Here is a 109727-nt window from a genome sequence, read left to right as displayed (position 1 = left end):
GCCAAGCTCTCTGAGGTCGAGGCCTCGGCCGAGCGCTGGGCGAGCTGGAAGGACGACACCGGCTGGATCATCAAGCTCGAGTTCACCGCCAACGAGGTCGAGCACGATGCACGCTGGAGCTTCGACCTCCGACGCAGTGCGCTGGCACCCCTCAATGCCGATGCCACACAGCTGTCCCGCCAGGGCTCGCTGCCCGACGGCCTCATCCCCCGTCTACGCGCTGTCGAGGCTGAACGGCAGGCATCGCCCTACAAGGATGACAGCCGCTTCGACTCCGGCGCGTTCGGACCCCGCCTGCTCCCCGCGCCCGAGGCTGATGTCGATGACAGCATCGCGCCCGAGCGCTCGACTGCCGCGGTGCAGGATGCCGCCATCAAGCGCGCACCCGAGTCGGCGACGACGAGCCCCGAGACGGCCGACCTGCTCGAGGCTCTCCGACGCCGACGCGGCCAGCGTGAGACCGCGCCGATTCTCGACCACTCGGACGACAGCGACACGGACCAGAATCCGATCGCACTGTTCGACGCCTTCGAGAACAACCAGCCCGGCGAAGACGAGCCGGAGGCCACCCCCGAGCCGACGAACGAGGGCAACGGACGCCGCAAGCGCCGCAACGCGATGCCGTCATGGGACGAGATCGTGTTCGGAGCACGCACCGACGAATAGGGCGCCCTCAGGCGGGTGGATGCCGACGCTCAGCGAGAGAACGCGCCGAACCTGAGCAGTGGGACCTGACGCTCCTCCGGGGTCAGACCGCCGTGCTGACCGATCATCCCTCTGCCGCGTTGATCCGCGGCCGTGCCGTCGTACACCGCCCCGTTGCCTCTCGCCACGACGAGCACATCGCCGATCCTCGACGCGGCGGCCGATGTCACATCGGGGCCGAAGAACCCTGATGCGATCGCCTCCTGCCTGGTGCCGACGTCGGCGAGGCCTTCGAGATCGCGACGCCACCGCTCGGCGACGACCGCCGCATCGGCGTCCGGTTCGACATAGACGTGCAGCATCCTCGGTTCACCTCCGATGTGCCGGACCCCGTCGAGGTGCTCCGCCTCGAGCACGACCTGCCGGTGCACCGGCACGTCGACCATGCCGTGGTCCGAGGTCACGAGGACGCCGACGCCCGGAGGCACGCGTCGAGACAGGGCGGCATCGATCTCCTCGAGCGCCGACACCCACTGCACCGAGTCGAGGCCGTACCTGTGCCCGGCCTTGTCAGCCTCGGGCAGGTAGCAGTAGATCAGCGAGCCCGGGTGACGCTCGGCGAGGTCGTATGCGACCTCGACGCGCTCTGCGGGTGTCTGGGCGGCGACGAACTCGGCCCCGCGCAGCGTGGCCCGGGTGAACCCGCTCGCCGCGTAGGCGGCGACGCCGACCGCAAAGGTCGGGCGCCCCTCCGCACGAGCGCGCTCGAAGACCGTCGGAGCCGCCTGCCAGGTCGCCGGATCCAGCCCTTCCGACTCCCAGCCGGTCAGCTGATTGACCAGGATGCCCCGAGCAGGGTCGAGAACGCGATAACCGACCAGGCCGTGCTGCCCCGGCCACACCCCGGTGAGGATGCTGGTCAGCGCCGCCGCGGTGGTCGAGGGGAAGACCGAGTGGGCGACGTCCTTCTTCGCCATCCCGGACGTGAGCGCCCTGGCATGGCCGGCGTGGGCGCGCAGGCTGATCGCGCCGAGCCCGTCGATGATGGCGAGGACGACGGATTCGGCCCGCGGCAGGCTCGCCGATTCGCCGCGGAGAGCGGCGAACACGTCGTCCGCCACCCCGACGACGCTGCGGGCGGCGAGCGACTCGGACGGTAGAATGAGGGACATCCGAGCCAGTCTGACACAGGCTCCCGTACGCCCTCAGCCTCGCACCATTTCAGGATGCCCATGCCGAAGACCCCGCCTGCCGAGCTCGCCCCCGAGCGAATCCAGGACATCGATCTCGAAACAGAGATGCAGGGTTCATTCCTCGAGTACGCCTATTCGGTGATCTACTCGCGGGCTCTGCCTGACGCTCGCGACGGATTGAAGCCCGTGCAGCGACGCATCCTCTACCAGATGGCCGAGATGGGACTTCGCCCGGACCGCGGTCACGTCAAGAGCGCCCGCGTCGTGGGCGAGGTCATGGGAAAGCTGCACCCGCACGGCGACTCGGCGATCTACGACGCCCTCGTGAGACTCGCCCAGGAATGGGCTCTGCGTGTGCCGCTGATCGACGGCCACGGCAACTTCGGCTCGCTCGATGACGGGCCCGCAGCGGCCCGCTACACCGAGGCACGACTGGCCTCCCCTGCGATGGCTCTCACCGAGAACCTCGACGAGGACGTCGTCGACTTCATCCCGAACTACGACGGTCAGTTCCAGCAGCCCTCCGTGCTCCCTGCTGCGTTCCCGAACCTCCTGGTCAACGGCGCGAGCGGCATCGCCGTCGGCATGGCGACCAACATGGCACCGCACAACCTGATCGAGGTCGTCGCCGCCGCCACCCATCTGCTCGAGAACCCCGACGCCACGACAGAAGAGCTCATGGAGTTCGTGCCCGGCCCCGACTTCCCCTCGGGTGGCATCCTGATGGGGCTCGACGGTGTCAGAGACGCATACGCCACGGGCCGCGGCGCCCTGAAGGTGCGCGGCAAGGTCTCGGTCGAACCGCTCGGGCCACGGCGCACCGGCATCATCGTGTCCGAACTCCCATACATGGTCGGCCCCGAGCGTCTGATCGAGAAGATCCGTGACGCGGTGCAGTCGAAGAAGCTGCAGGGCATCAGCGACGTGACCGATCTCACCGATCGCAACCACGGGTTGCGCGTCGCGATCGGCATCAAGACCGGCTTCGACCCCAATGCCGTGCTCGAGCAGCTCTACCGGCTCACCCCGCTCGAGGACTCCTTCAGCATCAACAACGTCGCCCTGGTCGACGGACAGCCGCGCACGCTCGGGCTCAAGGAGATGCTGCGCGTCTATGTCGCTCACCGGCTGGAGGTCATCACCCGCCGCAGTCGATACCGTCTCGCCCGCCGAGAGGAGCGCCTGCACCTCGTCGAGGGCCTGCTCATCGCGATCCTCGACATCGACGAGGTCATCCAGGTCATCCGTTCGTCGGACGACTCCGAGCAGGCGCGGGCGCGACTGCGCTCGGTGTTCGACCTCAGCGAGCTTCAAGCCGAGTACATCCTCGAACTGCGCCTGCGGCGCCTGACGAAGTTCTCGCGCATCGAGCTCGAGACCGAGCGCGACGCCCTGCTCGCCGAGATCGCCAGGCTGCGGGACCTGCTCGGGAGCGACGTGCTCCTGCGAGCAGTGGTCGCCGAGGAGCTCGACGCAGCGGCTGACGCATACGGGACTCCTCGCCGCACGCTGCTGATGAACGCCGCGCCCCCGAAGCCGCGCGCCACGAAGGGCGCGGTCGACCTGCAGATCGCCGACGCTCCGACCGTGCTCGTGCTCTCGACCACAGGGCGTGCCGTGCGGGTGGACCTCGCCGAGGGCCAGGAGCTGACGCTTCCGGCACGGCGAAGCAAGCACGACGCGATCCTGACGACTCTCGAGACGACGGTGCGCGCAGAGATCGGCGCGCTGACCTCTGAGGGGCGCGTGCTGCGTTTCTCCCCCGTCGATCTGCCGTCCGTGCCGTCGTCCTCGGTGCAGCTCGCGGCGGGAGCTCCGCTGCGCGACTATCTCGGCATCACCATCCGCGGAGAGCGGATCCTCGGTTTCGTGCGCTTCGACAGCGACGTCCCGATCGCCATGGGCACGGCGCAGGGGACGGTCAAGCGCATCGTCCCGTCGACGCTTCCCGTTCGTCCGGATCTCGAGGTCATAGGCATGAAGCCCGGTGACACGGTCGTCGGCGCGGTCGAAGCGCAGGACGACGCCGACCTCGTGTTCGTGACGACCGACGCCCAACTGCTGCGGTTCTCCGCCTCGGCCGTCCGCCCGCAGGGCGCGCCCGCAGGCGGCATGGCCGGCATCAAGCTCGGCGCCGGCTCATCGGTGCTGTTCTTCGGAGCGGTCTCGCCGGATGCCGATGCCGTGGTCGCCACCGTCTCGGGTTCCGACAGCAGCCTTCCGGGCACCGAGCCAGGACGCGCCAAGGTGACGCCCTTCGCCGAGTACCCGTCGAAGGGTCGGGCGACCGGCGGAGTGCGCGCGCATTCGTTCCTGAAGGGCGAGGACCACCTCACGGTCGCCTGGGTCGGGCCGAGCCCCGCGCAGGCCGTCGACCCGACAGGTGCGGTGCGCAAGCTCCCCGAGCCCGGCGCCCGACGCGATGCGTCGGGTCAGCCGATCGACGGCGTGATCGGGAGCATCGGTCGCACTCTGGTCTGAGCGCGCGCCAGTGCGACCTGCCCCACAGCGGCGTCTGAGGCGGCGGCCGGTAAGCCGGATCAGAGTCGGAGAGCGAGGATGTTGGCGGTGAGCCCGGCGGCCGTGCCGCAGAGGATCACGGTGTCGCCTGCCCCGACGCGACCGCTCTCGAGCGAGCGGACGAGCATGAACGGCACGGACGACGAGACCATGTTACCGAAGTCCCGCACCTCATCGATCCGGCGGTCGGCCGGGATTCCGAGGCGGTCGAGCATCGGCCCGAGCGCGGCAGACGCCTGGTGGGGAACCCAGAGGGCGACATCGTCGTGCGCGATCCCCGATCCTCGGTGGAACGCCTCGAAGAACTCGGGAAGCAAGCGCATCATCCCCAACAGCGCCCGGCGCCCGTTCATGTCGAACAGGTAGTCGGCGGGGTCTCCCGCCGCATAGGCCTGCGCTGGCGATCCCGACAGCCCGCCCCTGATCTCCGTGTCGTGCGCATACGCGGGCCAGGTGCGCTGAGCGCTGGCGATCACTCCTCGGTCGCCGTCAGCAGAGCGGCGCAGCACGACGGCCGCACCGGCATCGCTGAAGAGCTCGAAGCTCTCACGCTGCTCCGGATTCAGGAACCGCGTCCCCACATCTCCTGCGAACACGAGGATCGTCTCATGAGCGCCGGCATCGAGATACAGCGAGGCGATGTCGAGCGCCGTGATGAAACTCGTGCAGGTCGAGTTCACGTCGAAGGCCGCCGCATGCCCGGTGAGCGTGAGTCTCTCCAGCACGAGTGCGGCCGTGCACGGGATCGGCTGGATCCCCGCGGCAGATGCGCCGAGAACGAGGTCGACGTCGTTCGCCGTGATGTCCGCGTGCGCCAGTGCCCGCTCGCACGCCTCCGTCAGCATGTCGAGATGAGACACGTCGTCGTCGATGCGATACCGGGTCTCCTCCCCGAATCGCACGACGCGCGAAGGCAGAGACGTCCCCCAGCCCACGATCTCGCAGTTCCTCACCATCTCCGGTCCCCCCATTCCTGCACCACGCGCCGCAGCTTCACTGACCCGTTGCTCACGTAGTCGACGAAGGTGATCGCCGGCCTCTCGCACCCCAGCCGGTCGGCCAGCGCATGCACCTCGTCTTCGACGAGACGCCGAGATCGATCGTCGAGGGTGTCGAGCCCGATCCGCAGCCGCGACTCGCCGATCTGGGTGATGCGATATTCGTCGAAGCCGTCGGCGTAGAGCAATGCGCGCGCGATCACGTCGGCGAAGACAGGCAGATCCCGGCCGTCGAGGGAGCGGAAGACCAGAGTGTCTCCCTCTCGCCCCTCGATGCGCTCGATCGCGGTGAGCGCGCTGCCGCAGGGGCACGGTCGGGTCCGCTCGCGGAGCACGTCGCCGAGCCGATACCGCACGATCGGCTGCGCGCGGCGGCGCAGATCCGTCACGATCGGCGTGAACCGCTCGGCATCCAGTGCCTCGCGTTCGACCAGGATGTTGTCCTCGTTCAGATGGATGACACCGTGCTCGCAGGTGTGCGCGAGGAATCCCTCGGTGCACTGGTAGAGCTGATGCAGGAGGGGCTGACCGAGCGAGGCGGTGATGCGCCGCTCGTCAGAGATCTCGAGCACCTCAGCCACCGAGTACACCCGCTGCGGCACCACATCGAACCCACCGGCGTCGGCCGCGCGCGCGATCATCCTCAGCACCGACGGCGGAGCGACGAGAATGGTCGGTCGGTACTCCCGCAGCCGGGCGATGTTGTCGTCCATGTCGGCGTAGACGTCGAAGTAGCGGAAGGAGACCGCCCGCGAGCCGACCGACTCGTACAGGCTGTTGTCCGCCCGCAGGAACAGCGCGATCCGATGCCCGAGGAGCCTGCCCCGAGGCAGGGTGCGGGCGAGCACGGTTCCCACCCAGGCATCGCGTTCGGCGCTGCTGACCACGAAGAGGCCACGGTGGCCGCTGGTGCCGCTCGAGAGGCCCACCGAGTTCGAGCCCAGATCCGCGTCGAAGTCACGGGAGCGCTCGTTCGCGATCGCCAGTGCGAGGGCCTCGTCCTTGCCCGCGCCGACGGTGTTGATCTCGTCGAAGCGGCTCATCATGACGCTCTTGTCCATGAGCGGCAGTTCCGAGAACGAGCGCGTCGCAAGGAGGTCACGGAAGTAGGGCGACCGGCGTCGCAGGAATCTCAGGTGCGAGCGCAGAAGCCGCCTCTGACGCCGCTTGACCGCAGCCCGCGTGCGCAACGGGCGGAGCCAGCGTGCCCCGATGAACTCGCGCAGGATCCTGAGCTTCGACATCAGCTCAACAGCTCCTTCGCGTCGAGCGGATCATGGCTGCAGACCACGCGGATGCCGGCCGCTGCGAGCTCGCCGAGAATCCGCGCCGTGGCGGCGTATCGATCGGCATCGTGCTGGACGGCCCGGGGCAGGGCCTTCAGCGTGCCGGAGGCGTGGATCAGATCGGTCCCCCATGCCGCATCACCGGCCAGCAGGACGCGGCGCTCGATCAGCGCGCCGAGGTGTCCGTCGGCATGGCCGGGCAGATCGACGACGAGGTACGAACCGTCGCCCTGAAGGTCGTGAGTTCGCAGTGCGGTGCCGCCGACCTCGACGGTGGCGAAGGCTCCCTCGTCGATCACGATCCGCTCGGCATCTGAGAACCAGCTCGGAAGCAGGCCGGTGAGCACCCCCGCGCGCAGTCGCGGAGCCGACAGCGTCCGCTCGTGCCCCGCGCTCAGCACGAAAGTGGCATGCGGGAACCGACGGACTCCCCCGACATGGTCCGGATGCAGATGAGACAGCACGACGTGCGTCACGGACGCGGGGTCGACGCCGTCTGCGCGGAGCCGAGCGGCCACATCATCCGCGTCCCCGACGATCGGAGGAAGCAGACGACGGTAGACGGCACCGCGCCAGCCGGTGTGCCACCGTCCCGTCGCATAACCGGTGTCGAACAGCACGCGCCGGCCGTCCGCGGTGTCGTACAGGAACACGCCGGAGGGGAACTCGCGGACACCGTGCGGTGCGCCGCGGAACATCGCGCCGACATCATGTGAGGTGCTGCCGCAGACGTAGTGGCGGAGGCGGCCGGTCACGCATTCTCCCTCAAGTGTGCGGCCACGCCGGCGAGAGCGTCATCGAGCGACACCTCGGGGCGGTATCCGAGCTCCGCTTTCGCGCGCGTGATGTCGAGCGTCTGAGAGTACGCGATCGTGCTGAGCGTGTAGCGAGTGAGCGGCGGCTCGGGCCGCCACGGCAGCATCGAGCAGACGCCCTCCGACGCGGATGCCAGCACCCAGGCCGCTCTTCGGTGCATCGGGCGGAACCGCGGGGTCTCCCCCATCCGCTCGAGGAGGATCGTCAGCAGTTCGCGGAACCGCCGCGGGTCGTCGTTGGTGATGTTGTACACCCCGCCCGCGGCGTCTCCGCGGGTCAGAGCGAGGCGCAGCGCCGAGGCCACGTTCTCGACCGCCGTGACGTCGATGAGATTGTCGCCGCCGTCGAAGACCGGCACGCCGATGCGTGCGTGGACGTCGAGAAGGCGGGGCACGAGGCTCGGGTCGCCCACGCCGATCAGGCCGCGGGGGCGCACGATCACGAGCTCTGCGATCTTCCCGCTGTCCACGGCGTCGAGCAGCAGATCCTCGGCGGCGATCTTCGAGCGGATGTACCCGTTCAGTCGATTGGAGCGATCGACGTCGGGTTCGCGGATGCCGATGCGGTCCCGAGGTGCGGCATACACGCTGGGAGACGACACATGCACCACCCGGCGCACACGGTTGCGACGGGCGAACTCGACGACATGATCGGTGCCGTCGACGTTCGCCTCGCGGAAGTCCCTCCAGCGCCCCCAGGGAGCCGACAGCGCGGCGCAATGGATCACGGCGTCCACTTGGAGGTCCTGCGTGCGGAGAGAGGCCAGATCGCCGAGAACTCGGTGGCCGTCGTCGGCGACCAGCTCGAGCGCGTGCTCGTTGCGGCCCGCGGCGAAGACCTCGTATCCGTGTCTCCGCAGCTCGGGCACGACGTGACCGCCGAGGAACCCGCTCGCCCCCGTCACCAGCACACGGGCTCCGGACATGCTCATCACGATAGTCGTCCTATTGTGGTCGAGTGCGCATCGCCATGGTCACCGACTACTACCTGCCCACCCTCGGCGGCGTGCAGACGGTCATCAAGGCGCACAGAGAGGCTCTCGAGCAGGCCGGGCACGAGGTCTTCGTGTTCGCGCCCCTGGCCGAGTCCGGCGACGACCCGCATGTCGTGCGCCTGCCGACCGCCCGACGCTTCGCACCGGACGGATACCCGTTCGCCTGGACCCCCTCGGCCGTCGCGGCGTCGCTCACCGAGGGCCTGCGCTCCCGTCGAGTCGACATCGTCCACGTGCACACCGAGATGTTCGCGGCGCTGGGCGGTTTCGAGGCGGCGAAGACTCTCGGACTACCTGTCGTGCAGACCATGCACGGACGCATCGACGTCTATACGCGCTCTGTGTTGCCGCTGCCCTCGATCACGACGGCGCTGCTCGCGACCATGCACCGGCGCCGCATGAGCCACGACAGCACGGTGGCCGACAGCAGCGCGCCATATGCGCAGACACGTGCGGCGCGGCTCATGTGGCGGCTCATGGTCAGCCAGGCGAATCATGCCGACCAGGTCATCGTGCCCTCCGCCCATTTCGCCGCGAAGCTCTCGGCTCAGGGCGTGCGAACACCGCTCACCGTGCTCTCGAACGGCCTGGAGGCGACGGTGCTCCACGAGGTCGGCGCTCCCCCGCCGCGCATCCTCGACCCCGCAGAGCCGCTTCGAGTGGTGTGGTGCGGAAGGCTCTCGCCCGAGAAGCGTCCTGAGGTCTTCGTCGACGCCGTGAGTCAGCTGTCGGGCATCCGAGCCGAGATGTTCGGCGACGGTGTGGCCAGACATCGCGTCGCCGCGGCATCAGCCGGCATGGCTGCCGGCAAGCTCACGGTGCACGGCGGCGTCGCCCAATCGCGCGTGCTCGAGGCGATGCGCGATGCGCACGTCCTGGTGTCGAGTTCCCTCGGTTTCGACAATCAGCCGATGGTGATCCTCGAGGGGATCGCTTCCGGTCTGCCGGTGATCGTCACGGATCCCGATCTCCTCGAGATGCTGCCCGACGGCGGTGGGCTCGTCACTCGGACGCCGGATGCCGAGGGCCTGGCGGCCACGATCCGAGAGCTGCGCGACGATCCCGCGCGGCTCACTCGGATGAGCGCAGCTGCGATCGCTCACCGAGAGCGAGTCTCTCAGGACACCCACCGAGACGCGCTGCTGGACGTCTACCGGGCCGCCATGGCTCTGAAGCGCTGATGCTCAGGCATCGATCGATTCACGCGAGAGCCGGTCGGACGACTCGATGATGAACTCGCGACGAGGAGCGACCTCGTTGCCCATCAGCAGTTCGAAGACTCGGCCGGCCGCCTCGGCATCCTCCATGCGCACGCGGCGCAACAGGCGTCCGCCACGATCCATGGTGGTAGTCGCGAGCTGTTCCGCGTCCATCTCTCCGAGACCCTTGTACCGCTGGATCGGCTCATGCCAGCGCTTGCCCGACTTGCGGAGCTTTGCGAGCAGAGCGTGCATCTCCTGCTCGCTGTACGTGTAGATCGTCTCGTTGGGCTTGGAACCCGGGTTCATCACGATCACACGGTGCAGCGGAGGCACAGCGGCGAACACGCGACCGTGCTCGATGAGAGGACGCATGTACCGGTAGAAGAGCGTGAGCAGCAGGGTGCGGATGTGAGCGCCGTCGACGTCGGCATCGCTCATCAGGATCACCTTGCCGTACCGTGCGGCGTCGATGTCGAAGCTGCGGCCCGAGCCCGCGCCGATCACCTGGATGATCGAGGCGCACTCGGCGTTGGAGAGCATGTCGCCCACCGACGCCTTCTGCACGTTGAGGATCTTGCCGCGAATGGGCAGCAGCGCCTGGAACTCGCTGTTGCGGGCGTTCTTCGCGGTGCCGAGAGCGGAGTCGCCCTCGACGATGAACAGCTCGCTGCGCTCGACCTCGTTGGTGCGGCAGTCGACCAGCTTGGTCGGCAGCGTCGACGACTCGAGGGCGTTCTTGCGCCGCTGGGTCTCTTTGTGGGCTCGCGCAGAGACGCGAGCCTTCATCTCGGCGACGACCTTGTCGAGCAGCTGCGTCGCCTGACTCTTGTCGTCGCGCTTGGTCGAGCTGAACCGCGCCGCGAGATCCTTGCGAAGCACCTGGGCGACGATCTGGCGCACGGCCGGCGTGCCGAGGATCTCCTTCGTCTGCCCCTCGAACTGCGGTTCGGGGACGTTCACCGTCAGCACAGCGGTGAGCCCCGCGAGGACGTCGTCCTTCTCGAGCTTGTCGTTGCTGCCGACCTTCAGTCGGCGTGCGTTCTGATCGACCTGCGAACGCAGCACCTTGAGCAGCTCCTGCTCGAAGCCCTGCTGGTGCGTGCCGCCCTTGGGCGTGGCGATGATGTTGACGAAGGACCGCGTGGTCGTGTCGTAGCCGGTGCCCCAGCGCATCGCGATGTCGACGGCGCAGACGCGCTCGACCTCGGTGGCGATCATGTGGCCGTCGGCCTGCAGAACCGGAACGGTCTCCTTGAACGTGCCTTCGCCCTGAATGCGCCAGGTGTCGGTGACGGGCGCGTCGTTCGCGAGGTACTCGACGAACTCCGAGATGCCGCCGTCGTACCGGTACGACGTCTCGATCGGCTGCCCCTCGACCTCCGAGCCGTTGGCCGCGCGCTCATCGCGGATCACGAGTTCCAGCCCCGGAACGAGGAAGGCCGTCTGACGCGCGCGGGTCACCAGATCGTTGAGCTGGAACGCAGCATCCTTCGTGAAGATCTGGTGATCCGCCCAGTAGCGGATGCGCGTGCCGCTTGTGCCGCGCGGCGCCTTGCCGACGACCCGGAGCTCGCTCTTGTCCTGGAACGGCGTGAACTTCGCGTCCGGTCGCTTCTCGCCGCTGTCGGCGAAGAGTCCGGGCTCGCCACGGTGGAACGACATCGCGTAGGTCTTGCCGCCGCGGTCGACCTCGACGTCGAGGCGCTCGGAGAGGGCATTGACGACGGAAGCTCCGACGCCGTGCAGACCGCCGGAAGCCGCGTAGGACCCGCCGCCGAACTTGCCGCCGGCATGCAGCTTCGTGAAGACGACCTCGACGCCGGTCAGGCCGGTGCGCGGCTCGACGTCGACGGGGATGCCCCGGCCACGGTCGTGCACCTCGACACTGCCGTCATCGTGCAGGATGATGTCGATCTTCGAGCCGTTGCCCGCGACGGCCTCGTCGACGGCGTTGTCGATGATCTCCCAGAGGCAATGCATCAGGCCCGGGGATCCGTTCGAACCGATGTACATACCGGGACGCTTGCGGACGGCCTCGAGCCCTTCGAGCACCTGGAGATGATGGGCAGAATACTCGGCGGTCACAATCTCCGAGTCTATTCGCGATGCCCCTGCTGGAGCCGCAGACACTCCCCGCGAACCCCCACGACGGGTCCCCCGCGTACGCGCTGAGCGAAACACGCCGCAAACCGGGCATGCGTACACCGTCAGCGTGGTTGTATTGAACACGCCCAACCAGCGAACCCGACACTCAAGGAGGCACCATGATGAACGCAACGACCGAACGTGAGACCTCCGCCGTCGAGTTCCGCCTGACCGCCATGGATCGCTGTGATTCGTGTGGCGCTCAGGCCTACATCGCCGCCGAGGTCAACGGCTCCGAACTCCTCTTCTGCGCACACCACGGACGCAAGTACGAAGAGAAGCTCCGCAGCATCGCAACGAGCTGGCACGACGAGACCGCTCGCCTGATCGACTGATCAGCTTCGGTCACATCCGCCTCGGAGCCCGTCATCTGACGGGCTCCGCATTCGTTAAGGGGCGCTCACCCGTCGGATGCGAGCGGTGAGTCGGGTGAGGATCTCCTCACCGACAGTGTCGATGCGCTCGGCGAGGGTCGTCGCGCTCGACTCGCCATGGTCTCCTGCGCCGAACATCCAGACCGAGTCGCCGAGCCGCATTCCCGGCCATCCCTCGACCACCGAGGTCGCCGTGTCGATGCGCAGAAGCTCGCGAGCCCCGGCGGGGGTGCCGACTCGGGCCCCTGCCAGCGTCGACGGGATGCCGTCGAATGCGCCGATGCCCACCACGGCGTCACCGTCGACGATGTCGACGACCGTCGCAGTGAGCTCCGCGACCGGTGCCACCCCGGCAAGATCGGGGCCATCCGCCGAACGGACGCCGTAGCAGAACGCTCCGATCCGCGACACCGAGCCGCGAAGCTCGGGGCGCCACCAGGACGCGGCGGATGCCGTCAGGTGCAGCGCCTCGGGTGTCGCGCCCGACTGCTCCGCCACGCGCACGGCGTCGAGGAAAAGGGTCTGAGCCTCGTCGTCCTCGTCATCGCTCGCCTCGGCGAGATGGCTCCAGATTCCCACGAGCTCCAGGTGCCCTGCGGCCTCACCGGCGCGCACCTCGGCGATGGTGCGTTCCCACTCAGCCGGAAGCAGCCCGTTACGATGCAGTCCGGTGTCGATCTTCAGATGGATCCGCGCCCGCACTCCCCGTCGCGCAGCCAGCGCCGTGATGCGCGACAGGTACTCCGCTGATCCGACTCCCAGGTCGATGCGTGCGCGCAACGCCTCGTCGACCTCGTCATCGGTCGAAGTGGCCCAGGCGAAGATCCGCCCCGTGTCACCCAGCACACGCCTGGCCTCGACTCCACTGCGGACGTCGTACGCCCCGTACCAGTCGACGCCCATTCCTCTCGCGGCCTCCACGGCCCAGCGCAGACCATGACCGTAGGCGTCGTCCTTGAGCACGATCATCAGCGCCGACGGAGCGATGCGATCGCGCACGGCACGGATGTTCGACCTGAATCTGTCTGTGTCCACGCGCAGTTCCGGACGGCTCATGCCTCCCACCCCCGGTCCGCGTGGGAGCCTGCGACGGCGACGAGCTCGGCGATCGTGAGTCCTGTCACCGCGCCCCATCTCGCGAGGGAGGGAGCGGCAGGTCCGCGCCCTCCGAAATAAGTGGCATCGGCTCCGACGGCGACGGAGCCAGAGCCCTGCAGATCGATCACGCACACGTCCATCGCGACGCGCCCGATGATCGGCCGTTGCACGCCCTCGATCTCGACGTGGGCGGCGTTGCCGAGAGCACGGACGATTCCCTGCGCGTATCCGCCGGTGACCAGTGCGGCAGTCGTATCGCGCGTCGCTCGATGCGTGTAGCCGTAGGAGACCGCGTCTCCGGCGGCCAGCGGCTTGGTGGAGAGCACTCTGCCGACCAGGCGCATCACCGGCCTCGTCCGCAGAGTTCCGTCAGGGTCAGGCAAACCGTAGAGCAGGAACGGGTCGATATCGGCATCGCCGTCCGTCACCGCGTCGATGCCCTCGAGCGCCAGCGCCTCCGCCTCTGTGGCGTAGTCGACCCGCACGGACGCCGCGCCGGCCGCGACGACGGCGTGAGCGACAGCGAGCACTCCGTGCCCCCAGGCATCCCGGCGAAGGTCGGCCACGCGGCCCCCGGCGGCGACAGCGGCGGTCGATGCGGCCGCCAGCGCCGACCGCGAGATCATCGCGCGCGGACGAGAGCTCGAAGTCTTCTCACACACGTTTCCAGCCTAGCTCCGCCTTCTCAGGATGCCCTGCGCACCCACCGTAGACTGGAGGGGACCCCGAACTTGGAGATCCATGTCACGCTTTTCCCTCGCGCCCCGCGTCCGCTACCTGCTGGCGCGCGCCCGCCGCATCGACGTCGCCTCGGTCATCGAGAGGGCCAAAGAGGCGTCATCTCAGCACGGCAAGGCGGTGCCGCTCGTTGTCGTCGACATGTTGTGGTCCGCCGGGCGGCACAACGTCGGGTTCCAGGACTACATCGACTACGACTTCGCGATCCTCACCAAGGCGGAGCGCGACACGTTCATGACCCACCCGGTGTCGAACGAGATCTCCCAGAAGTACGACCACCCGGACTACCGCCACCTGTTCCACGACAAGGCGGAGTTCAACGCCGTCTTCGACGCATTCCTCAAGCGCGAATGGATGCTCATCACCGAGGGCAACGCAGACGAGCTGCGTGACTTCACCGAGCGCCAGGGCACGATCGTCGTCAAGGAGACCCACGGGCAGGCGGGCACCGGTGTGCACCGCTATCACGCCGCCGACGTCACCGACTGGGACGCGTTCCATGCCGAGCTCCTGTCGAAGAAGCAGGTTCTCGTCGAAGAGGTCATCCGCCAGCACGCCGATCTCGCGGCCGTCTGCCCCGGAACCGTCAACACCACGCGCATCACCGCGTTCTTCGATGGCGAGAAGACGCACATCCTCGCGATGGCTCAGAAGTTCGGACGCGGCGCGGTGAGCGACCAGATGAGCTTCGGCGGCTTCTACACGATGCTCGACGAGAGCGGTCACTCCGTGGGCTCCGGATACGACTCCCACGGTCACGTGCACGTCACGCACCCGGACTCCGGCTTCCCCATCGCCGACTTCCAGCTGCCGTTGATGGATGAGGTCCGCGAGTTCGTGGATCAGGTCGCTCGTGTCGTGCCGCAGATCCAGTACGTCGGCTGGGATGTCGTGGTCACCCCCGACGGTCCGGTTCTGGTCGAGGGCAACTGGGGTGCCGGCGTGTACGAGAACAAGCCGAGCGTCACCGGCATCCGCACAGGACACAAGCCGCGCTATCAGGCCGCGATCGGATTCTGACCGCACGACAGGCATGCAGAAGGCCCGGATGCTGAGCATCCGGGCCTTCTTGCTGCGACGTGCGACTCGAGGAGTTCAGACCTCGCGGACGATGCCCATGGGCGTCGACTGCGTGGCCTGTCCGAGCGGGTTGTCGCCCAGGATCTGAACGAGTCGACGCTCGCCTGCCTTGTCGAGCGTCGAACCGAGGATGTTGCCGCCGATGTCGTTGATGTCGACGACGGCCACTTCGAGGTTCCCACCGAGCATCTTCTTCAGGCGCACTGCGACCTCGCGCGGGTTCTTCGGGCCGAGCACGACTGCCTGGTTGTACGGCGGGATCGTGTTCTTCGTCGGGCCGTCGATCGCACGCGCCTTGTCGCCGGCGATGCGGTAGAAGTCGCCTCGGCGCCCGAAGGCCTTGGTGATGACCGAGACACCGGCAGCGAACAGGATCCGCACGGTGCCGCACTCGCGCAGCGCCATCTCCATGGTCTCTGGCATTCCGAGACCGATCCCGTAGGACGTGCGGACGACGTATCGCGAGAGGAAGCGTGCGAGAGGTCGCGGCGAGATCTCATCGAGCCGGTACGACCGGCCCTGCGTGATCGCGACGATCTTCTCGGTCACGAACAGCAGGTCGCCCGGCTGCACCGCATCCTTCGCGTACTCCATGACGACCGACTCGAGGTCGTCATCGGGCATGACGACGCGCGTCCGCAGAGGGATGCGCGCGTAGCTCTTGCCGTCGACGCTCGCCTCGAGCGCTTTGCCCTCGTTCGCCTGCATCACTCGAGGTAGTCCCGCAGCGACTGCGAGCGGCTCGGGTGGCGCAGCTTCGCCATCGTCTTCGACTCGATCTGACGAATGCGCTCACGCGTCACGCCGAACGTGTCACCGATCTGGTCGAGCGTCTTGGGCTGCCCGTCACCGAGTCCGAAGCGCATCCGGATGACACCGGCCTCGCGCTCGGACAGCGAGTCGAGCAACTGCTCGAGCTGACGCTGCAGCATCGTGAAGCCCACGGCGTCGGCGGGGACCACGGCCTCGGTGTCCTCGATGAGGTCGCCGAACTCGCTGTCGCCGTCTTCACCGAGCGGAGTGTGCAGAGAGATCGGCTCTCGGCCGTACTTCTGCACCTCGACGACCTTCTCGGGCGTCATGTCCAGCTCGCGACTGAGCTCTTCGGGTGTGGGTTCGCGACCCAGGTCCTGCAGCATCTGGCGCTGCACACGGGCCAGCTTGTTGATGACCTCGACCATGTGCACCGGGATGCGGATGGTGCGGGCCTGGTCGGCCATGGCGCGGGTGATCGCCTGGCGGATCCACCAGGTGGCATACGTCGAGAACTTGAAGCCCTTGGTGTAGTCGAACTTCTCGACCGCGCGGATCAGGCCGAGGTTGCCCTCCTGGATCAGGTCCAGGAACTGCATGCCGCGACCGGTGTAGCGCTTGGCGAGAGAGACGACGAGACGCAGGTTCGCACCCAGCAGGTGGCTCTTCGCGCGCTGGCCGTCACGGGCGACCCACTGCAGGTCGAGTCCGAGCTGACTGGCCTTCTCGGCGGCAGTCATCGTGGAGAGCTTCTCCTCGGCGAACAGCCCGGCCTCGATGCGCATCGCGAGCTCGACCTCTTCGGCCGCGTTCAGCAGGGCGACCTTTCCGATCTGCTTCAGGTAGTCCTTGACAGGGTCGGCGGTCGCACCGGTGATCTGCGTCGAGTAGACGGGCACGTCTTCGTCGTCATTCGACGAGATGACGATGGCACCGGTCGGCAGAGGCTCGGTGAACTTCGGCTTCGAGTCCTCGTCGTCCTCGTCGGGCTCTGCAGCGGGAGGAGTCTCGTCGTCTTCGACGATGTCTTCGGCCTTCTTCTTCTTCGCGGGCGCGCGCTTGGCAGCGGCCCGCTGCGCTGCCGTCTTGGGGGCCGGCTTCTCAGCCGCCTCCTCGACGGGAGCGTCGACCTCGGGAGCGTCGGCGGTCTTCTTCGTCCGGGTCTTCTTCGTCGTGGCAGGAGTCACGTTTCGCCTTTCACGGGGCCGCTCGCAGGCCCCGGAGCATTTCGGACACTAGTAAGACCCTTGTCAAGTCAGATCTCCGGAAAGATCGATTGACAACGGGTCAGACTCCTAGTATCGCACACGTGTGGGCATGCAGGTGCAATCGGCCGAAGTTCGCGCCTTCGACGTCAGCCTCGACCCGGTTTGTCCTCGTCGCCGCTGGGGCGTGAGGCCAGATAGCGCTCGAGCTCTGCCGCCAGTTCGTCAGCGCTCGGCAGGTCGCGCTCGTTGAAACCGCCCTCGTCGTACGACCCGTCCTCGGGGTCACGGCCGGCCATATAGGCGTCATACCGGCGCTCGAGCCCCTGCACCATCTGCTGCAGCTCGTCGTTGCCGATCACCTGATCATCGACGCGAGTGCGGTAGTCCTCTCGGCGTTCCTGCACCTCGTCGAGCAGGATCACCAGGCCGGTCGCGGCCATCAGCTTCTCGGCCGCCGCGATCACGGCGTCGGGGTTCTCGGTCTCGGCGAGGTAGTGGGGCACCAGCAGCACGAAGCCGACGACCCGATCGCCGTGCTCGGCGAAGCGGAACTCGAGGAGGTGGCCCGCGGTAGCCGGCACCTGCGTGCGCGGACGCCAGACGGAATGCGCCACGGTGAGCTCGCGCCTGTTGCCGCTCACGGTCGTGCCGATGGGGCGGGTGTGCGGCACGGGCATGGCGATCGAGTGCACCCAGTTGAGCCCTGACACCTCGAACTCGTCGGCGAGTTCGAGCACCGTGCGCGCGAACTCGTTCCACGCGAAATCGGGCTCGTACCCGGCGAGGAGGAGGAACTTCTGGCCGAGAGCATCGGTCGCGAGCGACAGTTCGAGCCGTGCGGGGCGGAACTCGGTCAGATGGTCCTGATCGAACGAGATCACCGGGCGACGCGCGCGGTAGTCGAGGAGCACGTCGTTGTCGAAGACCACGACCGGCTGGGGAGAGGTCGTCTCGCGAAGGTGCTCGATGAGCCCCGAGACCGCGTTGCCTGCGTCGGTGAAACCCGTGAGGAGCAGGACAAGGGGCAGTCCGCGCGGCACGACCGGCGCGTTAGCTACACGTTCATGGATCTCTCCGGAGAAGGGCATGAGTCAATGCTACGAGCAGCGTCGGACGGCCGGGCGGTGACCTTCAAGCTGAGAGCGAACACCCGCTCGGCGACCGGACGCGCGGCCGACCTAGGATGGAGTCATGACGCTTCCCGCGCTCTCGCGCACCTCAGATCAGTTCCCCGGAAGCGCTGCAGACGCCGCAGTGCTGGTCATCCCCGAGATCTCGGACTCGACGGAGTCGCTGAACGGCTATCCCGGACTCGCCGAATCGCTGCAGGGCATCGGCTTCACCGGTTCGGCGTCGGCCTTCACCCGTGCCTATGCCCCCGAGGTGACGACCCTGCCGTTCGCCGTCGTCGGTGTCGGACGCGCGCCGGACGCCCAGGCAGTGCGCAACGCGGTGGGCGCCGCGCTCCGTTCACTGACCGGCTTCGAGACGGTGTCCGTGGCGCTGGCACCGGGCCTCGAGGGCTTCGCCGCGCCCGCCGCAGACGGTGCGGTGCTCGGCGGCTATCGGTTCGACGGCTACCGCAAGGAATCGGGCAAGAGCCGCGCATCCTCAGTCCTGCTGCACGCAGAACTCGAAGACGCCGCCCTCTCCAGGTCGATCGCCGTCGGAGAGGCAGTGGCCCTGGTCAAGGACCTCGTGTTCGTCCCCGCCGAGTGGCAGAGCCCCACACAGCTCGCGCAGAGCGCGGCAGACAGCGTCGCGGGTCTGGCAGACGTCACCGTCGAGATCCTCGACGAGGACGCCCTCGCCGAGCAGGGATTCGGCGGTATCCTCGGCGTCGCTCAGGGCTCCGACAGGCCGCCGCGTCTCGTGCGGCTCGACTACGCGCCTGCGAATGCGACACGCCACATCGCCCTCGTCGGCAAGGGAATCACGTTCGACACCGGCGGACTCTCGCTCAAGCCGGCCGCGTCGATGGTCGGCATGAAGTTCGACATGGCAGGCGCGGCGACGAGTGCCGCCGCGCTGCGCGCGATCGCCACCCTCGGCCTGCCTGTGCACGTCACGGCCTGGCTCTGCATCACCGACAACATGCCCTCAGGGCGCGCGCTGCGTCCCGGCGACGTCATCCGCATCCTCGACGGCACGACCGTCGAGGTCCCGAACACGGATGCCGAGGGCCGCCTGGTCATGGCCGACGGCCTCGTGGCGGCCAGCCGCGAGAACCCCGACGTCATCATCGACGTCGCTACTCTCACCGGCGCGATCGTCATGGCCCTCGGACACCGTCACACCGGCGTGTTCGGTGACGACGATGCGGTCGCCGAGTTCCTCACCGCGACCGACGCGGCCGACGAACTGGCCTGGCACATGCCACTCCCCGAGTACATGGAGGACTCGCTCGACTCCCCCATCGCCGATATGCAGAACGCCAACATGAGCGACCGCATGGGGGGAGCCTCGTACGCCGGGCTCTTCCTGCGCCGATTCGTCGGCCGCGTCTCCGACGAGAAGGACGCCCCCCGCATCCCCTGGGTGCACCTCGACATCGCGGGTTCCGGCGAGCACAACGGTGCTCCGTACGGCTTCACCGACAAGGGCCCCACAGGGGCGATGGTCCGATCGATTATCGCGTTCGCCGAAGCATCCCACAAGGAGGCATGACCATGACCACGCACACCTTCGACATCGTCGTCCTGGGCGGAGGCAGCGGCGGGTACGCCGCCGCCCTGCGTGCGAGCGAACTCGGCAAGACCGTCGCGCTCATCGAGAAGGACAAGGTCGGCGGCACGTGCCTTCACCGCGGCTGCATCCCCACGAAGGCGCTGCTGCACGCGGCGGAGGTCGCTGAGCATGTGCGCGACGCCGCGCATGTCGGCATCTCGGCGACTCTGGAGGGAATCGATCCCGCAGGGGTCCGCGCCTACCGCGAGGGAATCGTCGCGAAGAAGTACAAGGGTCTCGAGGGCCTGGTGAAGGCTCGAGGCATCACCACCGTCGCGGGCTTCGGCCGCCTCAACGCCGACCGCTCGGTGAGCGTGGGTGACGACGTCTACGTCGGCACAGACGTGGTCCTCGCCACCGGCTCGTACAGCCGGACTCTTCCCGGGCTCGACATCGGCGGCCGGATCCTCACCAGCGAGCAGGCGCTGTCCCTCGATGTGATCCCCGAGCGTGTGCTGGTGCTCGGCGGTGGCGTCATCGGCGTCGAGTTCGCGAGCGTGTGGCGCTCGTTCGGCACCGAGGTCACCATCATCGAGGCACTGCCCCACCTCGTCCCGAACGAGGACATCGCGATGAGCAAGGGACTCGAGCGGGCGTTCCGGCGCCGTGGAATCCAGTATTCGCTCGGCGTCCGCTTCCAGAACGCCACCCAGGACGACAGCTCGGTCACCGTCACACTCGAGGACGGCAAAGAGTTCACCGCGGACTATCTGCTCGTCGCCGTGGGTCGCGGACCCGTCACGACCGACCTCGGCTTCGAAGAGGCGGGGGTGACGCTCGACCGCGGCTTCGTCGCTGTCGACGAGGACCTCCGGACCGGTGTCCCCGGAGTGTGGGCCGTCGGCGACATCACACCCGGGCTGCAGCTCGCGCACCGCGGATTCCAGCAGGGCATCGCGGTCGCAGAACGCATCGCCGGGCTCTCGCCCGCTCATGTCCCCGACATCCAGATCCCGAAGGTCACCTACTCGAGCCCCGAGGTCGCGTCCGTCGGCGTCACTGAAGAAGCGGCCGTCGCCGAGCACGGCGCGGATGCCGTGGTGGCCTACGAGTACAACCTCGCTGGGAACGGCAAGAGCGAGATCATCGGCACCGGCGGGCTGGTGAAGGTCGTCCGACGCAAAGACGGCCCCGTCATCGGCGTCCACCTGCTGGGCGACCGTGTGGGCGAGCTCATCACCGAGGGCCAGCTGGCCGTCGCATGGGAAGCCCACCCCGAGGACATCGCTCCCCTGATCCACGCGCATCCCACGCAGAGCGAGGCACTCGGCGAAGCCTTCCTCGCCCTCGCGGGAAAGCCCCTGCACGCCCTCTGAACACCAACCGGTGAACAGTTCACTAAGCTAGACACGCGTCATTTAACTTCCTGAAGGAGACTCAGTCATGAGCACATCCGTCGTCCTCCCCCCTCTCGGCGAGAGCGTCACAGAGGGCACCGTCACCCGCTGGCTCAAGCAGGTGGGAGACACCGTTCAGGCGGATGAGGGCCTGCTCGAGATCTCGACCGACAAGGTCGACACCGAGATCCCCTCTCCTGTCACCGGTGTGATCGAGGAGATCCTCGTCGCCGAGGACGAGACCATCGAGGTCGGCGCGCTGCTCGCGCGCATCGGCGACGGCAGCGCCTCCGCTCCGGCAGATGACGCCCCCGCGGCCGCTGCCCCCGCCGCTGAGGAGGTCCCAGAGCCGGCCGCGCCGCAGGCCGAGGCTCCCGCAGAGCCCGAAGCCGCCGCGCCCGCTGCCGCCGAGGCGGTTCCCGCGACCGCACCCGCCGGCGACGCCACTGACATCGTCCTCCCGGAACTCGGCGAGAGCGTCACCGAAGGCACCGTCACCCGCTGGCTCAAGCAGATCGGCGACACGGTCGAGGTCGACGAGGCTCTGCTCGAGATCTCCACCGACAAGGTCGACACCGAGATCCCGTCGCCCGTCGCCGGTGTGCTGCAGGAGATCGTCGCAGCCGAAGACGAGACCGTCGAGGTGGGCGCTGTCCTCGCTCGCGTCGGCTCCGGAGCGGCCCCCGCGGCCGCACCGGCAGAGGCACCCGCACCCGCGCCCGCGGCAGAAGCCCCGGCTCCTGCCGCGCAGCCGTCTGCTGCCGAAGCGCCCGAGGCCAAGGAGTCGGTCTCGGAGGCCCCGGTCGACAAGCCCGCAGAGCGGCCGGCTGCCGAGGCGCCCGTGGCGGCACCCGCACAGGCGGCTCCGGAGCAGGCCACCGGCGGCGCCGCGGCGGCTCCGGCTCAGGCCGAGCAGAAGCTGTCACTTCCGACCGAGAGCGACAACCTGTACGTCACCCCGCTCGTGCGCCGCTTGGCCTCGCAGCAGGGCGTCGACCTCGCCAGCGTCACCGGCACCGGTGTCGGAGGACGCATCCGCAAGGAGGACGTCCTCAAGGCCGCCGAGAGCGCCTCGTCTGCACCCGCTGCAGCCGCCGCTCCTGCCGCACCGGCTCCGCTCGAGGTGTCGCCGCTGCGTGGCACCACCCAGCCGATGTCACGTCTGCGCAAGGTGCTCGCGAAGCGCGCCGTCGAGTCGATGCAGCAGACTGCTCAGCTCACCACGGTGGTCGAGGTCGATGTGACAGCTCTCGCGGAGTACCGCGACAGCGTCAAGGGATCGTTCCTCGAGAAGACCGGCGACAAGCTGTCGTTCCTGCCGTTCTTCGCTCTGGCTGCCGCCGAGGCACTGCGCGCCTTCCCGATCGTGAACGCCACGGTCGACGGAGAGAACATCGTCTACCCGGAGTCCGAGAACGTGTCGATCGCCGTCGACACCGAGCGCGGTCTGCTCACGCCGGTCCTGCGCGATGCCGCATCGAAGAACATCGCGGAGATTGCCCACGAGATCGCCGACCTCGCCGCGCGCACGCGTGACAACAAGCTGAAGCCCGACGAGCTCGCCGGCGGAACGTTCACGCTGACCAACACCGGTTCGCGTGGCGCGCTGTTCGACACCCCCGTCGTGTTCCTGCCGCAGTCCGCGATCCTCGGCACCGGAACGGTCGTCAAGCGTCCCGGTCTCGTCAAGGTCGGTGGAGCGGACGCGATCGCCGTGCGCTCGTACGTGTACCTCGCGCTCTCGTACGACCACCGCATCATCGACGGAGCCGACGCCGCCCGCTTCCTCGGCGCGGTGAAGGCCCGCCTCGAGTCGGCGCAGTTCGCCGCTCAGCTCGGAGCCTGACCACAGCATCACCCTGGCTGGTCCGCGACGTCATACACGTCGCGGACCAGCCATTTCTCTGCGATCCGTACGAGCACCACCATCCGTTCCCCACCTTCCGACGCCGCACCATCGCTGACGCCGTGAGACGGGGACACCCGGATCACTGCGACGTCTCCGTACTCATCCACCGATTGAAGCTGCAGGGCTCCGTCGTTGCCGCCGCCCAACGCGTCGACGACACCGACAGACCCTTGAGTAACAGCGCCGTCGCAGACCTTGTCCTCGTTCTCGCCGCAGATACCGATCGCACTGATCAGCATCCGCGCCGCCTCCACGGGGTCCGTCGGTTCGGATCCGTCGCTCGGCGATCCCTCCCCCGGCGTCGGCGGAGCCGGTGCCGGTGACGTGGGCGTCGGCGATGAATCGGTGGCGACGCGGTGCACCTCCTTCGCGAGGGCACTGCTCTTCGGCACGGCGGGGGCGACTTCCCCGTCAGGCTCCCCCGTCGCCCCGCCGGGCCAGAGCAGCCCGCCGGCGAGCACCACTGCCGCCGCCGCAGCGGCGACGATCGTTCGTCGACTGCGTCTCCCGGGAGCACGCCCACCATCTGCGGTGCTCACGTCTGCCGACTCGTTTCGACGGACGGATGGTTCGACGACGCCGCGCCTAGGTCTGCGCCCGAGCCGGAGGGCGACGGCGTCTCGATAACCGTTGAGGCTATGCACGATCCCACCGACGAGGCGAGACGACAGTGCCCCGACTCTGCTGCGGTCCCTCGGCAGCGACGCGCGGGTTCTCAGATGGCGCCGCGCGACGGGCCGTGCGACGACCGCATGCCTCGCCGCATCGGCATGCCTTGCCAGCGCTGGCGCATGCACATCTCGCTTCAGCGGTTTCGGAGCCGCCGTGTCGAACAGCTCGGCCTCCCACCTCTCGAGCTGACGAGCCGGCATCCCCGGTCTCGCGGTCTGGGCGCCGAGCCCTTCCTCGATCACGACGAGCAGACGAGCGAGCGTGCGGTCGGCACAATCCTCCCGCAACCGCTCCACGAGGGCTGCCGCCGCGGCTCGAGCAGTCTCGCCGGCACCGATCACGAACGTCGGTCGTCCGTCGTCCGTGAGCCACCACTCGCCGGTCTCATCGTGCCCCTCGGCTCTCGCGAGCTCGCCCAGACCGCGCAGGATGCTGGCCACGAGCGTGGTTATCTCTCCGGAGGCGAGCGAGGCATCGGCTGCGGCACGGCGTCCGACGAACGAGGAGACCCGCTCCGTGCACCACGGCAGAAGAACGTCATGCCCGTCGGCTCGCCGTACGATGTCGAGCGGCCCCGCGACGTGATCGTCTCCGGCGTGCTCCCACCCCGCCCACCCGCTGATCGACTCCGAGTCGACCTGCACGGCAACCGACCCGCCCCGGGTGACCAGCGTTCCCGCGTACGGTCCTTCGCCCGCGTCGATCCTCCTGATCGCGCGATGCGCACCCGGCACGAGCACCGCCCCTCGTGATCGCTCCTCTGTATCTGCCATCACCCCATGTCAGTGCATCGCACGGAGCCTGTGTGGGAGGGAGGCGCGATGTGGACGCTTCCGCGGGGATCGACGAACTGTGCAGAGGAGGATTGCGACCAGGAATCCGCCTGACGCGAACGACGCCATGAGCGCCTCCCGGAGTCGGTATTCTTATGCACATGGCAAACCGCACGTCCGCGCCCGAGAAGCGTCCGGGATTCTTCTCCCAGATCAAGTCCCTCTTCAAGTTCACGAGAGAGATCTACCCCTGGCTGCCCTGGGCTCAGATCGCGCTGTTGGTCGTCGGTGTGCTCATCGGCCTCATCGTCGGCTACCTGATCCCGCCGTTCCAGGTGTGGACCCTCATCCTCTGGGGCATCTCGGGCCTGATGCTGGGTCTGCTCGGCGCGATGTTCCTGATGACGCGCCTGTCTACCTCCGCGATGTACCAGAAGATCGACGGAATGCCCGGTGCCACGGGCCACGTGCTCAGCACCAGCCTCGGTCGCAACTGGCAGGGCTCCGAGACGCCGGTGGGGATCAACCCCAAGACGCAGGACGCCGTATACCGCACGGTCGGACGCGGCGGGGTCGTCGTCGTCGGAGAGGGCTCACGCGGACGCCTGACCCGCCTCGTGAACGACGAGCGCAGCAAGGCCGCCCGCGTCGCCCACGGCGTGCCTGTCACCGTGCTCTACGTCGGCCACGGCGATGACGACGTCGCCATCGCCGACCTCGCCAAGACGATCAAGAAGCTTCCGAAGGTCATCGACAAGGCCACCATGGGCGCCGTCATCCGACGCATCGAGTCGGTGTCGCAGTCGATCTCCTCGCTGCCGATCCCGAAGGGCATCGACCCCACGAAGGTCCGAGCGCAGCGCCCTCGTTGATCTGACGCCTGCATACGACGAAGCGCGGCCGTCCTCTTTCGAGAGGCGGCCGCGCTTCGTCGTTTCACTCGGAGAGCGGCTGACGCGGGAGGCGGCGGACCTTGGCGCGGCGACGCCGGCGCTCCGGCACCATGGATCGCATCTCGTCGAGCTTGCCGAAGCAGAAGAGTCGATCCTCGGCCTCGAGGACGACGTGCTTTCGCGGGTTCGGGATGACGGAGACGCCGCGGTGCAACGTGAGCACCGTGATGTCACGCTCCCAGAGTCCGGCCTCGCCGAGCGTCTTGCCGACGAGATCGACCGCGCCGTGCACCATCAGCTCGGCGACGCCGTAGCCGGTCGACACCGTCAGGCGCTGACGCACATCGATCTCGGGGAACGCCACCTGCCCTGCGATGTAGTCGATGATCGCCCCGGCGACGTCGAGCTTGGTGGCCGTCTCGATGCCCTGGAGCCCTGGCGAGGAGTTGACCTCCATGACCAGCGGGCCCTCGTCGCCCTCGAGCATGTCGACTCCGGCGACGCGCAGGCCCATGATCTGGGCAGAGCGAACAGCCGCGCGTTCGTAGATGGGGTCGAGCTCGACGGCTTCGACAGAGCCCCCGCGATGCACGTTCGAGCGGAACTCGTCTCCGGCTGCGGACCGTCGCATCGCCGCCACCACCCGGTCTCCCACCACGAGCGCGCGGATGTCCCGACCGCGGCTCTCGGAGATGAACTTCTGGATGAGCACGTTCTGCTTGGTCGAGTGCAGCGTCTCGATGATCGCCTCAGCGACCTTCACCTGCGGCGCGAGGATGACGCCGATCCCCTGCGTGCCCTCGAGGAGCTTGATGACGACAGGAGCGCCGCCGACGCGCTCGATGGCGGGCCGCACATCGGCGCGGTTGCGCACGAACGCCGTGGGCGGCATCGCGATGTTGTGGCGCGAGAGGATCTGGTTCGCGCGGAGCTTGTCGCGGGCACTCGATATCCCGTTCGCCGTGTTCGGCGTGTACACGTCCATCTGCTCGAACTGGCGGACCACGGCTGTGCCGAAGTAGGTGATCGAGTTGCCGATTCGGGGCAGGATCGCGTCGTAGTCGCTGAGCTGACGCCCGCGGTAGTGCAGGTCCGGCTCGTCGGCCGTGAGATCGATCGCGAAGCGCAGCGTGTTCAGCACTTTGACGTTGTGACCTCGCTGGAGCGCGGCGGCGCGCAGCCGTTGGGTGGAGTACGCCTGCGGCGCGCGGGAGAGCACTGCGATCTTCACGGGGGATTTCCTGCCAGGATGGTCGGGTGAGTAAGTCATCCCATTCAAACACCCTTATCGGGTGGCGAGAATGGGTGAGCCTGCCCGATCTCGGTGTGGACTGGCTCAAAGCCAAGATCGACACGGGCGCCCGCACCTCTTCGCTGCACGCATTCGAGATCCAGGAGTTCGAGCGCGACGGCGTGTCGTGGGTCCGGTTCCGGGTGAAGCCCTGGCAGGACAGCCAGGAGGATGCCGTGATCGTCGAATCCCCGGTGCACGATCGCCGCGCGGTGCGCAGCTCTTCCGGCCATGCGCAGGAGCGACTCGTCGTCGAGATGCTCATTCGTCTGCATGACCGAGAGGTGCTCGCCGAGGTGACATTGAGCAACCGAGATGAGATGGGCTTCCGCATGCTCATCGGTCGCGAGGCGCTGCGACAGGGCTATGTCGTCGACCCCGCCCGCTCGTTCCTCGGAGGTCGCGCACCGCGCGAGGCACGACGCCGCAACCGCGGCAAGGAGTGAACCGCGTCAGGCGCGGATGAGAACGAGTCCCGTCACCTTGTCGTGAACACCTCGCTGGTCGGCATCCCAGATGACCGCCGGGATCACGATGACGATGAGCAGCGTGCGCACGATCGGCCGCCACACTCCCACCCAACCACCGCCGAGGCGTACGACGCGCATGCCGAGGATGCGGTGTCCGGGGCTGCCGCCCGCCGTCGGGATGAACAGGATCTGCAGCAGGGCGAACACGCCCATCGGCGCGAACATCGTCAGGCCTGCCTCTGCGGGCAGTGCGAACTGGTCGTATCCGAGGAAGCCGGTGGCGATGATCGTCGCAGCGACGTAGTCGATGAGGAGAGCCCCGATCCGCCGCCCAGGGCGGGCGATGCTGCCCGTCCCCGCCTGCGGCATTCCGAGTCGTTCTCCGGGGTACGTGTTCACAGCATCCGTCACGTCATCAGCCTACCGGCGCGTAACATGCTGGAAACAAAGCGGATACCGTGGAGTAACGCCCCGCACGTACTGTGCACAATGGCCGTGAAGCCATCGATCCGCAATCCAGGAGTCGTACATGTTCAAAGATTCGTCCGAGGTGCTGACCTTCATCAAGGAGAACGACGTCAAGTTCCTTGACATCCGATTCACTGATCTCCCGGGTGTGCAGCAGCACTTCAACATCCCTGCGGCCACTGTCGACGAGGACTTCTTCGTGGACGGGCAGCTGTTCGACGGCTCCTCGATCCGCGGCTTCGCCAGCATCCACGAGTCCGACATGCAGCTCATCCCTGATGTCACCACGGCTTACATGGACCCCTTCCGCGAGGCAAGCACCCTCGTGATGATCTTCGACATCTACAACCCCCGCACCGGAGAGATCTACTCGAAGGACCCGCGCCAGGTCGCCAAGAAGGCCGAAAAGTACCTCGCATCGACCGGCATCGCCGACACCGCATTCTTCGCCCCCGAGGCCGAGTTCTACATCTTCGACGACGTGCGCTATTCGGTCACCGCCGGCGAGAGCTTCTACAAGGTCGACTCCGAAGAGGCCGCGTGGAACACCGGTCGCGAGGAAGAAGGCGGAAACCTCGCCAACAAGACCCCGTACAAGGGCGGCTACTTCCCCGTCAGCCCGGTCGACAAGACCGCTGACCTGCGCGATGACATCACCCTGAAGCTGATCGAAGCCGGATTCATCCTCGAGCGCTCGCACCACGAGGTCGGCACCGCGGGCCAGCAGGAGATCAACTACCGCTTCGACACCATGGTGCACTCGGCGGACGACATCCTGAAGTTCAAGTACATCGTCAAGAACACCGCCGAGGAGTGGGGCAAGGTCGCCACCTTCATGCCGAAGCCGCTCTACGGCGACAACGGCTCGGGCATGCACACGCACCAGTCGCTCTGGAACGACGGCAAGCCGCTGTTCTACGACGAGGCCGGCTACGGCCAGCTCAGCGATGTCGCCCGCTGGTACATCGGCGGACTCCTGGCACACGCCCCGGCCGTGCTGGCGTTCACGAACCCGACCCTGAACAGCTACCACCGTCTGGTCAAGGGCTTCGAGGCGCCGGTCAACCTGGTCTACTCCGCAGGAAACCGCTCGGCTGCCATCCGCATCCCGATCACGGGCTCCAACCCGAAGGCCAAGCGCATCGAGTTCCGCGCTCCCGACGCCTCGGGCAACCCGTACCTGGCGTTCGCGGCACAGCTCATGGCAGGTCTCGACGGCATCAAGAACCGCATCGAGCCGCACGAGCCCGTCGACAAGGACCTCTACGAGCTTCCTCCCGAGGAGGCCAAGAACATCCCCCAGGTCCCGAACTCCCTGCTGGACTCGCTCGACGCCCTGAAAGCGGACCACCAGTTCCTCCTCGAGGGCGGCGTGTTCACCGAGGAGCTCATCGAGACCTGGATCTCGTACAAGTACGAGAATGAGATTCTGCCGATGGCTCAGCGTCCGCACCCGTTCGAGTACGAGCTGTACTTCGGCGTCTGATCCGCAGAATTCTCCGAGAACGCCCTCGAGCTACGGCCCGGGGGCGTTCTCGTCTTCCTGCCCGCCGCAGACCGCACCATGTCCGTCTTGTGGGGGATGTGGGTGCTCGCCCGACTACGTATCGTGCTGCGTATGACCGCATCAGACGAGAACTCCGAAGCAACCGAGAACTCGACGAAGAAGCCGGGTGTCGGCATCGCTCTCGGGATGGCGATCGGGCTTCCGATCGGTGCGGGGGCAGGGATGCTGCTGTTCGACAACGTGGGCGTCGGGGTTGCGTTCGGCCTGGCGTTGGGCGTCGCGTTCGGCGCAGCGTTCGAATCGTCACCGAAGGGCGAGAAGGGCGACAAGCCCGAGACGGCCGAGTAGCGCGCGCTCAGCCGACGAGATCCAGCACCCATTCGTTCATCGTCAGCTCTGCACCGCGGAACGTGTCGGTGAAGGTGCCCACCATCTCGAACCCGCTGCGACGGCACACGCCGTTCGACCCCGCGTTTTCCACCGAGGGGAATGCCGTCAGGGGCCTGCGGTCACCACGGTGCGCTCTCGCATCATCGATCAGCAGACCGAGAGCCCGGGAAGCCACGCCTCTCCCCTGCGCGTCAGGGATCACGAACCACCCCGTCTCGAACGCCGGCACGTCACGCCACTCGGAGTTCCAGAACCCGATCGAACCCAGCGAACGACGATGTTCGTCCTCGATGACGAACATCCTCGCCTCTCCCGAGTCCCACAGCCGGAGGTAGCGGGCGTTGCGGTCGAGCAGCTGCTGCTCGGTCTCGACGCCGTTCAGATGGGCCGTCATCCCCGGAGTGTTCGCCACACGCAGCAGCTCGAGATCACCCGCGGACCAGGGTCTGAGTGTCAGGGCATCCATGCGTGAACGATCGCACAGGCATCCGACATCCACCACGTCATACACCACAAGGAGCGTGGCCGTGTCGCGCTTGCTTTCCCCCGCACCGACTGGTCAACTGAGGGGTCCGAACGAACAAGAGCGAGGGGCCATCATGCGCCGCAAGAACGACAGGCTGCAGTCGAACAGGGTCCATACGACCGAGACTCCCCCGGCTCAGCCCAAGACCGCGGCGGCGGCGATCGCCCGGATCAACCCCTTCATGTTCGGCCTGCTCGGTGCGCTCGGTGTGCTGGTCGCACTGCTGCTCGGCGGAATCGTCAATCAGCTCGCGACCGTGCTGGTCTACATCGGAGTCGCGCTCTTCCTGGCCCTCGGGCTCGATCCGATCGTGTCGTTCATCGAGCGCAGGCTCCCCCGACCGGCCGCAGTCGCGATCGTGGTCTCCGTCGTGATCCTGGCTTTCGCGGGCATCATCCTCGCGATCGTCCCTCTCCTCGTCGAACAGGTGACCAATCTGATCCAGGACGGCCCCCAGATGGTCGAGGACTTCATGGCCAGTGCATGGTTCAAGGACGTGAGCGAACAATTCGGCTCCACCTTCGACGACGCGGCCCAGGGAGTGTTGAGCTTCGTCCAGGATCCCGGCAACATCCTGAACATCAGCGGAGGCGTCTTCGCGGTCGGCGCCGGCATTGCGGGTGGCTTCACCGGCATCACGATCGTCCTCATCCTGACCCTGTACTTCATGGCCTCGCTGCGCAGCATGAAGCGCGGCGCGGTGCGGTTCGTCCCCTCGTACCAGCGCGAGACCTTCGGCGGACTCCTCGAGGACGTCTCGGGCGCCGTCGGTCGCTATGTGATGGGGCAGGCGAGCCTCGCGCTGATCAACGGCATCCTGAGCCTCATCGTGCTGAGCATCATCGGGGCACCGGTGCCTGCGCTGCTCGCGCTGATCGCCTTCATCGGGTCGTTGATCCCGCTCGTGGGAACTCTGAGCGCATCGATCATCAACTCATTGATCTGCCTCATCGCGAGCCCGGTCACCGCGCTCATCGCGTTCGGCTACTACCTCGTCTACATGCAGATCGAGGCCTACGTCCTGTCTCCGCGGATCATGAACAAGGCGGTTGCGGTTCCCGGCGCCCTCGTCGTGATCGCGGCCGTCGCCGGCGGCGCGCTCGGCGGGATCCTGGGTGCGCTCGTCGCGATCCCGGTCGCCGCCAGCATCATCATCATCGTGCAGAAGGTCGTCTTCCCGACGCAGGACAGCAAAGTCGTCCCGCCGGGAACGCTCAGCGAACGGTGAGCGCCGCGGGCTGAACCCGCACAGTGAAGTCGGAGACCGCTCCGACTTCCTCGCCATCGATCTCGAACGTCTGCGGTGACGCGAGCTCGACCCGGACGCGTTCGGCTGAGATGTGGGTCGTCGAGTCGGTGCTCACGGCGGTGTCGACATTGCCCATCATGCGGCGGATGCCGTTCTCCCAGACGAAGGCGCGGACGGTGTCGAGCCACTGCAGCGGCCCATCGGCGCTGACGAGCAGCATGTCGAGCAGCCCGTCATCGAGCACGGCGTCCGGCAGGAGACGGATGCCGCCCTGCACCATGCCGCAGTTGCCGATCAGCATCGTGTGACCGCGGAGGGACTGCGGCTCCTGATCGTCGAGCGTGAGGGTGATGTCGGTCATCTCGGTGCCGGCCAGGGCACGCCCCATCGCCTCCACGTATGCGATCCATCCGGCACGGTTCTTCAGGTCCTCGTCGGTCTCCACCAGCATCTGAGCGTCGATGCCGAAGCCGACCATCACCACGAACGCGTGCTCGGTGCCGTCGTGGTCGACCCAGCCCATGTCGATCCGCTGCGGCTCGCCGTCGCGGACCCGCTCCAGTGCGGCGGGGATGTCGTTCAACGGGATCTCGAGGTTGCGAGCGAGCAGGTTGCCGGTGCCCTGCGGCACGATGCCGAGCGCGGAGTCCGTGCCCGCCAACGATTCCGCGACAGCCCGGACCGTCCCGTCTCCACCGACGGCGATCACCACGTCGCAGCCTGCGGCCACCGCGTCGGCGGCCATACCGCGCCCCGGGTCCTCGATGCTGGTCTCCCACCACTCGACGGGGGTTTCGACTCCGTCGGAGACGAACGTCGCGGCGACGGATTCGCGCAGCGAATCCCCGTCAACCTTGGAGGGGTTCCAGATCACACCGAGCTTCGAGATCGTCATGCGCTCAGCCTGTGCGACCGGCGCAGAAAAGGCAAATGGCGCGCCAGCCCTTGACGCGACGCGAGACCGCCTACCCGTAGAAGAGCTGCTCGAACGCCCGGCGCGCACGCCGGGTCACCCCCAGGTAGTCATCGTCGAGCACGCTCGCTGAACGATCGGGATAACCGAGCAGCCGACCGATCGCATCGAGGTCGCGCGGATCCGTCGGCAGCACGTCGCTCGTCTTGCCCGTGTACAGGGTGATCGCCGAGCGCAGGCGACTGGACAGCAACCACGCGGCGCGGAGCAGATCGGCGGCATCGGCCGGGACGAATCCCGCGTCGACCGCAGCCCCGAGGGCGGTGAGGGTCGACGTGGTCTGCAGTGCAGGCACGTCGTGGGCGTGCTGCAACTGCAGAAGCTGCACCAGCCACTCGACATCGCTGAGCGTGCCTGGGCCGAGTTTCAGATGACGACGCGGATCCACCCCCTGGGGCAGCCGCTCGCCCTCGACCCGAGCCTTGATCCGCTTGATCTCGCGGGTGCCCTGCAGATCGACCTCCGCGGGGTAACGGATGCTGTCGGCGAGGGCAGTGAACTTCGCGATGAGAGTGGCGCTGCCTGCGACCCCTCGTGCTCGGAGCAGAGCCTGGGCCTCCCACGACAGCGACCAGCGTCGGTAGTACTCGGCATACGCCTCGATCGACCGCACCACCGGGCCGTTGCGTCCCTCCGGCCGGAGGTCGGCATCCAGGTCGAGCGGCACCCGATGATCGGTCAGGTGCTCCCGGAGTCCTGCGACGATCCGCGTTGCGAGCGACTGCGCCCGCTGAGGGTCGACGCCGTTCGCGTCGTACACATAGAGGATGTCGGCATCGGAGCCGAACCCCAGCTCCGCTCCCCCGAATCGGCCCATGCCGATGACCGCGAAATCGAACGCCTCGTCATCGGCGGTGACGATCTCACGCCGGACCGCGCGCAGCGCCGCCTGGATCGTGGCGTCGGTGATCTCGGTGAGCGAGGTCGCGATCTGCTCGATCGAGAGCACATCGAGGACGCCGCCCATCGCCGTGCGCAGCAGTTCGCGACGTCGCAGCGCTCGAACGGCCTGCAGTGCGTCACCCACGTTCCTGTGACGCGTCTGGATGGCCCTGGCCTCCTCGTCGAGCGCCGCGCCGCTGCGCGGACGCAGGAGCTCGCTGCTGTCGAGCCAGGCCACGGACTCGGGGATCCATTCCATGAGCTCGCCGACGTAACGTGACGACGACAGCAGCCTCGTCAGGCTCTCAGCGGCGCCGGACGAATCCCGCAGCATCCGGAGGAACCAGGGGGTGTCGCCGAGACGCTCGCTGATGCGGCGGAACGCGATCAGCGCATAGTCCGGGTCACTCCCGTCGGCGAACCAGCGGACCATCACCGGCATGAGATGCCGCTGGATGGTCGCCTTGCGACTCAACCCCGTCGTGAGCGCGCCGATATGTCGCAGAGCGCCCGCCGGGTCGCGGAAGCCGATGGCCATGAGGCGATCGTGCGCCTGGGCGGTCGAGAGGGTGCGCTCCTCTTCGGGCAGGGAGGCCACGGCGCTCAGCAGAGGACGGTAGAACAGCCGGGTGTGGATGTCGCGCACCTCACGCCGGACGCTCTCCCAACGAGCCCAGATCGCCTCGCCGGACTCTCCGAGCCCCGTGCTGCGAGCCAGAACGCGCAGGCCGGCGGGCGTGCGAGGCATCAGGTGGGTGCGGCTGAGCTCTTTGAGCTGCAGCCTGTGCTCCATCAGCCGCAGCACGCAGTAGTCGTCCGCGAACGACGCAGCCTCCGCCCGACCGATGTAGCCGCCTTCGACCAGCGCGTCGAGGCTTTCCAACGTGCCGCGGGTGCGCAGGCTCGGGTCGGTGAGGCCATGCACGAGCTGCAGGAGTTGCACGGTGAACTCGATGTCCCTCAGTCCACCGGAGCCCAGTTTGAGCTGGTACGGCGCATCCTCGGGGTCGATGTGCTCCATGACCCGCTCGCGCATGCGCTGGACGCTGTCGACGAAGTTCTCCCGCGCGGCGCTGGAGAACACCTTGGGCTGCACCGCGGCGATGTACTCGGCGCCGAGCTCGGGATCGCCTGCGAGAGGCCGCGCCTTCAGCAGCGCCTGGAACTCCCAGCTCTTGGCCCAACGGTCGTAATACGCCAGGTGCGAGCCGAGTGATCGCACCAGCGCCCCCTGCTTGCCTTCTGGACGGAGCGCCGCGTCGACCTCCCAGAGCGGCGGTTCGACCTCGATGCCGCTCAGGCCGCGCATCGTCTCCCTCGCAAGGCGCGTCGCGATGTCGATCGCCCGCGATTCCGAGACGACATCCTCGTCTGCGGTTCCCCCGACGAAGATCACGTCGACGTCGCTGACGTAGTTCAGCTCGCGTGCGCCCGCCTTGCCCATGCCGATGATGGCGAGCTGCGTGGCAGCGACCTGGTCGCGACTCATCGTGTCGACGAGCCGTCGACGGGCGATGGCCAGCGACGCCTCCAACGCAGCGCCGGCGATATCGGCCAGCGCCGCTGCGACATCGGCGACGATCCGCACCGGGTTGTACGCCGTCAGATCGATCGCGGCGATCAGTGCGAGGTTGCGCCGGTAGGCCACGCGCAGCGTGACCACTGCACTGTCGTCGCCCGAATCGGCGAAGCCGTCGCGCGCGCCGACCGCGTCGAGCATGCGCTCGCGCAGCTCGTCTGCCGACGGCAGCCCCGTCGATCGGTCAGCCAGCACCGACACTTCTGTCGGATGCCTGAGGAAGAAGTCGGCGAAGCCCTGTGACGACCCGAACACCCGCCATGCGCGTCTGCGCGCCCGCTGGTCTGCGAACACAGCTGCGATCGGTGCCGCATCGCGCCGCGCCACGCGCAGCATCCCCTCGACCGCCGCGTCGGGATCAGCAGCGTCCGCCTCAGCGAGCAGAAGCGACCGGTCGACACCGATCAGCGTCGCGAGCTCGGTGAGGTTCGCCGCCGCCTCGCTGAGCTCGGCGAACCCCAGCCTGGCCAGCGCGGAGAGCGAGACAGAGTCGTCCGAACGGGCCATGGGCGACGCTCAGAGCAGCTCGAGGTTGTTCTTCAGCTCGAGCGGCGTGACCTGGCCACGGTAGGCCTCCCACTCCTTGCGCTTGTTCAGAAGCACGTAGTTGAAGACCGATTCGCCGAGCGTCTCGGCGACGAGCTCGGAGCTCTCCATGTACTCGAGCGCGTGGTCGAGGCTCGCCGGCAGCGCCGAGTAGCCCAGCGCACGACGCTCGGCGTCGCTGAGCGACCACACGTTGTCCTCGGCCTCCGGCGGCAGCTCGTACTCCTCCTCGATGCCCTTGAGCCCCGCCGCGAGCATGAGCGCGTAGGCGAGATAGGGATTCGCTGCAGAGTCGAGCGCGCGGTACTCGACGCGCGACGAGCCGCCCTTGTTGGGCTTGTACATCGGCACCCGGACGAGCGCGGAGCGATTGTTGTGGCCCCACGTGACGAAGCTCGGAGCCTCGTCGCCGCCCCAGAGTCGCTTGTACGAGTTGACGAACTGGTTGGTCACCGCCGCCATCTCGTTGGCGTGCCGCAGAAGGCCGGCGATGAAGTGACGCCCGGTCTTGGACAGCTGGTACTTGGCGCCCTCTTCGTAGAACGCGTTGCGCTCCCCCTCGAAGAGCGACATGTGCGTGTGCATGCCGCTTCCCGGGTGGCCGCTCAGAGGCTTCGGCATGAACGTCGCGTAGACGCCCTGTTCGATCGCGACCTCCTTGATGACCGTACGGAACGTCATCACGTTGTCGGCCATGGTGAGCGCATCCGCATAGCGGAGGTCGATCTCGTTCTGCCCCGGCCCGCCCTCGTGGTGGCTGAACTCCACCGAGATGCCGAGGTCTTCGAGCATCCGCACCGAGCGACGACGGAAGTCGTGCGCGGTGCCGCCGGGCACGTTGTCGAAGTAACCCGCAGAGTCCACCGGCACCGGACCCTCAGGACCGAACGACGACGACTTGAGCAGGTAGAACTCGATCTCGGGATGCGTGTAGAAGGTGAACCCGGCATCGGCGGCCTTCGCGAGGGTGCGCTTGAGCACGTGGCGCGGGTCGGACACAGCCGGACGCCCGTCGGGCGTGGTGATGTCGCAGAACATGCGCGCAGTCGGGTCGATCTCGCCACGCCACGGCAGGGTCTGGAACGTGGTGGGGTCGGGCTGTGCGAGCAGGTCGGACTCGTAGCTGCGGGTCAGACCTTCGATGGCAGAGCCGTCGAACCCGATCCCCTCGGCGAACGCGCCCTCCACCTCAGCCGGCGCGATCGCGACGGACTTGAGAGTGCCGATGACATCGGTGAACCACAGGCGGACGAACTTGACGCCGCGCTCTTCGATCGTCCGGAGGACGAAATCTCTCTGCTTGTCCACGGTCACTCAGCGCCCTTGCCGGTGCCGGCGTCCCAGCCGCTCTCGGCCGCTTCCTCCTCGGCCCAGGCGCGCGAGCGCTCTTTGAGCTTCTCGGGAGCCCGAGAAGCCTCGGCCTCGGTGTCGAAGGGCCCGACGCGATCGGCCGACGCGGAGATCATCCCGAACTCCACCTGGCCGGTCTCCAGGTTGTACCAGTACTTCTCATCGCCGTTCGACATGGCCGATCCCCTTCTTCACGTGGTGTCATCGATCCTATCGGCGCTGACGTCGGTCGCTAAGCTATCGACCATGGCAAAAGCGATCGGCGTCGACATCGGCGGCACGGGTATCAAGGCAGGTCTCGTCGACCTGGAGCACGGCATCATGGCCTCGGACAGGGTGCGCGTGCCCACTCCCAAGGGCGCATCTCCGCAGGATGTCCTCGAGGCGGTGCAGACCGTGCTGAAGACCCTCGACGTCAAGGACTCGACTCTCCCCCTCGGCGTGGCATTCCCCGCCATCGTCAAGCGCGGCAAGACGCTCTCCGCCGCCAACGTCTCGAAGGAGTGGGTCGACTTCGATGCCGAGCGCTTCTTCCGCGACGGCCTCGGACGCAACATCGTCTTCGTGAACGACGCCGATGCCGCCGGCGTCGCAGAGGCTCGCCACGGTGCGGCCCGCGATGTGCGCGGCTTCACGCTGCTCACCACCCTGGGCACGGGAATCGGTTCGGCGTTCCTCTACGACGGCGTGCTGCTGCCGAACACCGAGCTCGGACACCTGAACTTCGGAGAGTACGAGTCGGTCGAGACCTATGCCGCGACGTCCGCGCGCGAGCGCGAGGGCTTGAGCTGGGCGGAGTGGGCCGAGCGTCTGCAGAAGTTCTACTCGCACATCGAGTTCCTCTTCAGCCCCGACCTGTTCGTGGTCGGCGGCGGCGTGTCGAAGAACGCCGGAGACTTCCTCCCGCTGCTCGACCTCAAGACCCCGATCGTCCCGGCGATCCACCGCAACAACTCGGGCATCATCGGCGCTGCATCCCTCGCCGGCGACTGACCCGCACACGCCGAGTACACAGGGCCCCGCCGATCTGGCGGGGCCCTGTGTACGTTCGGGCGAGGGGCCGGCCGCGATCAGTCCACCGAAATACTGCGCGGCACCACACCAACGTGCCACCATGGCATCTCCTCCGTGTCCTTCTCGGGCGGCGAGACAGCTCTGAACAACGGTCTCGACGCATGGGCCGCATCGCAACGAAAGGCAGCTTCGAGATGAACGAACGGTCAGAATCATCGTGGGAGAGGCCGGTCTCGCCGGAGACGACGGCCGGCCTCGTCCCCGTCGAGAGGCCTCAGGCGAAGAAGCTGCGGTCGCGCCACGTCACCATGATCACCCTCGGTGGAATCATCGGGGCGAGCCTCTTCGTCGGATCGGGCAACGTCATCCGCGCTGTCGGGCCGGCGGCGGTGCTGTCGTATCTCATCGGCGGGCTTCTCGTCTTCCTCGCCATGCGCATGCTCGGCGAGATGGCGGCGTCGCGGCCCGCCATCGGCTCGTTCATGGAGTACGCACGAGTGGGCCTCGGCAACTGGGCCGCGTATCTCGTCGGTTGGCTGTACTGGTACTTCTGGGTCGGCGTGCTGGCCTACGAGGCGGTGCTGGGCGGCGAGACCATGGCGAGCTGGTTCCCCGCGGTCCCGTCATGGGCCTGGTCGCTGATCCTGATCGGCATCTTCGTCGGCACGAACATCATCTCCGTCCGCGCCTTCGGCGAGGTCGAGTTCTGGCTCGCCAGCGTCAAGGTGCTCGCGATCGTCGTCTTCCTCGGCGCCGGTCTGCTGTTCGCCTTCGGGCTGTGGCCGAACTCCGAGGTCTCGATCTCGAACCTGTGGGAGCACGGCGGCTTCGCGCCGAACGGCTTCGGCGTCGCCTTCACAGGAGTCGCGCTGGTGATCTTCTCGTACTTCGGCACCGAGATCGCCGTGATGGCCTCCGCCGAGTCGGAAGACCCTGCCAAGGGCATCCGTCAGGCGACGAGCACGATCATCTGGCGCATCCTGCTGTTCTTCGTCGGCTCCGTGCTCATCATCGTCACCGTCGTTCCCTGGAACGAGCTGCCGGTTCCGACCGATGTGGCCAATGCGCCGTTCACCTACGCTCTCGAGCAGTTCGGCATTCCCGGCGCGAGCATCATCATGCAGCTCGTGATCTTCACCGCGGTCATCTCGGTGCTGAACTCGGGTCTCTACTCGGCATCGCGCATGTTCGCGGCCCTCGCCGAGCAGGGCTTCGCGCCGAAGATCGTGGCGAAGAAGTCGAAGAACGGCGTGCCGGTGATGGCTTTGCTGGCCTCGACCAGCGGAGGACTCATCGCCACCCTGGTGAACTTCCTGACGCCGGGGTCAGGGATCTTCGACTTCATCATGAACTCGGCCGGACTCGTCGCCCTGTTCGTCTACGTCTTCATCGCCCTCACGCAGTGGCGGCTCCGTCAGAAGATGACGCCCGAGGAGGTCGCGAACCTCAAGCTCAAGATGTGGCTGCACCCCTGGCTCAACATCCTGCTGATCGCGTGCATCGCGGCGGTGATCGCCGTGATGATGTTCAGCGAGGGTGGACGAACGCAGGTCTGGACGAGCCTCATCGCCACCGGCGTGCTCGTGCTGTTCTGGCCCCTCGTGCGGCGAAACCTCAAGCGCCGGAAGGCGTCGGATGCGGGGAGCAGCGCCCCGGATACTGTCAGCGGCGCTGAGGCTCCCAGATGAACGTTTCCGTCGCGAGCGGCTCCATGGCTCCCGGTCCCAGCGTCAGCACATCGCCCGGGTACAGCATCGACCCCAGACGGCTATAGCTCATCGCCGCGTAGACATCGCTGCACAGCCGCTCCCTGATGGCGGACGGCGCGTCGCCAGCGGCGACCGTGTACGTCGCGATGCTGCCGTCCGCTGTCTTCGTGACCGTGCCGCGCGCGAAATCGGTCATTCCGTTATCCGCCGGCAGTACGCCGTTCCACGTCGCGTAGTAGGTCGGCTCTTCATCGCCCTCGCTGTAGCCGGTCAACGAGATCATGGACAGCACGTCGCAGCGGCTCACCTCAGCTGTCGCGGTCGGTGTCGGCACGGGCGTACCGCTCGGCGTCGGCTTCACCACGGGCTGAACTGCCGCGGGAGTCTCGGTGCCCTCTGGAGCCGGCGCGGTGCAGCCGGTGAGCGCTGCGGCAACCAAGGCGGCGAGGAACGCCACGGTGGCGGCGGCTGTGCGGTTCGACATGAACGAACGCTACCGAGCATCCTGCCCCGAAGCCAACGGTGATGATGCGAATGGGCCGACCTGTACGCCGGGTTCTGTTCCGGGGTTCTTCGCCCCTTCGACGGCCATCTCTCTCGGCGACACGTTGCCGTGGCACTCTAGCGGTCTACCCGAGGACTCGGCGAGCCGCGTCAACATCCTCTGTCTGACCTTGCTCCGGACGAGGTTTACCTGGCGGGCCATGTCACCATGGCCCCCGGTGGTCTCTTACACCACCCTTTCACCCTTACCCCTTGCGGGGCGGTCTGCTCTCTGTGGCACTTTCTCGCGGATTGCTCCGGGTGGGCGTTACCCACCGTCCTGCCCTGAGGAGCCCGGACGTTCCTCGGTGCGGTTGCCCGCCACGCGACCGTCCAGTCGACCCATTCGCACGTCCAGTCTACGACCAGAGCGTCCTACTTCTCAGCCGACTCCGCGATCCGCAGATCGAGCGGGACCTCGATCGGGAAACCCCCGAAGAGTCGGCGCGTGGCCACCGCCGCCGCTTCGCGTACGGCATCCGCGGCGGCATCCGCCTGCTCCTGAGGAACATGCAGGATCACCTCATCGTGCAGGAAGAAGGCGAGGTGGGCACGCGCGCCGAAGATCCCGGATGCCGGAGCCTCTCGCTCTGCCTCGGGAAACGGCTGCAGGCGGTGCCTGATCTCAGCGAGCCAGATCAACGACCACTCTGCCGCGGTGCCCTGCACCACGAAGTTGCGCGTGAAGCGTCCCCAGTCGCGCGCGCGGCGGCGCGCGAGTGCCACCTCGGCGGGGTCGGCGTCGGCATCGGTGGCGGCGGCCTGCATCGTCTCCCACTCGATCGACGGACGCGGAGACGACCGACCCAGCCACGTCGACACGACTCCCCCGTCCTCGCCGAACCGTGCAGCCTTGTCGACGAGCGCCATAGCCCGCGGATACACCTTGCGCAGTCGAGGAACCAGCCGACCGCTGTCACCGGTCGTCGCTCCGTACATCGCCCCGAGGACGGCATACTTCGCCTCTTCGCGCGTCGCCACGGCACCCGATTCCACCACCCCGGCGTAGAGGTCCTTTCCTTGCGCCGCCCGGGCCATCGCACGGTCGCCCGCCATGCCTGCGAGCATCCGCGGCTCCAGCTGAGCGACGTCGGCGACGACCAGCGTCCACCCTTCGTCGGCGCGCACCGCGGCGCGCAGGTTGCGCGGCAGCTGCAGAGCGCCGCCCCCCGCCGACGCCCACCGCCCCGTCACGACCCCGCCCGTGATGTAGATCGGCCGGAATCGCCCGTCATGCACCCACTCGGCGAGCCACGCCCATCCGTTGGCGCTCAGCAAGCGCGACAGCTTCTTGTACGCCAGCAGCGGCTCGACCACGGCATGACTGTGCTGGGCGAGCTCCCATCGGCCCGTCGACTCGACCTGCACGCCGACACGGTGCAGAGCGCGGAGCAGCTTCGGCTGGCTCTCGAGGTTGAGATGGGGGTCTCCGAGGATCGAACGCACCCGCTCGGCCTGCGCCACCATGCGGCTGGGCAGGCCTCCCGCGATCGGTCGGGTGCCGAGGATCTCGGTGAGGATGCCATCGTGCACCGACTCGTTCCAGGGCAGGCCGGCCGCGCGCATCTCCTCGGCGATCAGTCCTCCGGCCGATTCGGCCGAGGTGAGCAGCGTCAGGCGACCGTCCTTGCTGTCCCTGAGAACGCGACGTTGCTCGCGGTACTGGTCGAGGGTGTCGCCGACAGGGTCATCCGGCGCGTCATGCGCGACGACGTCGAACAGCGCCGGGGCTTCGTCGACGGGCTCACGTCGCACCCAGGACGACGACGGAGCGAGCGGGCGCGGGACCTTGTCCGTGTCGCGAAGAATCGCGTGGCAGAGCAGCAGATCGTGAGAGCGGGCGAGCATGACCCCCGCGTCGAGCAGGACGGGGTAGATCTCGCGGGCGCTGCGGATCACCCAGCGCGGCGGGTTCTCGCGCTCCTGAGCCGCGACCCACGCAGGCATCTCAGACGCGGAGAGATCGAACCGATGTGCCTCGGCATCATCCGCATCGAGTTCCACCGCCGTGTAGCCGCCCGAGCGAGCCGCCACCAGGACGACGCGACGTTCGGTCTGCTGCCGCGAGTTCACCGCTGGCGTGCTCGCGGCGCAGAGATCACAGCCCGGATTCCTCGGTGCGCACCAGGATGCAGCCGCACTCGGGGCAGAAGACCACGAGGTCGTCCGGCGCGTTGCGGATGTCGTTGAGGTCGGTGCCCGGGAGCAGCATCCGGCAGCCTTCGCAAGTGCCACGGCTCAGCACCGCGGCGCCGGCGCTGTTCGCGGCGCGGCGTGCGTACTCGGCCAGGAGCGGCGCCGGAAGGGATGCCGTCACCGCCTCGCGATCGCGCGTCAACTGGGCGATGAGGTCGGTCGCGGCCGCGACGTCGGCCTTGGCCTGAGCGGTGAGCGCGGTTCCTTCTGCGGTCGTGGTGCCGAGCAGAGCCTGCTGCGCGGCGACCGCCGCGTCGGCATCTTCGACACGACCCATGACATCGAGCTCGATGTCCTCGAGGTCGCTCTGGCGCTTGGCGAGGCTGGCGATCTCGTGCTCGAGCGCCTGGGCCTCCTTCGAGTTCGTGGCCGCGGCGAGCCGATCGGCATCGCGGGCCCGGCGCTGCTCGACGAGCTTCACGTCGGACTCGAGCCGCTTGAGCTCGGTGCGCACGTCGTCACGCGTGCCGGTCAGCGCGGTCAGCTCGCGGAGCTGATCCTGACGGATCGCGACGAGCTCGGTGATGCGGGCGGCCTGCGGGGGCTTGGTGCGCGCGCGCTCCGCCTGCGCGATGCGCCGGTCCAGGTCGGCGACGTCGAGCAGGATGCGCTGGTGTTCTGGGCTGGCGTTCACGCTCTCAAATCTAGTCGCTGCGCGGTCACGTCCATCACCCGACCTGTCCGTCGAGGTAGAGCCACCTGCGGTCCTCGCGCACGAAGCGGCTCCGCTCGCGGAGCGAACCCCGCTCGGCGCCCTGCTGCCAGAAGGCCTCGAACTCGACCTCGCCGTCGCGATCGAAAGGGCCACCGCCGGCGCGATCGATGATCACGAGGCGCCGCCAGACCACGTCGTCGTCGAGGTCGATCTCGGCGGGGCGGGTCGACGGATGCCAGGTCTCCAGGAGGTACGCGGCATCCTTGATCGAGAACGCCGTGAAGCGCGAGCGCATCAGGCGCTCAGCCGTGGGTGCGAGTGCCCCGTCGAGCAGAGGCCCGCAGCATCCGCCGAAGACTTCTCCGGAGCCACACGGACAACGCGCCGCATTATCCGGGACGCCGTCATCTGGCGCCATCCTCTGCAGTCCGCTCATCGCTCCAGCGTACGCTGGCGCCATGACGGCTCTCCCTCACTTCACGGCCCACAACGGCTTCGCCCTCCCCGCTCTCGGACTCGGCACCTACGCCCTCAACGGGGATGCAGGCGCGGATGCCGTGGCCTCGGCGATCGGCGCCGGGTACCGGCTGATCGACTCGGCATTCAACTACGAGAACGAGGGGTCGGTCGGCCGCGGGGTGCGCGAATCCGACGTGGACGCGTCCGAGCTCATCGTCACGACCAAGCTGCCCGGCCGTCATCACCCGCGCGCGAAGGCGCGGACGAGCATCGAGGAGAGCCGGTCACGGCTGGGCGTCGACGCGATCGACCTGCACCTCATCCACTGGCCGAACCCGCACCAGGACGAGTACGTGCAGGCATGGGAGGCGCTGGTGGACGCTCAGCAGCGCGGAGTCGTGAGACAGATCGGCGTCTCGAACTTCCTCCCCGAGCACCTCGAACGCATCGAGCGCGAGACCGGCGTCCGCCCTGTCGTCAACCAGATCGAGGTGCACCCGTACTTCCCGCAGGACGAGCAGCTCGCCTATCACCGCGAGAACGGCATCCTCACCGAGGCGTGGAGTCCACTGGGACGCGCGAAGCAGCTGATCGAGGAACAGGTGATCGGTGAGGTCGCCGCGGCGCACGACATCTCCCCCGCCCAGACCGTGCTCGCCTGGCACATCGCACGGGAGACGGTGGCGATTCCGAAGGCATCCTCTCTCGAACACCAGGTCTCGAACCTCGCCGCAGCTGAGATCGTGCTGACCACCGCCGAGGTCGAGGCGATCACCGCGCTCGGACGTGCAGACGGACGGCTGTTCGACGCAGATCCCGCGTCGCACGAGGAGTCCTGAGGCGGCGTCCTGAGCGGGCGTCGGCAGAGGGCGCTCATAGACTGGCGGCATGCCGGTCATCGCAGGGATCCCGATCACACCGGTGACCGCTCGGCTGTATTTCGCTGTGCAGGCTCTGGCGGGAGCGGCCTGGTGGATCGCGGTGGCGCTGTCGGACGACGTGCGTCGCCTCACCCTCGGAGACCTGCCGGCGGGACTCGTGGCGGTGTTCGACATCCCGCTCTTCGTCATCGGTTCGGCAGTCATCGCAGCGGGTTCCCGGTGGGCTGTCTGGGTCGCTGTTCCGTGGACGGCCATCGTCGCCGCCGGTATGGCCGTCTATGCCACGGCGACGGGCCTCGCCGGATGGGGCGCCCTGGTCATGGTGATCGCTGCCGGGGCGAGCGTCGCGGCCGGAATCGTCTTGCTCTGCGGAAGAGCACCCGTGGAATGGCTGGTCACCGGCCCACTCGCCTTCCGGCCGGCTGCGAGAGTCGGCACACGAGCGCTGCTCGCCCGCACCGGACTGCAGACGCTGTTCTTCTGGGGCACCTTCCTGGTGGTCATCCCCATCGTGGTGTCGCTCGTCGAGGCTCGTTGGTCGCTGCGCATCGAGGTTCCGCTCGTCGTCCACCTGGCCGGCGGTGTGCTTCTCGCCGCCGCGACCGCCCTCGGAATCTGGTCGGCCGTGTCGATGACGGTCGAGGGTGAGGGCACCCCGCTCCCATCGCAGATGGCGCGACGCCTCGTGATCTCCGGCCCCTATCGATACGTGCGCAACCCGATGGCGGTGGCCGGCATCGCACAGGGCATCAGCGTCGGCCTCATCATGGGCTCCTGGCTCGTCGTCGCGTATTCGCTCTTCGGATCGCTGTTGTGGAACTCGGTCGTGCGGCCGCTCGAGGAGGCGGATCTGGAAGCGAGATTCGGGTCGGAGTTCGTGGAGTACAGCAGCAGGGTCTCGTGCTGGGTGCCGGTCAGACCCGCTGCGTCCCGAGCACTCTGAGCAGTTCGAGCTTGCTCGCCGCGTCGCTTCCCGGCGCTGCTGTCAGCACGATGAGCGCCTGGGATTCGTCTTCGGTGAACAGCGCCTGACAGTCGACCTCGATCGGGCCGATCTCCGGATGGATGAGGACCTTGTGGTCTTCGAAACGCCGCCGCACCTCGTGCACGTCCCACAGCTCGGCGAACTCCGGGCTGCGGACGATGAGCTCGCGCACGATCTCGCCGGCTCGTGAGCGCTCGCCGAGCGCGCCGTATGCGGACCGGAGCGACGCCACGAGCACACGACTGTGCCGCAGGTGATCCTGCTCCGGATAGCGCCCGCGCTCGTCGTGCGGGTGCGCGAACCAGCGGTAGATCCCGCTGCGCTCGATACCCTCCAGACCACTGACGTCGCCGAGCAGCGCCCGTGCGGCGTCGTTCTGGATCAGGACCTCGTCGAGCACCGAGACGACGAAGGCGGGCGTGTCATCGAGGCGGTCGAGCACACGGAGCATGCCCGGATGCACGTAGTCGGTGAAGGTCGTGCGGTCCGGGGCGCTGTGCCCGCAGATGCGATGGAGATAGTCGCGCTCGTCGGGAGTCAACCGCAGCGCCCGTGCGAGCGAGGCGAGGATCTGCACGCTGGGCTGCGGACCGCGCTGCTGTTCGAGGCGCGCGTAGTAGTCGGTCGACATGGCTGCGAGCTGCGCGACCTCCTCGCGACGGAGACCGGGAGTGCGGCGGCGCGCTCCCGCGCCGAGCCCGACGTCTGACGGCTTCAGCTGCTCCCTGCGTCGCACGAGGAACTCTGCCAGTGCTTCTCTGTCCACCCGTGAAGTATCTCGTGCTCGGGGTCGTGCATCCAGGGATCGCGGATCCCTGGATGCGCGGTCTCTGGTGAGCCGCTGCGACACGTCGAAGAGTGGACGCATGAACATCACCGGAAACACCATCTTCATCCCCGGCGCCACGAGCGGGATCGGCCTCGCGCTCGCCCGGCGACTCAACGAACGAGGCAACACCGTGATCGTGGGCGGGCGTCGTGTCGAACTGCTCGACGAGATCGCGGCGGCGAACCCCGGCATCGACACCGTCGAGATCGACACGACGGATGCCGGCAGCATCCATGGGGCCGCGCAGACGGTGCTGGCCGCGCATCCGTCGCTCAACGTCGTCATCGCGATGGCCGGCATCATGCGCCCTGAGGACTGGAAGTCGCCCGAGGGGTTTCTCGAGACTGCCGAGGCGACGGTCACCACGAACCTGCTCGGCCCGATCCGACTGATCGCGGCGTTCATCGAGCACCTGCGCACCGTGCCGGATGCCACGATCATGACCGTGTCGTCCGGGCTGGCCTTCGCCCCCCTGCGCGTCACCCCCTCGTACAACGCCACGAAGGCGGCCATCCACATGCTCAGCGAATCGCTGCGCCTGCAGCTCGCCGACACGAGCGTGAGCGTGCTCGAGCTCGAACCGCCGGCTGTGCGTACGTCCCTCATGCCCGGTCAGGAGACCAGCGACTTCGCGATGCCGCTCGATGACTTCGTCACCGAGGTCGTCGAACTCATCGAGGCCCAGCCGGACGCGACCGAGATCCAGGTCGAGAACGTGAAGTTCCTGCGCTACGGCGAGGCGCGGGGCGACTACGCGCAGGTGGTCGAGACCCTCAACCGGCGCGACCCCCACGCCCGCTGAGCATGCGGCCGTCGACCCAGCGCGATCAGATCGCTGCGTCGACGGCCTGCGTCGCGGTCTTGTGGGTGAACTCGAACCCGGAGTCCTCGAGCGCCGCCGGCCTCACATCGGCATCCGAGACGAGCAGCGAGTCGGCGGCGTCACGGCTCAGCGCGAGCCTCAGCGCCCAGGTCGGAGCCGGAATCCAGAAAGGTCGCCGCATCTTCTTCGCGAGTGCCCGACCGATGTCGTTCGCCGAGGCGCGCGTCGGGCCAGTGAAGTTCACTGGGCCCTCGAGATGCTGATCGATCACGTGTCGGATGCCGCGGACCTCGTCTACGAGAGAGATCCACGGCCAGATCTGGGTGCCGGGCCCGATGGGACCCGCGACCCCGAATCGGGTCAGCTGGATCAGCGGTTTGAGCACACCCTGGCGGTGGATGATCGGGGCCGTACGCAGCAGCGCCACCCTCGTCTGCTCCCCCGCGCGCAGCGCCTCCTGCTCCCAGCGCACGCAGAGCTGCGCGAGGAACGTGTCGCCCGCAAGAGATGCCTCGGTCAGGATCTCGCCGGGTGCCGAGCCGTAGTAGCCGACGGCGGACGCCGAGACGAGCGACGGGGCATCGTCGCGCAGTGCGCGCACCGCGGTCGCGAGCGTGCGAGTGGTCGTCAGACGAGACTCGACGAGTTCCCGGCGGTAGCGTGGGGTCCACGGCAGGCGACCGACGCTCGCCCCGCCCAGGGCCACCACGGCGTCAGCCCCTGCCAGCACGTCGGGGTCGAGTTCGCGCTCCCCAGGTGTCCACTGAACCTCGGAGGCGTCGCGCGGAGGACGACGCACGAGGGTCGTCACCTCCACGCCGTCTGACCGCAAGGACGACGCGAGGGCCGTGCCGATCAGACCCGATGCGCCACTGATCACGATCCGCTGCGGCATGATGACTCCCTCTGTCCGTCCACCGGACTCGTTCTCCCTCGCGAGTCTGTCACGTCCGACGCCCTCTGGCGATGTCGGCGGCGACCGGTAGGTTTCCCGACGTGGCCGAACCAGTGCAGTCGTGGTGGGCGAGACGCCAGTTCTCGCGAGGCCGAGACGTGCCATACGAGGTCGGCACCTATCGCTCGCAATGGGCCGCCTACCCAGAGTTGATCCGCCAGTACCATCCCGAGCTCAATCACGGCATCGCACTCTCGCAGGTGCCGCTGGCCGCCGACGTGCTGCTGTGCTGGGAATGCCGGGTGGGCCACCGTTTCGCCGCCACTCCGTCGGAACAGCGTGAGCGGCCGGGACGGGTGCGTCGCCAGTCGGCATGGTGCCCCGAATGCTCGACGCTCGCCAGGCCCCAGCCCGTGGTGCTGGGAGAGGCCCGCGCGATTCCGCGGCGTCCGAGACCGCAGCTCACGCTGTGCGCCAAGACTCCCGATCTGCCGACCGGCGAGGCATTTTCGAGCGTGTGCGCTCCTGCGCCGGCATCCGCCGCCGAAGCCCGGCTCCGCGCAGCGCTCGCGTCTCGCATCACCTTCACGTCGGATGTCAACGCGGTCAAGGTGACACGACCGTTCTTCCGTCACACCGAGGTCTGGCCCGACATCCTGCTTCCGGAGCTTCGCGTCGCGATCGAGTACGACACCGTCGGGCGCCACGGACTCGAGCATGTCGGCAAGCGACAGGAGACGGACCTGCGCAAGGATCGTGCCCTGCGCGCCGCCGGCTGGGAGGTCATCCGCATCCGCACAGGGCGGCTCGAGCCGCTGGGCCCCCATGACCTGCAGATGCCGTCGGTCTCCGCACGCAGTGTCGATCGCATCATCGATGAGCTCCGCCAGATCCGCGGACCGATTATGGTCGACGCGTACCTGATTCCCGGCTGACGGCGCTCGCGCGATCGTGAGCGCTCGAACTCGGCGTCACCCCTCGGGGAGGTCGTCGGCACGCCTGACGACCGCATCCCACTCCGACTTCAGGAAGGTGGCATCTCCGGCGGCGACGATCTGCGCGTTGTCGTTCGGGCCGAGCTCGGGTCGCATGGTCAGGCCGCCGACCTCGAGGCTCGGGATGCTCTGCCTGATGCACTCGACGCTTCCGCGCACCAGCAGTTCCGCCGTCTGCTCCGGCGTCGTCACGGCTCCCATCACGGCGTCGTCGTGAGCGACGAGGACCACCTGCCATGCGGGCTGTCGGTCGTCGGGATCCAGCGTGTACTGCATCAGCCCCTGCGGCGCGGCCTCGACCACGATGACGATCGAACCTGCGACCGGCTGCTCGACCCCTGCGTACTCGCCCATGATGGATCCCCTGATCCGGGCGTCCCCACGCCCACTGTCCGCTCAGGGTACTGCCAAAAGATTCTTCCGGAACGCCTTACGGCGATCGAATCCCAACCGATATATGAGTACGGGGAGCAAAGGAGAAGGATCTTGACCAGCACCTACATCGAGACGGGCGGACACGTCCGCGTGTACGATGCGGCCGTCCGCACGCATCACGAGTTCCCTCTCGGCACCTATCGGGTGCACTTCACCTCGAAAGAGGGCTTCAGCCTGATCAAGATCGACGACCTCACCGTGGGCACCGAACGCGTCTACGGCGGCCGCGACAGGAAGGTCGACAAGATCTTCCGCTCCTATGCCCTCACGGATCGCAGTCTCGGTGTGATGCTGTCCGGCGACAAAGGAATCGGCAAGACGCTGTTCCTGCGCATGGTCGCCGAGGAGGCTCGCGAACAGTGCCTGCCCGTGGTGATCGTCTCAGAGGACAACGACGGCATCGTGGAGTTCCTCGACACCCTCGACGAGTGCCTGATCATCTTCGACGAGTTCGAGAAGGTCTTCCCTGCGGGGCGCCGCGGCGGAGAGGGAGACAATCGGCAGAACCAGTTCCTGTCGCTGTTCGACGGCCTCTCGTCTGTGAAACGCATCTATTGCCTGACGGTGAACGACATCAGTGATGTCAGCACCTACATCGTCAACCGTCCGGGGCGGTTCCACTACCACATGCGATTCGAGTACCCGGGCCCTGACGAGGTGCGGCAGTACCTGATCGACCAGGCACCGCACGCCGACCCCGATGAGATCGAGAACGTCGCCTTGTTCTCGCGTCGGGCTCGCCTCAACTACGACCACCTGCGTGCCATCGCGTTCGAGCTCGAGCAGCCGGACGCGCTGTTCGCAGACGTCGTGGAGGACCTCAACATCAAATCGGTCGAGCCGAGCACGTATCGCATCGAGGCTCGCTTCCCCGATGGCAAGGTCTGGTCGGACGAGGTCGAGATGAACCTCTTCGAGCGGGGCGACGTCGGGCGCACCTTCGAACTGCGCAACGCGACGCGATCGATCTTCGCATCGTTCGTGCCCAAGGATCTCATCTTCGAACCGGACGGCAGCATCGTCGTGCCGATCCACAAGCTCGAGCTTCTCGACGACGAGGACGAGGAACCCGAGGTCTACCCGACCACGGTCAACCTCATCCTCGTGGGTCAGGCGAACTACGGCTTCAGTCTCTGACCGGCCCTGCCGAAGCGTCGGACGGCGGACTCCGGGTCAGACGCCGACAGCGTGCGACAGTATCGCGCGGGTGAACCGTTGGCCGGTGGCGGCGAGGCGCTCGAGATAGGCGTCCAGCGCAGACGCCGACGAGCGCGGGACCGGCCCTGCCTCGGTCGGCGGAGCGTCGGCGTAGTGCCGGTCCAGCGCATCGCGGAGCATGCGCACCGCCGCAGCTCGCTGCTGAGAGACGGCGGCGTGCGATACGCCCAGCTCGTCCGCGAGCTCGGTCACCGTTCGGTCGTCGAAGTAGATCGCCGTGATGATCGATCGCTTGCGTTCCGGCAGCGCAGCGACGGCCCGTCGCAGGAACTCATCACGCTCGGACGCGATCGCGAGTTCCTCCGGCAGGTACCCGGTCCACACGATCTCCGGCGCATCCGGTGCATCGAGACTGGTGAGCATGCGCTCGGCGTCCGCCAGCCCCTCTCGTGCGACAGCGGTGTCGACGCCCATGGCCGCCGCGATCTCCGCCACGGTGGGCGTGCGGCCGAGCCCTGCAGACAGAGCCTGCCTCACCTTGATCGTCTGCTTCGCTCGCGCTCGTACGTCTCGGGGCGCCCAGTCCATCGACCGCAATTCGTCTTTCAGCGCCCAATTGACCCGGGCACGCGCAAACGCTCCGAACGGCACACCGAGGCTCGCATCGAACTTCTCGGCTGCACGGACCAGGGCGAACGCTCCGGCAGAGGCGAGGTCGTCTCGGGAGACATGCGTGATGCGGGAGGCCACGTACGCGGTTGCCGCGCCGACGATGTGCAGGTGATCGACCACGAGCTGGTCGCGCGGGCGCATAGGCATCGAATTCGCCTCTTTCACTGTAAGTGCAAGCCCTCCCCAGCGACTCACAGCGTGGCCTCTCCCCAGCGACCGGAACTGCTTTCACCTACATGCTAGGGGTGAGACGGGCAAGAAAGATCCCCGGAGGCCAAAACCTCCGGGGATTCTCGTTTACGTTCAGATAACGATGACTAATCGTTCACCTTGACTCGACGGTTCACCTCTCGAGTCGCAGAGAACTTCAGCACCGTGTAGTCGTTGACCTCGGCGTCTCCGTCGTCCTTCGCGAATTGCACACGATGCCCCTTGTGCGTCTGCGGATAGAACTTGCCGAAATTGGTGAGCGTGACCGTGTTGCCCCGGCCTACGAGGTCGAGGAGTTCGTCGATCATCGCGGTGTATGCGGTCTGCGCCGCCTGGACCGAGATGCCACCGCGTCGTGCGAACCTCTGCACGAACTCCCGCTTGCTGACCCGATTCGTCTCGAGCGTCCTTGATGTGCTCATGTTGTCTTCCGTCCCATGGAATGTCGCTCGTCACCGAGCGCCGTGCGCTGTACCCCTACCAACCGCATCCGTGACGTGCCCCAGGCCCCGATCTCCTGCGACGACGCCGGGATCCCGCCAGTACCCCAGCCTGTGCTCTTCAGAGGATAGTTCCTCTTCCTTGGTATATGCGGTGAATCTCAGAATCCTCTGCATGCTGAGAGCCCGCGCCGCCGGAAGAGCCGTCGAACAGGACGCCCGCTCACCCGCCCAGAAGCGCGCGGATCGGGTACCGCTGATCCTCGAGGATCGCCTGCACCGCACGGCCGGAGGCGGCATGGATGAGGATCGGAGCTCGGAGATTGATGTAGACACCGTCTGCAGAAGGGTTGGCCACGACGAACACATGGATCTCGGAGTCATCGGCGGCGCCGATCTGCGCTCGCACCTCGGCGGGTATGGTCGGCTCGTAGCCGTAGTCCCCGGAGAGCGGATCGAGGAGGAACAGCCGCACATCGGCGTCCGTGGCCCGCAGCGCGTGCAGCCCCTCCGCACCGTCGATCTGCTCGAGGGTGAATGCCGTGTGCGGGCTCAGGCCGGGCATGGGCGACGCGAACTCGACGCACAGCGCCGCGGTCGCCCGGTCGGTCGACGCACCACTCATCGGAGGAACTCCATCAGATTGGTCTGCAGCGATCGCGCCGTCACCTGCAGGGCGGACTGGAAGACGAGCTCGGCAGACTGCAGTCGAACGAGCACCTCGAGGCTGTCGACGTTCTCGACCTCGGTGCGACGGGCCTCGAGGTCGATCGACGCCGAGAGGTTCTGGGCCGAGGCGCGCTCGATCTGCACCTGACGCGCACCCGTCGTTCCTCGCGCGGCGTTGACGTCCTTCAGTCGCGCATCGATGTCGCCGAGACGCGCGCCCACCTCGACGCCACTGCGCAGGTCCGCCGCGATGTCGTTCAACAGGGCGAACGCGCTGTCAGCACCCTCGCCGAACGCCTGAGAGCCGTCGAAGTCGACGCGCACCGTCTCGTTGTCGCTGATGCGGCGATGCACTCCGTCACCCGTGCCGCCGTTGAACGTGAACGTGGTGGCGTCGAAGGCGCCTCCCGCATCGCTCGTGCCGGCGAAGACGCTGCGACCGAGCACCCTCGTGTTCGCCTTGGCGAGCAGCTCCGCGCTGATCGACTCGAGCTCCTGCGCGATCGACTCGCGCGCTGTCGGGCTGAGCGCCCCAGAGTTGGCTCCCTGCGCGGTGAGATCCCGCGCACGATTGAGCAGGTCTGCACTGGCCCCGAGAGCGGTGTCGACGGTCGTCACCCACGCCATTCCGTCGCTGAGGTTGCGGGCGAACTGGGCGACGCGCGACTGGTCGCCGTGCACGCCGAGCGCTGTGGCCGCTGCGGCAGGGTCTTCGCTCGGCGAGCGGAAGGCACGCTGTGAGGCAGCCTGATTCTGCAGGCGCTCGCGGTCCGCGAGGTTGGTCTGCAACGTCCGCAGCGACTGCTGCGTCATGGTGTTGCTCGTGATACGGCCGATCATGTTCACTCTCCCCAGAGTCAGCGGCCGACGAGGCCGGTGCGGTTGATCAACAGGTCCAGGGCCTCGTCGACAGCGGTCAGCACGCGGGCCGCTGCCTGATAGGCGGTCTGGTAGGTCAGGAGGTTGATCGTCTCCTCGTCGCCGTCGACCGAAGAGTTCGACTGCTGCGCGGTGACCGCCGCGACAGCTCCCATGTCGGCGATGTCGGCGCGCTGCAGGTCGCCTGCGACGGTGACCGCGAACCCGGTGACGAAAGTCGACCAGGTCTTGGTGGGCCCCGTCGCCGATGCACTGAGCGCGCTGATGCGGTCGGCGATCGTGGTGTCCTTCGCTCCGGCTCCCGGCGCTGCGAGCGCCAGCTGGTCGAGACCGGTGGGAACCACGCTGAGCCCGAGAGCAGCAGGGCCCGCACCGCCGAGCGCGAAGAAGTCGCCCCCGGCCGCACCGGACGATGTGACACCCGTGCGGTGCACGTCGTTCACGGCGGTCGCGAGCGCGGTCGCCGTCTCGTTGTAGGCCGCAGCGACTCCCGCCAGCGTGCCGCCGTCGGATGCGGGGGCGAGCGCGCTGATCGTGCCGCCGACGATGCCGCCCGTGATCGGCACTGCCAGGTCAGGTCGATCAGCCCACGCGACGGTGATCCGACCGGCGTCCGCGATGTCACGCGGTCCGCTGGCCACGAGCGCTCGGCTGCTGTCGCCCGACACGAGCGCGTTGCCGTCGACGCGCAGGGTGAGGGTTCCGTCTGCCTCCACATTGCCCTTGGCGCCGACCGCGGTCGAGAGCTGCTGGGCGAGGACGTTGCGCTGGTCGATCAGCTCGTTGGCGTTGCGCCCGGACTGCAGCGCATCCCTGATCTGACCGTTGAGCGAGGCCACCTGACCTGCGACGGCATTGACGTCGGCGAGCTGACTGTCGACCTGTCCGCGCAGGTCGCTCCATTGCCCGGCGATCGTCTGGTATCCCGCGCCGATCTGCCCGATGAGCACGTTGGCGTTCGTGAGCACGACCTGGGCCGCAGCCGGATCCGGCGTGTTGGCGAGGTCGGACCAGCCGGCCCAGAAGCGATCGAGGTTCGCCGCGAGACCGTCCTTGGTGGGTTCCGCCATCACACCCTCCGCGCTGCTGGCGGCCGTCGCGCGGGCGCTCCAGAAACCCGACGTCGACAGGGCATCACGGACGCGAGCGTCGAGGATGTCGTCGCCCAGCCGCGCGATCCCGGTCACGCCGACGCCGCCGCCGATCCCGAGTCCCGACGGCCAGAGTCCCGTCTGCCCGGGCGCTGAGAACGAGGTCTGCTCCACCCGCTGGCGCGTATAGCCGGGGGTGGCCTGATTGGCGATGTTCTGACCGGTCACGGTCATCCCCGCTCGCGCCGCCGAGAGCGCGGATTCTGCGAGGCGGAGACCTGCGAATGAAGACATGTCTACTTCACACCCTTGTGTCGAGAAGTCGGGCGTCTCCGCCGCGGACGACATCGCCATGCGTGTCGTACTCGCCGGTCGGGACGCCGAGGCCTGCGATGGTCTCCTGCGTGACCCGGATGGCCGTGCGCAGACGCTGTTCGTTGACCTTCTTCATGTCGCCGATCTCGTCGGCCAGGGTCGTCATCGCGTCGAGGTGACCCGTCAGGATCTCGCGCCACGCGTCGGTCGGCGCGGCCTCGATCAGATCGCGGAGCGTCGTCGCCTCCGGCACGCCCCACTCGTCGGCCACCGCGATGACCAGCGTGTCACGCGAGAGGGCGACGGTCGGCATGGCCGCGATGACCCGCTCGATCTCGTTCGCCGCATGGTGGATCCAACGGTTGCGTCCGGTCGCGAGCAGCATCTGCTGCTCGTCGAGCTTGAAGAGCAGCACCTCGAGAAGGTCGCGCTCTCGCATCAGTTGCATGCTCAGGTCGTGAGCGGCCACGATTCGTCACCTCGTCATGTCGCGGTTTCCGTGACGGGATCGCCCGTCACATTCACGACTATCGCGACAAGGAGCGGGCCAGTAACTCGGCACGCGTCGAGATGACGCTCCTGCGACCGGATCAGGGAGCCGGGGTCGTTCTTCCCAGGATGCCGAGGAGAACCGATTCCGCGGACTCATCCGAGGATGTCTGGACGGCTTCCTGATTCGCATCGCTCACCGCGAGGACGATCTCGGCGCGGTTGATGCGCTTGTCCCGAGGAGCATCGATGCCGACGCGGACACCGCTGGGCGTGACCGCGAGGATGGTGACGGTGATGTCGTCGCCGATCACGATGCTCTCGTTGGCGCGTCTCGTGAGTACCAGCATGCGTCGTCTGCCTTCCATGGCGTGAGCGCTGTTGCGCCCTCTGCTCACAAACGTATCGCACTCAGCTCGTAAATGAGCAGATCCAGACCCTACACCGCCGCGCTCGGAAGAGCCGACTGCGTCATGCGCACCACTCCGACCACGTCGGTCGCGAGGCCGCCTGCCGCCGCCTCGTCGTAGGACAGCACGGGAAGGCCGCTGACCTGCGAGGAGACCATCCGACGCACGGCCTGACGCAGAGACGGAGCGCACACGAGCACAGGTTCCGGCCCCACCTGCTCGAGCTCGGCGACGGTGCGACGCACGTTCTCGAGCACCTGCATGGTCGACTCCGGCGTCAGCACGATCTGCGGATGACCGTCGACGACCCGCATCCCCTCGAGCATCTGCTGTTCGAGCATCGGCTCGAACATGACGACCCGGATCCGCCCGTCTTCGGCGAAGCGCGAGGCGATCGCCGGCCCGAGCGCCGCTCTGGCCGCGTCGATCAGCCCCGCGGTCTCGGTCGACGTCTTGCCTCGCAGTGCGAGCGCCTCATAGATGCGGGCGAGGTCGTTGATCGGCACCCGCTCCGCGAGAAGCCCCGCCAGGACGCGCTGGATCGCGGCGAGCGACAGCACGGCCGGAGTGAGCTCCTCGACCGTCGCGGGGCTGGACTGCTTCAGGTGCTCGGTCAGCTGGCGTACGTCTTCGAGCGAGAGCAGCCGATCGGCCTGGCTCTGCACGATGTCGGAGAGGTGGGTGATGATCACGCTCGCCCGATCGATCACCGTCGCACCCGCCATGTCAGCGGCGTGCGACATCTCCGCGGGCACCCATTTGCCCTCGAGGCCGAACACAGGGTCGACCACGGCCGTGCCGGGAAGCTGCTCGAGACCCGTGCCGATCGCGAGCACGTGTCCGCGCGGCACCGATCCGCGCCCGGCCTCGACCCCGGCGATGAGGATCGAGTAGGTCTGCGCCGGCAGGTCGATGTTGTCACGGGTGCGCACCGGCGGCATCAGGATGCCGATGTCCAGAGCGAGCTTGCGACGAAGGGACTTCACCCGGGTGAGCAGATCCCCCGCTCCCCCAGATGCCAGATCGACGATGTCAGGTGACAGCGAGATCTCCAGCGCGTGCACGCGCATCCTGTCCATGAGCTCTTCCGGTCCCTCGGCCCCGGCCTCGACGGCCTCCTGCTGCAGCGCATCGGCCTCGAGTGCGGCATCGCGGTCTTCGTTGGCCTTGACGCGGGATGCCGCGAACAGCAGCACCGCTCCGATCGCCAGGAAGATCACGAGGGGCATCCCGGGGATGAAGCCCATGGCGATGGCTGCGAGGCCCGTGATCACGAGAGCGTTGCGCGACTGCATGAGCTGACGACCGGCCGCCTGTCCCATCTCGGACTCGGCGTTCTCGCGAGTCACGATCATGCCGGTCGACACGGCCATCAGCAGCGCGGGGATCTGGGTGACCAGTCCGTCGCCGATGGTGAGGATGCTGTAGGTCTCGAGGGCGTCGCCGACCTCCATCCCGTGCTGCACCATGCCGATGATGATGCCGCCGACGAAGTTGATGACGACGATCACGATGCCCGCGATCGCGTCACCCTTGACGAACTTCGACGCACCGTCCATCGCGCCGTAGAAGTCGGCCTCTGCCGCGACCTCGGCCCGACGCCTGCGCGCCTCGGTGTCGGTGATCAGCCCGGCATTCAGATCCGCGTCGATCGCCATCTGCTTGCCGGGCATGGCATCGAGGGTGAATCGTGCTCCGACCTCGGCGACGCGCTCTGCGCCCTTGGTGACCACGACGAACTGGATGACGGTCAGGATGAGGAAGATCACCGCACCGATCACGAGCGACCCGCTGATCGTGATCTCCCCGAACGCCTGGATCACCTCGCCCGCATGTGCCTCGCTGAGCACGAGACGCGTCGACGCGACGTTCAGACCGAGCCGGAAGAGCGTCGCGACGAGCAGCAGGCTGGGGAAGACCGAGAAGTCGAGCGGCTTCTTGATGAACATCGCGGTGAGCAGGATCAGGAGCGCGAACGAGATGTTCAGGACGATGAGGACGTCGAGCAGCCCGGTCGGGATGGGCACGATGAGCAGGAGGATGATGCCCACCACTCCTACGGGCACCGTCGCCTTGGACAGCAGCTGACCGATCATGCGTCTCGCCTTCGTTCTCTTCGTCGTTCGAATTCTGATCGTGACCCGGCTCAGAGGCCGCGGTCCCTGGTGCTCGCGAAGGGCATCGTGTGCGTCCCCCTGGCCGACCCTCGTCGCTTGAGATGCTCGATGAAGGCGAGCACCTGGGCTACGGCGGTGTAGAGCTCTTCGGGAATCTCCCGCCCGATCTCGCAGGCCGAGTGGAGCGCACGCGCGAGCGGGACGTCCTTGATCATCGGCACGCCGGCCTCGTCCGCCCTCTCGCGGATCTTCTGCGCGACGATCCCCGCCCCCTTCGCCACGACTCGAGGGGCCGACTTGCCCGGCTCATACCGCAGCGCGACCGCGACATGGGTCGGGTTCACCAGAACGACATCGCTGTCGCCGACCGCGGCGATCATCCGATTGCGGCTCATGGCGAGCTGCCGCGAGCGGCGCTGGGAGCGCACGAGCGGATCGCCCTCGCTCTTCTTGTGCTCGTCCTTGGCTTCGTTCTTCGTCATGTGCGTGTGCTTGCGGTTGCGCCGCATCACGACGGCCACGTCGATCGCCGCCAGCAGGATGCCCACCGCGACGGCGACCTGCAGGAGCGCGATCGCTCCCCCGGCCGCCTGCTCGAGCAGCCAGGTGATGTTGTGGCTGCCGCTGGCCATGAGCACAGGCACGAGACCTGAGACGACGATCCAGAGCGCGAGCCCGATCGCCACCGTCTTCAGCAGCGCTTTGGCGCCCTCCCAGAGCGCCTGCTGCCCGAAGACCCTCTTCATGCCCGACACGATGTTGAACTGCTCGGTGCGCATCGTCACCCCTCGCAGATGGATGCCGCCCTGAGCGACTGCGGTGGCCGTCGTCGCGAGCAGCACCACCACCAGCATCGGAAGCAGGATGCCGCCGAGCGATGCGATCGCCGAGCCGAGCACGTCGAGAGCCGCGCCGTCGGTGGGGTTCACCGCGACGGGTGTCACGGCGAGGAAGAGCTCGGTGACGACCTGCGTGCCCGAGGCGATCGTCGGCACCATCATCACGGCGGCGGCCGCGATGCAGACCCAGGCGGTGAAGTCCTGGCTGCGGCCGATCTGCCCCTTCTTCCGCGCCTCCTTCAGGCGACGCTCGGTCGCCTTCTCGGTGCGCTCACCGCTGTCGGACTCGCTCATCTCGTCACCCCCAGGAGCAGCCTCGCCGCCTCCTCGGCGATGACCGCGACCACACTGGGCAGCGCCGCGTAGACGAATCCGACCAGCAGCAGCGTGAGGCCGATCTTGATGGGGAAGCCCATCGCGAACGCGTTCAGCGCCGGCGCGACGCGACTGACCAGTCCGAGCCCGACGTCTGCGAGGAAGAGCACGATGAGCAGCGGGCCGGCGATCTGCACGGCGCTGAGCATCATCTGGCCCGCCGCCCCCACGAGTGCCTCCGCCGGTTTGGCGAGATCGATCACGCCGGTGACCGGCACGGCGTCGAACGAGCGGAACAGGCCGCCGAGCACGAGCTGGTATCCGTCCGAGGCGAACAGCAGCATGATCGCGGTCATCTGGAACAGGCGCGTGAACTGCGCACCGTTGATCGCCATCCCGGGGTCGAACGCCTGCGCCAGCTGGAACCCGCCGAACGTGTCGACGAGATGGCCCGCCCCCTGGATCGCGCTGAAGAGCACCATCACCAGAAAGCCGAGGAGCGCGCCCGTCAGCGCCTGACCGGCCAGGGCGAGCATGAAGGCTCCGGTGTCGAGACGTTCGTAGCCTGCTGTCACCACCGGCGATACGGCGAGAGCGAGACCCACGCCGAGCATCGCACGGATCCGCATCGGGATCGTGCCGTGGCTGAACGGCGGAGCCAGCACCAGGAAGGCGGTGATCCGCACGCACGCGAGCGAGGTCGCCTCGAGCCACGTGAAGTCGATGGGGATGTTCATCAGCCGCCGTTCAGCAGCGACGGGATCCGCGCGAACATCTCGTTCGTGAAGGCGATCATCTCGGCGATCATCCAATGCCCGGTCACGAGCAGGGCGATGCCGACGGCGACGAGCTTCGGCACGAACGAGATCGTCATCTCCTGCACCTGAGTGATGGACTGCAGCAGAGAGATGGCGAATCCCACCACGAGCGCGGTGATGAGCAGTGGTGCGCAGAGCTTCGCGCCCACGATGAGCGCTGCCTGCCCGATGTCGATGACAGCTTCAGGGTTCATCAGCCACCCCCGTTGTACGACTGGACGAGCGCGGTGATGACCATGCCCCAGCCGTCGATGAGCAGGAACAGGAGGATCTTGAACGGCAGCGAGATCATGACGGGAGGAAGCATCATCATGCCCATCGACATCAGTGCGCTGGCGACGACGAGGTCGATCACGAGGAAGGGGACGAAGATGATGAACCCGATCAGGAAGGCGGCGCGCAGCTCGCTGATCATGAACGCCGGCACGAGCGTCTGCAGCGGGATGCTGGAGGCGTCCGCGGGGTTCTCCATCTGCGCCGCGCGGTGCATGAGGGCGATGTCCTCTTCGCGGGTGTAGGTGAGCATCCACTCGCGTAGCGGCTCCTGGGCGAGCTCGAACGCCCTGCCGAAGTCGATCTGGCCATCGGTGAACGGCGCGACCGCGACGGCATTGATGTCGGTGAGCACCGGCCACATGATGAACAGCGTCAGAAAGAGGCTGAGCCCGGCGAGCACCTGGTTCGGCGGGATCGACGGCAGCGAGAGGGCATTGCGGGTGAGGGCGAGCACCACGAAGATCTTGGTGAAGCTCGACATCATCAGCAGCAGAGCCGGAGCGACGCTGAGGACGGTGATGCCGAGCAGCGTCATGATGCTGTCGGACGGGGCCCCGTTGATGCCGTTGATCGTCACGCCGTCGCCATCACCGGTCTCCGTCGGGAGCAGCGACGCGGCGGCGTGTGCACCGGTGGTCTGCAGCAGCACCAGCAACGCCGCGATGCCGAGCGCGGCGCCCAGAAGCACCCAGGCACGCCGCGGCAGTCGCGGTGCGCGCGCAGACGGCGACGCGGCGACTGCGGCGGATACGGGCACGGCGGCACTCCGAAGATGGGTGACGTGGCCGATCCGTAGCCAGAGGGTCGAGCGATCCGTGCTCGCAGTCGACTATCGCGACACGACGAAGTGCACGTAACCGCGACGACCGATGAGCTGACCGCCGTCAGGCGACGGAGCGAAGCGCGCGGTCGACGATGTCGTCGGGCATCTCGGCGACGGCGGGGCGCTCCTCTTCTGCGAGGATCTCCTCGGCGAGCGGAGGCGCCTCCTGGGTGTCGACGACATTGATCCCGTGCTCCGTCACACCGAGCACATAGCGGATGCCGCCGAACTCGGCCACCACGAGCTGCGCCTTGCCCCCGATGCCCGACCGCGCCACCACGGTGATCTTCTCCGGGCGTGAGCGCGGGACTGCCGCCGGACGCGAAGGCACGAGCTCGGTCAGCTTGGCGAGCTTCCTCGGCATCAGCCCGGCCAGCGGGCTCACTCCCTTCGCCTGCGACTTCTGCAGGCGACGGCTCAGGAAGAGCAGCAGGCCGAGCACCGCTCCCAGCGCCACGATCGCACGAAGCGCGACGAGGATGTCGTCCATCGTCAGACCGTCTCGGCGCCGTCGAGGATGCGCTCGACGCGGATCGCGAAGTCGCCCTCCGCGACCACGACGGTGCCGTGCCCGATCAGGCGGCCGTTCAGCTTGATGTCTGCGGGAGACCCGGCGGCGCGGTCGAGCTCGACCACACGCCCCGGTTCGAGCGAGAGCACGTCGCGCACCGGCATCCGTGTGCGTCCGATCTCGACCACGAGCTCCATCTCGACACCCGCGATGCGGTTCAGTCGCTGAGGACCCGCCGCCGCTGCGGACCTCGCCCCGTCGATGCGCACGGATGCGCGAGCCACGACGCTGCCGTCGGCGTCGACCATGTCGAACACCTGCGTGCCCGAGTCGGTGAAGACATCAGTGGCTGCGACCACCGCTCCGTCGCCGAGCGAACCGCTGCCGAGCACGGCGGTGGCGGCCTCGAAGATCGGGTGCAGTCGATCGGTCAGCGGTGCGGTCTTCGAGCCGTCCTCGAGTTGCGACGGATCGACGACCTGGATCGCGATACGCGCGCCGGGGCTGCCCGTGAAGGTGACGACGACCGCGTCGCCCGATGCGCCCGGGTCGGTCGAGGGCGCCGGGATCACGGGGTATCCGAACGGCAGCTTGCCGGCGATCGCCGCGGCGATGGCGGTCTCGTGGAAGGTGCTCATCAGTGGGTCTCCTCATGGGTGGTCGTGATCTTGCATGTGAGGCGCGAGCCCCTGCTGCCGGGTGTGGCGAGGGCGATTCGGGTGTTTCCGGCCACGAGCTCGTAGGGGCGGGTCTCCGGGTGCGGCAGGCGCAGCAGGTCTCCCGGCGCGAGGTCGAGGATCTCGCCGGTGCCGATCGTGATGGGGGCGAGACGCAGCGTCAGCTCCAACGGCGTGCTGCGCACCTGTTCGAGGGTCTGCTCGGTCGTGTGAGCCGATGCAGCATCCGATCCTGAGGCCGCAAGGCGGTCGACGACGGCCGACGCGGGCAGCATGACGGTCGCCGTCGACTCCGAGTCACCCAACCGCATCGTGTATCGGGCGACGATCACCGCGGCGGTGGCGGAGATGACCTGCATGTACTGGGGGTTGTAGTGCACGGCACTGAACCTCGGTGCGCCCGGGAGCAGAGCATCGAGGCTGGCGTGGAGGTGCTCGAACGTGCCCTCCATCAGGTTGCGGACGAGAGCCAGTTCGATCGGAGTGAACGTGCGGGCTGCGGGAAGCGATGTGCTCCTGCCGCCCATCATCTGGACGACCCACAGCAGGGCGCTGTCGAGTCCGAACTGCACGACGCACGGCTCGTCCCGGTCGGCGAAGGAGCCGGCGACCATGGCCGTCGTGCCGGGGAGCGTGTCGGAGTACTCCTCATACGAGACCAGGTCGACGCTCTCGAGCGCCAGGTGCGCCCGCACGCGGATCTTGTCGGTCAGCTGCGACGACCACAGCCGGGCGAACGACTCGAACGCCGCCTCGAGATGCCGGGTGCTCTCGCGCCCGAGCTGGGCCGGGCGTCCGAAATCGTACGCCGGGTAGCGCACGGCCGGGTCATCGAGCACGGCGGATGCGGTCATGACGGTCTCCTCGACGGTGGTGTTCACGTGAGCGCTCACTTGTTCGCAGCAGCCGCGAGAGCGGGTATCAGCGCTCTCACCTGCTCTTCTTCGTTCGACTCGACGACGATGTCGACGCGTCTGTTGCTGGCCAGCGCCTGTGGGCTGTCGCCCGGCACGATGGGGCGGGTGTCGGAGAACGCGGTGGCCTTCACGCGTGGACCTCCCAAGCCTTCGTGCTCGACGAGGAATCGAGCCACCTGGGTCGCGCGCCCTCCCGAGAGCTCCCAGTTGGTCGGAAAGGGGGCGGCCGAGACCCGGTGATCGGCGTGCCCCTCGACGCTCACCTGATTGTCGACCGTGGCCAGGACGTCTCCGATGGTGTCGAGCACCGCATCGGCCTTGGCCGAGAGGTCGGTGCTGTTGTCGGCGAAGAAGGTCTCGGCGCCGACCAGCCCGACCTGGAGCCCCCGATCATCGATCACGAACTGCACGGTGTCCTGCAGTCCCTGAGCCGCCAGGGACGTACTCATGCGGTCACGCAGGCCCACGAGCGACTCGAACTCGGTCTCCGCGCGGGCGGCGAGGTCGACCACGCCGTCGTCGTCCTGCAGCTCGGGCGGCACGATCACGCCCTCTGCGGTGTCGGCGCCACCCTCGGTGCTCTCCTGCCCGAACCCCGTCGCCAGGCTGTTCGCGAGCAACTCGAACTTCGTCTTGTCGACGTTCGACACGGCGAACAGCACGATGAACAGGCACATGAGAACGGTGACCATATCGGCATACGAGACGGCCCAGCGCTCGTCCGGCTCGTCATGCGAGTCGTCCTCATGCCCGCGACCGCGAGCTCGACGGGCTGTGCTCACTGGACGCCCTCGACCGACTCAGGCTCCCGCTTCTGCTTGCCGGCCTTGGGCTTCACGGTCGACAGCGCCTCGAGTCGCTCCTGCAGGAGGTGGGGCGCGCTGCCGGCCTGGATGGCGAGCATCCCCTCGGAGACGAGGGTCATCCTCTCGAGTTCGACGGCCCCGATCCGACCCAGGCGGCCGGCGATCGGGTTCCAGATGAAGTTGGCAGAGAGGAGGCCCCAGAGGGTGGCGACGAAGGCTGCGGCGATCATCGGACCGAGGTGATCGGGTTCGTCGAGCTTCTCGAGCACGTGCGTCAGGGAGACGACGGTGCCGACGATGCCGATCGTGGGCGCATATCCGCCCAGAGAGCCGAAGAACTTCGAGGCGACGCGGTTGCGCGACGATGTCGCCGCGATCTCGTCATCCATGAGGGTCCGCAGATCCTCGGCATCCGTGCCGTCCGCGAGAGCCTGGAGCGCCTGCCGAGTGAACTCGTCGGGCGCGGAGTCGAGTTCCTGCTCGAGAGCGAGAAGCCCTTCACCCCTCGCCTTCTCGGCGTAGCCGACGAGGAACGGGATCACCGCCTCCGGCGTCATCTTGGGGCCACGGACCATGCGGCCGAGGCTCTTCACCGCGAGCATCGTGTCGCGGAGGGTGTGGCTGGCGATTCCGACGCCGATCGTCGAGCCGAGCACCAGGATCATCGGCGCGGGAATGAGCAGAGCCTCGAAGCTCGCCCCCTCCATCGTGATCATCGCGACCAGGGCGCCGAACGCCAGGACCACTCCGATGATGAACGCGGGATCCATGATCACGCGCCCGTCTGCGAGGTCAGAGCCTGGGCTGCGCCGAGGACGCGCGCACGGTAGGCGACGATCAGGTCGATCAGGGCGTCGAGGTCCTCCTCGACCACGTACACATGCCCGTCGACCATGTGCAGAGTCGTGTCCGGCGACGCATGGATTCGTTCGATCATGTCGGGGTTCACCGCGAACCGGGTGCGGTCGAGGCGGGTGACGATGATCATCGAGGGGGTCTCCGGGCTTCGGATGAGAGGGGGAAGTCTGTCCCGACTATCGCGACGCGGCTCTCCCCCGGTAACCAGTCGGCGCACCGGCGGGTCTCGACATCACGACCCGCGAGGGGCGACGAGTCCGGTGGCTGGACCGCCCAGTGCGCGGAGGGCATAGAGGATCGTCGCGAGGTCGACCGCTTCCTGGATGAGAGCACCCGCGACCGCCGGGATGATCCCCGTCATCGCGACGAGCATGAGCCCCACGCTCAGCCCGATGCCGATCCAGATCGCGGTGAGCGCAACACGCAGTGTGTGCCGTCCGATGGCGACCGCATCGACGACCTTGGTCAATGAATCGACCAGGATCACGACGTCGGCAGCGTCGCCCGCGGCCGTCGCCCCACGCGCGCCCATCGCGACACCGATGTCGGCGGCCGCCAGTACAGGCGCGTCGTTGACACCGTCGCCCACCATCATCATCGGTCTCGGACGGAGGTCGGCGGCGAGCCCGACCTTCTCCGGCGGGAGGAGTTCTGCGTGGACATCGTCGATCCCGACCTCGCGAGCGACGGATTCCGCGGTCGATCGAGCATCTCCCGTGAGCATCATGATGCGCTCGATGCCGTTCGAGCGGAGCCACGACACGACCGAGGTCGCTTCAGGTCGCGGCGCATCCGCGAGGATGAGGACGCCTCCGAACCGCCCGTCGATCGCCACGTAGGCCGCAGCCTCACCTGTCCCGAGAGTTGCGCGCACGGTGTCGGCGGCGAGCGATGCGACGAAAGCGGGCTTGCCGACGACGACGGTGCGGCCATCGATGACGGCCACCACACCGTTGGTCGCGACTTCACTCGCGTCATCGGATCGACGGAGTACGAGGCGACGCTCTGCGGCGGCGCGACGGATTCCTTCGGCGAGCACGTGCGACGAGTACTGCTCGGCGGATGCCGCGAGCATCAGCAGTTCGTCAGCATCGATCCCCGTGGCGGGTCGCACATCGACGAGGTCGGGGCGTCCCTGGGTGAGGGTGCCCGTCTTGTCGAAGGCCGCGGACCGCACCCGAGCCAGCTGCTCGATCACCGCACCGCCCTTCATGATCACTCCGGTCTTGGCCGCCCGGGAGAGGCCGCCGAGGAATGCGACGGGAGCCGCGATGAGGAGAGGACACGGAGTCGCGAGCACGAGCACCTCGGCGAACCGTGTCGAGTCACCGGAGATCGCCCATGCGGCGCCGGCCAGTACGAGAGCGACGGCGGTGAACGGAATCGCGAATCGATCGGCGAGACGCACGACCGGTGCGTGCGACTCCTCAGCCTCGTGCACGAGCGCGACGATCTGCTGGTATTGGCTGTCTGCGCTCGATCGCAGTGCGCGGATTCGGACGGCCCGTGCTCCGTTGATCGCTCCGGACAGCACCTCGCCCCCGGCCTCGCGAGCGACGGGCATGCTCTCGCCGGTGAGCGACGATTCGTCGAACTCACCTGACGCCGAAAGCAGCACGCCGTCGATCGGCACGATCTCGGCCGGACGCACCAGCAGCGCGTCGCCGACCGCGACATCGTCGACTGCGACATCCCGAACCTCTTCCGAGTCCGGTGCGAGCGGATGCACGAGGACATGCGCAATTCGGGGAGACCTGTCCAGGAGTGCCGAGAGGTCTCGTTTCGCACGTCGTCCCGCGAACTGCTCCAGCGCTTCGCCGCCCGCGAGCATCAGGACGATGATGAGCGCCGCGATGTATTCTCCGACGGCGAGAGTGGCGACCATCGCCACGACCGCGAGGATGTCGAGCCCGACGTGCCCGCGGAGCACATCCCGCACCATGCCGACGAGCGTCCAGACGACGAACGCTCCGACATAGGCAGTGGCGATCCATCGTCCGACGGCGGGTATGCCGACCATGTGCAGAGCGAGCACCCCCGCGAGAACCACGACCGTGATGATGATCACGGGGTACCGCCGGACGAAGCGCATGCCCTCAGCCTCTCTCCCCGCTGCCCCTGGCGCCAGGGGCAGTGTTCGACAGAGCCCCTGGCCGCTTCTCGGCAGCGGGCACCCGGGTCACCGGATCGCTCCGCAGGCAGACCCGGCGCCGTGAGACGGCGCCGGGTCCGTTCGCATCAGCGCTTCAGCTGGGTGAGCTCCTGGAGGACCTCGTCGCTGGTCGTGATGATGCGCGCGTTGGCCTGGAAGCCGCGCTGCGCGACGATCAGGTTGGTGAACTCCTGCGAGAGGTCGACGTTGCTCATCTCCAGAGCGCCCGAGACGAGGCTGCCGAAACCTGCCTGGCCCGGCTCGCCCATGCGCACCGCACCGGAGTTGACGGATGCGCGGTATGCCGTTCCGCCGGCCTTCTCGAGTCCCTCGGGGTTGGCGAACGTGGCCATGGCGATCTTGCCGAGAGTCTGCGTCGCACCGTTGCTGAACGTGCCGACGATGGATCCGTCGCCGGTGATGCTGTACGACTTCAGGGTGCCGGCTGCCGCACCGTCCTGCTCGGACACGGCGACCGTCGACAGTTCCGCATAGCCGGTGACCGCTCCCAGGTCGACGCTCACAGCCCCTGCGGTGAGCGTGAGGCCTGCACCGGTCTGCTTGCCGTCGGTGAACGCCAGCGACCCGGTCGCACCGCTGGCGGGTTCGGTGACGTCCCATCCGGTCGCCGTCTTCGTGAAGGTGAGACTGAGAGTCGAGGGCGTGCCCTGCGCGTCGTAGACAGTGACGTCGCGCACCAGCTCGTCGCCGGTCGCAGCCGTCGACGGGAGGTTGCCGGTGACGGTGGCTTCCGTCGTCGCCTTCGCGGGAGACACGGCGTCGAGCGGGAGCACGATGTTGCCCGTCGCCTGGCCGGTGTTGACGACGCCGTCCTGTGCGGACCAGCCCTGCACGATCGAGCCGTCGGCAGTGACCATCTTGCCGGTGGGGTCGAACGAGAATCCACCTGCTCGGGTGTACAGGGTCTCTCCGCCGGATCGGACCGCGAAGAACCCGTCGCCCGAGATCATCAGGTCGCCTCCTCGGCCGGTCGCCTGGGCCGAGCCCTGTGCGAAGTTGGTGCGCACGCCGGCGACCTGCACGCCGAGACCGACCTGGGCGGGGTTGCGACCGCCGACCTCGTCGTCGGGGATTCCCGGGTTGCCGATCAGCTGCGACAGGGAGTCCTGGAACAGCACGGACGAGCCCTTGAACCCGGCCGTGTTGACGTTCGCGATGTTGTTGCCCGTGACATCGAGCATGGTCTGGTGCGAGCGGAGGCCGGAGATTCCGGAGTAGAGCGAGCGGAGCATGGGGTTCTCTCTTCCTGGGTGAGACGGAGGTCAGACTGCGGCGGGGGTGGGCGCAGCGGGGGTGGTCGGTGCGGGGGCGGTCGGTGCGGTGGTGACGCCCGTGATGACGTCGAGTGCGACGGTCTTGTCGCCGATCGTCACCTGCGGGATCGGTCCATCGAACGAGACCTTGGTCACGAGGCCGGAGACGGTCTTGCCGTCGGCATCCTTGTAGCTCGCCTCCTGGCCGATGAGGGCGCTCGCGGCCTGACGCATGTTCAGGGCGAAGGCCTCGGCGCCGCTGTCGGCGAGAGCCGTCAGCTGCTCCATCATGGCGAGCTGGGTGGTCTGCGAGATCATCTCGTTGGTGTCCATCGGACTTGAGGGATCCTGGTGGGTCAGCTGGGTCACCAGGAGCTTGAGGAACACTTCTCCGTCGAGCACCTGCTTGCGGGCTGCGGGGTCGGTGGTGCTTCCCGTATGGATCGAGCTCGGGGCGCTCACTGCGTCGACAGTCATTCGGTCGTCCTCTCAGGCGAAGATGTCGAGCCCCGCGCCGGAGGCGGCAGAGGGCGTTGTCTGGATGGTGCGGGGAAGATCGGGGGCCTGCTCGATCCCGTGGCGGTGGTCGGGGCGCCCGCGGTTCTCGCGATCGCCTGCCCCCTGCCCTGTCGGCGCATCGCCCGCGGCCTGCTGGCCACGGTCGCCGGAGGCATCCGCGGAAGTTCCGTGGGTGACGCTCAGCGAGGCGTGCGGCATCACCGCGGCGAGGTCACGGCGCAGCTCGACGAGCATGGTGCGCAGCGCGTCTCGCCCGGCATCGGTCGCACCGCTGAGCTCGACCTGCACGTCTCCGGACGCGGTGATGTGTGCACGCACCGTGACGGGGCCGAGACTGTCGGGGTTCACCGTCATCGTGAGCTGGTGCGTGCCCATCGGACGCTGCGCGATGCTCACGACCACCGGCGCGACCTGGGCGGCCACCGCACGATTCGCGGTCGTGGCCGCATCGGGCGACGACACGGGTGTCGCCGTCGGGAGGGAGGCGGCGACCGGCACGGTGGAGGCCGTCGCGGGAGCGGGCTGCGACCCCTGCGGCTGATCCCCCGCATCGCTCGTCGCCTGCTGATTCGGAGCGGCCACGGTCGCGGCCACAGGGGCACCGACCATGGACGGGATCGCGGGCGACGATTGCCTCGGGAGTGACTCCGGCCGGGGCGCGACGGCGACCGGTTCGGACAGCGACGGATCGGCGCCGCCACCGGCAGGCTCCAGCGGAGTCGCCGGAGCGTCGACGTCGACTTCTCGGACGTCGCCCAGCGTCCCGCCCTGCATCGATCGGGGGTCGCCGCGTCCACCGGCGACGACTGCCGCGCTCACCGAAGCGGGTGCCGAGATCGACGCCGAAGCCGACGTCGTCGGCGACGCCGCGGCAACCGGAACCACGTGCATTCCATCCGTCGTGGCGGCGCCGCTCACGGGATCGACAGGTGTCGCCTCCGTCCCGGTCGTCCCGGGTACGGTCTCCACCACCGCGTCCGGAGCCGTCTCACCCGGAACGGTGCTCTGGGACGTCGTCACCTGGGATGTCGTCACCTGCGGCGTCGTCACCTGCGGCGTCGTCACCTGCGGGGCTGCCACGGAGGGCCCCGCGGTCTCCGGAGCCGACCACGCAACCAGGTGGGTCATGGCCGCGATCGCCGCCTGCGGGTCGATCGTGCGATCTGCTGCCGGTGATGCCTCCGCCGTCGGCCCGCTCGGCCGGTCTGCGGCGAGCATCGCCGTGCCCGAGTCCGACGCGCCGTCGAGCGCCTGACCTGCCGCGGTGAGCGCGTCACCGAACAGCGAACCGGAGTCACCCGACGTTCGTCCCCCGGTGTCCGCCTCACCCGCGCCGGCGCCGGAGATCATCGCGAGCAGTGCCACCCCGGTCATCCGAGCATCTCGATGATCTTCTGCATCGACGGAGTCGATCCGCCTGCCCCCGAGGCGCTCGCCGAGAACAAGGTCTGCAGTGCCGCGATGACGTCTGCATTCTCTCCGCCGGATGCCGCAGTGCTGGCGGCCGCTGACCCCGCGGCCGGGGCAGGGGCGGTGGTCTCGGTGGCCGAGGCCGCCTTGGCCGCCTCCAGCACTCCGGCGAACGTCGTCGAGCTTGCCGCCGACGTCTCGGTCGTCGCCTCGGTCGCAGCTGCGGCGGCCGCACGCCCCGCTGGATCCAGCGACACGATCTGGGTCTCGATCGCGTCGACGCGGGCGATCACCGCTGCGAGGCCGGTCATGCCGCGCTCCCCTCACGTCGCGAGGTGCGCACGACGGCGATCTCATCGAGCGCGGTCTGCTCGGCGGCGAGCTCGGCCTTGGCGGTCTCGACCCGGTGGGTGCTCTCGAGTCGCTCGAGCCCCTTCAGATCGCGTCGCGCTTCGACGTGCGCAGCCCTGGCGTCGGACTCGGCGCTGCGTCTCATGTCGACAAGCGCCTGGAGATCACTGAGGGTGCTGCGCCCCGCGGCGCGGGCCGCGGCCATGGCCATCAGCGCCCGAGGATCATCGATCTGAGCGCTGATGTCGGCGAGGCTCGTGATCGCAGTCTGCGCCGCGGTCTCGGCCTGCGCCCGTTCTGCGCTCGCACGCGAGAGATGCTCGGCGGCGACACGTTCCTGGGCGCCGCGCACACGCAGCAGACCAGCCAGTGGGAAGGTCATGGGGTGAGTCCTCCGAAGTCGGTGGTGAGGGTGGCGAGCTGCTGCCAGGAGTCGTCTGTCGCGGCGAGGTCGTCGATGCTCTGGGTGAGGAATCGAGAGATCGCACCCTCGTGAGCGATCGCGGCGTCGACCATCGGGTTGGCCCCCTGCCGATAGGCGCCGATCTCGATCAGGTCGTTCGCACTGCGCCGAGCGGCCAGGACGCTGCGCAGCGTCACCGCGTTCTGCCGCTGCTCCGGCGTGGTGATCTTCGACACGACGCGCGACACCGACCCGAGCACGTCGACCGCAGGAAAGTGCCCGCGGATCGCGAGGGCCCGATCGAGCACCACATGCCCATCGAGGATTCCTCTGGCGGCATCAGCGATCGGCTCGTTGTGGTCGTCGCCGTCGACGAGCACCGTGTAGAGGCCGGTGATCGACCCGACGGGCCCTGTCCCCGCCCGCTCGAGCAGCCTGGCCAGCACCGAGAACGTCGAGGGCGGATAGCCCCGGGTCGCGGGCGGTTCGCCGGCGCTCAACCCGATCTCGCGCTGCGCCATGGCGACGCGCGTCAACGAGTCCATCATCAGCACCACGTCGAGTCCGTCATCGCGGAAGCCCTCGGCGATCCGCGTGGCGACGAACGCCGAGCGCAGCCGTGCCATCGCCGGCTGGTCCGAGGTCGCGACGATCACCACCGAACGCGCCAGACCCTCAGGCCCCAGGTCGTCTTCGAGGAACTCCCGCACCTCGCGACCGCGCTCGCCGACGAGGGCGATGACGTTCACATCGGCGGTGGATCCACGGGCGATCATCGACATCAGTGACGACTTGCCCACACCCGACCCGGCGAACAGACCGAGACGCTGTCCCGAGCCCACGGGTGTCATCGTGTCGAGCACGCGCACACCGAGTCCGAGCTGCCGGTCGATGCGCTGGCGGTCCATCACGCTCGGGGCATCGTGGTCGAGCGACACGTGGGCGACGCTCCTGTCGAGCGGCCCCTTGCCGTCGATCGGCCGACCGAGCCCGTCGAGCACGCGTCCGAGCAGCGCTCGTCCCGTCGGCACCTGCAGCGGCGCTCCCCCATGCCGCACCCGGGCACGGGCGGTGATCCCGTCGAGCCTGCCCAGGGGCATGCAGCGGGCTGAGGCACCGTCGACGGCGACGATCTCGGCATCGACCGGGCGGCCGTCCGCCGTGTCGATGCGAATGCGGTCGCCGACCGCGCCGTCGATGCCGAGCACCTCCACCCCGAGTCCTCGCACCGCCTTCACCGTGCCGGAGCGCTCGGGGCGCGCGGCCGCGAGTGCGCGCTGCCACGACCGCGTCCCGGTGATCACCCGATCACCTCGTCAACCTGGTCGTCGCCGTCGAGTAATGCGGCCGCGCGGGCGAGCGCTGCGGTGATGCGCGTGTCGACCGCCCCGTTCTCGATCTCCACGATGGCGCCGCCGTTGTCCACGGCGGGAGAGACCGATACCTGGATGCCGCGGAGCGCGTCGATCGTCGACTCCTCCTCCTGCAGCACACGGGCGTCCTGCACGCTGAATGCGACGCGAGTCCACCGGTCCGCCGGCATCTCGGCCAGGGCGCGCCGAAGCGCGTGAGCGGCGGATCGCGCAGGATCAGACAGTTCCGCTCCGAGGATCGTCGTGGCCAGCATGACCGCGAGTTCTTCGACTCGGTCGGCAGCGAGCGTGCTCAGCTCGTCGATGCGCTGGTCGAGCGCCGCCTGCGCGGTCTCCAGCGCGCGCAGACCAGAGCCCCGCTCGTGCAGGTACAGCTCCTGGAGTTCCTGCATCCGCTGCTGCTGCGCGGCACGCTGCGCCTCACCCTCGTCCAGTGCGACTCTGCGACCTTCGGCGAAGCCGTCGGCGTAGCCCCGGGTGCGAGCGCGGTCGGCCTCGCCTCGGAGGTCGATGGGAGTCTCGCCGACGCGCGGCACGACCAGCGGCGTGAAGGCGGAATCGAGCACAGCGGACACCTCGGAGTCGAAGGGCGAGGCCTGTCCGTGGCCCGTAGGTCGAGCGATCCGTGCTCCCTGCCCACTATCGCGACACATGCCTGCGGCCGTAACCGCCGCCGCCGAATCACCTGCCGTCAGAGGGATCACTCGATGAGCTCGTCCTCGTCTTCGCGCGAGATCGTGATCTCCTCTGCGGCCTCCAGATCACGGATGATGCGCACGATCTCGGCGCGGGCCTCGTCGACCTGACGCATGCGCACGGGGCCGAGCACCCGGGTCTCCTCAGCGAGGTTCTCCTGGTTGCGCTCGGTCATGTTGCTCTTGACCTTGTCGGTGATCTGCTCGTCCGCGCCCTTCAGCGCGAGCGCGAGCATGCGGAGGTCGATCCCGCGCAGCACCCGCTGGGCGTCGCGGTCCTCGAGACGAGCGATATCGGCGAACGTGACCATGCGGCTGCGGATATCCTCGGCCAACGCCAGGTCGCGCCCCTCGAGGCTCGCGAGCAGCGACTTCTCGAGGGCGGTGTCCGACCTGTTGATGATCTCGACGAGAGGCTGCACGCCGCCGATCGCCTCATGATTGTCGCGCATCGCGAAGACGCCGGTGCGAGAGCGCAGCGAGTCGGCGACGATCGAGATCGCCTCCTGGGTCGCGGTGCCCATCGTCGCGATCGCCTGAGCGACATCGGTGCGCAGCGGGTCCTGCAGTGCGGCGAGCACCGCCGCCGCACGATCGGCTCGCAGGTTCGCCAGCACCACGGCGACCGTGGTCGGCAGCTCTCCCTCGATGATCGTGGCGAGCTGGGCCGGGTCGGCCGCGTTGAGGAAGTCGAAGGACACCGAGCCCTGCGACATCACCCTGCCGACCATCCCGACGGCCTTCTCGCGCCCGAACGCCGTCTCGAGCAGCCCGGTGGCGAGTTCCTGACCGCCGCGCGACGGCACAGAGCCGCCGGTGGCGATGCGCCGGAACTCCGCGAGAGCGCGGGCGGTCGAGGCGACGTCCACTCCCCCGAGCTGCGTGAGCTCCGCGGCGAGCATCTCGGACCGCTCCTCACCGAGGTGACGCAGCACTTCGGCGCTGGCCGCACGGTCCATGTTCATCAGCACGATCGCGGCCTTGCGAAGGCCGCTCATCTCCGGCACGGCAATCGCCGCGGGCGCCACGGCGGTCGAGACCTCGACCGTGTCGGCCTGTGCATCCAGCAACTCGGTCAGCGCGCTCATACGGTCGCCTCGTCCATCAGGTCGGCCAGTGCGCTGGCGATGGTGTCGGGTTCGCGCTTCGCCAGATCGTCGATCTCACGGCGTCTGCGCTCGACGAGCACCTTGTCGGGCTCCGGTTCGTCATCGAGGTCGATCGATGCCGACGGCAGCAGCGTGGTGGGTGCCGGGGCGACGATCGCCTCGGCTTCCTTGAGGCCCCTGAGCGAACGGAGCTTCTGCTCCTCGCTCTCGGTGACCGTGGCGAAGTACTCGATCGGGCCGTCTTCGGTGTACAGCACGCGGCGCTTCATCTTGCGGCGCACGACGAGGAAGACGATCAGGATGATCATGGCCAGCAGGATCGATCCGCCGATGATCGCCGACCGCAGCAGCTCCTGCTGCATCTGCGCCTCACGCTCGGCCTCTGCCGCCGCGAGCGCCGTCGCCGCCGCCGTCGCTCCCGCCTCGTTGAACTCGACGAACTCGACGGCGATCTCGTCGCCGCGCTCGACGTCGATGCCGGCGGCCGATGCCACGAGCGATTCGATCTGGTTCGCCGTCACGCCTGTGACGGTTCCGCGGTTCAGCGCGATGCTGACCGTCTGCCTCGTCACCTCTCCTGCCGGGGTGATGGTCTTCTCCGTCGATTTGTTCACGGCGTTGTTGCGAGACGTCTCCTCGAACTCGTAGGCGCCGGTGCCGTCGGCGTTGTTCGGGACCGCGATGTTGTCGGGGCCGAGCACGCCGGTGCCGCCCGCTTGACCGCCGTTGTAGGTCTCCGTCTTGGTCTCCTCCGACGCGCTCAGCTCCCCATCCGGGGCGGAGTACGTCTCGTCCATGCGCTCGGACGTGGAGTTCGCGACGTCAGCCGACACCGTCACGGTCGCGTTTCCAGGACCGACGATCGTCTCGAGCATCTTGCTGACGGATGCGGCGACCTTCGCCTCGTGCTCCGTCGCCTGCTTCGACGAGTTGCCGGTGAGGCCGGTTCCGACAGCCGAGAGCACTCGGCCGTCCTGATCCGTCACCGCGACGTCTTCGGGGGTCATCCCCGGCACGGCGGCGCTCGTGAGGTGCACGATGGCCTCGATCTTCTCATCGCTGAGGGTCGATCCGTTGCGGGTCTTCACGAACACGGATGCGGTCGGGCTCTGCCGCTCCGAGACGAAAACGCTCTCCTCGGGGATCGCGAGCTGCACCGATGCGGTGGAGATGCCCTCCATGGCACCGATCGTGCCGGCCAGCTCGCCCTCGATCGCGCGCTTGTAGGTGACCGACTGCTGGAACTCGCTCGCAGTCACACCCATGTCGTCGAGCAGCGTGTACCCCTCGCTGGTGTCGCCGGGAAGGCCGGCCGATGCCGCTGCCAGGCGCTGCGCGTAGACCTGGTCGTCGGGCACGAGGATGGTCGCGCCGCCCTCGGTGAGCTCGTAGCCCACGCCCGCCGACTTCAGCTGCTCGACGACAGCCGACGCATCGCCGGCGCTCAGGCCGGTGAACAGCGGACTCATCTGCGGCTTGGTGAGCCATGCGCCGAGCGCGATGGCCCCCATCACGAGCAGCGCGACGCCGATGATGGCGATCGTGCGCTGCGCGAGCGAGAATCCAGAGACGACCTGCTTCGCGCGGTCGTAGTAGCTCGTCAGCATCTTGGGCATCGTCAGGCCTGCATCCTCATGATCTCGTTGAACGCCGAGACGCTGCGGTCACGCACGGCGACCACCAGATCGAGCGTCACTGAGGCGCGTGTCGACGCGATCATCGCCTGATGGATGTCCTGCAGGTCACCTGTGACGGCCTGCACCGCGAGCTCGTTCGACGACGACTGCAGCTGCTGGAGGTTCTCCACGGCTCCCGAGAGCGATGTCGCGAAGGTGCTCCCCGATGCCGATGCACCGGATGCCTCCGGACCCGTCTCGAAGCTGAGCGCAGAGAGCGGCGTGACGCCTGCCGCGGAGATGGCCTCGACGCCGGACATCAGTTGCGCCCGATCTGCAGTGCGGCCTCGTAGGTCGTCTTCGCACGGTCGACGACGGCGGCGTTCGCCTCGTATCCGCGCTGCGCCAGGATCAGCATGCTCATCTGGTCGCCGAGCTCGACGTTCGGGTACTGCACATAGCCGTCCTCGTTCGCGTAGGGGTGCTCGGGGTCGTACACGAGCTTGGCCTCGGCATCGGATTCGACCACGCCTGCGACATAGACGCCCGGACTCTCCGTGCCGGCCTGCACGGTGACGAACTTCTCTCGGAACGCCTCCTGGCCCGCGGGAGTGGCCGTGTTCACGTTCGCGATGTTGTCGCTGAGCGCGTCGAGCCACTTGCGGTGCGCGGTCAGGCCGGTGCCGGCGATGCCGATCGCGTCGAAGGTCATGCGGAGGCCTGCCCGATCGCCTTGGTGATGGACGCCGCCTGGCCGCCGATCGCCTGGCTCGCGAACTGGAACCGCAGCACGGTGTCGATGTTCGACAGGGTCTCGGTGTCGAGGTTGACGTTGTTGCCGTTCACCCTGGTCGGTTCGAGTGATCGCTCGACCGTGGCGCCGACGGTTCCCGAACCGCTTTCGACGGCGGAGCGCAGCTCGTCCTCGAACTGGACGCGCTTGGCCTGGTAGCCGGGCGTGTTGACGTTGGCGATGTTCTCGGCGATCGAGCGTTGGCGCAGGGCCAGCCCATCGAGGGCGCTGATCAGCGCAGAGGAGGTGACGGATTCGAGCACGGGGGCACTCCGGACGTTGGTGGAGAGGCCGATCCCTGGCCAATCGTCGAGCGATCCGTGCTCGGTGCCGACTATCGCGACACTCGACTGCTCACGTAACCGCGATGCTCAACCCTCGACGTCGAGATATGCGGGTACGTCGGTCTTGGAGGTCGGCACCCGTCGCAGTGCGGCGATCTCGCGTGCGACATGGGCGCGGGAGGTGACCAGGCCGCCGATCATGAGCTGCTGCCGCGCGAGAACAGCCTCTGCGCGTTCGCGAAGCTCCTCCGGCACGGGGCCGGGTGGCGCATCGAAGGGCTGACCATCGAGCTGCTCGTCGGCAGCGTCGAGAGCCCGCTCGAACTGGTCGAGCACCGTCAGCCAGGCCGAGAGGTTGTCAGGCACGAGAGCTCAGGCCAGAGCCGTGATGGGCGTCTGCGTGCCGGACGTGATCGCCGCGGCCGCCGCATGCCAGGCCTCGCGCAGCGGAACGACGAGATCGCGGCACTCTGCGGTGGCGACCCGATCACGAGCGATGTTCGCGGTGATCAGACGGCCCGTGAGGTACGTGTACACGCCATGCAGCTCAGCGGAGCCGTCCCACTCATCGGTGAGTGAGCCGTTCAGTTCGGCGACGATCTGCTGCGCGTGCACGAGGTGGTTCCCCGCGGCCGCCCAGTCTCCGCACTCCTGCGAGGCGTCTGCGCGCTCGATGTCGACCAGCAGGCGGTCGTAGAGCAGCACGAGAAGGCGTTCGGGCGTGGCCGAGGCGACCTGCTGCTCGAGGTACTGCTGCTTTGCGCGGTCGAGAGAGGTGATGGGCATGATTCTGGTCTCCGATGAGATGGTGGTTGCGGTGCTCAGGTCACGACGTGGTCGTGCCGTTGAGGCCTGCGAGCTGCGAGGTGAGCCACGACGACTGCGACTGGAGCTTCGACAGCTGGACCTCGAGCTGCGCATACGTGCGCTCGAGCGTCGCCTGCCTCTGCTCCAGCCGGACGTCCCATCGCTCGACCTGGGTCTTGAGCGTCTTGACCTCGGTCTCCTGACCGGTGATGCGCTGGGTGAGCAGCCCGTCGTACTTGTCGGAGTACTGGTCGGTGACGCCTTCGACGCGTCCGGCGATCGACGAGAAGATCTCCTGGGTCTTCTCCGGGTCCTCGGCGAGGGCCTTTCCGAACTTCTCCGCGTCGAAGGAGAGCACGCCCTTGTCGCTGATCGAGATTCCGATCGTCGACGGCGATACTCCGTCGACCGGAAGCTGCATCGCGTTCGCGAGAGCGCCGCGGAGATTGCGAACGGTGCTGTCTCCGGTGAACACGCCGAGAGTGGTGGACTCGCCGACCTCTCCGATCGTCGCCTTCGATCCCTTGTCGATGCGCGTCAGCAGCGCAGCGATCTCCTTGACGAACGTCTCGGCGGTCGTGGTCTGCTTCTTGTCGTCCCTGGCGACGGTCACCGTCACCGGATCAGCGCTGGCCTTCGTGACCGTGACCTCGATGCCCTCGCCCACGCTGATCGTGTTGCTTGCGCTGTTCAGCGTCTGCTCGGCCGTGGTTCCGGCGAACAAGCGGATTCGGGCGTCCGCACCCTGCGTGATGACGGCGGCGCCCGGCTCTGCGCCGATATCCGTCGAGGTGCCGGCTGCGACGTCCGCGGCAGTGCCCCGATGCACGGTGAACTCGCCGGCTGCGCCGGTCTCGATCGACGTCAGCTGGATGCGCGAGAGCGGCTTGCCGTCGGCATCCGTACCCGCGGGGACGACCGTCGCGCTCACTCCGGCCTTCGACGCGTTGATGGCTTTGGCCAGGTCTTGCGGACCGGTGCCGAGCGGGGTCACCTCGATCGATTCGCCGTCCGAGCCGACGAGAGTGAAAGCGCCGCCCCATGCCGTGGATCCTCCGGACGCCGTGACGATGGAGTGCGACGTGGCGACGGCGTCGACGACGATGTCGGTCGAGAACGCCGATGCCTTCGCGCCGGCCGTGACCGTGACGGTCTCGGATGACGATGTCGCCGTGAACGAGGCGAGCGAGGAGGGTGCGGCCGCGGTCTTGGCCTTGGCGACGAGCTCCTGCAGCGTGGTGTTCAGCGACTGGAGGTTCGTGATGATCGAGTTGCGATCCGCGATCTTGTTGGTGATGAGCGTCTTCGGAATCGCCGAGACGTCCATGAGCGCTTTGATGAGCTCTTGCGTCTTGAGCCCTGATACGAGTCCGTCGAGTTTCATCCCGGTCGTCTTCCGTGCGGTGTGGTCTGGGGTGTCCTACAGGAAGGCGCCCGAGCGGAGGTGACTCCGCCCGGGCGCCTGTTGCGCCTCAGGCGCAGCGACTCAACGGAGAAGCTGCAGGACGCCCTGGCCCGACTGGTTCGCCTGAGCGAGCATGGCGGTGCCAGCCTGCTGCAGGATGTTCGAGGCGGTGTACTTGACCATCTCGGCCGCCATGTCGGTGTCCGCGATGCGGCTCTTCGCTGCGGCCAGGTTCTCGGCCGAGACCTGCAGCGAGTTGATCGTCGACTCGAAGCGGTTCTGCACGGCACCGAGGCCGGCACGAGCCGTCGAGACGTTGGTGATCTGCGCGTCGACTGCGGCGATCGTGGTGAGCGCGTTCGCAGCGGAGTCGACGGTCAGTGCGCCGATGGTCGCGCCGAGGCCCGAGAAGTCGGTCAGCGTGACCGCGATCTGGTCCTCTGCGGCGTCCGACCCTGCGCCCACCTGGAACGTCAGCGTGCTCGCGCTGTCGAGCAGCTTGATCCCGTTGAAGTTGGTGCTGGCGGCGACACGGGTCAGCTCCTCGCCGAGCGAGTCGATCTCGGTCTTGATGGCGTCGCGCGAATCGGCGTTGTTCGAGTCGGAACCCGCCTGCACAGCGAGGTCACGAACGCGCTGCAGGATCGAGTGGACCTCGGTGAGCGCGCCTTCTGCGGTCTGGATGACCGAGATGCCGTCCTGAGCGTTGCGTGCTGCGACGTTCAGGCCGTTGACCTGCGAACGCAGGCCCTCGGAGATGGCGAGGCCGGCGGCGTCATCGGCTGCGCGGTTGATGCGCAGACCGCTCGAGAGCTTCTCGAGCGACTTCGAGACGTCGTTCTGGTTGACAGAGAGGTTGCGGTACGCGTTGAGTGCACCGACGTTGGTTGCGATCTGAAGACCCATGAGAATTCCTCCGTGGTTATGGGGCTGGACGCGGGCCCATCCGTGGGCCTGCACAACCGATATTCGCGACATGCGCCGCCGTCGTAACCACGGAGCCGGAAGATTCCGGGTGTCGGTTCAGACGGCGGCGAGGAGCTCGCTCGACCGGTCGCGAGCCTCGGGGCGGATCGGGCCGAACAGGGTCTCGAAGAACTCCGCCCGCGCCTTTGTCGATCGGTCGCCGGTCGTGCCGTTCTCCCATGCCTCCATGGCCTCGCGCATCAGGGCGAGACCCCGCGAGCGGACCTTCGACACATACGCGTGGCTGACCTCGAGCTCTTCGGCGATGTCCTTCACCATCCGGTCTTCGAGGTAGATCCCGCGGACGACCTGTCGCATCGCCGCCGGCAGCGCCTCGATGACGCGGTTCACCATCGCCCGCGTCTCCGACTGCTCGACCGCGTGCTCGGGCAGGATGACGCTGTCGGTGAGATCGGCGGCCTGACGCCCGGTCTCGACGTCGAAGTGCTCCTCGAAGCTGGTCGCGGTGCGCACCATCTCGTCGAGCTTCATCATCTCGGCCACGACGTCGACAGTGAAGCCGGACTCGCGCGCGAGCTCCGGCGTGGTCGCCACCCGGCCGGTGCGAGCGAGCAGAGTCTCGGCGGCGACCCGCAGGCGTTCGATCTTGTCGCGACTGCGTTCGCCGGCAGGATCCGCTCTGCGCATCTCCGACAGCATCGCCCAGTTGATCTGGCTGCTCGCGAAGGCGCCGAACGGAATGCCGCGCGCCGGGTCATACGACATCGCGGCACGGGCGAGGCCCAGGCGTGCGGCCGAGAGCAGATCGTCGAGGTCGACATGCGTCGCCGATCTCGCCTTCTCCACAGCCAGGAAGGTCGCGAGCGGCATGTTGTCGCGCGCCAGCTTCTCGGGCGAGGCAGAGACGACTTCAGGCTGAGTGGAATCAGCAGAAACAGCGAAACTACTCAGCAATGTGACTCCGTGGCTTGAACGACTGTTTTACGAGTGAAGCTAGCATGAAGCACACGTTTATGAGTAAAAAATGACCAGGGCGCGCCGATACCCAGTCGCCCTAGAATCAGTCCCACACGGCAGGCATCCCCCGCGAGCGACTCGCGGCTCCGCTCCGACCGAACGAAAGAAGACGATCATGGGTGTGATCTCCCGCGGCTTCGGCGCACGGCGACGCGAGTCGGACGACCGCCTCCCTCCGGGCCAGTACCTCACCGAGGACTTCCCCGTGCTCTCCGCAGGGCCGACACCGCGGGTCTCCATCGACACGTGGGAGTTCGCGGTCGTCGGTCTCGACGGCATCCGTCGCACCTGGTCATGGGACGACCTGCAGGCACTCCCGATCGACACCATCACCACAGACATCCACTGCGTGACCCGGTGGTCGAAGCTCGGCACCCGCTGGCGTGGCGTCTCGCTCGATCATCTGCTGCAGGATGCCGGCGAGGGCGATTTCACGCGGGTCTTCTCCTACGGCGGGTACACCACCAACGTTCCGCGCGCCGACCTCACGGGCGGCAAAGCGTGGGTGGCGTTCGAATTCGACGGCCAGCCGCTCGCTGCGGAGCACGGCGGCCCTGCTCGCCTTCTGGTGCCGCACCTCTACTTCTGGAAGTCCGCCAAGTGGGTCCACGGTCTGGATCTGCTCGAGAACGACGAACCCGGATTCTGGGAGCAGAACGGCTACAACATGTACGGAGATCCCTGGAAAGAGGAGCGTTACTGGTGACCACGGCACCGCTGTGGCTGGTCGCCAGAGTCGTCGAGACACGAAACCCCACGCCCCACGGTCGCGTGCTCGAGCTGCGGGTCGACGGGTGGCCGGGGAATCTGGCCGGTCAGCACGTCGACGTGCGTCTGACCGCAGAAGACGGGTATCAAGCGGTCAGGTCGTACTCCCTCGCATCGTCCGGTGACTCGGACATCATCGAACTCGCGGTCGACGAAGTGCCCGAGGGCGAGGTCTCTCCCTATCTCGTCGAGGACGTGCGCCCCGGAGACGAACTGGAGGTTCGCGGTCCGATCGGCGCCTACTTCGTGTGGACCCCCACCCAGACCGAGCCCGTGCAGCTCATCGCAGGCGGGTCGGGGATCGTCCCGCTCATCGCGATGGCGAGGCAGCACGCGCGCGCGGGCAGCTCGGCGCCGATTCGCCTGCTGTACGCGGTGCGTTCCGCCGCCGATGCGTTCTACACGGACGACCTCGCCCAGCTCGCCGACGACGCCTTCCTCGTCGACTGGGCGTACAGCCGTTCGGCGCCTCCGGGCTCCGAACGCCCGGCCGGCCGGGTGGACGCGGCGACGATCGCGGCCTCCACGATTCCTGCCACCGAACACCCGTCGGTCTACGTCTGCGGGCCGACGGGCTTCGTCGAGGCGGTCGCAGACCTGCTCGTGGCGGCGGGGCATCCGCCGGAACGGATCCGCACTGAGCGCTTCGGAGGTGCCTGATGGACGCTCCCCACCCCGGTCATCGCACGCGAGTCGACGGCAACGCCGCAGGCGGGATTCTGCTCGAGGTCTTCGGCAGAGACATGACGAGCGCGCGAGCAGCATGCGCGCACTGCGACCGCGAGGCCGAGCTCGCCGACGCGATCGCCGAGCTCGATCCGGCCGGCGTCATCCTCCTCTGCCGCGGATGCGGTCGCACACTGCTGACCTGTCTCCGCGACGGCGGCAGCGCGACCCTCGTGATCGGTGCTCTGAGTCTCCTGCGCTGGCCGGTCAGCGACGGATAGTCAGTCACGCCGTGCGGGCTGCGGATCCTGCCGCGGTATCGTGCTCGGCCCGCGTCGCCCGGCGTCGGTCAGAGCTCTACCGGCGGAACGGGCTCCACATCCGCTTTCGCGAGTCCGCTGACATCGCGGCTATCGGACCGTGGCAGGGCGCAGGCGGCGGTGCCCCCGGGAAGCCGGTGCCTGAAGCGCGCGACCAGGGCATAGCCGAGCGCCGCTGCCCAGGAGAACGGGGGCGTCACGAGCAGCTGGCCCGCGACGCGGAGGATCCACGAGCGCTGCATCCTCAGCAGAGCGGCGAAAGCGGCGTGACCGCGGAACCGGCGTTCGCCGACCAGCAGCCACACGTAACGGGTGACCTCGGCGGAGCTCAGGCCGAGCTCGTCGAGGTCCAGCCACTGCGACGGCTGAGCGTCGGGGAAACGGACGAGCCACCGCTCGAGTCGCCGCACCCACGTGGTGCAGAAGGCACAGTCGCCGTCATAGACGAGCAGCGGTTGCGGACGCATGACGTCGACCTTACGCTCCTGCCCGGCGCCGCGAACCACAGGGTCCTGCTGATCACAAGCCCCTGTTCATCGATCGGAGCATGATGGAGCCTGTCGCCATGAGCCACCCGGACGACATCAAGCAACCGCTCGATCATCTGCCTCCGCTCGACGAGCGCGACAAGGCGATCGAGATCGAAGAGCCCCACTACCCGAACTCCGAATCGCCGACCGGGCGCGCGCACGCGACGCCCGAGACGGCAGCCGAACCCGACAAGCCCAACCGGCACGGCGTCGACAAGCTGCCGCCGACCTCGCGCTGAGGACTTCCGGAGAGACGGCAGATCATGGGCAGGTTCGTGTACGAAGGAAGCCAGAAGGCCGAGATCGACGATCGCACCCTCCACCATCTGCAGGTGGTCGTGACGACGAAGCTGCGACGAGGTGAGCCCTTCCTCTTCACGTGGCGGGATGACACCAGCATCGGCGGCGGTCGCAGCACGGTGTGGTTGCACCCTGGTTGCAACCTCGTCTTCAGTTACTCCGTCGGACGCGTACCGGACATCAACCGGCAGTGGATCGACGCGCTCGCGTTCACCGCGAACGCACCGTCGGGGTTGTATGTCGTCCGCGAGCCCGATGGCGAGCCGAGCGCTGACCCCGGACGGGCTGCTCGATCCCGATGACGAAGACTGTCATGAGCTAAGCGGCCCAGCTCCGACGACGTCGAAGGCGGCGCTGAGCAGACCGATCGCGATCGCTTCGGCCAGCGGCTCGAGCGGTCGGCGCTCCCTCGGGTCGTCCCACGGACCGCTGTCCGGCAGCGGGTCGCGGTCGCGGCGACGAGGGATGAGGTGCGCGTGCACGTGCGAGTCGGTGTTGCCCGAGAGAGCGATGTCGACGCGGTCGGCGCCGGTGGCTCGTCTGATGATGCGCGCGGCGCAGTGGATGTCGGCCATGAAGAGCTCTGCGACCGCTGTCGGCGCGGCGGCGATGTCGTCATAGTGATCGCGCAGGCTGACGATGCTGCGCCCTGGGAACCGAGCGTCAGAGAAGAGTCCGATGCGGGAGACGCTCAGTCGACCGACCGGGTTGGCCACGGCGAACTGACACTTCTGACAGGTGTTCACGTGGCCTCCCTCCCGGCATCGGATCGACATCCGCGAGCCGCTCAGAGGCCACCAAGAACTCTAGGAGAGGCGTGACGTCTCGGGAAAAGAGGCGCCCGGCCTGGCCATTCGCGCCACGGTGCACTATGTTCCGGCGCGGTCGAGACTCGGGGCGAGAGTGTGGTGGGCCCTGCCGGGATCGAACCGACGACATCCACGGTGGAGTCACAGCGTTTCGCACCCATCATCGACATCTTCGCAGGGCGGGAAGCCTCCTAGGCTTACACCCTCGCAACCTCGCGGCCGCGTGCACGACGCGCTCAGTGAATCGTATCGATTCCTGGGCGCGTCGGTCGTCGCGGTCTATTCGCTTGAATCCATACGGTCAGAGTAAGGCTGAACGAGCCTTCAACCGAAGGGTTACACCATGCACTATCAGGACGCCGCTGCCCTGGAAATGTTCGTCGATTACCAGCGGGCGCAGAATCTCGCATCCACGACGATCCGCAATCGGACGAGCATACTCGGCACGTTCGCGCGCAAGACGGGATCACTCGTCGATGCCGACATCTTCACGCTGCGCCGGTACATCGGCCGCGACGATGCCGTGAGCGCCGGAACGCGCCGCACTGAGCGCGGCGCTCTGACCGCGTTCTACACGTTCCTGCACGACGAGGGCATCCGTCCCGACAACCCGGCGACGAAGCTGCCCGTCGTGCGCGTACCGAAGGGCAAGCCTCGGCCGTTCAGCGCCGAGCAGATCGATGCCATGCTCGCCGCCGGCACCTACACGAAGACTCGAGCGATGATCCTGCTCGGGTACTACCAAGGCTTCCGGGTGTCCTCGATCGCACCCGTGCACGGCCATGACATCGACATGCTCAGCAACCGCATCCGAACCGTCGTGAAAGGCCGAAAGGAAGTGCGGCTTCCGCTGCACCCGGTGATCGCCGCGCTCGCGCTCACGATGCCGCTGGACGACTACTGGTTTCCGGCCCGCCAGGGGCGAGGCGGGCACATCCACTCCACGTCGGTGACCGATCTCATCACCAAAGCCAAGAAGCGCGCCGGCATCACCGACGACAAGCTCACGCCGCACTCTCTCCGACACTCGTTCGGCTGCGATCTCGTAGAGGAGGGCGTCGACATCCGAGTGGTGCAGGAGCTGCTTGCGCACGAGAACCTGTCCACCACGCAGATCTACACGCAGGTCAGCGAGCGCCGGAAGGACGACGGTATCCGCACGCTCACGCCGCGCGAGGTGCCGGCTCGATCCGGGAGAGGTGCCGCTAAGCTCGCGGCATGACCAAGCAGACCAAGATCGTTGTCGCGGTCGGTGCGGCGATGGGCGTTCTGCTCGCCGCCGTTCTCGTCGTCGGCATCCTGATCCTCAACTCGGTGAACACTCCCACTGAGGAGGAGCGGGTAGCCGCGTGCATGGCGGAGCGCGGCTACCCGCTCGACAAGCCGGCGAACGAGACAGAGGGCTTCACGATGGAAGGTCTGCGCGAGGCCTCGGAGGCTTGCGGGCTCGACTAGAGGCTCGCGCCGGGCCGGTAGACGACACCGACGCCACCGCCAATGATGCCCATGACGGTCGTGGCGACTCCGCCCGTGGCGAGCACCTGCCCAGCGATGTCGGGGAACCAGATGCCGGCGACACCGGACGCGAGCGCCGAGGCGGCCGCGGTTCCGAGGGTCGTCCAGTACACGGCATCTCGGACGGTCACGGGCACAGTCGGCCGGTAGTCATCAGCGGTGAGGTCTGTGGTGTGCAGGCCGTCGTCATCGGCGATCGCGCCGGCAGCAACGAGCGCGGCGCGGCGGTCTGCGCGGGTCTGAGGTGTCATGGTCTTTTCCTTTCAGGGGGTGATGATGTTCCAGAGGGCGACCCCGATGCTGACGAGGAGAGCGAGAACGCCCATGACTCTCCCCCACTGCGCGGCACTGTCTTCCTCGAGGTCGTTGATTCGTTCGTCGTGGCGGGCGAGAGTCTTGCCCTTGTCGTTGAGGCGAACCTCGTGCTGGGTCAGGGTGCCCTCGTGCTGATCCAAGCGCTGATCGTGCCGCGCGAGAGTCGCGGTGAGCATGCCCTCGATGCGAGCGACGCTGATCCTGAGGTCGGTGTCGCTCTCATTCATCCCGCCGCCGCCTCGGCGAGCTGCTCGACGTACTCCCGCGTCTGATCCGACGTGACCTTGACTGCGGCGACCGAGGATCGAATCGCGTTCCATGCCGACCATGTGTTGCCCTCGCGAACCGAGCCGTCGAGCGGGTTCAGCACGACGAACTTGCCGCCGCGAACATCCCAGATGTGCAGGTCGATGCCGTGGCGAGCGAGGAGCACCGGAAGTTCGGCGAGCGTGGTCGGCACGTAGATGTCTTCCGCTGTCACGATGTTCTTGATGCGGTCGGGGTCGTCCGACTCGATCATGTGACTGAACACGGCGGGGGCGATCGTGCACTTGTGCTGGCCGTCGATGAGTAGTGCGATCATGTCGTCGTCCTCCTTGGGGACAGGGGTGGGGGTCGGGCCGCCGGCGGCAGGGACGCTCAGTCGGTTAGAGATGAACGGAACGGGATCGACCTGGACGCCGTTGACGACGATCTCCAGATGTAGGTGGACGCCGGAAACGTTGCCGGTTCGACCCATCTGCCCAAGGTCTTCGCCGGCGAGCACGCGCTGCCCGACGCGCACGACCGGAGAGCCCTTGACCATGTGCATAGATCGCGAGAGGAATCCCGCGTGCTGAATCCAGACCTGCGTGCCGCCGCCGGCCCATCCGCCTGGCGTGCCGACGGCAACCACGATGCCATCGGCGATCGCGCGCACGCGGGTGAAGCCGACGAAATCAGTTCCGCGGTGGAACGTTGATGCGCCGGCGACGGGCGCCCGACGAGGGCCATACGGCGATGTGACTGGGGGGCGAGCTGCCGAGCCGTTCGGCCAGAGCATTGGCATCTCTCACCAACCTCTCGCCAGCACGGAAGGCGCGACGAGCACGTTCGCGGCGGCGTAGCCGGTCGCGTTCAGGTGACCGGCGTCGACGAGGAACGTGGGCGGCGTGAATCCTGCGGCGATTCCAGCGGAGTCCTGCGTCGTCTTCGTTGCGCCTACCGAGGCGAATGCAGCGTCGGTGCGAAGCCATGCCGCCCAGTCGAGCCACTGCTGCGGGCAGAGGTCGCGGAGAACGGCGTCGGTAGCGAGACGGGCGGCGGTTCCCTCGGGCGTCTCATCGGACCAGGGCAGCATCGACAGCATGAGGAAGCGCCCGGACGGTGCCCGCCATGCGATCATGGCCTCGTATCGCGCGACGATCTCAGGGATGGTGGCCCGGTAGAGGGTGTCAGCGGTGCTCCTGCCGATGTCGTTTCGCGGCGCGGAGAAGATCTGCAGCTCGTCGCGGTGCTCGACGCCCATCACGAGAGGCGATCCCGTGGCCGGGATCGGCACCGCGTAACCCGACGCCGAGCGAGTGAACGTGTACGTCACGCCACCGTCGCCGGTCGCGAGTGCACCGCCGACGCCACCGAGGATCGCCGGCCGCGAGAGCGACCCGGACGACCTGAGCGGACGGATGCCGCCCGCGATCGTGACGGCGACCGCGCCGGATGTCGGGATGAAGCCACCCGCGACGGTCACGAGGGGCGGCATGCCTCCGAGTCGAGCGGCGATGTCGACGGACTGCTGACCGCCGATACCGTCGACGGCGACGGGACGCCCGAGCATCGTTCCCAGCGCGGCCGCGTAGGGCGCCCAGTTCGCCATGTGGGAGTCGCCGCCGATGTGCGCTCCGCGCGTCGAGGAGGTGGCATAGGAGCGGTCGAGTATCCCGGCCGTGCCCTCGGTAACGACGTAGTTGCCTGCCGGTCGACCGGTGTCGGATGCGGTGAGAACTGCGGTCGGCATGGTCACACCCCAATCGGCTGGCCGTCGACGACGCCGGGAAGTGCTGCGCCCCAGAGGACATCGGTCTTCCAGAGGACGGAGAACTGGTAGGTCACGCCGGGGGTAACGCCGTGCATGACGATGCCGAGCTGGTTGTTGACGACCACGTCGGCACCGGCACCGCCGCTGGTGGTTCCCGATCCGGAGGTGGCGACGGCTCGGCCGGTCGCCATGTAGGGCGGGTTGAACATGCCCTGGTTGGAGCGGGCCTGGTTCTGCAGGACGATACTCGACGGTGCCCCGGCCTTGATGAGGACATCGACGCCATGCAGGGCGACGAAGCCGTTCTCGCGGGCGAGGATGAGTCGCGCGGACGTGATGTAGGTGAGAAGCAGATTCGCGGAGATGTCGCGCGGCCCGGTGTCACCGATGTCGAGGGCGAGTCCGTCGAGGGTGAGGAGCTTGCGGTTCGTCGCCGGGGTCGCGGCAGAGGTGATCTCGGCGCGGGAGATGAGGGTGGTTTCAGGTGTGCTTGCCATGATCGTTGGTCTCCTACCAGGTGAGTGCCGGCGAGGTCGCCGAAGGGACAGGGAATGGGGTCGGGCGGGCGACGAGAGAGCCCGTGTGGTCGGGGAGCAGATAGTGCGTGGCGAGCGAGCCGTTGGGGCCGTCCCACACCCACTTGCCCGATTCGAGGTGCACGCACTTCGCAAGCGCGAGCTTCGTCGCGATCGCGTTCTCGGCACCGGCTTCCATCGCGGCGATGATCGTCGGGTCTGCGGCGAGCTCAGCGATGACCCGCGCGCGGATCGCCGCTGGTAGAGCCTGCGTGGCCTTGTTGAGCAGCTCGGAGAATCCCGCGCCGGGGTCTGCGATGTCGGCCTCTTCATAGACGTAGAAGCCGTCGCCGGTGTAGTAGCCCATGTCAGGCAACCTCTCGTAGAGTGATGGTCATTTCGTCCGCCGCGAGCTGCCATTGCACAGACGCGGCGCGACCGGATTGGGTGCCGGATGCGGTGGTGACATTGACGACTTCGCCCGGTGTGATCCTCGGATCTGTCACGGCCGTAATCGTGAGTGACTTGCCGCGCTTTCGCAGTTGCGCCAGCATCCGCGCCGCGCGGCCGGTGCCGGGAAACGGTGCCTCGTAGCGGATGATCTTCGCCCTCTCAGGGTTGGGCGCGTAGGTCGTCGCAAAGTCGTACTGCGTGACGCCGTTCCATGTGTAGATGAGCATCACCGCGGTCACCCAGCCCTCGTCGCGAGAGACCTTCTGCACGACGTTTCCGACCGTGCGCTCGTCGCCCACCGAGGTCACCGCGCGGACAGTCGAGCGGAGACGATTTGGGGCGAGACGCCATAGCCCGTCTTCATCGCACCAGCACATGAGATCGTGCTTACGAGTGAGCTGTTGCAGCCACTCGAGCGCGGATTGACCCGGAGCCCGGAGCGCCTCATCTCCGATCTGCGCATCTGTCGGCGTGGTAGCCGGCTTCGATGCGAGCCCGCTGGTGAATCCGGCGAGGGCGAGCATGTTCTCGATCTTCGCTGCAAGGTTCGCCCCGGCCCATCGAGTCGCGACGGGAGACATGTGATTCCAGTCCGTGAGGCGGGCCTCACCGGATGCAAGGCTGAGCTGAACGGTGGCGGCTGCCTTGTCGGTCTGGATCTCGCGGAGCATAAGACGGAAGGTGCGTACGTCGTCGTGACGGTTCACACCGTCGTTCTCGTAGTCGTGGTACAGGCTGCGGGTGATCGCGGCGATGGTCTTGCCGGCGAACTGCGCGGTGATGTCGGCGAGGCGCTTGCCGGCGTAGCGGAGACTGAGATCGCGAATGCGGTCGGTGCGGCCGAACGAGCGCGTGAGTGTCACAGTGATCCAGATGTCGCCCGCCTGCGGGTCGAGGTCGGTCACGCGATCATCGAGCGGGCACACGAGCGTGCCGCGGATGTAGGGAATCCACTCCTCGTCCATCGACAGAGAGCCGCTGAGAACGGGTAGCGCGATGGGCGGCGTGCCGTCGATCGTCACACGAGCGAAGAGCTGAGCGAGGCCGCCCATCACACCACCGCCTCGTAGTCGACGCTGACTGTCCAGACGTTGGCGACTGCGCGGCTTTGGGTGACGGTCACGCTACGCACGACAAAGCGACTCGGGAGGTTCGTGCCCGCGGTGCTCGAAATGGTGTATACCGCTGCGGCGGTGAGCTGGTCTTTCGCGGCATGTGCCTTCGCGGATGTGGTGAAGAGGAGTCGGAGCGTCCCGGTCTGGGGCTTCGACGGGCGGAGGGTGTGGACGGGCGGGCCGTCGAGGATCTCGTGGGTGATGCTGCGGCTGACCACCTCGGCGTCGACAGACCCCACCACAGTGATGTCGGGCACAATCGGCGTGCCGCCTGGGTAGGTGATGGAGGTGATCATTCGAACGATGCTCCCGATTCGATCTCGACGCGGCCACGGACGCGGATGGTGCGGCCGTCGTTGCGGAACACCCAGTTGTCGAGGTCGCGCTGTGCAGAGCCGGCGTCGAAGGTCGCAGAGGTGTGCACCGTGTCGGGCACGGCGGCGATGTCGTCATCCAGGCGCTTGATGTCCTCGGTTGCCTGTTGGGTCTGTGCGTTGACGGCAACCTCGGTGTCGTCTGGCAGCCGGTAAATCGCGTTGCCGAGCTCGTCTGTCTCGCCGGTCGCCACTCCGACCGTCATCGCGTATTGGTAGTTCGCGCGCTCGGCGAGCAAGGCTGCGTCAGCACCGCTGATGTAGCCCTCGTTCGTGGATCTGAGTACCGCGTCGAGTTCGGACAGTCGCCCGGTGGTGAGCCATGAGGCCTGACCGTTCGCGTGGACAGCGTCGGTGAGAGAACCGAGCTTGGGGCCACCGGAGGCGAGTGCGTCGATCACGTCGACTTGCTCCCACCCGGAGACGGTGGCGAGATCGAACACCTGCTTGAACTTCTCGGTGTCGCTTGTCCATTCTCCGATGCGGGCTGTGTAGCCGGCTGATTCGAGCGCGCCGGCCACGTCGTAGGCGAGCGAGAATGCGGAGTCACGCGCCTCGGTCGCCGCCTCTTCGACCTTGTTGAAAGAGTCGACCATGACACCGGCGCCGGCCGCGACGGCGATACCGGCAGCAGCACCGAGCGGGCCGAAGTCGGCAAAGGCGTTGGCCGCGACTTCCTGGCCGAGATCTGCGATCGACTCGAACGAGCCGTCGAACGATGCAGCCGTCTCGCGAGCGGACTGCATTGCCTCGTCTTTGAATCCCTTGACACCCTCTTCGGCGTCTTTCATGCCGCGCTTGGCCTTGTCGCCTGCGTCCGTCATCTTCTCGCCGAGATCACGGGACTCGCGCTGCGCGTCTTTGAGCGCATCCTCCAGCTTTTCGATGCTCCGCGATCCGTCGCGGCCGGCGTCGTCCGCGGCGTCGGCGAGGTCTTCGAGAGCTTCCTCCGCCTTCTCGAGCGGCTTGATCACGCCGTCTCGGATGCCCTGGTCAAACTCCTTGGCGTCCGCGGCGATCGCGATCTCGTGTGCACGTGCCACGGCTATTTCCCTTCGAGCTTGTCGAGCATGGTGCGAACTGCGGTCTGAATCCACAGAGACGCGAACCGGACGAGAGATCGACCGGCGGCGGTGTACACGGGCCCGCGGCGGCGGGGCGACGGGAATGCGGAGCCCGCGCGCCGGGTGTAGTCAGTGCCGGTACGTGAGCGGGTTGCGATCTTCTTGTCTGCACCCATGCCGAACTCGGCGGCGGACGCGAGGACGTTCACGGGGGTGCCCGAGCGGAGCGTGCCGACACCACCGGAGCGGAGGAACACGTTGCGTTGGGTGGCACCCACGCGGGCGGAGTCCGCGAGCACTCGTTGCTCGAGTCGGGTGTGCGCGCCCTCTCGGACCTCCGCGAACCAGATCGGCTGTGCGGCGGCCTTGGTCTCCGTCGCGATCCGCTTTTGCACCTCGGCCGGGACCGAGCGCGCCGCGATCAGCATCGTTCGCAGAGGCGAATCGACGCTGAGCGAGATGCGCCCGGCCATGATCAGCCCTGCGCGGCCGGCTCGATGACGGCCGGCTGTCCGACGACGCCGAACGGCTGCGAGACGCTGTGACGTGCGGTGTCGCCACCGAACGTCACGTCCTCCCAGCGGATGTTGCCGGAACGGCCCGCGCCGCCGTCTTGCGGCGTGTATGTGAACGGGATGACGTTCCCGGCCATGTCCGGAGATTTGCGCGACAGAGAGCCGTCTGTGACGTGATCCTGATGGAACGTGATGTTCGCGACCCAGGTCGGCTTCCCGATGATCACCTGCACGTCGCCGGCGATGTCGACAACCTGCTCACGCGGAGTTGTGGGAACGAGGCTGAATGCGGTGACGCCGAACTGCGTGTCACCGTCGAGGATGAGGGTTCCAGACTGACCGATGTAAGCCTTGTTCGTGACGTTGGGCATGATGACTCCTAGATGGTGACGAGGGCGATGGTGCTGATCCGCCAGGCGAGCGGGCCAGAGTCGAGACGGAACTTGGTGGCGGTCGACCACCCGATGTCGCTGCTCTTGTCGAGTTCACGGATGAGGAGCACGACCTCGTCCTCGATCGCCTGCTCGGCTACTACGTCCGCTGTGCGAGGGTCAGCGAGAACGAGGTCTGCGGTTGCAGACACCTGGCCGTGTCCGAGCGCCTCACCGTTGAACGTGGTGTCGAACTTGTTGAACTCGATGTAGACCGCCGGGACGAGCGAGACGTTCGCAGCCATGAGGTCTTTGACGATCTCCCACTCGTCGGGGAGCGCCGCGACGAGGCGATCCCGAAGCTCGGAGCGGAACGCCGGGAGGTCAGAGAACATGAGGCTTCCAGTCGATCGGTCGGATGACGGCTTTGATGGTGTTGTCGAGCGGGTACGGACGGAATGTGAAGCCCTCCGCGCCGGCCTCGCCTTCGCCGGTCGTGCGGCCGGCGTTCCACAGGTTGCGCACCTGCATGAGCTGCGCGAGGACGAACCGAGGCGGTGGCCCCGGCACCGGCTCCTCCGGGGGGATGGGAGCCGGTGCCGGTGCGAATGCGGTCACCTGGTCACGCGCCACTTCGAGCAGCATGCTGAGCAGCTCGACGTTCTGCACGGGAGCGTCAGGCCACGCGCCGCGGATGCGCTGTAGCTGCTCCTCGGGCTCGGCGGTGTACCAGGTGGCCACGATCAAACGTCCGCTTCGCCGATGAGCTTCAGCGCCTCGGGACGCTTCACGAACGTCTGGAGGTAGCCGTGCACGCCCTTGTCGACGCCACCGCGTGCGAGGTCGAGCGCCTCGACTTCGAGGAGTCCGCCGGCGGGGCGGTCGAAGTCGATCGCGTAGGACGCGCCGGCGAGTACGGCCGGGGTGTCCTCGATGCCGATGTCACCGGCGACCACCTGGACGTTGCCGTCGACCGTGCCGTTGCCGGAGGTCGACAGCGCGATGTTGACGAAGGCGGGGAGGTTCTGCTCGCCGCCGGCGGCGTAGATCAGCTCTTCGAACGCCACGTCGTTGACGACGGCGAACGTCGGGGTGTCGCGGCGGCCGTCTGCCTTGCGGCGCTTGACGGCCAGGATGCCCTGGATCAGACGCTTCAGCGCGGTCGGGTAGTTCGCCGGCAGCGTCGGCGAGTTGGGGGCGATGGGTGCGCCGGCCGCGGCGACGGCGTAGGCGAGCGCGAGATCGTCCTGCCAGATGAGGTAGTCCTCCTGGAGGAACTGGAGGAACGCGAGCACGAACTCCATGCCGCCGGGGAGGTCGAAGAACTCGCGGCCGATGTCCTCGGCGATCGCCCACCGGTCGAGCACCGAGGAGTGCGATTCGGTGAAGCCCTGGTAGGACTTGACCGGCTGCTTGTTGCCGGCCCACGTGCCGTCGAGCGGCGCGTTCAGCGGTGCGGCCGCGGTGCCTCGGCGGAGCTTGTAGCCCTTCTTGCCGCCGGCGTAGATCTCGGTGCCGGGGTTGAAGAGGGTGATGTACTCCTGGACGTAGGGCACGCCCTCGGCGATCAGTCCCATCCAGTTGGGCTGGAGCGCTGCACCGGGCAGCGAACCCGCGCCGGTGAGGGTGAGGTCGGAGAGAGCGGCGAGCACCTCGACCGACTCCTGCGATGCGCGGCCCTTGTGGGACTTCACGTCGACGAGCGCGGAGACGATCGTCTCCAGGGTGGGGAGTCGGCCGGCGAGGACAGCAGCGCCGCCGGCAATCATGGTGCCGGGTACGTACCCGGCCTGGACGGTTTCCTGCTCGGCCACAATGGCCTCCTCTTCGGTGTCGATTGAGCCGGTCAGCTCGGTTTCGGTGGATGTGGTGACGGTGGTGGACTCGGTGCCGCCCTCGACCTCGGCGGTGGTGGTCACCGACTCGTAGCTGCGCCTGTACTTGCGCCCCTCCTCGTCGGTGTAGACGTACTCGGACTTGTCGAGTGCGGTGACCTCGCCCTCGCCCTCGACCTCCTCGACCTCCTCGGCATCCTCGGCCAGTTCGGCGAGGACACGGGCAGAGCGGAACGCGCCGGCGGCAAGGATCGCTGCGCCGGCGAGCACACCGTTGCGCGCGACTCGGGCGGCATCGATATCCGTCTTGAACTCTGCGGAGAGCGCGCGCCGGCGCCCGTCAGGGTTGAGGGCATCGGCGAGCACGGCATCACCCTGCGGGGTGCGGCCGATGCTGAACGACGCCATGATCCCCTGAGCGGTCTGCCACAGTCGGGTTGCGCGTCCGACCGGCTGATAGCGGTCGTGGTCGACGTTGAGCGTCACCACATCGGGATCGGCCGGCAGTGCGATCGAACCGGCCTCGACGGTGAAGCGGCCGGCGTTCGTCTGGCCGACCTCGTTGAACGGGACGAGCAGACCGGTGAGGGTACGCTCGTCCAGGCTGGCGAGTACCTCGCCGCCCTGAATGGTGATGTCGTGCATGGTCAGTCCTCGCTTGTCATCTGGTCGAGAGGTGTGGGAACGGTCAGGAATGCGGACGTGTCGATGCGAATCGAGAGCCCTTCGGCGCACACGTCGTCGAGCGAGAGCCGCGCCGAGATCGCGGATGCGTACTTCGAGATGCCGAAGTCCCACACCTCGTTGCGCTGCGCGCCGTTCTGCACGCCGGTGTAGCGCATCTCAGTGCCACCGCCCGATCCGCCCTGACGGACGCCTTCGAGCATCGAGGCGGGGAGGCCGGCGTGGTTCGCGAGGTCGAGCCGGTTGCCGTTGCGGCCGGACTCGAACAGGTCGGTGGGGAGCTGTCCGGTGGTGTCGACCTCGACCCAGCTCGGCTTCATCCCGGTCGCGCCGCCCTTGGAACTGCGCGCCACCATGAAGAACTGACGGAACTCCTCGCGCTCTTCCTTCGACCACTGATCCCACCGCTCAGCCGCGACGGTCAGCATGGTCAGCGCGATGGGGTTCTCGATGCGATCGCGGTACGCGGCGCGGATCGTGGCCGCGTCTTTCATGTCCTCGCCCGCGTCGACGAGCATGCCGTTCGATCCGTAGCCGAGACGGATGGGGACGACGAGCGAGCGATAGCGGGCGTCGATCTTGGTGGAGACTTCGAGCTGCCCATCCTTGATCGACCACAGGCCGGCGGGGATGTGCAGCGCGTCGGTGATCTCGGTGCCGGTACGGGCGAAGCCGATGACAGCCCAGCCGCCCATGAAGAGATCCGAGGCAACAGCCCAGCGGAGATCGCGCGGCGGGATGCCGGTGGCGGTGTTGGTGAGCCACTTCGGCTGCTCGTCCGTGCGCCCGTTCTCGTCAGCTTGGAACCACGGCATGTCGGCGAGAACGCCACAGATCAGGTCGTGAGCTCGCTTCACTGCGGGGATGCGGAGCGCGTTGTCGCGAGTGAGTGGTGCCGGCGAGTTGGCGAGATCACCGAGCGCGTCGGCCACGAACAGAGACTGGATGCTGTCCTGCGGTGAGTACCAGGACAGCAGCCCGCTCGTGGCGAGCGAGGCCGCCGGGCCGAAGATCAGATCACGAAAGAATCCCACGCCTCAGAGCGTGGAGCCGACCTTACACATTCGACGCGCGCGCGGCGTGTCGCGCCGCGTACATCTTCGCCGCGTTGCGCGCTCGGTAGTCGCCGGGGTGCACGAGCCTCTCGTGCTCCCCCGCACTCTCGTGGGCCGCCGGCATCGTCTGCCGATACCCATGCCAGTGCGGGCATGAAGCGCACTCGATGCGCACACCGGTCGGGCTCTTCTCCAGCCGGATCATACGGGGACGGGTCATGGCTGCTCCTAGAACTGGAATACGTCGGCGGGCTTGACGGTGGCGGGCGCGTCGGCGAGGAACCGGAGCGCGAGCGCTGCGGCCTCGATCGGCGTCACATCCGCCTCGGGGTCGCTCTTCGGAGCGCCGAACCGGAACGTGCCGTAGTTGCCGAACGCCTGTCGCGTGGCGATCCGGGCGGCGCGCTCCAGCTCGGGGTGATGGAACATGACGACGGTTCCCTCCTCGAGCGCACGGAGTAGCCCGACAGTCGACCCCGGAATGTCGGCCGGCGTCGTCGGCTTCATCGGCGGAGCGGGGACAGCCTGAGCGAGTTTCTTCTCGGCGATCTCCTCGGTAAACCCGCGCTTGTCGTAGTGCAGGGTCTTACCGGGGTGCCGGCGCATGCGGAGCAGCACCTCGGTATCAAACCCCGGCAACCCTTGCTGCCAGTGCCACAGAGCGATCGCGCGCTTGCGCGGCGCGGCATCCGCACCGTCGAGCTTCTGCGCGGCGGTCACGAGATCGCCAACCGGCTCGTAGTCCCAGGCCACCGCGAGGGAGCCGTGGGTGCCGAGGTGGTGCACCTTCATCACCGCCGAGAAACGTTCAGGTACACCGGGGAACGGCTCGTGGGTGAGTGCCCGCTGGAGCTGCGCCGGTGGGATCAGCACGTCGGCCGCCCCCTCCAATCCGAACTGGCCCCCGTACTCGATCAGGAAGTCATCGAGAGGCACGCGGTCGAACGATCGCTTGGGTGCGTCGAGCAGCGTCGTGAAGCCGAGGCCCGCGTGAGTGCGCTCGATCCAGTACCGCATCCGGCCACCAGTCGCCCCGGTCTTGGGGTGCGGGAGATCCGGCTCCCAAGACGCGAGCTCGATACGGTCGACTGTCTCGGGGATACCGTGCCAGAGCACCGAGGCGTCGGCGTCGTGGAGGTTGTCCCAGAGCAGTTGGTTGCTGCGGTACTTCGCACCGGTGCCGGCGAGCACGAACTGTGCGTTCGGCTTGGTGTCCATCGTCGGGATCACCGCTCGCACCACGTCCGCGCCCTGCTCCACGTCTGCCTCACCGGCCTCGTCTCCGAACGCCATGTCGAACCCGCCTGATCGGAACATGTCACCGTTCGGAGCACCCACCTGTAGCAGCGAGCCCGTGTGCTTGAAGGTCAGGGACTCGTGCCCCTTCGACAACCCGATGTCGATCGGCCGCGTCTTGGCATCCGGCCAGAGCTTGACCAGGTGCTTCGCGATGTCCTCGCGGAACCGGTCGCCGGCCTTCTGCCCGGTGGTGAACATCGTCCACCCGGCCACGTAGTCCTCGCGCGACCAGCAGCGCCCGAGCATCACGCACTGCACCGCGGTGGTCTTGGTGGTGCGGCGGGCCTCGTCGATGACGTTCATAAATCGGCCGGCGGCGAGCAGATCGGCGACCATGAGTTGCATGGGCGACGGGCCCTTGCCCCCGTCGCCGGCGCGCACCCGCTCGTCGAGGCGGAGCAGCCGCGCCCCCTGGATGAACTCGCCCCGCGACTGCTCGGTGGTGACGAGCGTGTAGGGAACTATCGGCTCGAGGTGCTCGATTCGCGAGCGCCATTCGAGCCAGTTCCCCTCGTCCCACAGATCGGCGAGAGTCGGCGTCGCTTTGGTCATGAGATTCTCCAGTTCAGGGGGAAAAAGTGCTCTTGGAGCCGAAGGCGGGGGTGCGAGCGATGTGCAAAAAAAGACGCCGCGCTCACCACGGTGCGAGTCCGGTCGATGATGCGCGCCGCACTGTCGGCTGACGTGGTGCACCACCCGAGCGTCGAGCGTTGGTCAGAGCTGCGCCTCGGCGTCCACCCTCGGAGCGGTTGCTCCTCACTGTCTCGGGTGCCAGGTTCGAGATGCCGTGCCCACCGTTCGGATCGATGTGGCCCACGTCGAACTTCTGCCCCGGCTCGATGGGTGCACCCGTGCGCCAGCATCGAACCTCGGTGCCGTGCTTCCAGTCGCGCCGCACTCGGGCACGCACGATGCCGGCGTTGCGGATGTACTCGGGGTCGCGGTGCTTGTCGGTCACGGTGGTGCTCCTCGGTCACGGTGGTCAGGGTGGTCAGGGCAGTGGCCCCACTTCTCTCTCTTCTTTTCTTTACGCGAGAGAAAGTAAGAGAAGGGTTGACCGGGTTGACCAGCCCGCTCCCCCCTTGGTATCGAGGGCTGACCACCGCCCTGACCGCACCTTGACCACGGGGCTGACCACCCTGATATTCAGGGCGAAGCTCGTTATGACGAGGGGCGCGGGGAGCGTCGGGCAGCCCGTCGCCGGCGGCCGCGCGCACCCGAGCCCTGTCCACGGTCACGCCCTGTCCGGGGTCAGCATGACGCTGATGCCCTGATAGCGGACGATGCGGGACAGGCCCTCGCGAGGGCGGGTGCGGGTGACGCCGAGCTGCTTCAAGCGCTGCCCGAGAGGGCCAGAGGCGAGGGCCGTGTAGCCGTTGCGCCGGCACCATGACTGGTAGGCGCGGTAGACATCGGCAGACGGGCTGGATTCGTTCTCGCCGCGGCTCACCGCCTCGTCCTCGTCGAGCCAGGTGAGGAACGGGTCGGCCTCGTCGTGCATGCGCGTGGTGGCCTCGCGAGCGGCGTCGGGAGCAGCGAACCGCCCGCGCGTCATAAGTCGGCGTAGACCTTCCATCGCCTCGTTGAAGATGCCCGGGATCTCGTCGTGGAGGATCGACTCGTCGAAGACGGGCGCGCCCTCGGTTTCGTTCTCGACCTTGTTCGGGAACTCGATCACCATCCAGCGCCGGCGCCACCCATACGAGTTGTCCGAGGTGCGGAAGAACTCGTTAGCGGCGAAGATCGGCACGGCGTAGGGCACGAACTCGAAAGCCTGGCCGTGCTTGCGCGAGGCGCTGATCGAGTCGCCACCCGTGATCTCTTTGAGGATCTGAGGATCGGACAGGAACTTGCTCGAGAGATCGCCCGAGATGTTCGCGGTCTTGCCGTAGAGGTTGGACGATGCGAATCGATCCTCGACAAGCTGATGCAGCGACACCGAGGAGTAGTTGACCTTGCCGAGCATCGCGCGGAGGAGCCGCAGGAACGTGCCCTTGCCGTCACCACCTCCACCGAAGAGCATGATGATCTTCTGGAGCGGGTTGCCGGTCATGAGGAGGTAGCCGAGCACCTCCCACACGTGGCGGAGCATCTCCTCATCGTCGCCGAACACGACGTGCAGCCACGCCCGGAACTCGTGAGGGAGCGCGATCGGGTCGTGCGTGATCGGCAGTTTGGTGAGCGCGCCGAGCATCTCGTTGTGAGGGGTCAGGCGATCCTCGCGCCACCAGTAGACGCCGTTCTCCAGCACGATGTGCTCCAGATAGCCGCGTGGCAGTTCGGGGAGGCCGACCTCGGGCAGCTCGATATTGAGGAGGTGTGCGGCCGCCTGTGACTCGACGTTCTTCGTGTAGCTCGCGCCGAGGGCCTTGGCACACCGGCGAGTGACCACGTTGGAGTCGCGGACATAGACGCCATCGCGGTACTCGTAGAGGTCGCCCGCGAAATCGCGCCCGAGCTTTGTGGGCTCGTGCGCGATGTAGTCCGCGAGCAACGTCGCGTCGAAACGCTCAGTCGTCGGATTGGTGAAGCTCGGCAACCGGGATCACCTCCTCGGCGATCCGGGCGAAGCAGCGAGCGCACCGCACGAGATGAACCTGGACTAGCCGCCCGTCACGCCACTCGACGAGCCACCACACGAGATAGAGGGCGACGGCAAGGGGAATGCCGATCATCGGGTCGATGTGGTCATGCATCGGCGGCACCTTCCGTGAGGTCGAGCGCGATCGATCCGAGCAGCCGGCGCGCGTCTTGCAGTTGGATCTGCACGGCCTCGTGGTCAATCCCCGCGGTGTTGGGCTTCTCGGGCAGGTACCCGAGGTAGAACTCCGCCATGCGGATGTTCTCTAGGCACGCGGTCACGTCGCTCCAGAGCGACACCGTGCGATGGGAGGGGCGGGCGTTCACCTCGTTGTTCTCACGCTGTCCGGCCATAGCCATGCTCCGTTCTCGTCCAGCCCTTTGCTCGCGCGGTGATACATCTCCGCGCGCTCCTCGGGCGTGTAGTTCGCCTTCATGTACCAGTAGTCGCGGTCGACCGTGACCGCGTGAAGCTCGTTCGTCAGCCGCTCGATCTCCGACCGCATGAACAGGAAGCTCTCGTGCGAGATCGGCGGCCGTGCCGTCACAGCATGGAAAGTCCGATGCGTGCTCACGGCCGGTCACGCTGCATCCCAGGGCGCACCCGCGAGGATCGCCTCGATGTCGGCCTCGGCGTAGCGGCGCTGAGTGCCGCCCGGTCGAATGGCCCGAACCTCGCCACGATCGGCAAGCCGTGCAACGGTCTTGGTCGTCACACCGAGGGCGGTCGCCGCCTCTGCCGGTGTGATCCAGATGATCTGCTCTGAATCCGGAAGCTGACTTTTTGGCATGTTTCGGACAGTACCAGACAAATTGGCAGTAACGGGAATTTCAGGAAACACCCAGGCAATATGTCCGCTATGTCCGCTAGCATGCCGATATGAGCACAGTGAGCCCGATCCGGACGAGTGAGCCGGTCGATGTCGTAGTCGGTCGCCGTATCCACACTCTGATGTGGGAGCAGCGCGTGAAGAACAAGGATCTTGCCGAGCTGCTCGGCATCGAGGCGACGGGCGTAGGCAAGAAGCTGCGCGCCGAACAGCGCTTCAGCATCGAGCAGCTAGTCGCGGTCGCCGCACGCCTGAACACGACGGTGGGCTACCTCGTGGGAGAGGTCAGCGCACCGAATCCGGTGGGCCCTGCCGGGATCGAACCGACGACATCCACGGTGTAAACGTGGCGCTCTACCAGCTGAGCTAAAGGCCCTGGTGCGTCCAGTCTACAGATGACCCGATGCGCACCGATGTCGTGGAAGGGGGATAGGCTGAGGGCGGCACGCGTTGTGTACAACCGACAAGGTTGCCCGCGTCGCTTCCCGTTTCAATGGCATGACCTGCCAGCTTGACGAAAGGCTCCCCGTGACTGTGCACGACCAGGATCCGTATTCCCAGGGCCCCCTCGACAGCGATCCGGAGGAGACGGGCGAGTGGCAGCAGTCGCTCGACGAGCTCGTCGACGCGAAGGGCCACGGCCGTGGCCGCGAGATCATGCTCAGCCTGCTCAAGCGCTCGAAGGAGCTGCACCTGGGTGTGCCGATGGTCCCGACGACGGATTACATCAACACGATCGCTCCCGAGAACGAGCCCGAGTTCCCGGGTGACGAAGAGGTCGAGCGTCGCTACCGCGCGTGGATCCGCTGGAACGCGGCCATCACGGTGCACCGCGCACAGCGCCCCGGCATCGGTGTCGGCGGCCACATCTCGACCTACGCGTCGTCGGCCGCCCTCTACGAGGTGGGCTTCAACCACTTCTTCAAGGGTCTCGACAACCCGGGCGGCGGAGACCAGATCTTCGTCCAGGGCCACGCCTCCCCCGGCACGTACGCCCGCTCGTTCCTCGAAGGCCGCCTGAGCGAAGACCAGCTCGACGGATTCCGCCAGGAGAAGTCGCACGCGCCGTACGGCATCCCCTCGTACCCGCACCCGCGTCTGATGCCGGAGTACTGGCAGTTCCCGACCGTCTCGATGGGTCTCGGTCCGATCAACGCCATCTACCAGGCGATGTCGAACAAGTACCTCGAGAACCGCGGCATCAAGGACACCTCCGAGTCTCACGTCTGGGCCTTCCTCGGCGACGGCGAGATGGACGAGGTCGAGAGCCGCGGTCAGCTGCAGGTCGCAGCCAACGAGGGCCTCGACAACCTCACCTTCGTCGTCAACTGCAACCTGCAGCGTCTCGACGGCCCTGTGCGCGGCAACGGCAAGATCGTCCAGGAGCTCGAGTCGTTCTTCCGCGGCGCCGGCTGGAACGTCATCAAGGTCGTCTGGGGCCGCGAGTGGGACGACCTGCTCGCCCGCGACACCGAGGGTGCTCTGCTCAACCTGATGAACGTCACCCCCGATGGTGACTACCAGACGTACAAGGCCGAGTCCGGCGCATACGTCCGCGAGCACTTCTTCGGCCGTGACGAGCGCGCCGCTGCCCTGGTCAAGGACTACTCCGACGACCAGATCTGGAACCTCAAGCGCGGTGGACACGACTACCGCAAGGTCTACGCCGCATTCAAGGCCGCGACCGAGCACAAGGGCAAGCCCACCGTCATCCTCGCCAAGACCGTCAAGGGCTACGGCCTGGGTCCGCACTTCGAGGGCCGCAACGCGACCCACCAGATGAAGAAGATGACGCTGGACAACCTCAAGACGTTCCGCGACGCGATGCACATCCCGATCACGGATGCGCAGCTCGAGGAGAACCCGTACCTGCCCCCGTACTACAACCCGGGCCCCCAGGACGAGACGATCCAGTACATGCTCGAGCGTCGCAGCGCACTCGGCGGCTTCCTGCCGGAGCGTCGCTCGACGCACGTCGGCCTGGCGCTCCCCGACGACACGGCGTACGCCCTGCCGAAGAAGGGCTCCGGCACGCAGGAGATCGCCACGACCATGGCGTTCGTCCGTCTGCTGAAGGACTTGCTGCGCTCGAAGGACTTCGGCCACCGCATCGTGCCGATCATCCCCGACGAGGCTCGCACCTTCGGAATGGACGCGTACTTCCCGTCGGCGAAGATCTACAACCCGAACGGCCAGCACTACACCTCGGTCGACCGTGAGCTCCTCCTCGCCTACAAGGAGAGCCCGCAGGGTCAGATCGTCCACGTCGGCATCAACGAGGCCGGCGCACTCGCGGCGTTCACCGCGGCCGGCACCTCGTATGCCACGCACGGCGAGCCGCTGATCCCGATCTACCTCTTCTACTCGATGTTCGGATTCCAGCGCACGGGTGACGCTCAGTGGGCCGCCGGCGACCAGATGGCCCGCGGGTTCATCATGGGCGCCACGGCCGGACGCACCACCCTCACGGGTGAGGGCCTGCAGCACGCCGACGGCCACTCGCACCTGCTCGCCGCCACCAACCCCGCGACGGTCTCGTACGACCCGGCCTACGGCTACGAGATCGCGCACATCATGCGCTCCGGTCTCGAGCGCATGTACGGCGGAAACCACGAAGACCCGAACGTCATGTACTACATCACGCTCTACAACGAGCCGATGGTCATGCCCGCCGAGCCGGAGAACGTGGACGTCGACGGCATCGTGCGCGGCATCCACCGCGTGTCGATCGGCGAGGGCGAAGGCCCCCGCGCCCAGCTCTTCGCATCGGGCGTCGGACTCCCCTGGGCCCTCGAGGCGCAGGCGCTGCTCAAGAACGACTGGGGCGTGATCGCGGATGTCTGGTCGGTCACCTCGTGGACCGAACTGCGCCGCGACGGCCTCGCTGCCGACGAGCACAACTTCCTGCACCCCGAAGAAGAGCCCCGCACCGCGTACCTCACGCAGAAGCTGCAGGGTGCCGAGGGTCCGGTCGTCGCCGTGAGCGACTTCATGCACGCCGTGCAGGATCAGATCCGTCCGTGGGTCCCGCAGCGTTTCGCGACGCTGGGCGCCGACGGCTTCGGCTTCTCCGACACGCGTGCAGCCGCTCGTCGTTTCTTCAAGATCGACGGTCCGTCGATCGTCGTCCGCACGCTGCAGTCTCTCGCCGAAGACGGGGTCGTCGACCGTTCTCTCGCCGCGCAGGCCATCCAGAAGTACAGCCTGCACGACGTGAACGCCGGCACCAGCGGCAACGCGGGCGGCGAAAGCTGAGTCGTCGGTGACGGGTTCCTCTTCGCGCGGCATGGACAAGTCGGCCACGCTCACCTGGCTGCGCCGGATCTCCGGCGACATCGCCTCGGTGACGATCAAGCGCCTCGAGGACACACTCCCGTGGTACGCCGACATGCCACCAGCCCGCCGCTCTGCGGTCGGGCTGGTGGCTCAGGCGGGCATCACGTCGTTCATCCAGTGGTACGAGGATCCGACGTCGACGCCATGGATCGCCGCTGACATCTTCGCGGCCGCACCCAGAGAGCTGCTGCGCAGCGTCAGCCTGCAGCAGACTCTGCAGCTCATCCGAGTCACCGTCGAGGTGACCGAAGAGCGCGTCGCCGGAAGAGGCGCAGATCTCCGAGAGGCGATCCTGCTCTACTCCCGCGACGTGGCCTTCGCCGCGGCCGACGTCTACGCCAGAGCCGCCGAGGCCCGCGGTCTGTGGGATGCCAGGCTCGAGGCCCTCGTCGTCGACTCCATCCTCACCGGTGAAGCGGATGAAGAGCTGCCGAGTCGGATCGCCGCCTTGGGCTGGCACGGTCACGGAGAGGTCGCGGTGCTGGTCGGCACGACTCCCCCGCAGTTCGACGTCGACCTCGTGCGTCGCACAGCGCGAAAGCTCGCTGTCGACGTGCTCATCGGAGTGCAGGGATCCCGACTCGTGCTCGTGATCGGCCGCGCTCGGATCGCCGGCCAGGAGCCTGCCGAAGGCGAAGAGGAAGAACTCGGCTTCGAAGAGATCGCGACGCGACTCGAGCCCTCGTTCGGCCCCGGCTACGTCGTGCTCGGGCCTGCGGTCGCCGCGCTCGTCGACGCCAGTCAGAGTGCACGGGCGGCCCTCGCCGGATTCGCCGTGGCGCGCGCATGGCGCAGCGCTCCCCGTCCGGTCGACGCAGACGACCTCCTTCCCGAGCGGGCGCTCGCGGGCGATCCGCTCGCCAAGCAGACGCTGATCGAGCGCATCTATCGCCCTCTGCAGGCGCACTCCACTGATCTCGTGACGACGCTCTGGAGTTACCTCGACAACGGTCGCTCGCTCGAGGCGACCGCCCGCGAGCTGTTCGTGCACCCGAACACCGTGCGCTATCGCCTGAAGCGCGTCAGCGAGGTCATCGGCTGGGACGCCACGGGTCCGCGCGAGGCTCTGATCCTGCAGACCGCGCTCATCCTCGGCTCGATCGGCGCCGCAGAGCAGGTCAGGCGCCGGGCTCCCCTGCGTCGTCCGTCGCGCTGATCGGCGATCTGAGCCCCATCAGCTGTACGCCACACACAAGGGTTTTCTCGAATCTTGTGATGGATCATCCACCGCTCACGGCGGATCGTTGGCAGACTGGGGTTGTGATTGTCGTCGTATGCCCTGGACAGGGCTCGCAGACCCCCGGTTTCCTCTCCCCCTGGCTCGAGCTCGACGGTGTGGCCGACAGCCTCACCGCGTTCTCCGAGGCGGCGGAGGTCGATCTCCAGCAGCACGGCACGGTGTCGGATGCCGACACGATCCGCGACACGCGCATCGCCCAACCTCTGATCGTCGCCGCATCCCTGATCGCGGCGAACGCGCTCACGGCGCGTGCTGGTCGCCGAGCCGACGGTGTCGCCGGGCACTCGGTCGGCGAGATCGCCGCGCTCGTGGGCAGCGGTGTGATCGACGCCGAGACCGGCATGCGCCTGGTGGGCATCCGCGGTCGCGCCATGGCTGACGCTGCGGCGCAGACCCCCACCGGCATGAGCGCCGTGCTGGGCGGCGACGAAGAGACGATCCTCACGCGTCTCACCGAGCTCGGACTCTCCCCCGCCAATTACAACGGCGGCGGGCAGCTCGTGGTCGCCGGTGAGCTCGCAGGACTCGACGCCCTCGCCTCCGAGCCCGTCAAGGGCACCCGCGTCATCCCACTGCAGGTGGCCGGCGCGTTCCACACGTCATACATGGCCTCAGCCGTCGACGCTCTGCGCGACGCGGTCGCGACGGTGACCCCGGCCGACCCCCAGATCACGCTCTGGTCCAACCGCGACGGATCCGTCGTCGACGATGGCGCGCAGGCCCTGAGCCACCTCGTCGACCAGGTGTCGTCGCCGGTGCGTTGGGACCTCTGCATGGCGTCGTTCGCCGATCACGGCATCACCGGTCTGATCGAGCTCGCGCCCGCCGGCGCGCTCACCGGTCTCGCTAAGCGCGGTCTGCGCGGAGTCCCCTCCGTGGCCGTGAAGACCCCCGATGATCTCGATGCGGCCGTCGCGCTGCTGAACGGAGAAGCCGCATGAGCCCCATCCTGAACCAGGTCACCGGTCCCGCCTTCACGCGGATCTACTCCTTCGGTGCTGCCCGTGGCGAGAACGCCGTGCCGAACGACGACCTGATCGGCCCCATCGACTCGAGCGACGAGTGGATCCGCCAGCGCACCGGCATCGTGACCCGCGTGCGCGCCGACAAGGGCACGGATGCGATCGACCTCGCCGCGATCGCCGGCGCGGAGGCCATCGAGAAGTCCGGCGTTCCCGCCGACCAGATCGACCTCGTGATCGTCGCCACCATCAGCAACCCGAAGCAGTCGCCGTCGGTGTCAGCGATCGTGGCCGACCGTGTGGGTGCGAACCCGGCTGCCGCCTACGACGTCAACGCGGCCTGCGCCGGCTACGCCTACGCGATCACTCAGGCCGACGCGCTCATCAAGTCGGGCGCCGCACGCTACGCGCTCGTGATCGGCACGGAGAAGCTCTCCGACGTCGTCGACCCTGCCGACCGGAGCATCTCGTTCCTGCTCGGCGACGGCGCGGGCGCTGCGCTCATCGGTCCGAGCGACACGCCGGGAATCGCCCCCGCAGTGTGGGGTTCGGACGGCTCCAAGGCCGATGCGGTCGGCATGAACGCGACCCTGACCGAGTTCCGTGACGGCGAGGTGCCGTGGCCGACCCTGCGCCAGGAGGGCCAGACGGTCTTCCGCTGGGCCGTGTGGGAGATGGCGAAGGTCGCCCGCGAGGCACTCGACAAGGCCGGCGTCGAGCCGACCGACATCGCCGCGTTCATCCCGCACCAGGCCAACATGCGCATCATCGACGAGTTCGCCAAGCAGCTGAAGCTGCCGGAGTCGACCGTGATCGCGCGCGACATCGAGACCACCGGCAATACGTCGGCAGCCTCGATCCCCCTCGCCAGCCACCGGCTGATGGCCGAGCATCCCGAGCTCTCGGGTGGGCTCGCGCTGCAGATCGGCTTCGGCGCCGGACTCGTGTTCGCCGCCCAGGTCGTCGTCCTCCCCTGAGAACGCGCCGACTTTCCCTAGACTGTTCCACGGTTCCGAATACAAACCCGTAAGAAAGAGGAAGACCACATGGCTTTCACCAACGATGAGGTCCTCGCAGGCCTCGCAGAGCTCATCACCGACGAGACCGGCATCAACGCTTCCGAGGTCGCCCTCGAGAAGTCGTTCACCGACGACCTCGACATCGACTCGATCTCGATGATGACGATCGTCGTCAACGCCGAGGAGAAGTTTGGCGTCACCATTCCCGACGACGAGGTCAAGAACCTCAAGACCGTCGGCGACGCTGTCAACTTCATCGTCGCAGGCCAGGAGTAATCCTCGAAGGATGCCACCCCCGCACTGTCGGGGCGTGGCATCCTCCGCCTTGCCCGCTCTCTGCTCGACCCGCCTGACAAGGAACCACACATGACCAAGCGCATCGTCGTCACCGGCATCGGCGCCACGTCCGCCATCGGCGGGACAGCACCCGAGAACTGGACGAACCTGCTCGCAGGCAAGTCCGGCACCCGCACCCTCGAGCACGACTGGGTGCAGCAGTACGAACTTCCCGTCACCTTCGCAGCCGAGGCGATCGTCCGCCCCGAAGAGGTCCTGCCCCGCCACGAGGCGAAGCGGCTCGACCCCTCCTCGCAGTTCGCGCTCATCGCGGCACGCGAGGCCTGGGCGGATGCCGGTTCTCCAGAGGTCGCTCCCGAGCGTCTCGGAGTCGACTTCGCCACCGGCATCGGCGGCCTCTGGACCCTGCTCGACGCGTGGGACACCCTGCGCGAGAAGGGCCCCCGCCGCGTGATGCCGCTGACCGTGCCGATGCTCATGCCGAACGCGGCGGCCGGCAACCTGTCGCTGCAGTTCCAGGCCCGCGCCTACGCGCAGACCGTCGTCAGCGCCTGCGCCTCGAGCACCGAGTCGATCATCCACGCCTTCCACCACCTGCAGGACGGTCTCGCCGACGTCGTGATCGCCGGTGGCACAGAATCAGCCATCCACCCGATCACGATGGCATCGTTCGCGTCGGCGCAGGCTCTGTCCCGCCGCAACGACGACCCGGCCACGGCCTCACGTCCCGGCGCGATCGACCGCGACGGCTTCGTGATGGGCGAGGGTGCAGCCGCGCTCATCCTCGAGACCGAGGAGCACGCCAAGGCACGCGGCGCCAAGATCTACGGCTACGTTCTCGGCGGTGGGGTCACCGCTGATGCTTACCACATCACGGGCAACGACCCCGAGGGCACCGGAGCCGCACGAGCCGTCACCCAGGCGCTCGACGAGGCCGGCATCACCGCCGACCAGGTCGCGCACATCAACGCGCACGCGACGTCCACCCCTGTGGGTGACCCCAACGAGTACGTCGCGCTCAAGAAGGTCTTCGGCGAGCGGATCGATGAGATCCCCGTCTCGGCCACCAAGGCGTCGACCGGCCACCTGCTCGGCGGAACGGGAGCCCTCGAGGCGATCTTCGCGCTGCTCGCGCTCCGCGACCGCGTCGCTCCGCCGACCATCAACATGACCGAACCCGACCCGGCTGTGCCGTTCAAGCTCTCGGGCGAGGAGCAGCCTCTCGGCGACGGCCAGCTGTTCGCGATCAGCAACTCGTTCGGCTTCGGTGGCCACAACGCCGTCGCCGTCTTCGCCAGCGCCGACTGACCTGCAGCGATGACGAAGAGCGGCCCCCGGGTATCCCGGGGGCCGCTCTTGTGCTTTCAGATCTAGTGGGCGGTCGCCCGCGCGAGCTGCCGGGATCTCGCCGCACGGACTCGAGTGGTCCATGGCAGGAACCAGCCGATGAGCGGTCCCACGCCGAAGGCGAAGAGCACCGTGCCCACGCCGACCGGACCACCGAGCAGGAAGCCGATCAGCAGCACGCTGCCCTCGATCAGGGTGCGCACGAGCCACACCGGCCACCCGGTGCGACCCACGAGCCCCGTCATCAGGCCGTCCCGCGGGCCGGGACCGAAGTCCGCCGCGATGTAGAGCCCGGTGGCGAAGGCGAGCAGCAGCAGTCCCGCCACGAACATCGGTGCCCCGACCCAGATCGATGTCGGTGCGGGAATGACGGCGAGAGCCAGATCCGCGCTGGGCCCGACGAGCAGGGCATTGAGCAGGGTGCCCAGCCCGACGCGCTGCCGCAGGGGGATCCACAGGAGCAGCACGAGCACCGAGACCAGCACGGTGACGACGCCGTATCCGATCCCCGTCTGCCCCGAGACGCCGAGAGCGAGGACATCCCACGGAGCGACGCCGATGCCTCCGCGCACCATCAGACCGAGGGCGACGCCGTAGAGGAACAACCCCACGAGCAGCTGCACGATGCGCTCGACGACGTCGCGTCGACTGGTGGCGCTGATCGGGAGGAGAACGGAACGAAGCTGCATCTCTCCATGCTGGCCCACCCATCCGTCTGGTTCACGAGACCACTCGGCGAGAAGTGGCCTGCTTTCTTCAGTCCACTTTGCGGCATCATGGAGTCATGACCTCACGGCTCGTCCAGCAGCTCGGTGCCCACAACGTCGCCGGCGCCACAGCCAAGGCCCTCGCAGAGCACATCCGCGCATTGATCCTCGACGGTCGACTCACCGTGGGCGAGCGACTGCCGAGCGAGCGATCGATCGCGATCGAGCTGCGGCGGTCGCGTTCCACCACGACCCGTGTCTACGACCTCCTCGAGCGCGACGGCTACGTCTCTCGTCTGCACGGGGGCGGCACCCGCGTCACTCTGCCGCACACCGCAGTCCCGGCCGGCGGCGCAGCAGACGAGTCGGCCATCGACCTGTCGATCGCGTCGATGGATTCGACGCCTGGGCTGTACGACGCGACAGTGCGGTCACTCCCTCGGCTCGCCGCCA

Annotated in this window: 123 protein-coding genes, 1 tRNA gene, 1 other RNA gene and 1 pseudogene (2 of these 126 only partly in view); 35 read left to right on the top strand and 91 right to left on the bottom strand. The window is 67.6% G+C overall.

Going from position 1 to position 109727, the window contains the following annotated elements; all coding sequences use genetic code 11:
* Positions 1-666, top strand: the 3' portion of a protein-coding gene (sepH, locus tag ASF87_RS17220) for a septation protein SepH (RefSeq protein ID WP_056377641.1). The gene continues 369 nt to the left of window position 1, outside the view; 666 of the gene's 1035 nt are visible here — the last part of the coding sequence; its start codon lies off the left edge, out of view; it ends in the stop codon at positions 664-666.
* Between the two features lie 29 nt (positions 667-695).
* Here the strand turns inward: sepH and ASF87_RS17215 are convergent, their stop codons facing one another.
* The gene (locus ASF87_RS17215) at positions 696-1817 is read right to left on the bottom strand and encodes an alkaline phosphatase family protein (protein WP_056377639.1); all 1122 of its coding nucleotides are present in this window, start codon (positions 1815-1817) and stop codon (positions 696-698) included.
* A gap of 60 nt (positions 1818-1877) precedes the next feature.
* On the opposite strand from ASF87_RS17215, the gene ASF87_RS17210 reads away from it, so the two are divergent.
* Complete coding sequence (locus tag ASF87_RS17210; protein WP_082508973.1) at positions 1878-4319, top strand: DNA gyrase/topoisomerase IV subunit A; 2442 nt, start codon at positions 1878-1880, stop codon at positions 4317-4319.
* Between the two features lie 59 nt (positions 4320-4378).
* On the opposite strand, the gene ASF87_RS17205 is transcribed toward ASF87_RS17210, so the two are convergent.
* Genes ASF87_RS17205 through ASF87_RS17190 form a run of 4 tightly spaced genes read right to left on the bottom strand, consistent with a single transcriptional unit; the run spans position 4379 to position 8389 of the window.
* Complete coding sequence (locus ASF87_RS17205; protein WP_056377634.1) at positions 4379-5314, bottom strand: 3-oxoacyl-ACP synthase III family protein; 936 nt, start codon at positions 5312-5314, stop codon at positions 4379-4381.
* Positions 5308-6600, bottom strand: coding sequence for a F390 synthetase-related protein (locus tag ASF87_RS17200; RefSeq protein ID WP_056377632.1), 1293 nt, complete (start codon positions 6598-6600; stop codon positions 5308-5310). The genes ASF87_RS17205 and ASF87_RS17200 overlap by 7 nt, the downstream gene beginning before the upstream one ends.
* Complete coding sequence (locus tag ASF87_RS17195; protein WP_056377630.1) at positions 6600-7397, bottom strand: MBL fold metallo-hydrolase; 798 nt, start codon at positions 7395-7397, stop codon at positions 6600-6602. The genes ASF87_RS17200 and ASF87_RS17195 overlap by 1 nt, the downstream gene beginning before the upstream one ends.
* Positions 7394-8389: an NAD-dependent epimerase/dehydratase family protein gene (locus ASF87_RS17190; protein WP_200933785.1), complete on the bottom strand. Its 996-nt coding sequence runs from the start codon at positions 8387-8389 to the stop codon at positions 7394-7396. Before ASF87_RS17190 ends, ASF87_RS17195 begins: the two co-directional genes overlap by 4 nt.
* A gap of 26 nt (positions 8390-8415) precedes the next feature.
* On the opposite strand from ASF87_RS17190, the gene ASF87_RS17185 reads away from it, so the two are divergent.
* On the top strand, positions 8416-9633 hold the full coding sequence (locus ASF87_RS17185) for a glycosyltransferase (RefSeq protein WP_056377627.1): 1218 nt from the start codon (positions 8416-8418) through the stop codon (positions 9631-9633).
* Between the two features lie 3 nt (positions 9634-9636).
* Here ASF87_RS17185 and ASF87_RS17180 read toward each other — a convergent pair whose 3' ends face one another.
* Positions 9637-11739, bottom strand: a complete 2103-nt coding sequence (locus ASF87_RS17180; protein WP_082041087.1) for a DNA gyrase/topoisomerase IV subunit B — start codon at positions 11737-11739, stop codon at positions 9637-9639.
* 182 nt (positions 11740-11921) lie between these two features.
* Here ASF87_RS17180 and ASF87_RS17175 point away from each other — a divergent pair, with 182 nt between their 5' ends.
* Positions 11922-12134 (top strand): DUF7455 domain-containing protein, encoded by a 213-nt coding sequence (locus tag ASF87_RS17175; RefSeq protein ID WP_042540282.1) that lies wholly within the window; start codon positions 11922-11924, stop codon positions 12132-12134.
* Positions 12135-12188: 54 nt separating this feature from the next.
* On the opposite strand, the gene ASF87_RS17170 is transcribed toward ASF87_RS17175, so the two are convergent.
* Complete coding sequence (locus ASF87_RS17170; protein WP_235558985.1) at positions 12189-13208, bottom strand: alanine racemase; 1020 nt, start codon at positions 13206-13208, stop codon at positions 12189-12191.
* A 17-nt stretch (positions 13209-13225) separates the two neighbouring features.
* Positions 13226-13933 (bottom strand): alanine racemase, encoded by a 708-nt coding sequence (locus tag ASF87_RS17165; protein ID WP_235558984.1) that lies wholly within the window; start codon positions 13931-13933, stop codon positions 13226-13228.
* Positions 13934-14012: 79 nt separating this feature from the next.
* On the opposite strand from ASF87_RS17165, the gene ASF87_RS17160 reads away from it, so the two are divergent.
* Complete coding sequence (locus ASF87_RS17160) at positions 14013-15029, top strand: sugar-transfer associated ATP-grasp domain-containing protein (protein WP_042540198.1); 1017 nt, start codon at positions 14013-14015, stop codon at positions 15027-15029.
* A gap of 75 nt (positions 15030-15104) precedes the next feature.
* Here the strand turns inward: ASF87_RS17160 and ASF87_RS17155 are convergent, their stop codons facing one another.
* The 3 genes from ASF87_RS17155 to ASF87_RS17145 all read right to left on the bottom strand — a co-directional run bounded on the left by ASF87_RS17155 (position 15105) and on the right by ASF87_RS17145 (position 18138).
* A complete protein-coding gene (locus ASF87_RS17155; protein ID WP_056377623.1) occupies positions 15105-15797 on the bottom strand; it encodes a coenzyme F420-0:L-glutamate ligase in 693 nt (230 codons plus the stop codon).
* The gene (locus ASF87_RS17150) at positions 15797-17029 is read right to left on the bottom strand and encodes an RNA polymerase sigma factor (protein WP_042540194.1); all 1233 of its coding nucleotides are present in this window, start codon (positions 17027-17029) and stop codon (positions 15797-15799) included. The genes ASF87_RS17155 and ASF87_RS17150 overlap by 1 nt, the downstream gene beginning before the upstream one ends.
* 167 nt (positions 17030-17196) lie before the next feature.
* Positions 17197-18138, bottom strand: coding sequence for a proteasome assembly chaperone family protein (locus ASF87_RS17145; protein ID WP_042540192.1), 942 nt, complete (start codon positions 18136-18138; stop codon positions 17197-17199).
* Between the two features lie 103 nt (positions 18139-18241).
* Here ASF87_RS17145 and ASF87_RS17140 point away from each other — a divergent pair, with 103 nt between their 5' ends.
* From ASF87_RS17140 to sucB, 3 genes are all read left to right on the top strand, one after another.
* Complete coding sequence (locus ASF87_RS17140) at positions 18242-19717, top strand: leucyl aminopeptidase (RefSeq protein WP_056377621.1); 1476 nt, start codon at positions 18242-18244, stop codon at positions 19715-19717.
* Between the two features lie 2 nt (positions 19718-19719).
* The gene (lpdA, locus tag ASF87_RS17135; RefSeq protein ID WP_056377618.1) at positions 19720-21093 is read left to right on the top strand and encodes a dihydrolipoyl dehydrogenase; all 1374 of its coding nucleotides are present in this window, start codon (positions 19720-19722) and stop codon (positions 21091-21093) included.
* 67 nt (positions 21094-21160) lie between these two features.
* Positions 21161-22960: a 2-oxoglutarate dehydrogenase, E2 component, dihydrolipoamide succinyltransferase gene (gene sucB, locus ASF87_RS17130; protein WP_056377616.1), complete on the top strand. Its 1800-nt coding sequence runs from the start codon at positions 21161-21163 to the stop codon at positions 22958-22960.
* 8 nt (positions 22961-22968) lie between these two features.
* Here sucB and ASF87_RS17125 read toward each other — a convergent pair whose 3' ends face one another.
* The gene (locus ASF87_RS17125) at positions 22969-24468 is read right to left on the bottom strand and encodes a hypothetical protein (protein ID WP_157550135.1); all 1500 of its coding nucleotides are present in this window, start codon (positions 24466-24468) and stop codon (positions 22969-22971) included.
* A gap of 161 nt (positions 24469-24629) precedes the next feature.
* Here ASF87_RS17125 and ASF87_RS17120 point away from each other — a divergent pair, with 161 nt between their 5' ends.
* Positions 24630-25340: a DUF4191 family protein gene (locus ASF87_RS17120; RefSeq protein WP_056377726.1), complete on the top strand. Its 711-nt coding sequence runs from the start codon at positions 24630-24632 to the stop codon at positions 25338-25340.
* Positions 25341-25404: 64 nt separating this feature from the next.
* On the opposite strand, the gene ASF87_RS17115 is transcribed toward ASF87_RS17120, so the two are convergent.
* The gene (locus ASF87_RS17115) at positions 25405-26592 is read right to left on the bottom strand and encodes a RimK family alpha-L-glutamate ligase (RefSeq protein WP_042541171.1); all 1188 of its coding nucleotides are present in this window, start codon (positions 26590-26592) and stop codon (positions 25405-25407) included.
* Between the two features lie 26 nt (positions 26593-26618).
* Here ASF87_RS17115 and ASF87_RS17110 point away from each other — a divergent pair, with 26 nt between their 5' ends.
* Positions 26619-27098, top strand: a complete 480-nt coding sequence (locus ASF87_RS17110) for an ATP-dependent zinc protease family protein (protein ID WP_042541169.1) — start codon at positions 26619-26621, stop codon at positions 27096-27098.
* 6 nt (positions 27099-27104) lie between these two features.
* Here the strand turns inward: ASF87_RS17110 and ASF87_RS17105 are convergent, their stop codons facing one another.
* Entirely contained in the window at positions 27105-27491 is a 387-nt protein-coding gene (locus ASF87_RS17105) for an RDD family protein (protein WP_157550146.1), read from the bottom strand.
* A 160-nt stretch (positions 27492-27651) separates the two neighbouring features.
* Between ASF87_RS17105 and glnA (ASF87_RS17100) the strand changes: the two genes are divergently transcribed.
* Both glnA (ASF87_RS17100) and ASF87_RS17095 read left to right on the top strand, forming a co-directional pair.
* Positions 27652-29076 carry a type I glutamate--ammonia ligase gene (gene glnA / locus ASF87_RS17100; RefSeq protein WP_042541166.1) on the top strand — a complete coding sequence of 475 codons (1425 nt, stop codon included), beginning with the start codon at positions 27652-27654 and terminating at the stop codon, positions 29074-29076.
* Between the two features lie 132 nt (positions 29077-29208).
* The gene (locus ASF87_RS17095) at positions 29209-29445 is read left to right on the top strand and encodes a hypothetical protein (RefSeq protein WP_056377608.1); all 237 of its coding nucleotides are present in this window, start codon (positions 29209-29211) and stop codon (positions 29443-29445) included.
* Between the two features lie 7 nt (positions 29446-29452).
* On the opposite strand, the gene ASF87_RS17090 is transcribed toward ASF87_RS17095, so the two are convergent.
* Positions 29453-29953 carry a GNAT family N-acetyltransferase gene (locus ASF87_RS17090; protein WP_056377606.1) on the bottom strand — a complete coding sequence of 167 codons (501 nt, stop codon included), beginning with the start codon at positions 29951-29953 and terminating at the stop codon, positions 29453-29455.
* A 133-nt stretch (positions 29954-30086) separates the two neighbouring features.
* Between ASF87_RS17090 and ASF87_RS17085 the strand changes: the two genes are divergently transcribed.
* Complete coding sequence (locus tag ASF87_RS17085) at positions 30087-31241, top strand: AI-2E family transporter (protein ID WP_082508969.1); 1155 nt, start codon at positions 30087-30089, stop codon at positions 31239-31241.
* On the opposite strand, the gene ASF87_RS17080 is transcribed toward ASF87_RS17085, so the two are convergent.
* The 4 genes from ASF87_RS17080 to ASF87_RS17065 all read right to left on the bottom strand — a co-directional run bounded on the left by ASF87_RS17080 (position 31228) and on the right by ASF87_RS17065 (position 36768).
* Complete coding sequence (locus tag ASF87_RS17080) at positions 31228-32157, bottom strand: diacylglycerol/lipid kinase family protein (protein ID WP_056377604.1); 930 nt, start codon at positions 32155-32157, stop codon at positions 31228-31230. The genes ASF87_RS17085 and ASF87_RS17080 overlap by 14 nt on opposite strands.
* A gap of 70 nt (positions 32158-32227) precedes the next feature.
* Positions 32228-35203, bottom strand: coding sequence for a bifunctional [glutamine synthetase] adenylyltransferase/[glutamine synthetase]-adenylyl-L-tyrosine phosphorylase (locus ASF87_RS17075; RefSeq protein WP_042541157.1), 2976 nt, complete (start codon positions 35201-35203; stop codon positions 32228-32230).
* 9 nt (positions 35204-35212) lie between these two features.
* Complete coding sequence (glnA, locus tag ASF87_RS17070; RefSeq protein WP_042541155.1) at positions 35213-36550, bottom strand: type I glutamate--ammonia ligase; 1338 nt, start codon at positions 36548-36550, stop codon at positions 35213-35215.
* A gap of 2 nt (positions 36551-36552) precedes the next feature.
* Entirely contained in the window at positions 36553-36768 is a 216-nt protein-coding gene (locus ASF87_RS17065) for a hypothetical protein (RefSeq protein ID WP_042541153.1), read from the bottom strand.
* Between the two features lie 70 nt (positions 36769-36838).
* Here ASF87_RS17065 and ppgK point away from each other — a divergent pair, with 70 nt between their 5' ends.
* On the top strand, positions 36839-37585 hold the full coding sequence (ppgK, locus tag ASF87_RS17060; protein WP_056377601.1) for a polyphosphate--glucose phosphotransferase: 747 nt from the start codon (positions 36839-36841) through the stop codon (positions 37583-37585).
* Positions 37586-37800: 215 nt separating this feature from the next.
* On the top strand, positions 37801-39294 hold the full coding sequence (locus tag ASF87_RS17055; protein WP_056377722.1) for an amino acid permease: 1494 nt from the start codon (positions 37801-37803) through the stop codon (positions 39292-39294).
* Here ASF87_RS17055 and ASF87_RS17050 read toward each other — a convergent pair.
* From ASF87_RS17050 to ASF87_RS17035, 5 genes are all read right to left on the bottom strand, one after another.
* Positions 39269-39799: a hypothetical protein gene (locus ASF87_RS17050; RefSeq protein WP_056377599.1), complete on the bottom strand. Its 531-nt coding sequence runs from the start codon at positions 39797-39799 to the stop codon at positions 39269-39271. The genes ASF87_RS17055 and ASF87_RS17050 overlap by 26 nt on opposite strands.
* Before the next feature lie 47 nt (positions 39800-39846).
* Positions 39847-40203: RNase P RNA component class A (rnpB, locus tag ASF87_RS17380), an RNA gene on the bottom strand.
* Positions 40204-40233: 30 nt separating this feature from the next.
* The gene (locus ASF87_RS17045; RefSeq protein ID WP_235558983.1) at positions 40234-41931 is read right to left on the bottom strand and encodes a bifunctional 3'-5' exonuclease/DNA polymerase; all 1698 of its coding nucleotides are present in this window, start codon (positions 41929-41931) and stop codon (positions 40234-40236) included.
* Between the two features lie 25 nt (positions 41932-41956).
* Positions 41957-42688, bottom strand: coding sequence for a zinc ribbon domain-containing protein (locus ASF87_RS17040; protein WP_056377597.1), 732 nt, complete (start codon positions 42686-42688; stop codon positions 41957-41959).
* Positions 42689-42722: 34 nt separating this feature from the next.
* Positions 42723-43145: a YchJ family protein gene (locus ASF87_RS17035; protein ID WP_056377595.1), complete on the bottom strand. Its 423-nt coding sequence runs from the start codon at positions 43143-43145 to the stop codon at positions 42723-42725.
* 22 nt (positions 43146-43167) lie between these two features.
* Here ASF87_RS17035 and ASF87_RS17030 point away from each other — a divergent pair, with 22 nt between their 5' ends.
* Together ASF87_RS17030 and ASF87_RS17025 are read left to right on the top strand one after the other, a co-directional pair.
* Positions 43168-44007 (top strand): aldo/keto reductase, encoded by an 840-nt coding sequence (locus ASF87_RS17030; RefSeq protein ID WP_056377592.1) that lies wholly within the window; start codon positions 43168-43170, stop codon positions 44005-44007.
* Between the two features lie 49 nt (positions 44008-44056).
* Positions 44057-44992 (top strand): isoprenylcysteine carboxylmethyltransferase family protein, encoded by a 936-nt coding sequence (locus tag ASF87_RS17025; protein WP_056377590.1) that lies wholly within the window; start codon positions 44057-44059, stop codon positions 44990-44992.
* Here ASF87_RS17025 and ASF87_RS17020 read toward each other — a convergent pair.
* On the bottom strand, positions 44964-45800 hold the full coding sequence (locus ASF87_RS17020) for a helix-turn-helix transcriptional regulator (RefSeq protein WP_056377589.1): 837 nt from the start codon (positions 45798-45800) through the stop codon (positions 44964-44966). The genes ASF87_RS17025 and ASF87_RS17020 overlap by 29 nt on opposite strands.
* 100 nt (positions 45801-45900) lie before the next feature.
* Here ASF87_RS17020 and ASF87_RS17015 point away from each other — a divergent pair, with 100 nt between their 5' ends.
* The gene (locus ASF87_RS17015) at positions 45901-46665 is read left to right on the top strand and encodes an SDR family oxidoreductase (RefSeq protein ID WP_056377587.1); all 765 of its coding nucleotides are present in this window, start codon (positions 45901-45903) and stop codon (positions 46663-46665) included.
* A gap of 25 nt (positions 46666-46690) precedes the next feature.
* On the opposite strand, the gene ASF87_RS17010 is transcribed toward ASF87_RS17015, so the two are convergent.
* The gene (locus ASF87_RS17010) at positions 46691-47581 is read right to left on the bottom strand and encodes a TIGR01777 family oxidoreductase (protein WP_056377584.1); all 891 of its coding nucleotides are present in this window, start codon (positions 47579-47581) and stop codon (positions 46691-46693) included.
* A 101-nt stretch (positions 47582-47682) separates the two neighbouring features.
* Between ASF87_RS17010 and ASF87_RS17005 the strand changes: the two genes are divergently transcribed.
* The gene (locus ASF87_RS17005) at positions 47683-48516 is read left to right on the top strand and encodes a zinc-ribbon domain-containing protein (RefSeq protein ID WP_082508968.1); all 834 of its coding nucleotides are present in this window, start codon (positions 47683-47685) and stop codon (positions 48514-48516) included.
* Positions 48517-48552: 36 nt separating this feature from the next.
* On the opposite strand, the gene ASF87_RS17000 is transcribed toward ASF87_RS17005, so the two are convergent.
* Positions 48553-48930 carry a hypothetical protein gene (locus ASF87_RS17000; RefSeq protein ID WP_056377579.1) on the bottom strand — a complete coding sequence of 126 codons (378 nt, stop codon included), beginning with the start codon at positions 48928-48930 and terminating at the stop codon, positions 48553-48555.
* A 132-nt stretch (positions 48931-49062) separates the two neighbouring features.
* On the opposite strand from ASF87_RS17000, the gene ASF87_RS16995 reads away from it, so the two are divergent.
* A complete protein-coding gene (locus tag ASF87_RS16995) occupies positions 49063-50148 on the top strand; it encodes an AAA family ATPase (RefSeq protein ID WP_056377577.1) in 1086 nt (361 codons plus the stop codon).
* A 36-nt stretch (positions 50149-50184) separates the two neighbouring features.
* Here the strand turns inward: ASF87_RS16995 and ASF87_RS16990 are convergent, their stop codons facing one another.
* From ASF87_RS16990 to ASF87_RS16815, 36 genes are all read right to left on the bottom strand, one after another.
* On the bottom strand, positions 50185-50988 hold the full coding sequence (locus ASF87_RS16990) for a sigma-70 family RNA polymerase sigma factor (RefSeq protein ID WP_056377574.1): 804 nt from the start codon (positions 50986-50988) through the stop codon (positions 50185-50187).
* Positions 50989-51158: 170 nt separating this feature from the next.
* Complete coding sequence (locus tag ASF87_RS16985) at positions 51159-51473, bottom strand: HU family DNA-binding protein (protein ID WP_042541126.1); 315 nt, start codon at positions 51471-51473, stop codon at positions 51159-51161.
* 241 nt (positions 51474-51714) lie between these two features.
* A complete protein-coding gene (locus ASF87_RS16980; RefSeq protein WP_056377572.1) occupies positions 51715-52116 on the bottom strand; it encodes a flagellar assembly protein FliW in 402 nt (133 codons plus the stop codon).
* On the bottom strand, positions 52113-53000 hold the full coding sequence (gene flgL, locus ASF87_RS16975) for a flagellar hook-associated protein FlgL (protein WP_157550134.1): 888 nt from the start codon (positions 52998-53000) through the stop codon (positions 52113-52115). Before flgL ends, ASF87_RS16980 begins: the two co-directional genes overlap by 4 nt.
* 17 nt (positions 53001-53017) lie before the next feature.
* A complete protein-coding gene (gene flgK / locus ASF87_RS16970; protein WP_056377570.1) occupies positions 53018-54424 on the bottom strand; it encodes a flagellar hook-associated protein FlgK in 1407 nt (468 codons plus the stop codon).
* A gap of 7 nt (positions 54425-54431) precedes the next feature.
* Positions 54432-54914 (bottom strand): flagellar export chaperone FlgN, encoded by a 483-nt coding sequence (gene flgN / locus ASF87_RS16965; RefSeq protein WP_056377569.1) that lies wholly within the window; start codon positions 54912-54914, stop codon positions 54432-54434.
* 121 nt (positions 54915-55035) lie between these two features.
* Positions 55036-55284, bottom strand: coding sequence for a carbon storage regulator CsrA (csrA, locus tag ASF87_RS16960; protein WP_056377568.1), 249 nt, complete (start codon positions 55282-55284; stop codon positions 55036-55038).
* Positions 55285-55373: 89 nt separating this feature from the next.
* A complete protein-coding gene (locus ASF87_RS16955) occupies positions 55374-57440 on the bottom strand; it encodes a flagellar biosynthesis protein FlhA (RefSeq protein WP_056377566.1) in 2067 nt (688 codons plus the stop codon).
* A gap of 50 nt (positions 57441-57490) precedes the next feature.
* A complete protein-coding gene (locus ASF87_RS16950) occupies positions 57491-58594 on the bottom strand; it encodes an EscU/YscU/HrcU family type III secretion system export apparatus switch protein (protein WP_056377564.1) in 1104 nt (367 codons plus the stop codon).
* Positions 58591-59352, bottom strand: a complete 762-nt coding sequence (locus ASF87_RS16945) for a flagellar biosynthetic protein FliR (protein WP_056377562.1) — start codon at positions 59350-59352, stop codon at positions 58591-58593. Before ASF87_RS16945 ends, ASF87_RS16950 begins: the two co-directional genes overlap by 4 nt.
* Positions 59352-59627, bottom strand: a complete 276-nt coding sequence (fliQ, locus tag ASF87_RS16940; protein ID WP_042541106.1) for a flagellar biosynthesis protein FliQ — start codon at positions 59625-59627, stop codon at positions 59352-59354. The genes ASF87_RS16945 and fliQ overlap by 1 nt, the downstream gene beginning before the upstream one ends.
* Positions 59627-60466 (bottom strand): flagellar type III secretion system pore protein FliP, encoded by an 840-nt coding sequence (gene fliP, locus ASF87_RS16935; RefSeq protein ID WP_200933784.1) that lies wholly within the window; start codon positions 60464-60466, stop codon positions 59627-59629. The genes fliQ and fliP overlap by 1 nt, the downstream gene beginning before the upstream one ends.
* Before the next feature lie 127 nt (positions 60467-60593).
* Positions 60594-61022 carry a flagellar biosynthetic protein FliO gene (locus ASF87_RS16930; protein WP_056377559.1) on the bottom strand — a complete coding sequence of 143 codons (429 nt, stop codon included), beginning with the start codon at positions 61020-61022 and terminating at the stop codon, positions 60594-60596.
* Positions 61023-61024: 2 nt separating this feature from the next.
* The gene (locus tag ASF87_RS16925) at positions 61025-61681 is read right to left on the bottom strand and encodes a FliM/FliN family flagellar motor switch protein (RefSeq protein ID WP_042541101.1); all 657 of its coding nucleotides are present in this window, start codon (positions 61679-61681) and stop codon (positions 61025-61027) included.
* Positions 61681-62574 (bottom strand): flagellar motor switch protein FliM, encoded by an 894-nt coding sequence (locus tag ASF87_RS16920; RefSeq protein ID WP_157550133.1) that lies wholly within the window; start codon positions 62572-62574, stop codon positions 61681-61683. The genes ASF87_RS16925 and ASF87_RS16920 overlap by 1 nt, the downstream gene beginning before the upstream one ends.
* A gap of 35 nt (positions 62575-62609) precedes the next feature.
* The gene (locus tag ASF87_RS16915; protein WP_042541099.1) at positions 62610-63419 is read right to left on the bottom strand and encodes an OmpA/MotB family protein; all 810 of its coding nucleotides are present in this window, start codon (positions 63417-63419) and stop codon (positions 62610-62612) included.
* Complete coding sequence (locus ASF87_RS16910) at positions 63416-64213, bottom strand: motility protein A (RefSeq protein ID WP_056377556.1); 798 nt, start codon at positions 64211-64213, stop codon at positions 63416-63418. The genes ASF87_RS16915 and ASF87_RS16910 overlap by 4 nt, the downstream gene beginning before the upstream one ends.
* A gap of 2 nt (positions 64214-64215) precedes the next feature.
* The gene (locus ASF87_RS16905; protein WP_056377554.1) at positions 64216-64431 is read right to left on the bottom strand and encodes a flagellar FlbD family protein; all 216 of its coding nucleotides are present in this window, start codon (positions 64429-64431) and stop codon (positions 64216-64218) included.
* Positions 64432-64533: 102 nt separating this feature from the next.
* Positions 64534-66393, bottom strand: a complete 1860-nt coding sequence (locus ASF87_RS16900) for a heavy metal translocating P-type ATPase (RefSeq protein WP_056377552.1) — start codon at positions 66391-66393, stop codon at positions 64534-64536.
* A 146-nt stretch (positions 66394-66539) separates the two neighbouring features.
* Complete coding sequence (locus ASF87_RS16895; RefSeq protein WP_056377550.1) at positions 66540-67706, bottom strand: flagellar hook protein FlgE; 1167 nt, start codon at positions 67704-67706, stop codon at positions 66540-66542.
* Between the two features lie 30 nt (positions 67707-67736).
* Positions 67737-68204: a flagellar hook capping FlgD N-terminal domain-containing protein gene (locus ASF87_RS16890; RefSeq protein WP_056377548.1), complete on the bottom strand. Its 468-nt coding sequence runs from the start codon at positions 68202-68204 to the stop codon at positions 67737-67739.
* Positions 68205-68216: 12 nt separating this feature from the next.
* Positions 68217-69620 (bottom strand): flagellar hook-length control protein FliK, encoded by a 1404-nt coding sequence (locus ASF87_RS16885; protein ID WP_056377546.1) that lies wholly within the window; start codon positions 69618-69620, stop codon positions 68217-68219.
* On the bottom strand, positions 69617-69967 hold the full coding sequence (locus ASF87_RS16880) for a hypothetical protein (RefSeq protein ID WP_056377544.1): 351 nt from the start codon (positions 69965-69967) through the stop codon (positions 69617-69619). The genes ASF87_RS16885 and ASF87_RS16880 overlap by 4 nt, the downstream gene beginning before the upstream one ends.
* Positions 69964-70389: a flagellar FliJ family protein gene (locus ASF87_RS16875; RefSeq protein WP_056377541.1), complete on the bottom strand. Its 426-nt coding sequence runs from the start codon at positions 70387-70389 to the stop codon at positions 69964-69966. The genes ASF87_RS16880 and ASF87_RS16875 overlap by 4 nt, the downstream gene beginning before the upstream one ends.
* Positions 70386-71711: a FliI/YscN family ATPase gene (locus ASF87_RS16870; RefSeq protein WP_442922809.1), complete on the bottom strand. Its 1326-nt coding sequence runs from the start codon at positions 71709-71711 to the stop codon at positions 70386-70388. The genes ASF87_RS16875 and ASF87_RS16870 overlap by 4 nt, the downstream gene beginning before the upstream one ends.
* Positions 71711-72349: a FliH/SctL family protein gene (locus tag ASF87_RS16865; protein WP_056377537.1), complete on the bottom strand. Its 639-nt coding sequence runs from the start codon at positions 72347-72349 to the stop codon at positions 71711-71713. The genes ASF87_RS16870 and ASF87_RS16865 overlap by 1 nt, the downstream gene beginning before the upstream one ends.
* Before the next feature lie 134 nt (positions 72350-72483).
* Complete coding sequence (fliG, locus tag ASF87_RS16860; RefSeq protein ID WP_228385512.1) at positions 72484-73566, bottom strand: flagellar motor switch protein FliG; 1083 nt, start codon at positions 73564-73566, stop codon at positions 72484-72486.
* Complete coding sequence (fliF, locus tag ASF87_RS16855) at positions 73563-75203, bottom strand: flagellar basal-body MS-ring/collar protein FliF (protein WP_056377535.1); 1641 nt, start codon at positions 75201-75203, stop codon at positions 73563-73565. Before fliF ends, fliG begins: the two co-directional genes overlap by 4 nt.
* A gap of 2 nt (positions 75204-75205) precedes the next feature.
* Positions 75206-75523 (bottom strand): flagellar hook-basal body complex protein FliE, encoded by a 318-nt coding sequence (gene fliE, locus ASF87_RS16850; protein WP_056377533.1) that lies wholly within the window; start codon positions 75521-75523, stop codon positions 75206-75208.
* A complete protein-coding gene (flgC, locus tag ASF87_RS16845; protein ID WP_042537476.1) occupies positions 75523-75915 on the bottom strand; it encodes a flagellar basal body rod protein FlgC in 393 nt (130 codons plus the stop codon). The genes fliE and flgC overlap by 1 nt, the downstream gene beginning before the upstream one ends.
* Positions 75912-76259, bottom strand: coding sequence for a flagellar basal body rod protein FlgB (gene flgB / locus ASF87_RS16840; protein WP_056377531.1), 348 nt, complete (start codon positions 76257-76259; stop codon positions 75912-75914). Before flgB ends, flgC begins: the two co-directional genes overlap by 4 nt.
* A gap of 108 nt (positions 76260-76367) precedes the next feature.
* The gene (locus tag ASF87_RS16835; protein WP_056377529.1) at positions 76368-76646 is read right to left on the bottom strand and encodes a hypothetical protein; all 279 of its coding nucleotides are present in this window, start codon (positions 76644-76646) and stop codon (positions 76368-76370) included.
* A 6-nt stretch (positions 76647-76652) separates the two neighbouring features.
* Positions 76653-77066: a flagellar export chaperone FliS gene (fliS, locus tag ASF87_RS16830; RefSeq protein WP_082508966.1), complete on the bottom strand. Its 414-nt coding sequence runs from the start codon at positions 77064-77066 to the stop codon at positions 76653-76655.
* A 40-nt stretch (positions 77067-77106) separates the two neighbouring features.
* Positions 77107-78471, bottom strand: coding sequence for a flagellar filament capping protein FliD (fliD, locus tag ASF87_RS16825; RefSeq protein WP_056377527.1), 1365 nt, complete (start codon positions 78469-78471; stop codon positions 77107-77109).
* Between the two features lie 102 nt (positions 78472-78573).
* Positions 78574-79398 (bottom strand): flagellin N-terminal helical domain-containing protein, encoded by an 825-nt coding sequence (locus ASF87_RS16820; protein WP_056377525.1) that lies wholly within the window; start codon positions 79396-79398, stop codon positions 78574-78576.
* A gap of 117 nt (positions 79399-79515) precedes the next feature.
* Complete coding sequence (locus ASF87_RS16815) at positions 79516-80373, bottom strand: sigma-70 family RNA polymerase sigma factor (RefSeq protein WP_268776076.1); 858 nt, start codon at positions 80371-80373, stop codon at positions 79516-79518.
* Between the two features lie 178 nt (positions 80374-80551).
* Here ASF87_RS16815 and ASF87_RS16810 point away from each other — a divergent pair, with 178 nt between their 5' ends.
* The 3 genes from ASF87_RS16810 to ASF87_RS16800 are packed head-to-tail and all read left to right on the top strand — an operon-like array spanning position 80552 to position 82151.
* Positions 80552-81142: a sulfite oxidase-like oxidoreductase gene (locus ASF87_RS16810; RefSeq protein ID WP_056377522.1), complete on the top strand. Its 591-nt coding sequence runs from the start codon at positions 80552-80554 to the stop codon at positions 81140-81142.
* Positions 81139-81864 (top strand): ferredoxin reductase, encoded by a 726-nt coding sequence (locus ASF87_RS16805; RefSeq protein WP_056377520.1) that lies wholly within the window; start codon positions 81139-81141, stop codon positions 81862-81864. Before ASF87_RS16810 ends, ASF87_RS16805 begins: the two co-directional genes overlap by 4 nt.
* Entirely contained in the window at positions 81864-82151 is a 288-nt protein-coding gene (locus ASF87_RS16800; protein ID WP_056377518.1) for a DUF6510 family protein, read from the top strand. Before ASF87_RS16805 ends, ASF87_RS16800 begins: the two co-directional genes overlap by 1 nt.
* A gap of 68 nt (positions 82152-82219) precedes the next feature.
* Here the strand turns inward: ASF87_RS16800 and ASF87_RS16795 are convergent, their stop codons facing one another.
* On the bottom strand, positions 82220-82657 hold the full coding sequence (locus tag ASF87_RS16795; protein WP_157550131.1) for a thiol-disulfide oxidoreductase DCC family protein: 438 nt from the start codon (positions 82655-82657) through the stop codon (positions 82220-82222).
* Positions 82658-82755: 98 nt separating this feature from the next.
* Here ASF87_RS16795 and ASF87_RS16790 point away from each other — a divergent pair, with 98 nt between their 5' ends.
* Positions 82756-82959: a hypothetical protein gene (locus ASF87_RS16790; protein WP_056377713.1), complete on the top strand. Its 204-nt coding sequence runs from the start codon at positions 82756-82758 to the stop codon at positions 82957-82959.
* Between the two features lie 24 nt (positions 82960-82983).
* Complete coding sequence (locus ASF87_RS16785; protein WP_056377513.1) at positions 82984-83322, top strand: DUF7882 family protein; 339 nt, start codon at positions 82984-82986, stop codon at positions 83320-83322.
* 9 nt (positions 83323-83331) lie between these two features.
* Here the strand turns inward: ASF87_RS16785 and ASF87_RS16780 are convergent, their stop codons facing one another.
* Positions 83332-83766 carry an HIT family protein gene (locus ASF87_RS16780; RefSeq protein WP_056377511.1) on the bottom strand — a complete coding sequence of 145 codons (435 nt, stop codon included), beginning with the start codon at positions 83764-83766 and terminating at the stop codon, positions 83332-83334.
* Positions 83767-84172: 406 nt separating this feature from the next.
* On the opposite strand from ASF87_RS16780, the gene ASF87_RS16775 reads away from it, so the two are divergent.
* Positions 84173-85051 (top strand): tyrosine-type recombinase/integrase, encoded by an 879-nt coding sequence (locus ASF87_RS16775; protein ID WP_056377509.1) that lies wholly within the window; start codon positions 84173-84175, stop codon positions 85049-85051.
* Complete coding sequence (locus tag ASF87_RS16770) at positions 85048-85284, top strand: hypothetical protein (protein ID WP_056377507.1); 237 nt, start codon at positions 85048-85050, stop codon at positions 85282-85284. Before ASF87_RS16775 ends, ASF87_RS16770 begins: the two co-directional genes overlap by 4 nt.
* Here ASF87_RS16770 and ASF87_RS16765 read toward each other — a convergent pair.
* From ASF87_RS16765 to ASF87_RS16655, 24 genes and pseudogenes are all read right to left on the bottom strand, one after another.
* Positions 85281-85595 carry a hypothetical protein gene (locus ASF87_RS16765; RefSeq protein WP_056377505.1) on the bottom strand — a complete coding sequence of 105 codons (315 nt, stop codon included), beginning with the start codon at positions 85593-85595 and terminating at the stop codon, positions 85281-85283. The two genes, ASF87_RS16770 and ASF87_RS16765, sit on opposite strands and share 4 nt — an antisense overlap.
* A 12-nt stretch (positions 85596-85607) precedes the next feature.
* Positions 85608-85886 carry a hypothetical protein gene (locus tag ASF87_RS16760; protein WP_056377503.1) on the bottom strand — a complete coding sequence of 93 codons (279 nt, stop codon included), beginning with the start codon at positions 85884-85886 and terminating at the stop codon, positions 85608-85610.
* The gene (locus tag ASF87_RS18090) at positions 85883-86242 is read right to left on the bottom strand and encodes a hypothetical protein (protein WP_235558982.1); all 360 of its coding nucleotides are present in this window, start codon (positions 86240-86242) and stop codon (positions 85883-85885) included. The genes ASF87_RS16760 and ASF87_RS18090 overlap by 4 nt, the downstream gene beginning before the upstream one ends.
* A 141-nt stretch (positions 86243-86383) precedes the next feature.
* Positions 86384-86701, bottom strand: a pseudogene (locus ASF87_RS18165) (M23 family metallopeptidase); the annotation flags it as partial.
* Positions 86702-86710: 9 nt separating this feature from the next.
* Positions 86711-87655, bottom strand: a complete 945-nt coding sequence (locus tag ASF87_RS16750) for a hypothetical protein (protein WP_056377499.1) — start codon at positions 87653-87655, stop codon at positions 86711-86713.
* Positions 87656-87657: 2 nt separating this feature from the next.
* Entirely contained in the window at positions 87658-88173 is a 516-nt protein-coding gene (locus ASF87_RS16745) for a hypothetical protein (RefSeq protein ID WP_056377497.1), read from the bottom strand.
* 13 nt (positions 88174-88186) lie between these two features.
* Positions 88187-88558: a hypothetical protein gene (locus ASF87_RS16740; protein WP_056377495.1), complete on the bottom strand. Its 372-nt coding sequence runs from the start codon at positions 88556-88558 to the stop codon at positions 88187-88189.
* A gap of 1 nt (position 88559) precedes the next feature.
* The gene (locus ASF87_RS16735) at positions 88560-89696 is read right to left on the bottom strand and encodes a hypothetical protein (protein WP_056377492.1); all 1137 of its coding nucleotides are present in this window, start codon (positions 89694-89696) and stop codon (positions 88560-88562) included.
* Positions 89696-90055 carry a hypothetical protein gene (locus tag ASF87_RS16730; protein WP_056377490.1) on the bottom strand — a complete coding sequence of 120 codons (360 nt, stop codon included), beginning with the start codon at positions 90053-90055 and terminating at the stop codon, positions 89696-89698. Before ASF87_RS16730 ends, ASF87_RS16735 begins: the two co-directional genes overlap by 1 nt.
* Positions 90052-91176 (bottom strand): hypothetical protein, encoded by a 1125-nt coding sequence (locus ASF87_RS16725; protein WP_056377488.1) that lies wholly within the window; start codon positions 91174-91176, stop codon positions 90052-90054. The genes ASF87_RS16730 and ASF87_RS16725 overlap by 4 nt, the downstream gene beginning before the upstream one ends.
* A 2-nt stretch (positions 91177-91178) precedes the next feature.
* Complete coding sequence (locus ASF87_RS16720; protein WP_056377486.1) at positions 91179-91670, bottom strand: hypothetical protein; 492 nt, start codon at positions 91668-91670, stop codon at positions 91179-91181.
* Between the two features lie 2 nt (positions 91671-91672).
* On the bottom strand, positions 91673-92083 hold the full coding sequence (locus ASF87_RS16715) for a hypothetical protein (protein ID WP_056377484.1): 411 nt from the start codon (positions 92081-92083) through the stop codon (positions 91673-91675).
* A gap of 8 nt (positions 92084-92091) precedes the next feature.
* On the bottom strand, positions 92092-92478 hold the full coding sequence (locus tag ASF87_RS16710) for a hypothetical protein (protein ID WP_056377482.1): 387 nt from the start codon (positions 92476-92478) through the stop codon (positions 92092-92094).
* Positions 92468-92824: a hypothetical protein gene (locus tag ASF87_RS16705; protein ID WP_056377480.1), complete on the bottom strand. Its 357-nt coding sequence runs from the start codon at positions 92822-92824 to the stop codon at positions 92468-92470. Before ASF87_RS16705 ends, ASF87_RS16710 begins: the two co-directional genes overlap by 11 nt.
* A gap of 2 nt (positions 92825-92826) precedes the next feature.
* The gene (locus ASF87_RS16700; protein WP_056377477.1) at positions 92827-94563 is read right to left on the bottom strand and encodes a hypothetical protein; all 1737 of its coding nucleotides are present in this window, start codon (positions 94561-94563) and stop codon (positions 92827-92829) included.
* 2 nt (positions 94564-94565) lie between these two features.
* Positions 94566-95636, bottom strand: a complete 1071-nt coding sequence (locus ASF87_RS16695) for a hypothetical protein (protein ID WP_056377475.1) — start codon at positions 95634-95636, stop codon at positions 94566-94568.
* Positions 95637-95658: 22 nt separating this feature from the next.
* The gene (locus ASF87_RS16690) at positions 95659-95877 is read right to left on the bottom strand and encodes a hypothetical protein (protein WP_157550130.1); all 219 of its coding nucleotides are present in this window, start codon (positions 95875-95877) and stop codon (positions 95659-95661) included.
* Between the two features lie 8 nt (positions 95878-95885).
* The gene (locus ASF87_RS16685) at positions 95886-97508 is read right to left on the bottom strand and encodes a hypothetical protein (protein WP_056377471.1); all 1623 of its coding nucleotides are present in this window, start codon (positions 97506-97508) and stop codon (positions 95886-95888) included.
* An 82-nt stretch (positions 97509-97590) separates the two neighbouring features.
* Positions 97591-97914: a hypothetical protein gene (locus ASF87_RS16680; RefSeq protein WP_056377468.1), complete on the bottom strand. Its 324-nt coding sequence runs from the start codon at positions 97912-97914 to the stop codon at positions 97591-97593.
* A gap of 276 nt (positions 97915-98190) precedes the next feature.
* Positions 98191-99495 (bottom strand): DNA primase family protein, encoded by a 1305-nt coding sequence (locus tag ASF87_RS16675; protein WP_056377466.1) that lies wholly within the window; start codon positions 99493-99495, stop codon positions 98191-98193.
* The gene (locus tag ASF87_RS16670; RefSeq protein WP_056377464.1) at positions 99467-99652 is read right to left on the bottom strand and encodes a hypothetical protein; all 186 of its coding nucleotides are present in this window, start codon (positions 99650-99652) and stop codon (positions 99467-99469) included. Before ASF87_RS16670 ends, ASF87_RS16675 begins: the two co-directional genes overlap by 29 nt.
* Positions 99645-99890, bottom strand: a complete 246-nt coding sequence (locus tag ASF87_RS16665; protein WP_056377462.1) for a hypothetical protein — start codon at positions 99888-99890, stop codon at positions 99645-99647. The genes ASF87_RS16670 and ASF87_RS16665 overlap by 8 nt, the downstream gene beginning before the upstream one ends.
* Positions 99860-100084: a hypothetical protein gene (locus tag ASF87_RS16660; protein ID WP_056377460.1), complete on the bottom strand. Its 225-nt coding sequence runs from the start codon at positions 100082-100084 to the stop codon at positions 99860-99862. The genes ASF87_RS16665 and ASF87_RS16660 overlap by 31 nt, the downstream gene beginning before the upstream one ends.
* 33 nt (positions 100085-100117) lie before the next feature.
* Positions 100118-100327, bottom strand: coding sequence for a helix-turn-helix domain-containing protein (locus ASF87_RS16655; RefSeq protein ID WP_056377458.1), 210 nt, complete (start codon positions 100325-100327; stop codon positions 100118-100120).
* A gap of 89 nt (positions 100328-100416) precedes the next feature.
* Here ASF87_RS16655 and ASF87_RS18160 point away from each other — a divergent pair, with 89 nt between their 5' ends.
* A complete protein-coding gene (locus tag ASF87_RS18160) occupies positions 100417-100710 on the top strand; it encodes a helix-turn-helix domain-containing protein (RefSeq protein ID WP_157550142.1) in 294 nt (97 codons plus the stop codon).
* On the opposite strand, the gene ASF87_RS16650 is transcribed toward ASF87_RS18160, so the two are convergent.
* A tRNA-Val gene (locus ASF87_RS16650) sits at positions 100670-100742 on the bottom strand. The two genes, ASF87_RS18160 and ASF87_RS16650, sit on opposite strands and share 41 nt — an antisense overlap.
* 152 nt (positions 100743-100894) lie before the next feature.
* On the opposite strand from ASF87_RS16650, the gene aceE reads away from it, so the two are divergent.
* From aceE to ASF87_RS16620, 6 genes are all read left to right on the top strand, one after another.
* Entirely contained in the window at positions 100895-103621 is a 2727-nt protein-coding gene (gene aceE, locus ASF87_RS16645; protein WP_056377456.1) for a pyruvate dehydrogenase (acetyl-transferring), homodimeric type, read from the top strand.
* Between the two features lie 31 nt (positions 103622-103652).
* Entirely contained in the window at positions 103653-104858 is a 1206-nt protein-coding gene (locus ASF87_RS16640; RefSeq protein WP_056377454.1) for a PucR family transcriptional regulator, read from the top strand.
* 104 nt (positions 104859-104962) lie between these two features.
* A complete protein-coding gene (locus ASF87_RS16635) occupies positions 104963-105883 on the top strand; it encodes an ACP S-malonyltransferase (protein ID WP_056377452.1) in 921 nt (306 codons plus the stop codon).
* Positions 105880-106881 carry a beta-ketoacyl-ACP synthase III gene (locus ASF87_RS16630; RefSeq protein WP_042537516.1) on the top strand — a complete coding sequence of 334 codons (1002 nt, stop codon included), beginning with the start codon at positions 105880-105882 and terminating at the stop codon, positions 106879-106881. The genes ASF87_RS16635 and ASF87_RS16630 overlap by 4 nt, the downstream gene beginning before the upstream one ends.
* Before the next feature lie 69 nt (positions 106882-106950).
* Positions 106951-107199, top strand: coding sequence for an acyl carrier protein (locus tag ASF87_RS16625; RefSeq protein WP_017202249.1), 249 nt, complete (start codon positions 106951-106953; stop codon positions 107197-107199).
* Positions 107200-107289: 90 nt separating this feature from the next.
* Positions 107290-108528: a beta-ketoacyl-[acyl-carrier-protein] synthase family protein gene (locus ASF87_RS16620; RefSeq protein WP_056377450.1), complete on the top strand. Its 1239-nt coding sequence runs from the start codon at positions 107290-107292 to the stop codon at positions 108526-108528.
* A gap of 62 nt (positions 108529-108590) precedes the next feature.
* On the opposite strand, the gene yczE is transcribed toward ASF87_RS16620, so the two are convergent.
* The gene (gene yczE, locus ASF87_RS16615) at positions 108591-109256 is read right to left on the bottom strand and encodes a membrane protein YczE (RefSeq protein WP_056377448.1); all 666 of its coding nucleotides are present in this window, start codon (positions 109254-109256) and stop codon (positions 108591-108593) included.
* Positions 109257-109351: 95 nt separating this feature from the next.
* On the opposite strand from yczE, the gene yczR reads away from it, so the two are divergent.
* Positions 109352-109727, top strand: partial view of a MocR-like transcription factor YczR gene (yczR, locus tag ASF87_RS16610; protein ID WP_056377445.1) — the start only. 1028 nt of this gene lie beyond the right edge of the window; only the first 376 of its 1404 coding nucleotides appear in the window; the start codon lies at positions 109352-109354; its stop codon lies off the right edge, out of view.

This window comes from Microbacterium sp. Leaf161, assembly GCF_001423645.1.
In the GTDB taxonomy this organism is placed as follows: domain Bacteria; phylum Actinomycetota; class Actinomycetes; order Actinomycetales; family Microbacteriaceae; genus Microbacterium; species Microbacterium forte.
Note: the sequence above shows the minus strand (reverse complement) of the source record. Positions and strands in the feature narration are given on the sequence as shown.

What these genes read in the sequence shown, in the direction of transcription:
- ASF87_RS17215 (WP_056377639.1), bottom strand. Translation starts at nt 1,817, where the DNA reads ATGTCCCTCATTCTACCGTCCGAGTCGCTCGCCGCCCGCAGCGTCGTC.
- ASF87_RS17210 (WP_082508973.1), top strand. Translation starts at nt 1,878, where the DNA reads ATGCCGAAGACCCCGCCTGCCGAGCTCGCCCCCGAGCGAATCCAGGAC.
- ASF87_RS17205 (WP_056377634.1), bottom strand. Translation starts at nt 5,314, where the DNA reads ATGGTGAGGAACTGCGAGATCGTGGGCTGGGGGACGTCTCTGCCTTCG.
- ASF87_RS17200 (WP_056377632.1), bottom strand. Translation starts at nt 6,600, where the DNA reads ATGTCGAAGCTCAGGATCCTGCGCGAGTTCATCGGGGCACGCTGGCTC.
- ASF87_RS17190 (WP_200933785.1), bottom strand. Translation starts at nt 8,389, where the DNA reads ATGAGCATGTCCGGAGCCCGTGTGCTGGTGACGGGGGCGAGCGGGTTC.
- ASF87_RS17175 (WP_042540282.1), top strand. Translation starts at nt 11,922, where the DNA reads ATGAACGCAACGACCGAACGTGAGACCTCCGCCGTCGAGTTCCGCCTG.
- ASF87_RS17160 (WP_042540198.1), top strand. Translation starts at nt 14,013, where the DNA reads ATGTCACGCTTTTCCCTCGCGCCCCGCGTCCGCTACCTGCTGGCGCGC.
- ASF87_RS17155 (WP_056377623.1), bottom strand. Translation starts at nt 15,797, where the DNA reads ATGCAGGCGAACGAGGGCAAAGCGCTCGAGGCGAGCGTCGACGGCAAG.
- ASF87_RS17145 (WP_042540192.1), bottom strand. Translation starts at nt 18,138, where the DNA reads ATGCCCTTCTCCGGAGAGATCCATGAACGTGTAGCTAACGCGCCGGTC.
- ASF87_RS17140 (WP_056377621.1), top strand. Translation starts at nt 18,242, where the DNA reads ATGACGCTTCCCGCGCTCTCGCGCACCTCAGATCAGTTCCCCGGAAGC.
- lpdA (WP_056377618.1), top strand. Translation starts at nt 19,720, where the DNA reads ATGACCACGCACACCTTCGACATCGTCGTCCTGGGCGGAGGCAGCGGC.
- sucB (WP_056377616.1), top strand. Translation starts at nt 21,161, where the DNA reads ATGAGCACATCCGTCGTCCTCCCCCCTCTCGGCGAGAGCGTCACAGAG.
- ASF87_RS17125 (WP_157550135.1), bottom strand. Translation starts at nt 24,468, where the DNA reads ATGGCAGATACAGAGGAGCGATCACGAGGGGCGGTGCTCGTGCCGGGT.
- ASF87_RS17120 (WP_056377726.1), top strand. Translation starts at nt 24,630, where the DNA reads ATGGCAAACCGCACGTCCGCGCCCGAGAAGCGTCCGGGATTCTTCTCC.
- ASF87_RS17105 (WP_157550146.1), bottom strand. Translation starts at nt 27,491, where the DNA reads ATGCCGCAGGCGGGGACGGGCAGCATCGCCCGCCCTGGGCGGCGGATC.
- glnA (WP_042541166.1), top strand. Translation starts at nt 27,652, where the DNA reads ATGTTCAAAGATTCGTCCGAGGTGCTGACCTTCATCAAGGAGAACGAC.
- ASF87_RS17095 (WP_056377608.1), top strand. Translation starts at nt 29,209, where the DNA reads ATGACCGCATCAGACGAGAACTCCGAAGCAACCGAGAACTCGACGAAG.
- ASF87_RS17090 (WP_056377606.1), bottom strand. Translation starts at nt 29,953, where the DNA reads ATGGATGCCCTGACACTCAGACCCTGGTCCGCGGGTGATCTCGAGCTG.
- ASF87_RS17085 (WP_082508969.1), top strand. Translation starts at nt 30,087, where the DNA reads ATGCGCCGCAAGAACGACAGGCTGCAGTCGAACAGGGTCCATACGACC.
- ASF87_RS17080 (WP_056377604.1), bottom strand. Translation starts at nt 32,157, where the DNA reads ATGACGATCTCGAAGCTCGGTGTGATCTGGAACCCCTCCAAGGTTGAC.
- ASF87_RS17075 (WP_042541157.1), bottom strand. Translation starts at nt 35,203, where the DNA reads ATGGCCCGTTCGGACGACTCTGTCTCGCTCTCCGCGCTGGCCAGGCTG.
- ASF87_RS17065 (WP_042541153.1), bottom strand. Translation starts at nt 36,768, where the DNA reads ATGTCGAACGGCGATGAGAAGTACTGGTACAACCTGGAGACCGGCCAG.
- ppgK (WP_056377601.1), top strand. Translation starts at nt 36,839, where the DNA reads ATGGCAAAAGCGATCGGCGTCGACATCGGCGGCACGGGTATCAAGGCA.
- ASF87_RS17055 (WP_056377722.1), top strand. Translation starts at nt 37,801, where the DNA reads ATGAACGAACGGTCAGAATCATCGTGGGAGAGGCCGGTCTCGCCGGAG.
- ASF87_RS17050 (WP_056377599.1), bottom strand. Translation starts at nt 39,799, where the DNA reads ATGTCGAACCGCACAGCCGCCGCCACCGTGGCGTTCCTCGCCGCCTTG.
- ASF87_RS17035 (WP_056377595.1), bottom strand. Translation starts at nt 43,145, where the DNA reads ATGAGCGGACTGCAGAGGATGGCGCCAGATGACGGCGTCCCGGATAAT.
- ASF87_RS17030 (WP_056377592.1), top strand. Translation starts at nt 43,168, where the DNA reads ATGACGGCTCTCCCTCACTTCACGGCCCACAACGGCTTCGCCCTCCCC.
- ASF87_RS17025 (WP_056377590.1), top strand. Translation starts at nt 44,057, where the DNA reads ATGCCGGTCATCGCAGGGATCCCGATCACACCGGTGACCGCTCGGCTG.
- ASF87_RS17015 (WP_056377587.1), top strand. Translation starts at nt 45,901, where the DNA reads ATGAACATCACCGGAAACACCATCTTCATCCCCGGCGCCACGAGCGGG.
- ASF87_RS17010 (WP_056377584.1), bottom strand. Translation starts at nt 47,581, where the DNA reads ATGCCGCAGCGGATCGTGATCAGTGGCGCATCGGGTCTGATCGGCACG.
- ASF87_RS17000 (WP_056377579.1), bottom strand. Translation starts at nt 48,930, where the DNA reads ATGGGCGAGTACGCAGGGGTCGAGCAGCCGGTCGCAGGTTCGATCGTC.
- ASF87_RS16990 (WP_056377574.1), bottom strand. Translation starts at nt 50,988, where the DNA reads ATGCCTATGCGCCCGCGCGACCAGCTCGTGGTCGATCACCTGCACATC.
- ASF87_RS16985 (WP_042541126.1), bottom strand. Translation starts at nt 51,473, where the DNA reads ATGAGCACATCAAGGACGCTCGAGACGAATCGGGTCAGCAAGCGGGAG.
- ASF87_RS16980 (WP_056377572.1), bottom strand. Translation starts at nt 52,116, where the DNA reads ATGAGTGGTGCGTCGACCGACCGGGCGACCGCGGCGCTGTGCGTCGAG.
- flgL (WP_157550134.1), bottom strand. Translation starts at nt 53,000, where the DNA reads ATGATCGGCCGTATCACGAGCAACACCATGACGCAGCAGTCGCTGCGG.
- flgK (WP_056377570.1), bottom strand. Translation starts at nt 54,424, where the DNA reads ATGTCTTCATTCGCAGGTCTCCGCCTCGCAGAATCCGCGCTCTCGGCG.
- csrA (WP_056377568.1), bottom strand. Translation starts at nt 55,284, where the DNA reads ATGCTGGTACTCACGAGACGCGCCAACGAGAGCATCGTGATCGGCGAC.
- ASF87_RS16955 (WP_056377566.1), bottom strand. Translation starts at nt 57,440, where the DNA reads ATGATCGGTCAGCTGCTGTCCAAGGCGACGGTGCCCGTAGGAGTGGTG.
- ASF87_RS16950 (WP_056377564.1), bottom strand. Translation starts at nt 58,594, where the DNA reads ATGAGCGAGTCCGACAGCGGTGAGCGCACCGAGAAGGCGACCGAGCGT.
- ASF87_RS16945 (WP_056377562.1), bottom strand. Translation starts at nt 59,352, where the DNA reads ATGAACATCCCCATCGACTTCACGTGGCTCGAGGCGACCTCGCTCGCG.
- fliQ (WP_042541106.1), bottom strand. Translation starts at nt 59,627, where the DNA reads ATGAACCCTGAAGCTGTCATCGACATCGGGCAGGCAGCGCTCATCGTG.
- ASF87_RS16930 (WP_056377559.1), bottom strand. Translation starts at nt 61,022, where the DNA reads ATGGACGACATCCTCGTCGCGCTTCGTGCGATCGTGGCGCTGGGAGCG.
- ASF87_RS16925 (WP_042541101.1), bottom strand. Translation starts at nt 61,681, where the DNA reads ATGAGCACCTTCCACGAGACCGCCATCGCCGCGGCGATCGCCGGCAAG.
- ASF87_RS16920 (WP_157550133.1), bottom strand. Translation starts at nt 62,574, where the DNA reads ATGACCGCATCCGCCGTGCTCGATGACCCGGCCGTGCGCTACCCGGCG.
- ASF87_RS16910 (WP_056377556.1), bottom strand. Translation starts at nt 64,213, where the DNA reads ATGGATCCCGCGTTCATCATCGGAGTGGTCCTGGCGTTCGGCGCCCTG.
- ASF87_RS16905 (WP_056377554.1), bottom strand. Translation starts at nt 64,431, where the DNA reads ATGATCATCGTCACCCGCCTCGACCGCACCCGGTTCGCGGTGAACCCC.
- ASF87_RS16900 (WP_056377552.1), bottom strand. Translation starts at nt 66,393, where the DNA reads ATGCGCTTCGTCCGGCGGTACCCCGTGATCATCATCACGGTCGTGGTT.
- ASF87_RS16895 (WP_056377550.1), bottom strand. Translation starts at nt 67,706, where the DNA reads ATGCTCCGCTCGCTCTACTCCGGAATCTCCGGCCTCCGCTCGCACCAG.
- ASF87_RS16890 (WP_056377548.1), bottom strand. Translation starts at nt 68,204, where the DNA reads ATGACTGTCGACGCAGTGAGCGCCCCGAGCTCGATCCATACGGGAAGC.
- ASF87_RS16885 (WP_056377546.1), bottom strand. Translation starts at nt 69,620, where the DNA reads ATGACCGGGGTGGCACTGCTCGCGATGATCTCCGGCGCCGGCGCGGGT.
- ASF87_RS16880 (WP_056377544.1), bottom strand. Translation starts at nt 69,967, where the DNA reads ATGACCGGCCTCGCAGCGGTGATCGCCCGCGTCGACGCGATCGAGACC.
- ASF87_RS16875 (WP_056377541.1), bottom strand. Translation starts at nt 70,389, where the DNA reads ATGACCTTCCCACTGGCTGGTCTGCTGCGTGTGCGCGGCGCCCAGGAA.
- fliG (WP_228385512.1), bottom strand. Translation starts at nt 73,566, where the DNA reads ATGAGCGCGCTGACCGAGTTGCTGGATGCACAGGCCGACACGGTCGAG.
- fliF (WP_056377535.1), bottom strand. Translation starts at nt 75,203, where the DNA reads ATGCCCAAGATGCTGACGAGCTACTACGACCGCGCGAAGCAGGTCGTC.
- fliE (WP_056377533.1), bottom strand. Translation starts at nt 75,523, where the DNA reads ATGTCCGGCGTCGAGGCCATCTCCGCGGCAGGCGTCACGCCGCTCTCT.
- flgC (WP_042537476.1), bottom strand. Translation starts at nt 75,915, where the DNA reads ATGACCTTCGACGCGATCGGCATCGCCGGCACCGGCCTGACCGCGCAC.
- fliS (WP_082508966.1), bottom strand. Translation starts at nt 77,066, where the DNA reads ATGCCCATCACCTCTCTCGACCGCGCAAAGCAGCAGTACCTCGAGCAG.
- fliD (WP_056377527.1), bottom strand. Translation starts at nt 78,471, where the DNA reads ATGAAACTCGACGGACTCGTATCAGGGCTCAAGACGCAAGAGCTCATC.
- ASF87_RS16820 (WP_056377525.1), bottom strand. Translation starts at nt 79,398, where the DNA reads ATGGGTCTTCAGATCGCAACCAACGTCGGTGCACTCAACGCGTACCGC.
- ASF87_RS16810 (WP_056377522.1), top strand. Translation starts at nt 80,552, where the DNA reads ATGGGTGTGATCTCCCGCGGCTTCGGCGCACGGCGACGCGAGTCGGAC.
- ASF87_RS16800 (WP_056377518.1), top strand. Translation starts at nt 81,864, where the DNA reads ATGGACGCTCCCCACCCCGGTCATCGCACGCGAGTCGACGGCAACGCC.
- ASF87_RS16795 (WP_157550131.1), bottom strand. Translation starts at nt 82,657, where the DNA reads ATGCGTCCGCAACCGCTGCTCGTCTATGACGGCGACTGTGCCTTCTGC.
- ASF87_RS16790 (WP_056377713.1), top strand. Translation starts at nt 82,756, where the DNA reads ATGAGCCACCCGGACGACATCAAGCAACCGCTCGATCATCTGCCTCCG.
- ASF87_RS16785 (WP_056377513.1), top strand. Translation starts at nt 82,984, where the DNA reads ATGGGCAGGTTCGTGTACGAAGGAAGCCAGAAGGCCGAGATCGACGAT.
- ASF87_RS16775 (WP_056377509.1), top strand. Translation starts at nt 84,173, where the DNA reads ATGCACTATCAGGACGCCGCTGCCCTGGAAATGTTCGTCGATTACCAG.
- ASF87_RS16770 (WP_056377507.1), top strand. Translation starts at nt 85,048, where the DNA reads ATGACCAAGCAGACCAAGATCGTTGTCGCGGTCGGTGCGGCGATGGGC.
- ASF87_RS16765 (WP_056377505.1), bottom strand. Translation starts at nt 85,595, where the DNA reads ATGACACCTCAGACCCGCGCAGACCGCCGCGCCGCGCTCGTTGCTGCC.
- ASF87_RS16760 (WP_056377503.1), bottom strand. Translation starts at nt 85,886, where the DNA reads ATGAATGAGAGCGACACCGACCTCAGGATCAGCGTCGCTCGCATCGAG.
- ASF87_RS18090 (WP_235558982.1), bottom strand. Translation starts at nt 86,242, where the DNA reads ATGATCGCACTACTCATCGACGGCCAGCACAAGTGCACGATCGCCCCC.
- ASF87_RS16750 (WP_056377499.1), bottom strand. Translation starts at nt 87,655, where the DNA reads ATGCCGACCGCAGTTCTCACCGCATCCGACACCGGTCGACCGGCAGGC.
- ASF87_RS16745 (WP_056377497.1), bottom strand. Translation starts at nt 88,173, where the DNA reads ATGGCAAGCACACCTGAAACCACCCTCATCTCCCGCGCCGAGATCACC.
- ASF87_RS16740 (WP_056377495.1), bottom strand. Translation starts at nt 88,558, where the DNA reads ATGGGCTACTACACCGGCGACGGCTTCTACGTCTATGAAGAGGCCGAC.
- ASF87_RS16735 (WP_056377492.1), bottom strand. Translation starts at nt 89,696, where the DNA reads ATGGGCGGCCTCGCTCAGCTCTTCGCTCGTGTGACGATCGACGGCACG.
- ASF87_RS16730 (WP_056377490.1), bottom strand. Translation starts at nt 90,055, where the DNA reads ATGATCACCTCCATCACCTACCCAGGCGGCACGCCGATTGTGCCCGAC.
- ASF87_RS16720 (WP_056377486.1), bottom strand. Translation starts at nt 91,670, where the DNA reads ATGGCCGGGCGCATCTCGCTCAGCGTCGATTCGCCTCTGCGAACGATG.
- ASF87_RS16715 (WP_056377484.1), bottom strand. Translation starts at nt 92,083, where the DNA reads ATGCCCAACGTCACGAACAAGGCTTACATCGGTCAGTCTGGAACCCTC.
- ASF87_RS16710 (WP_056377482.1), bottom strand. Translation starts at nt 92,478, where the DNA reads ATGTTCTCTGACCTCCCGGCGTTCCGCTCCGAGCTTCGGGATCGCCTC.
- ASF87_RS16700 (WP_056377477.1), bottom strand. Translation starts at nt 94,563, where the DNA reads ATGCACGACATCACCATTCAGGGCGGCGAGGTACTCGCCAGCCTGGAC.
- ASF87_RS16690 (WP_157550130.1), bottom strand. Translation starts at nt 95,877, where the DNA reads ATGACCCGTCCCCGTATGATCCGGCTGGAGAAGAGCCCGACCGGTGTG.
- ASF87_RS16685 (WP_056377471.1), bottom strand. Translation starts at nt 97,508, where the DNA reads ATGACCAAAGCGACGCCGACTCTCGCCGATCTGTGGGACGAGGGGAAC.
- ASF87_RS16670 (WP_056377464.1), bottom strand. Translation starts at nt 99,652, where the DNA reads ATGCATGACCACATCGACCCGATGATCGGCATTCCCCTTGCCGTCGCC.
- ASF87_RS16665 (WP_056377462.1), bottom strand. Translation starts at nt 99,890, where the DNA reads ATGGCCGGACAGCGTGAGAACAACGAGGTGAACGCCCGCCCCTCCCAT.
- ASF87_RS16655 (WP_056377458.1), bottom strand. Translation starts at nt 100,327, where the DNA reads ATGCCAAAAAGTCAGCTTCCGGATTCAGAGCAGATCATCTGGATCACA.
- ASF87_RS18160 (WP_157550142.1), top strand. Translation starts at nt 100,417, where the DNA reads ATGAGCACAGTGAGCCCGATCCGGACGAGTGAGCCGGTCGATGTCGTA.
- ASF87_RS16640 (WP_056377454.1), top strand. Translation starts at nt 103,653, where the DNA reads ATGGACAAGTCGGCCACGCTCACCTGGCTGCGCCGGATCTCCGGCGAC.
- ASF87_RS16630 (WP_042537516.1), top strand. Translation starts at nt 105,880, where the DNA reads ATGAGCCCCATCCTGAACCAGGTCACCGGTCCCGCCTTCACGCGGATC.
- ASF87_RS16625 (WP_017202249.1), top strand. Translation starts at nt 106,951, where the DNA reads ATGGCTTTCACCAACGATGAGGTCCTCGCAGGCCTCGCAGAGCTCATC.
- ASF87_RS16620 (WP_056377450.1), top strand. Translation starts at nt 107,290, where the DNA reads ATGACCAAGCGCATCGTCGTCACCGGCATCGGCGCCACGTCCGCCATC.
- yczE (WP_056377448.1), bottom strand. Translation starts at nt 109,256, where the DNA reads ATGCAGCTTCGTTCCGTTCTCCTCCCGATCAGCGCCACCAGTCGACGC.